Annotated in this window: 120 protein-coding genes (2 of these 120 cut by a window edge); 58 read left to right on the forward strand and 62 right to left on the reverse strand. The window is 72.8% G+C overall.

The window, feature by feature from the left end; all coding sequences use genetic code 11:
- On the reverse strand, nt 1–99 hold the 5' portion of the coding sequence (locus GQ466_RS26945) for a DUF3099 domain-containing protein (protein WP_161105857.1). The gene continues 84 nt to the left of window position 1, outside the view; 99 of the gene's 183 nt are visible here — the first part of the coding sequence; its start codon is at nt 97–99; its stop codon lies off the left edge, out of view.
- A 119-nt stretch (nt 100–218) separates the two neighbouring features.
- Between GQ466_RS26945 and GQ466_RS26950 the strand changes: the two genes are divergently transcribed.
- Nucleotides 219–989 (forward strand): SDR family oxidoreductase, encoded by a 771-nt coding sequence (locus GQ466_RS26950; RefSeq protein ID WP_161105858.1) that lies wholly within the window; start codon nt 219–221, stop codon nt 987–989.
- Nucleotides 990–1021: 32 nt separating this feature from the next.
- Here GQ466_RS26950 and GQ466_RS26955 read toward each other — a convergent pair whose 3' ends face one another.
- Nucleotides 1022–1312, reverse strand: coding sequence for a DUF6343 family protein (locus tag GQ466_RS26955; protein WP_202421180.1), 291 nt, complete (start codon nt 1310–1312; stop codon nt 1022–1024).
- A gap of 127 nt (nt 1313–1439) precedes the next feature.
- Here GQ466_RS26955 and GQ466_RS26960 point away from each other — a divergent pair, with 127 nt between their 5' ends.
- The 8 genes from GQ466_RS26960 to selD are packed head-to-tail and all read left to right on the forward strand — an operon-like array spanning nt 1440 to nt 6603.
- Nucleotides 1440–1901: a hypothetical protein gene (locus GQ466_RS26960; RefSeq protein ID WP_161105859.1), complete on the forward strand. Its 462-nt coding sequence runs from the start codon at nt 1440–1442 to the stop codon at nt 1899–1901.
- Nucleotides 1898–2167: a monovalent cation/H+ antiporter complex subunit F gene (locus tag GQ466_RS33000; protein WP_161105860.1), complete on the forward strand. Its 270-nt coding sequence runs from the start codon at nt 1898–1900 to the stop codon at nt 2165–2167. Before GQ466_RS26960 ends, GQ466_RS33000 begins: the two co-directional genes overlap by 4 nt.
- Nucleotides 2164–2457, forward strand: coding sequence for a monovalent cation/H(+) antiporter subunit G (locus GQ466_RS26970; protein ID WP_161105861.1), 294 nt, complete (start codon nt 2164–2166; stop codon nt 2455–2457). Before GQ466_RS33000 ends, GQ466_RS26970 begins: the two co-directional genes overlap by 4 nt.
- A gap of 4 nt (nt 2458–2461) precedes the next feature.
- Complete coding sequence (locus GQ466_RS26975) at nt 2462–2746, forward strand: DUF4040 domain-containing protein (protein WP_161105862.1); 285 nt, start codon at nt 2462–2464, stop codon at nt 2744–2746.
- On the forward strand, nt 2743–3462 hold the full coding sequence (locus tag GQ466_RS26980; protein ID WP_161105863.1) for an MnhB domain-containing protein: 720 nt from the start codon (nt 2743–2745) through the stop codon (nt 3460–3462). The genes GQ466_RS26975 and GQ466_RS26980 overlap by 4 nt, the downstream gene beginning before the upstream one ends.
- Nucleotides 3459–3827: an NADH-quinone oxidoreductase subunit K gene (locus GQ466_RS26985; RefSeq protein ID WP_161105864.1), complete on the forward strand. Its 369-nt coding sequence runs from the start codon at nt 3459–3461 to the stop codon at nt 3825–3827. Before GQ466_RS26980 ends, GQ466_RS26985 begins: the two co-directional genes overlap by 4 nt.
- Nucleotides 3824–5578, forward strand: coding sequence for a proton-conducting transporter transmembrane domain-containing protein (locus tag GQ466_RS26990; protein ID WP_161105865.1), 1755 nt, complete (start codon nt 3824–3826; stop codon nt 5576–5578). Before GQ466_RS26985 ends, GQ466_RS26990 begins: the two co-directional genes overlap by 4 nt.
- A gap of 59 nt (nt 5579–5637) precedes the next feature.
- Nucleotides 5638–6603, forward strand: coding sequence for a selenide, water dikinase SelD (gene selD / locus GQ466_RS26995; protein ID WP_161105866.1), 966 nt, complete (start codon nt 5638–5640; stop codon nt 6601–6603).
- On the opposite strand, the gene GQ466_RS27000 is transcribed toward selD, so the two are convergent.
- Nucleotides 6604–8484 carry an acetate--CoA ligase gene (locus tag GQ466_RS27000; protein ID WP_161105867.1) on the reverse strand — a complete coding sequence of 627 codons (1881 nt, stop codon included), beginning with the start codon at nt 8482–8484 and terminating at the stop codon, nt 6604–6606. It lies immediately after the preceding gene.
- 384 nt (nt 8485–8868) lie between these two features.
- On the opposite strand from GQ466_RS27000, the gene GQ466_RS27005 reads away from it, so the two are divergent.
- The 7 genes from GQ466_RS27005 (at nt 8869) to GQ466_RS27030 (ending at nt 16142) form a co-directional block, all read left to right on the forward strand.
- Nucleotides 8869–10623: a SelB domain-containing protein gene (locus tag GQ466_RS27005; protein WP_161105868.1), complete on the forward strand. Its 1755-nt coding sequence runs from the start codon at nt 8869–8871 to the stop codon at nt 10621–10623.
- Between the two features lie 81 nt (nt 10624–10704).
- A complete protein-coding gene (locus GQ466_RS27010) occupies nt 10705–11901 on the forward strand; it encodes an RtcB family protein (protein ID WP_161105869.1) in 1197 nt (398 codons plus the stop codon).
- Between the two features lie 2 nt (nt 11902–11903).
- On the forward strand, nt 11904–12716 hold the full coding sequence (locus GQ466_RS27015; RefSeq protein WP_161105870.1) for a hypothetical protein: 813 nt from the start codon (nt 11904–11906) through the stop codon (nt 12714–12716).
- Between the two features lie 69 nt (nt 12717–12785).
- The gene (gene moaA / locus GQ466_RS27020; protein WP_337193642.1) at nt 12786–13772 is read left to right on the forward strand and encodes a GTP 3',8-cyclase MoaA; all 987 of its coding nucleotides are present in this window, start codon (nt 12786–12788) and stop codon (nt 13770–13772) included.
- A 25-nt stretch (nt 13773–13797) separates the two neighbouring features.
- Nucleotides 13798–14382, forward strand: a complete 585-nt coding sequence (gene mobA / locus GQ466_RS27025) for a molybdenum cofactor guanylyltransferase (protein ID WP_337193643.1) — start codon at nt 13798–13800, stop codon at nt 14380–14382.
- 25 nt (nt 14383–14407) lie between these two features.
- The gene (locus GQ466_RS31080; protein ID WP_337193644.1) at nt 14408–14635 is read left to right on the forward strand and encodes a DUF6457 domain-containing protein; all 228 of its coding nucleotides are present in this window, start codon (nt 14408–14410) and stop codon (nt 14633–14635) included.
- Nucleotides 14636–14672: 37 nt separating this feature from the next.
- Nucleotides 14673–16142 (forward strand): MFS transporter, encoded by a 1470-nt coding sequence (locus tag GQ466_RS27030; protein ID WP_161105872.1) that lies wholly within the window; start codon nt 14673–14675, stop codon nt 16140–16142.
- Here the strand turns inward: GQ466_RS27030 and GQ466_RS27035 are convergent.
- Complete coding sequence (locus tag GQ466_RS27035) at nt 16090–16590, reverse strand: MarR family transcriptional regulator (RefSeq protein WP_337193645.1); 501 nt, start codon at nt 16588–16590, stop codon at nt 16090–16092. The genes GQ466_RS27030 and GQ466_RS27035 overlap by 53 nt on opposite strands.
- A 95-nt stretch (nt 16591–16685) precedes the next feature.
- Between GQ466_RS27035 and icmF the strand changes: the two genes are divergently transcribed.
- The gene (icmF, locus tag GQ466_RS27040) at nt 16686–19913 is read left to right on the forward strand and encodes a fused isobutyryl-CoA mutase/GTPase IcmF (protein WP_161105874.1); all 3228 of its coding nucleotides are present in this window, start codon (nt 16686–16688) and stop codon (nt 19911–19913) included.
- Nucleotides 19910–20683, forward strand: a complete 774-nt coding sequence (locus tag GQ466_RS27045) for a helical backbone metal receptor (protein WP_337193646.1) — start codon at nt 19910–19912, stop codon at nt 20681–20683. Before icmF ends, GQ466_RS27045 begins: the two co-directional genes overlap by 4 nt.
- Here GQ466_RS27045 and GQ466_RS27050 read toward each other — a convergent pair.
- The 16 genes from GQ466_RS27050 to GQ466_RS27125 all read right to left on the reverse strand — a co-directional run bounded on the left by GQ466_RS27050 (nt 20661) and on the right by GQ466_RS27125 (nt 34110).
- Nucleotides 20661–21146 carry a hypothetical protein gene (locus tag GQ466_RS27050; RefSeq protein ID WP_161105875.1) on the reverse strand — a complete coding sequence of 162 codons (486 nt, stop codon included), beginning with the start codon at nt 21144–21146 and terminating at the stop codon, nt 20661–20663. The two genes, GQ466_RS27045 and GQ466_RS27050, sit on opposite strands and share 23 nt — an antisense overlap.
- A gap of 70 nt (nt 21147–21216) precedes the next feature.
- Complete coding sequence (locus GQ466_RS27055; RefSeq protein WP_161105876.1) at nt 21217–21933, reverse strand: VIT1/CCC1 transporter family protein; 717 nt, start codon at nt 21931–21933, stop codon at nt 21217–21219.
- Nucleotides 21934–21979: 46 nt separating this feature from the next.
- Nucleotides 21980–23131, reverse strand: a complete 1152-nt coding sequence (locus tag GQ466_RS27060; protein ID WP_161105877.1) for an acyl-CoA dehydrogenase family protein — start codon at nt 23129–23131, stop codon at nt 21980–21982.
- Nucleotides 23132–23468: 337 nt separating this feature from the next.
- On the reverse strand, nt 23469–23798 hold the full coding sequence (locus GQ466_RS27065; protein WP_103566700.1) for a DUF3099 domain-containing protein: 330 nt from the start codon (nt 23796–23798) through the stop codon (nt 23469–23471).
- A 172-nt stretch (nt 23799–23970) separates the two neighbouring features.
- Nucleotides 23971–24627 carry a hypothetical protein gene (locus GQ466_RS27070; protein ID WP_161105878.1) on the reverse strand — a complete coding sequence of 219 codons (657 nt, stop codon included), beginning with the start codon at nt 24625–24627 and terminating at the stop codon, nt 23971–23973.
- Nucleotides 24624–25754, reverse strand: a complete 1131-nt coding sequence (locus GQ466_RS27075) for a DUF5047 domain-containing protein (RefSeq protein ID WP_161105879.1) — start codon at nt 25752–25754, stop codon at nt 24624–24626. The genes GQ466_RS27070 and GQ466_RS27075 overlap by 4 nt, the downstream gene beginning before the upstream one ends.
- Nucleotides 25754–26554 carry a hypothetical protein gene (locus tag GQ466_RS27080; protein WP_161105880.1) on the reverse strand — a complete coding sequence of 267 codons (801 nt, stop codon included), beginning with the start codon at nt 26552–26554 and terminating at the stop codon, nt 25754–25756. Before GQ466_RS27080 ends, GQ466_RS27075 begins: the two co-directional genes overlap by 1 nt.
- Nucleotides 26554–30216 (reverse strand): phage tail tape measure protein, encoded by a 3663-nt coding sequence (locus tag GQ466_RS27085; RefSeq protein ID WP_161105881.1) that lies wholly within the window; start codon nt 30214–30216, stop codon nt 26554–26556. Before GQ466_RS27085 ends, GQ466_RS27080 begins: the two co-directional genes overlap by 1 nt.
- Nucleotides 30209–30643, reverse strand: a complete 435-nt coding sequence (locus tag GQ466_RS27090) for a hypothetical protein (protein WP_161105882.1) — start codon at nt 30641–30643, stop codon at nt 30209–30211. The genes GQ466_RS27085 and GQ466_RS27090 overlap by 8 nt, the downstream gene beginning before the upstream one ends.
- The gene (locus GQ466_RS27095) at nt 30571–30867 is read right to left on the reverse strand and encodes a hypothetical protein (protein ID WP_161105883.1); all 297 of its coding nucleotides are present in this window, start codon (nt 30865–30867) and stop codon (nt 30571–30573) included. The genes GQ466_RS27090 and GQ466_RS27095 overlap by 73 nt, the downstream gene beginning before the upstream one ends.
- A gap of 82 nt (nt 30868–30949) precedes the next feature.
- Complete coding sequence (locus GQ466_RS27100) at nt 30950–31570, reverse strand: phage tail tube protein (protein WP_161105884.1); 621 nt, start codon at nt 31568–31570, stop codon at nt 30950–30952.
- Between the two features lie 36 nt (nt 31571–31606).
- Nucleotides 31607–32026 carry a tail completion protein gp17 gene (gene gp17 / locus GQ466_RS27105; protein WP_161105885.1) on the reverse strand — a complete coding sequence of 140 codons (420 nt, stop codon included), beginning with the start codon at nt 32024–32026 and terminating at the stop codon, nt 31607–31609.
- A complete protein-coding gene (locus tag GQ466_RS27110) occupies nt 32023–32361 on the reverse strand; it encodes a hypothetical protein (RefSeq protein ID WP_161105886.1) in 339 nt (112 codons plus the stop codon). The genes gp17 and GQ466_RS27110 overlap by 4 nt, the downstream gene beginning before the upstream one ends.
- Nucleotides 32361–32645: a hypothetical protein gene (locus GQ466_RS27115; RefSeq protein WP_161105887.1), complete on the reverse strand. Its 285-nt coding sequence runs from the start codon at nt 32643–32645 to the stop codon at nt 32361–32363. The genes GQ466_RS27110 and GQ466_RS27115 overlap by 1 nt, the downstream gene beginning before the upstream one ends.
- A 38-nt stretch (nt 32646–32683) precedes the next feature.
- On the reverse strand, nt 32684–33124 hold the full coding sequence (locus GQ466_RS27120; protein ID WP_161105888.1) for a hypothetical protein: 441 nt from the start codon (nt 33122–33124) through the stop codon (nt 32684–32686).
- 14 nt (nt 33125–33138) lie between these two features.
- The gene (locus tag GQ466_RS27125; RefSeq protein ID WP_161105889.1) at nt 33139–34110 is read right to left on the reverse strand and encodes a major capsid protein; all 972 of its coding nucleotides are present in this window, start codon (nt 34108–34110) and stop codon (nt 33139–33141) included.
- 1213 nt (nt 34111–35323) lie between these two features.
- Between GQ466_RS27125 and GQ466_RS27130 the strand changes: the two genes are divergently transcribed.
- Nucleotides 35324–35515: a hypothetical protein gene (locus GQ466_RS27130; RefSeq protein ID WP_161105890.1), complete on the forward strand. Its 192-nt coding sequence runs from the start codon at nt 35324–35326 to the stop codon at nt 35513–35515.
- 184 nt (nt 35516–35699) lie between these two features.
- Here GQ466_RS27130 and GQ466_RS27135 read toward each other — a convergent pair whose 3' ends face one another.
- From GQ466_RS27135 to GQ466_RS27150, 4 genes are read right to left on the reverse strand one after another with little or no spacing between them, the layout of a single operon-like run.
- The gene (locus tag GQ466_RS27135) at nt 35700–36146 is read right to left on the reverse strand and encodes a hypothetical protein (RefSeq protein WP_161105891.1); all 447 of its coding nucleotides are present in this window, start codon (nt 36144–36146) and stop codon (nt 35700–35702) included.
- Nucleotides 36143–37147 carry a hypothetical protein gene (locus GQ466_RS27140; protein WP_161105892.1) on the reverse strand — a complete coding sequence of 335 codons (1005 nt, stop codon included), beginning with the start codon at nt 37145–37147 and terminating at the stop codon, nt 36143–36145. The genes GQ466_RS27135 and GQ466_RS27140 overlap by 4 nt, the downstream gene beginning before the upstream one ends.
- Nucleotides 37148–37155: 8 nt before the next feature.
- The gene (locus GQ466_RS27145; RefSeq protein WP_161105893.1) at nt 37156–38514 is read right to left on the reverse strand and encodes a phage portal protein; all 1359 of its coding nucleotides are present in this window, start codon (nt 38512–38514) and stop codon (nt 37156–37158) included.
- Nucleotides 38515–38558: 44 nt separating this feature from the next.
- Nucleotides 38559–40238, reverse strand: a complete 1680-nt coding sequence (locus tag GQ466_RS27150) for a terminase large subunit (RefSeq protein ID WP_161105894.1) — start codon at nt 40236–40238, stop codon at nt 38559–38561.
- Between the two features lie 27 nt (nt 40239–40265).
- Here GQ466_RS27150 and GQ466_RS27155 point away from each other — a divergent pair, with 27 nt between their 5' ends.
- A complete protein-coding gene (locus tag GQ466_RS27155; protein WP_161105895.1) occupies nt 40266–40895 on the forward strand; it encodes a hypothetical protein in 630 nt (209 codons plus the stop codon).
- A gap of 9 nt (nt 40896–40904) precedes the next feature.
- Here GQ466_RS27155 and GQ466_RS27160 read toward each other — a convergent pair whose 3' ends face one another.
- From GQ466_RS27160 to GQ466_RS27175, 4 genes are read right to left on the reverse strand one after another with little or no spacing between them, the layout of a single operon-like run.
- A complete protein-coding gene (locus GQ466_RS27160) occupies nt 40905–41357 on the reverse strand; it encodes a phage terminase small subunit P27 family (protein WP_161105896.1) in 453 nt (150 codons plus the stop codon).
- Complete coding sequence (locus GQ466_RS27165; RefSeq protein ID WP_446678598.1) at nt 41332–42267, reverse strand: hypothetical protein; 936 nt, start codon at nt 42265–42267, stop codon at nt 41332–41334. The genes GQ466_RS27160 and GQ466_RS27165 overlap by 26 nt, the downstream gene beginning before the upstream one ends.
- A gap of 5 nt (nt 42268–42272) precedes the next feature.
- A complete protein-coding gene (locus tag GQ466_RS27170; RefSeq protein WP_161105898.1) occupies nt 42273–43265 on the reverse strand; it encodes a glycosyltransferase family protein in 993 nt (330 codons plus the stop codon).
- On the reverse strand, nt 43265–44041 hold the full coding sequence (locus GQ466_RS27175; protein ID WP_161105899.1) for a ParB/RepB/Spo0J family partition protein: 777 nt from the start codon (nt 44039–44041) through the stop codon (nt 43265–43267). Before GQ466_RS27175 ends, GQ466_RS27170 begins: the two co-directional genes overlap by 1 nt.
- A gap of 294 nt (nt 44042–44335) precedes the next feature.
- Between GQ466_RS27175 and GQ466_RS27180 the strand changes: the two genes are divergently transcribed.
- Together GQ466_RS27180 and GQ466_RS27185 are read left to right on the forward strand one after the other, a co-directional pair.
- Nucleotides 44336–44602, forward strand: a complete 267-nt coding sequence (locus GQ466_RS27180; RefSeq protein ID WP_161105900.1) for a hypothetical protein — start codon at nt 44336–44338, stop codon at nt 44600–44602.
- A gap of 371 nt (nt 44603–44973) precedes the next feature.
- On the forward strand, nt 44974–45222 hold the full coding sequence (locus tag GQ466_RS27185) for a hypothetical protein (protein WP_161105901.1): 249 nt from the start codon (nt 44974–44976) through the stop codon (nt 45220–45222).
- Nucleotides 45223–45240: 18 nt separating this feature from the next.
- Here the strand turns inward: GQ466_RS27185 and GQ466_RS27190 are convergent, their stop codons facing one another.
- Complete coding sequence (locus tag GQ466_RS27190; protein WP_161105902.1) at nt 45241–46140, reverse strand: DNA (cytosine-5-)-methyltransferase; 900 nt, start codon at nt 46138–46140, stop codon at nt 45241–45243.
- A 3-nt stretch (nt 46141–46143) separates the two neighbouring features.
- On the reverse strand, nt 46144–47121 hold the full coding sequence (locus GQ466_RS27195; protein ID WP_161105903.1) for an SPASM domain-containing protein: 978 nt from the start codon (nt 47119–47121) through the stop codon (nt 46144–46146).
- Between the two features lie 187 nt (nt 47122–47308).
- Here GQ466_RS27195 and GQ466_RS27200 point away from each other — a divergent pair, with 187 nt between their 5' ends.
- The 4 genes from GQ466_RS27200 (at nt 47309) to GQ466_RS27215 (ending at nt 50219) form a co-directional block, all read left to right on the forward strand.
- Entirely contained in the window at nt 47309–48070 is a 762-nt protein-coding gene (locus GQ466_RS27200; protein ID WP_161105904.1) for a hypothetical protein, read from the forward strand.
- A gap of 118 nt (nt 48071–48188) precedes the next feature.
- Entirely contained in the window at nt 48189–48635 is a 447-nt protein-coding gene (locus GQ466_RS27205; RefSeq protein WP_161105905.1) for a DUF6573 family protein, read from the forward strand.
- Entirely contained in the window at nt 48632–49375 is a 744-nt protein-coding gene (locus tag GQ466_RS27210) for a hypothetical protein (protein WP_161105906.1), read from the forward strand. Before GQ466_RS27205 ends, GQ466_RS27210 begins: the two co-directional genes overlap by 4 nt.
- On the forward strand, nt 49368–50219 hold the full coding sequence (locus tag GQ466_RS27215) for a hypothetical protein (RefSeq protein WP_161105907.1): 852 nt from the start codon (nt 49368–49370) through the stop codon (nt 50217–50219). Before GQ466_RS27210 ends, GQ466_RS27215 begins: the two co-directional genes overlap by 8 nt.
- Before the next feature lie 231 nt (nt 50220–50450).
- On the opposite strand, the gene GQ466_RS31085 is transcribed toward GQ466_RS27215, so the two are convergent.
- From GQ466_RS31085 to GQ466_RS27255, 8 genes are all read right to left on the reverse strand, one after another.
- The gene (locus GQ466_RS31085) at nt 50451–50684 is read right to left on the reverse strand and encodes an HNH endonuclease signature motif containing protein (RefSeq protein ID WP_202421182.1); all 234 of its coding nucleotides are present in this window, start codon (nt 50682–50684) and stop codon (nt 50451–50453) included.
- A gap of 154 nt (nt 50685–50838) precedes the next feature.
- Nucleotides 50839–51573, reverse strand: coding sequence for a CHAP domain-containing protein (locus tag GQ466_RS27225; RefSeq protein WP_161105909.1), 735 nt, complete (start codon nt 51571–51573; stop codon nt 50839–50841).
- Complete coding sequence (locus tag GQ466_RS27230; protein ID WP_161105910.1) at nt 51566–51733, reverse strand: hypothetical protein; 168 nt, start codon at nt 51731–51733, stop codon at nt 51566–51568. Before GQ466_RS27230 ends, GQ466_RS27225 begins: the two co-directional genes overlap by 8 nt.
- Complete coding sequence (locus tag GQ466_RS27235) at nt 51726–51923, reverse strand: hypothetical protein (RefSeq protein ID WP_161105911.1); 198 nt, start codon at nt 51921–51923, stop codon at nt 51726–51728. Before GQ466_RS27235 ends, GQ466_RS27230 begins: the two co-directional genes overlap by 8 nt.
- 3 nt (nt 51924–51926) lie before the next feature.
- On the reverse strand, nt 51927–52259 hold the full coding sequence (locus GQ466_RS27240; RefSeq protein WP_161105912.1) for a hypothetical protein: 333 nt from the start codon (nt 52257–52259) through the stop codon (nt 51927–51929).
- Between the two features lie 56 nt (nt 52260–52315).
- Entirely contained in the window at nt 52316–52879 is a 564-nt protein-coding gene (locus GQ466_RS27245) for a hypothetical protein (protein WP_161105913.1), read from the reverse strand.
- A gap of 509 nt (nt 52880–53388) precedes the next feature.
- Entirely contained in the window at nt 53389–53598 is a 210-nt protein-coding gene (locus tag GQ466_RS27250; protein WP_161105914.1) for a DUF397 domain-containing protein, read from the reverse strand.
- On the reverse strand, nt 53582–54337 hold the full coding sequence (locus tag GQ466_RS27255; RefSeq protein ID WP_161105915.1) for a helix-turn-helix domain-containing protein: 756 nt from the start codon (nt 54335–54337) through the stop codon (nt 53582–53584). The genes GQ466_RS27250 and GQ466_RS27255 overlap by 17 nt, the downstream gene beginning before the upstream one ends.
- 228 nt (nt 54338–54565) lie before the next feature.
- Here GQ466_RS27255 and GQ466_RS27260 point away from each other — a divergent pair, with 228 nt between their 5' ends.
- The 7 genes from GQ466_RS27260 to GQ466_RS27290 all read left to right on the forward strand — a co-directional run bounded on the left by GQ466_RS27260 (nt 54566) and on the right by GQ466_RS27290 (nt 58059).
- Nucleotides 54566–54928, forward strand: a complete 363-nt coding sequence (locus GQ466_RS27260; RefSeq protein ID WP_237418420.1) for a hypothetical protein — start codon at nt 54566–54568, stop codon at nt 54926–54928.
- Nucleotides 54929–55034: 106 nt separating this feature from the next.
- Nucleotides 55035–55319 carry a hypothetical protein gene (locus GQ466_RS27265; RefSeq protein WP_161105916.1) on the forward strand — a complete coding sequence of 95 codons (285 nt, stop codon included), beginning with the start codon at nt 55035–55037 and terminating at the stop codon, nt 55317–55319.
- Nucleotides 55316–55633 carry a hypothetical protein gene (locus GQ466_RS27270; protein ID WP_161105917.1) on the forward strand — a complete coding sequence of 106 codons (318 nt, stop codon included), beginning with the start codon at nt 55316–55318 and terminating at the stop codon, nt 55631–55633. The genes GQ466_RS27265 and GQ466_RS27270 overlap by 4 nt, the downstream gene beginning before the upstream one ends.
- Nucleotides 55630–56151 carry a hypothetical protein gene (locus GQ466_RS27275; protein WP_161105918.1) on the forward strand — a complete coding sequence of 174 codons (522 nt, stop codon included), beginning with the start codon at nt 55630–55632 and terminating at the stop codon, nt 56149–56151. Before GQ466_RS27270 ends, GQ466_RS27275 begins: the two co-directional genes overlap by 4 nt.
- A gap of 211 nt (nt 56152–56362) precedes the next feature.
- Nucleotides 56363–56839 (forward strand): glycine-rich domain-containing protein, encoded by a 477-nt coding sequence (locus GQ466_RS27280; protein ID WP_161105919.1) that lies wholly within the window; start codon nt 56363–56365, stop codon nt 56837–56839.
- Nucleotides 56840–56842: 3 nt separating this feature from the next.
- Complete coding sequence (locus tag GQ466_RS27285; RefSeq protein ID WP_161105920.1) at nt 56843–57652, forward strand: phosphotransferase; 810 nt, start codon at nt 56843–56845, stop codon at nt 57650–57652.
- Nucleotides 57652–58059 (forward strand): hypothetical protein, encoded by a 408-nt coding sequence (locus GQ466_RS27290; protein WP_161105921.1) that lies wholly within the window; start codon nt 57652–57654, stop codon nt 58057–58059. The genes GQ466_RS27285 and GQ466_RS27290 overlap by 1 nt, the downstream gene beginning before the upstream one ends.
- Here the strand turns inward: GQ466_RS27290 and GQ466_RS27295 are convergent.
- The 11 genes from GQ466_RS27295 to GQ466_RS27345 form a co-directional block, all read right to left on the reverse strand.
- Nucleotides 58046–58807, reverse strand: a complete 762-nt coding sequence (locus tag GQ466_RS27295) for a protein-L-isoaspartate O-methyltransferase family protein (RefSeq protein WP_161106009.1) — start codon at nt 58805–58807, stop codon at nt 58046–58048. The genes GQ466_RS27290 and GQ466_RS27295 overlap by 14 nt on opposite strands.
- A gap of 180 nt (nt 58808–58987) precedes the next feature.
- Nucleotides 58988–59521 (reverse strand): hypothetical protein, encoded by a 534-nt coding sequence (locus tag GQ466_RS27300; protein WP_161105922.1) that lies wholly within the window; start codon nt 59519–59521, stop codon nt 58988–58990.
- Nucleotides 59518–60663, reverse strand: coding sequence for a hypothetical protein (locus GQ466_RS27305; protein ID WP_161105923.1), 1146 nt, complete (start codon nt 60661–60663; stop codon nt 59518–59520). The genes GQ466_RS27300 and GQ466_RS27305 overlap by 4 nt, the downstream gene beginning before the upstream one ends.
- A 245-nt stretch (nt 60664–60908) precedes the next feature.
- Entirely contained in the window at nt 60909–61427 is a 519-nt protein-coding gene (locus GQ466_RS31090; RefSeq protein WP_202421183.1) for a hypothetical protein, read from the reverse strand.
- Nucleotides 61428–61485: 58 nt separating this feature from the next.
- Nucleotides 61486–62310: a DUF6551 family protein gene (locus GQ466_RS27315; protein ID WP_161105924.1), complete on the reverse strand. Its 825-nt coding sequence runs from the start codon at nt 62308–62310 to the stop codon at nt 61486–61488.
- Nucleotides 62300–62878 (reverse strand): hypothetical protein, encoded by a 579-nt coding sequence (locus GQ466_RS27320; protein WP_161105925.1) that lies wholly within the window; start codon nt 62876–62878, stop codon nt 62300–62302. The genes GQ466_RS27315 and GQ466_RS27320 overlap by 11 nt, the downstream gene beginning before the upstream one ends.
- Before the next feature lie 6 nt (nt 62879–62884).
- Nucleotides 62885–63640 carry a PD-(D/E)XK nuclease family protein gene (locus tag GQ466_RS33005; protein ID WP_161105926.1) on the reverse strand — a complete coding sequence of 252 codons (756 nt, stop codon included), beginning with the start codon at nt 63638–63640 and terminating at the stop codon, nt 62885–62887.
- Nucleotides 63637–64074 carry a hypothetical protein gene (locus GQ466_RS27330; RefSeq protein WP_161105927.1) on the reverse strand — a complete coding sequence of 146 codons (438 nt, stop codon included), beginning with the start codon at nt 64072–64074 and terminating at the stop codon, nt 63637–63639. Before GQ466_RS27330 ends, GQ466_RS33005 begins: the two co-directional genes overlap by 4 nt.
- A complete protein-coding gene (locus GQ466_RS27335; RefSeq protein WP_237418421.1) occupies nt 64071–64439 on the reverse strand; it encodes a helix-turn-helix domain-containing protein in 369 nt (122 codons plus the stop codon). The genes GQ466_RS27330 and GQ466_RS27335 overlap by 4 nt, the downstream gene beginning before the upstream one ends.
- A gap of 377 nt (nt 64440–64816) precedes the next feature.
- Nucleotides 64817–65020 carry a helix-turn-helix domain-containing protein gene (locus GQ466_RS27340; RefSeq protein ID WP_161105929.1) on the reverse strand — a complete coding sequence of 68 codons (204 nt, stop codon included), beginning with the start codon at nt 65018–65020 and terminating at the stop codon, nt 64817–64819.
- A 371-nt stretch (nt 65021–65391) separates the two neighbouring features.
- Nucleotides 65392–66573, reverse strand: a complete 1182-nt coding sequence (locus GQ466_RS27345; protein WP_161105930.1) for a tyrosine-type recombinase/integrase — start codon at nt 66571–66573, stop codon at nt 65392–65394.
- A 196-nt stretch (nt 66574–66769) separates the two neighbouring features.
- Here GQ466_RS27345 and GQ466_RS27350 point away from each other — a divergent pair, with 196 nt between their 5' ends.
- Nucleotides 66770–66985, forward strand: coding sequence for a dodecin (locus tag GQ466_RS27350; RefSeq protein ID WP_161105931.1), 216 nt, complete (start codon nt 66770–66772; stop codon nt 66983–66985).
- Nucleotides 66986–66992: 7 nt separating this feature from the next.
- On the opposite strand, the gene GQ466_RS27355 is transcribed toward GQ466_RS27350, so the two are convergent.
- Together GQ466_RS27355 and GQ466_RS27360 are read right to left on the reverse strand one after the other, a co-directional pair.
- Complete coding sequence (locus GQ466_RS27355; RefSeq protein ID WP_161105932.1) at nt 66993–68384, reverse strand: metallopeptidase TldD-related protein; 1392 nt, start codon at nt 68382–68384, stop codon at nt 66993–66995.
- Nucleotides 68381–69880 (reverse strand): metallopeptidase TldD-related protein, encoded by a 1500-nt coding sequence (locus tag GQ466_RS27360; protein WP_161105933.1) that lies wholly within the window; start codon nt 69878–69880, stop codon nt 68381–68383. The genes GQ466_RS27355 and GQ466_RS27360 overlap by 4 nt, the downstream gene beginning before the upstream one ends.
- A gap of 156 nt (nt 69881–70036) precedes the next feature.
- On the opposite strand from GQ466_RS27360, the gene GQ466_RS27365 reads away from it, so the two are divergent.
- Nucleotides 70037–70741 (forward strand): beta-ketoacyl-ACP reductase, encoded by a 705-nt coding sequence (locus GQ466_RS27365; RefSeq protein WP_161105934.1) that lies wholly within the window; start codon nt 70037–70039, stop codon nt 70739–70741.
- Between the two features lie 5 nt (nt 70742–70746).
- Entirely contained in the window at nt 70747–71538 is a 792-nt protein-coding gene (gene fabI / locus GQ466_RS27370) for an enoyl-ACP reductase FabI (RefSeq protein WP_161105935.1), read from the forward strand.
- Between the two features lie 46 nt (nt 71539–71584).
- On the opposite strand, the gene GQ466_RS27375 is transcribed toward fabI, so the two are convergent.
- From GQ466_RS27375 to GQ466_RS27385, 3 genes are all read right to left on the reverse strand, one after another.
- Nucleotides 71585–72193: a hypothetical protein gene (locus tag GQ466_RS27375; RefSeq protein ID WP_161105936.1), complete on the reverse strand. Its 609-nt coding sequence runs from the start codon at nt 72191–72193 to the stop codon at nt 71585–71587.
- Nucleotides 72194–72356: 163 nt separating this feature from the next.
- Nucleotides 72357–74090 carry a helix-hairpin-helix domain-containing protein gene (locus GQ466_RS27380; protein ID WP_161105937.1) on the reverse strand — a complete coding sequence of 578 codons (1734 nt, stop codon included), beginning with the start codon at nt 74088–74090 and terminating at the stop codon, nt 72357–72359.
- Entirely contained in the window at nt 74087–75040 is a 954-nt protein-coding gene (locus GQ466_RS27385) for an aldo/keto reductase (protein ID WP_161105938.1), read from the reverse strand. The genes GQ466_RS27380 and GQ466_RS27385 overlap by 4 nt, the downstream gene beginning before the upstream one ends.
- A gap of 97 nt (nt 75041–75137) precedes the next feature.
- Here GQ466_RS27385 and GQ466_RS27390 point away from each other — a divergent pair, with 97 nt between their 5' ends.
- From GQ466_RS27390 to mshC, 11 genes are all read left to right on the forward strand, one after another.
- A complete protein-coding gene (locus GQ466_RS27390; protein WP_237418422.1) occupies nt 75138–75785 on the forward strand; it encodes a hypothetical protein in 648 nt (215 codons plus the stop codon).
- Nucleotides 75786–75805: 20 nt separating this feature from the next.
- Complete coding sequence (locus tag GQ466_RS27395; protein WP_161105939.1) at nt 75806–76513, forward strand: MSMEG_4193 family putative phosphomutase; 708 nt, start codon at nt 75806–75808, stop codon at nt 76511–76513.
- A 9-nt stretch (nt 76514–76522) separates the two neighbouring features.
- Nucleotides 76523–77074: a DUF3090 domain-containing protein gene (locus tag GQ466_RS27400; RefSeq protein WP_161105940.1), complete on the forward strand. Its 552-nt coding sequence runs from the start codon at nt 76523–76525 to the stop codon at nt 77072–77074.
- A gap of 48 nt (nt 77075–77122) precedes the next feature.
- On the forward strand, nt 77123–77923 hold the full coding sequence (locus GQ466_RS27405) for an SCO1664 family protein (RefSeq protein ID WP_161105941.1): 801 nt from the start codon (nt 77123–77125) through the stop codon (nt 77921–77923).
- Between the two features lie 46 nt (nt 77924–77969).
- A complete protein-coding gene (locus tag GQ466_RS27410; RefSeq protein WP_161105942.1) occupies nt 77970–78734 on the forward strand; it encodes an NRDE family protein in 765 nt (254 codons plus the stop codon).
- A 138-nt stretch (nt 78735–78872) separates the two neighbouring features.
- Nucleotides 78873–80636 (forward strand): ABC transporter substrate-binding protein, encoded by a 1764-nt coding sequence (locus GQ466_RS27415; protein WP_161105943.1) that lies wholly within the window; start codon nt 78873–78875, stop codon nt 80634–80636.
- A 37-nt stretch (nt 80637–80673) separates the two neighbouring features.
- Nucleotides 80674–81738: an ABC transporter ATP-binding protein gene (locus tag GQ466_RS27420; protein ID WP_161105944.1), complete on the forward strand. Its 1065-nt coding sequence runs from the start codon at nt 80674–80676 to the stop codon at nt 81736–81738.
- Complete coding sequence (locus tag GQ466_RS27425; protein WP_161105945.1) at nt 81735–82811, forward strand: ABC transporter ATP-binding protein; 1077 nt, start codon at nt 81735–81737, stop codon at nt 82809–82811. The genes GQ466_RS27420 and GQ466_RS27425 overlap by 4 nt, the downstream gene beginning before the upstream one ends.
- Nucleotides 82808–83773 carry an ABC transporter permease gene (locus GQ466_RS27430; RefSeq protein WP_161105946.1) on the forward strand — a complete coding sequence of 322 codons (966 nt, stop codon included), beginning with the start codon at nt 82808–82810 and terminating at the stop codon, nt 83771–83773. Before GQ466_RS27425 ends, GQ466_RS27430 begins: the two co-directional genes overlap by 4 nt.
- A gap of 4 nt (nt 83774–83777) precedes the next feature.
- The gene (locus GQ466_RS27435; RefSeq protein ID WP_161105947.1) at nt 83778–84722 is read left to right on the forward strand and encodes an ABC transporter permease subunit; all 945 of its coding nucleotides are present in this window, start codon (nt 83778–83780) and stop codon (nt 84720–84722) included.
- A gap of 67 nt (nt 84723–84789) precedes the next feature.
- Nucleotides 84790–86019 (forward strand): cysteine--1-D-myo-inosityl 2-amino-2-deoxy-alpha-D-glucopyranoside ligase, encoded by a 1230-nt coding sequence (gene mshC, locus GQ466_RS27440; RefSeq protein ID WP_161105948.1) that lies wholly within the window; start codon nt 84790–84792, stop codon nt 86017–86019.
- Nucleotides 86020–86026: 7 nt separating this feature from the next.
- Here the strand turns inward: mshC and GQ466_RS27445 are convergent, their stop codons facing one another.
- The 3 genes from GQ466_RS27445 to GQ466_RS27455 all read right to left on the reverse strand — a co-directional run bounded on the left by GQ466_RS27445 (nt 86027) and on the right by GQ466_RS27455 (nt 88583).
- Nucleotides 86027–86848, reverse strand: a complete 822-nt coding sequence (locus tag GQ466_RS27445; RefSeq protein WP_161105949.1) for an oxygenase MpaB family protein — start codon at nt 86846–86848, stop codon at nt 86027–86029.
- Between the two features lie 246 nt (nt 86849–87094).
- A complete protein-coding gene (locus GQ466_RS27450; protein ID WP_103566669.1) occupies nt 87095–87937 on the reverse strand; it encodes a PAC2 family protein in 843 nt (280 codons plus the stop codon).
- Between the two features lie 184 nt (nt 87938–88121).
- Nucleotides 88122–88583 (reverse strand): universal stress protein, encoded by a 462-nt coding sequence (locus GQ466_RS27455; RefSeq protein WP_161105950.1) that lies wholly within the window; start codon nt 88581–88583, stop codon nt 88122–88124.
- Nucleotides 88584–88703: 120 nt separating this feature from the next.
- On the opposite strand from GQ466_RS27455, the gene metH reads away from it, so the two are divergent.
- From metH to GQ466_RS27495, 8 genes are all read left to right on the forward strand, one after another.
- A complete protein-coding gene (metH, locus tag GQ466_RS27460) occupies nt 88704–92180 on the forward strand; it encodes a methionine synthase (RefSeq protein WP_161105951.1) in 3477 nt (1158 codons plus the stop codon).
- Between the two features lie 43 nt (nt 92181–92223).
- Nucleotides 92224–92889 (forward strand): HAD family hydrolase, encoded by a 666-nt coding sequence (locus GQ466_RS27465; protein WP_337193647.1) that lies wholly within the window; start codon nt 92224–92226, stop codon nt 92887–92889.
- A gap of 176 nt (nt 92890–93065) precedes the next feature.
- A complete protein-coding gene (locus GQ466_RS27470; RefSeq protein WP_161105952.1) occupies nt 93066–93485 on the forward strand; it encodes a hypothetical protein in 420 nt (139 codons plus the stop codon).
- A gap of 471 nt (nt 93486–93956) precedes the next feature.
- The gene (locus GQ466_RS27475; RefSeq protein WP_161105953.1) at nt 93957–94949 is read left to right on the forward strand and encodes an ABC transporter permease subunit; all 993 of its coding nucleotides are present in this window, start codon (nt 93957–93959) and stop codon (nt 94947–94949) included.
- 45 nt (nt 94950–94994) lie between these two features.
- Entirely contained in the window at nt 94995–96755 is a 1761-nt protein-coding gene (locus GQ466_RS27480; RefSeq protein ID WP_161105954.1) for an ABC transporter substrate-binding protein, read from the forward strand.
- Nucleotides 96756–96854: 99 nt separating this feature from the next.
- Nucleotides 96855–97868, forward strand: a complete 1014-nt coding sequence (locus tag GQ466_RS27485) for an ABC transporter permease subunit (protein WP_161105955.1) — start codon at nt 96855–96857, stop codon at nt 97866–97868.
- Nucleotides 97868–98893 carry an ABC transporter ATP-binding protein gene (locus GQ466_RS27490; protein ID WP_161105956.1) on the forward strand — a complete coding sequence of 342 codons (1026 nt, stop codon included), beginning with the start codon at nt 97868–97870 and terminating at the stop codon, nt 98891–98893. The genes GQ466_RS27485 and GQ466_RS27490 overlap by 1 nt, the downstream gene beginning before the upstream one ends.
- A gap of 20 nt (nt 98894–98913) precedes the next feature.
- Nucleotides 98914–100011: a dipeptide ABC transporter ATP-binding protein gene (locus GQ466_RS27495; protein WP_161105957.1), complete on the forward strand. Its 1098-nt coding sequence runs from the start codon at nt 98914–98916 to the stop codon at nt 100009–100011.
- Nucleotides 100012–100117: 106 nt separating this feature from the next.
- Here the strand turns inward: GQ466_RS27495 and GQ466_RS27500 are convergent, their stop codons facing one another.
- The 5 genes from GQ466_RS27500 to GQ466_RS27520 form a co-directional block, all read right to left on the reverse strand.
- Entirely contained in the window at nt 100118–102613 is a 2496-nt protein-coding gene (locus GQ466_RS27500; RefSeq protein ID WP_237418423.1) for an ABC transporter permease, read from the reverse strand.
- Nucleotides 102610–103404: an ATP-binding cassette domain-containing protein gene (locus GQ466_RS27505; RefSeq protein ID WP_161105958.1), complete on the reverse strand. Its 795-nt coding sequence runs from the start codon at nt 103402–103404 to the stop codon at nt 102610–102612. Before GQ466_RS27505 ends, GQ466_RS27500 begins: the two co-directional genes overlap by 4 nt.
- A gap of 285 nt (nt 103405–103689) precedes the next feature.
- Entirely contained in the window at nt 103690–104370 is a 681-nt protein-coding gene (locus GQ466_RS27510) for a response regulator (protein ID WP_161105959.1), read from the reverse strand.
- A gap of 102 nt (nt 104371–104472) precedes the next feature.
- Nucleotides 104473–105684 carry a histidine kinase gene (locus tag GQ466_RS27515; RefSeq protein ID WP_161105960.1) on the reverse strand — a complete coding sequence of 404 codons (1212 nt, stop codon included), beginning with the start codon at nt 105682–105684 and terminating at the stop codon, nt 104473–104475.
- Between the two features lie 110 nt (nt 105685–105794).
- Nucleotides 105795–106700: a RecB family exonuclease gene (locus GQ466_RS27520; RefSeq protein WP_161105961.1), complete on the reverse strand. Its 906-nt coding sequence runs from the start codon at nt 106698–106700 to the stop codon at nt 105795–105797.
- A 123-nt stretch (nt 106701–106823) separates the two neighbouring features.
- On the opposite strand from GQ466_RS27520, the gene GQ466_RS27525 reads away from it, so the two are divergent.
- From GQ466_RS27525 to arc, 3 genes are all read left to right on the forward strand, one after another.
- Complete coding sequence (locus GQ466_RS27525; RefSeq protein ID WP_337193648.1) at nt 106824–107987, forward strand: site-2 protease family protein; 1164 nt, start codon at nt 106824–106826, stop codon at nt 107985–107987.
- Nucleotides 107988–108043: 56 nt separating this feature from the next.
- A complete protein-coding gene (locus GQ466_RS27530) occupies nt 108044–108988 on the forward strand; it encodes a tRNA (adenine-N1)-methyltransferase (RefSeq protein ID WP_161105962.1) in 945 nt (314 codons plus the stop codon).
- Between the two features lie 326 nt (nt 108989–109314).
- Nucleotides 109315–110790: the 5' portion of a proteasome ATPase gene (arc, locus tag GQ466_RS27535; protein ID WP_161105963.1), read on the forward strand. The gene runs 285 nt beyond the window's last position; the window shows 1476 of its 1761 coding nt (coding positions 1–1476); it begins with the start codon at nt 109315–109317; its stop codon lies beyond the right edge, outside the window.

Genomic DNA, 110790 nt, shown 5'->3' on the forward strand with positions numbered 1-110790 from the left:
GGCGGGCACGGAGAAGCGCCACACGACCGTCCAGGCCAGGACGAACAGGACCAGGCAGACGCCCATCATGATCCCGTACGCGACCTTGCGCCGTCTCATGCTTCCACCGTACGCGCCGAGAGATCGCCGCGAACCGCGCGGACACTGCGTGGGAGCGGCCCCGGACGCTCCGATACGTTCGGGAGCGGAACCGAACTGGACTCTGGAAGGACGCCTGGATGGACCTGTTCAGCCTGGCCGGGAAGACCGCGCTGGTCACCGGAGGAACCCGAGGGATCGGCCTGATGATCGCCCGCGGCCTGCTCCAGGCGGGCGCGGCGAAGGTCGTCATCAGCTCCCGGAAGGCCGAGGCGTGCGAGAAGGCCGCCGCCGAGCTGTCGGCGTTCGGGACGGTGACGGCGATCCCCGCGGACGTCAGCACCGAGGCCGAGTGCGTGCGCCTCGCCGAGGCGGTGACCGCCGAGCTGGACGGCGGCGCGCTGCACGTCCTCGTCAACAACGCGGGGGCGACGTGGGGCGCGCCGCTGGAGGAGTTCCCGGCGGCGGCGTGGGACAAGGTCGTGGACCTCAACCTGAAGTCGCCGTTCTACCTCACCCGGGCGCTGCTGCCCGCGCTGCGCGCGGCGGCGGTCGAGGGCGACCCGGCGCGCGTGATCAACATCGGCTCGGTGGACGGCATCATGACGCCCGGCGAGCGCTACGCGTACACGACGAGCAAGGCCGGGGTCCACCAGCTCACCCGCGTCCTCGCCAAGGAGCTGGGGCCACAGCAGATCACCGTCAACGCCGTCGCGCCCGGGCCGTTCGAGTCCAAGATGATGGCGGCGACGCTCGATGCGTTCGGCGAGATCATCAGCGAGACGGTCCCGCTGAAGCGCATCGGCCGGCCGGACGACATGGCGGGCGTCGCGGTGTTCCTCGCCAGCCGCGCCGGGTCGTACGTCAACGGCGCGGTCATCCCGGTGGACGGCGGGCTCACCACCCTGTGACGCGCGGGCCGCGGGGGCCGGTCCTCCGCGGCTCACTCGAACAGCGAGTGGTGCTCGCCGCGCCGGCGCCGCCGGACCACCCGCCGGCCGACCACCACGGCGTCGGCGAGCGCGACGGCGGCGATCACCGCCATGACGACGCCGAGCCAGGGCAGCCCGGCGGCGAAGCTCAGCACGGCGAGCGCGACGCTCGCGACCAGGCCGAACGCCGCCAGCCCGAGCCGCAGGTTCAGCGGGCTGCGGCCCCACGGCGCGCCGCCGAGCGCGCTGCCGCGCTCCATCCCGTGCCGCCGTCCGTTCTCGGTGTCGCGCTCGGTCTTCATGGCCGCCCCCTGCCCGGTGCCATGGCGTGACATGCAGGAATTCGCGGCTTTCGTCCGAAGCGCATGATCGCGCGCTCGCGGGTACCAACCGGTCGTGACGGGACGACGCCGGGACGCGGGAGCGCGCATGCGGGGAGCGAGACGGGCGGTGGCGGTCGCGGCGACCGCCGTGCTGTGCTTCGCGCTGTACGTCGCGCTGATCTCCGAGATCGTCTGGCCGCAGCTCGTCGTGGCGGGCGTCGCGGCCGTGGTCGCGTCGGGCGCCGGGTACGCCGCCGCACGGCTGCTGACCAGCGGCCCGGAGCGTCCCGAGCCCGCGTGGCGCGGCGGCATGGCGCGGGCCGCCGCGGCGGTGCCGGTGCAGATCGTCGCGGACGCGCGGTGGCTGGCGCTGCCGGTGCCGTCCGGCGCGCGCGCCGAGTTCCACGGCCCCGCGCCCGCCGGACCGGACTGGACGGGCCTGGTCACGCTGCTGCTGTCCGCCGCGCCCGGGACGTTCGTCACGCAGATCGACCCACAGCGGGGCACGTTCGTCCTGCACCGGCTGGGGCCCGGGCCCGACCTGGTCGAACGGGGGCTCGGCCGGTGAGCGGCGGCGTCCGCGCCGAGTGGGCGCTGCCCGCGCTGGTCCTGCTCGCCGGGGGCCTCGCGCCGTGCCTGGCCGCCCTGCTGCGCGGCGGCCCGCTGGCCCGGCTCGCCGCGCTGAGCGCCGCCGGGACGATCGCGACGCTGCTGCTCGTCCTGCTGTCGGTCGCCTACGCCCGTCCCGCCTACCTCGACGCCGCGCTGCTGCTGGCCCTGCTGTCCCTGGCCGGCGTCCTCGTTTACGCCCGCTTCTTCGGGAGAATCCTGTGAGCGCGGTTCTGGTCTGGGCCGGAGTCGTGGTCGCCGTCGTCTCGGCGGTGCGGCTGCTCGTGAACCCGCAGGTGCACGGTCGGCTGCATCTGTCCGGGCCGGTGGCGGTGCTCGCGGCGCCGCTCGTCACGGCCGGGCTGCTGCTCGCGCCGGACGCGCGGACGACCTGGCACGACGGCGTGAAGATCGTGGTCATCGCGCTGCTCGTCGTGCTCAGCGGCCCCGCCGCCGTCGTCGCGACCGCGCGCGCCGCGCATCCGCGCCGGACGGACGGCGAGAGCGGTGGCTGAGCTGATGGCTGACGCGTTGGTCGTCGCGGCGCTGCTGCTCACCGCCGGGGCCGCGACCGGCGTCGTGCTGACGCGCGATCCGGGACGGCAGGCGATCGTCCTGTCCGGGTACGGGCTCGCGCTCGGCGTGCTGTTCGTCGTGCTCCAGGCCCCGGACGTGGCGATGTCGCAGATCGGCGTCGGCACGGTCGTCCTCCCGCTGCTGGTCGTGCTCGCCCTGCGCGCCGCGCGGACGGCGGGCAAGGCCGCGCGGAAGCGCGCCGCCGCGCGCGAGGAGGACGGCGCATGACGCCCCGCGCCCGCACCGCCGTGTTCTTCGCGGGGGCCGCCGGCATCGCCGTGCTGCTGCTCCTCGCCCTGCCCGGAATGCCGTCCTTCGGGCTCGGCGCGCACCCGTACGGCGCGCGGGCCGTCCGCGCCGGGACCGACCAGGACACCCCCAACATCATCGCGTCGGTCAACTTCGACCAGCGCGCGCTGGACACGGTCGGCGAGGAGCTGATCCTGTTCGCGGCGGCGCTCGGCGCGGTGGTGCTGCTGCGCGCCGTCCGGGACGAGCGGCTGCGCGCGGGCGGCGACCTGCGGCACGGCCCCGCCGACGTGTTCGACGCGCTCCGCCTCACCGGCGCGCTGCTGCTGCCGGTGACGCTCGTCGTCGGCGCGTACGTCGTCGCGAACGGCTACTCCTCGCCCGGCGGCGGGTTCCAGGGCGGCGTCGTCCTCGCGAGCGCGCTGCACCTGGTCTACCTGGCCGGGGACTACCCGGCGCTGAAGCGGCTGCGGCCGATCCCGCCGTTCGAGGTCGCCGAGTCGTCGGCCGCCGCGCTGTTCGTCGTGTCCGCGCTCGCGGCCGGGGCGCTGACGGCGACCGAGCGCGGCGCGCGGACGGTCCCGTGGCTGAACGCGGTCGTCGGCGTGGAGGTCGCGTGCGGGTTCGTCATCGTGCTCGCCCGGTTCTTCGAGCAGGCGCTGGAGATCAGGCCGCGCCGGAAGGAGGCCCGGTGAGCTGGGCGGTGTACCTCGTCCCGCTGTGGATCCTGCTGGTCGGCGTGTACGGGGTCGCGACGACGCGGGACCTCGTCCACGCGATCGTGTGCGTGTCGGTGGCGCAGTCGTCGACCTACGTCCTGCTGCTGCTCGTCGGGTACCGCAAGGGCGGGACGGCGCCGGTGTTCTCCGACATCGCGCCCGGGTCCCGTCCGGTCACCGACCCGGTCGTGCAGGCGATGGCGCTCACCGACATCGTCGTCGGCGCGACGATCACCGCGATGCTGCTGGCGCTCGCCGTCCAGGTCGCCAAGCGGCGCGGCACGCTCGACCCGGGCGAGCTGCGGTCGCTGGAGAGCGCGGCCACGGACGGGCACCGGTGATCCTCCCGACGGTGATCGGGCTGCCGTGCGGCGCGGCGGCGCTGCTGGCCGCCGCCGGACGGCTGCTGCCGCGCCGCGTGGTCGACGCGTTCGCCGCCGCCGTCGTCCTCGCGTTGTGCGGGCTGCTCGGCGCCGTCCTCGTCCGGACGACCGGCGGGCCGCTCACCGAATGGCCCGGCGGCTGGTCGCCGCGCACCGGGGCGCCGGGGATCGCGCTCGTCGCCGACCCGTTCGCGGCGGGCCTCGCGCTGACGATCGCCGTGCTCGCGCTCGCGTCGCTGGTCTACTCGTGGCGGTTCTTCACCGAGGTCCACGCGGCGTTCCACGCGCTGCTCCTGCTGTTCACCGGCGCGATGTGCGGGTTCGTCCTGACCGGCGATCTGTTCGACCAGTTCGTCTTCTACGAGCTGATGAGCGTGATCGCGGTCGTCCTCACCGGCTACCTGCCCGAGGAGCCGAAGACCGTCCACGGCGCGCTGAACTTCGGCGTCGTCGCGTCGCTCGGCGGGACGCTCACGCTCACCGGCATTGGCCTGCTGTACGCGCGGACGGGCGAGCTGAACCTGCTCGTCCTCGGCGACCACGTGGGGACGTCCCGCGACGCGCTGACGACCGCCGGGTTCGTCCTGGTCGCGACGGGCTTCCTGGTGAAGGCGGCGGCCGTCCCGTTCCACTTCTGGCTGGCCGACGCGCACGCCGTCGCCCCGACGCCCGTCTGCGTGCTGTTCTCCGGCGTCATGGTCGAACTCGGCGTCTACGCGATCGCCCGGCTGTACTGGACGGTCTTCGCGCACGGGGCGATCGCGGCCGGACGGTCCCTGGCCGTCCTCGGCGCGCTCACCGCGCTGCTCGGCGCCGTCATGTGCGTCACGCAGCGGCACATCAAGCGGCTGCTGGCCTACTCCACGATCAGCCACGCGGGCCTGCTGCTCGTCGGCGTCGCGCTGCTGGACGGCCACGCCCTCGCCGGCGCTGCCTGCTACCTGCTCGGTCACGCCGGGGCGAAGGCGGGCCTGTTCCTCGCGGCGGGCACGCTGCTCAACCGGTTCGGCTCGGTGGACGAGGACACCCTCCACGGGCGCGGACGCGGCCTGCGCGTCACCGCGCCGGTGTTCCTCATCGGCGGGCTTGGGCTCGCCGGGCTGCCGCCGTCCGGGCTGTGGGCGGGCAAAGCGGTCATCGAGCACGCGGCGGGGGAGCGCGGCTGGTGGTGGGTGACGCCGCTCGCGCTCGCGGTGTCGGCGCTCACCGGCGGCGCGGTGCTGCGCGTGTGGCTGCACGTGTTCCGGGGCGCGGGGCGTCCGGCCGCGCACGGCGCGTCGGACGAGAAGGCCGAGACCGGACGCGAGCTGCCGCGCACGCCGTGGACGATGACCGTCCCCGCGCTCGTCCTGGCCGCCGCCGGACTGCTCCTCGGCCTGCTGCCCGGCCTGGCCCGCGCGCTGACGGCCGGGGCCGCCGTGTTCACCGACACGGCGGCGCTGCACGCGGCGGTGCTCGGGGGCGTCCGGGAACCCGCGCCGCATCCGGCGGCGACGCCGTTCGCGAGCCCGGACGGCCTGGCCCTGGCGTTCGCGGGCGTCGCCCTCGCGGCCTTCGTCGCCTGGACGGGCCTGCGGCGCGGCGAGGGACGGGTGACGGGCCGCCTGGTCCGCCCGCTGCACCTCGCCCATTCCGGCCACGCGGGCGACTACGCGGCCTGGCTCGCCGCCGGGACGGCCGTGTTCGCCGCGCTCCAGCTCTGGCGGTGACCAGTCCGATACCAGCAGTTTGTTGATCGTTTGGTGTGTTCCGTGAGATACCTGCCCCCGTGATCGGCCCTCCCGCTCCCCTCCGGCTCACCCGGTACGCCCACGGCGGGGGCGGTGCCGGACGCCTCCCGCCCGCCGTCCTGGACCGCCTCGCCCCCGAGGCCCACGGCGACGCCGCCGTCCTGCTCCCGCCCGCCGGACGGTCCGGCGAGCACGCGGTCGTCTCGGCCGCCGCGTTCTGCGCCCCGGTCGTCGACGACCCCTACGACTGGGGCCGCATCGCCGCCGCCGACGCGTTCTCGCCCGTCTACGCCGCCGGCGGCCGGCCCGTCATGGCGCTGGACCTGCTCGCCTGGCCGCACGCCGCGCTCGGCGAGGACCTGGCCCGCGAGGTGCTGCGCGGCGGCCGGGACGGCGCGGCGGCGGCCGGGTGCGTCATCGCGGGCGGCCACGGCGCCGACGGCACCGAGCCGACCTACGGGCTCGCCGTCACCGGCGTCGCCGACCCCGGCCGGATGCTGCGGCCGGACGCGGGCGTCCCGGGCGTGCCGCTGTCGCTCACCAAGCCGCTCGGCCTCGGCGTCCTCAACGCCCGGCACCGCGCGACCGGCGAGGCGTTCCCGGCGGCGGTCGCGGCGATGACCCGGCTGAACGCCGCCGCGTCCGGCCTGGCCCTCGCCAACGGAGTCATGTGCGCGGGCGCGGTCGGCGGGACGGGCCTGCTCGGCCGACTCTTCCGCATCGCCCGCGCGAGCGGCGTCACCGCCGTGGTCGAGGCCGCCGCCGTGCCCTACCTCGACGGCGCCCGCGCGTCGGTCCGCGACGGGTTCGTCCCGCCCGGCACGCACCACAACCTCGCCTGGGTCGCGGGCGGCACCGACTTCGGCCGGATCGCCGAGGACGAGCGGCTGCTGCTCGCCGACGCCCAGACCTCCGGCGGCCTGCTGCTGGCCGGAGAGATCCCGGGCGCCCCGGTGATCGGCGAGCTGGTCCCGCGGCGGGAGGCGCTGCTGGTCGTCCGCTGATCAGTCGCGGCGCAGCACCGGGCGCAGCGCGTCGAGCACGGCCGGGTCCTCGATCGTGGACGGCACCGGGACGTCCTCCCCGGCGGCGATCCCGCGCATCGCGCCGCGCAGGATCTTCCCCGACCGCGTCTTCGGCAGCGCGGGCACGACCGCGACCTCCCGCAGCGCCGCGACCGGGCCGATCCGCGCCCGCACCAGCGCCACCAGCTCGTCGGCCAGCGCCGCCGGATCGGCGTCCGCGCCCGCCTTCAGCACGACGAACCCGCGCGGCACCTGGCCCTTCACCGGGTCGCCGACGCCGATCACCGCGCACTCGGCCACCGCCGGATGCCCCGACAGCGCCTCCTCCATCGACCCGGTGGACAGCCGGTGCCCGGCCACGTTGATGACGTCGTCGGTGCGGCCCATGATCCAGACGTAGCCGTCGGCGTCGACGTGGCCGCCGTCGCCGGTGAGGTAGTGGCCGGGATGGCGGGTCAGGTAGGACTCGACGAACCGCTCGTCGTCGTGCCACAGCGTCGGCAGCGTGCCCGGCGGAAGGGGGAGGCGCAGCACGACGTCGCCGTCCACGCCGGGCGGGACCGGGTCGCCGTCCGGGCCGAGGACGCGCACCGCGAACCCCGGCACCGGCACCGACGGCGACCCCGGCTTGACCGGCAGCTCCTCCAGGCCGCGCGGGTTCGCCACGATCGGCCAGCCCGTCTCGGTCTGCCACCAGTGGTCCACGACCGGACGGCCGAGCGCTTCGGCCGCCCACCGGTACGTCTCGGGGTCCAGGCGCTCCCCGGCGAGGAACAGCGCGTCCAGCGCGGACAGGTCGTGCCCGGCGGCCAGCCGCCCGGACGGGTCCTCGCGGCGGATCGCGCGGATCGCGGTCGGGGCGGTGAGCAGCACCTTCACCCGGTGTTGCGCCGCGACGCGCCAGAACGCGCCCGCGTCCGGCGTCCCGACCGGTTTGCCCTCGTACAGGACGGTCGTGCAGCCCGTCAGCAGCGGCCCGTACACGATGTAGGAGTGGCCGACGACCCAGCCGACGTCCGACGCCGCCCAGAACACGTCGCCCGGCCGCGCCCCGTACACGTTCTCCATCGACCAGCGCAGCGCCACCGCGTGCCCGCCGTTGTCGCGGACGACGCCCTTCGGCCGCCCGGTCGTCCCGGACGTGTACAGGATGTAGAGCGGATCGGTCGCCGCGACCGGGACGCAGTCGGCGGGCTCGGCGGCGGCCACGGCCTCGTCCCAGTCCACGTCGCGCGGGCACGTCAGCGGGACCCGCAGCGCGTCCCGCTGCTTGACCACGCAGTGCCGCACCGGGTGGGACGCCAGGCGCAAAGCCTCGTCCAGCAGCGGCTTGTACGGGACGACCCGCGACCCTTCGATGCCGCACGACGCCGACACGACCGCCTTCGGCCGCGCGTCGTCGATCCGCAGCGCCAGCTCCCGCGCCGCGAACCCGCCGAACACCACCGAGTGGACGGCCCCGATCCGCGCGCACGCCAGCATCGCCACGACCGCCTCGGGGATCATCGGCATGTAGAGCACGACGCGGTCGCCCGTCCGCACGCCGAGCGCTAACAGCGCGCCCGCGAACCGCGCGGTCAGGTTCGTCAGCTCCCGGTAGGTGTAGGTGCGGACGGTCCCGGTGACCGGGCTGTCGTAGATCAGGGCGGGCTGCGCGCCGCGCCCTTCGGCGACATGCCGGTCGAGCGCGTTGTCGCAGGTGTTCAGCTCGCCGCCGGTGAACCAGCGGTAGAACGGCGGCGCGCCGTCGTCCAGCACCCGGTCCGGCGGGACGAGCCACCGGACGTCGCGGGCCGCGAGCCCCCAGAAGCGGGTGGGATCGGTGATGCTGCGCTCGTACGCCGCCCCGTAGACGCCCATGTGGTCCTCCCCGTGCCGGGACGCGCCCCGGCCCGGATTCGGGGCGCATCCCTAATAGGCACGTCGGGCGCGTCCTGCGTCAAGGGGCGCGGTGACGTCGATGACGCCGCGAGTCAGGCGGGACGGGTGTCGCCGCCTGGGACGCGGGGCACCGGTGGCGAAAAGCGGACAAAGACGGGATCCGCCGCATCTCGTCCCCGGCGCGCCCGGCCGGGGCGGTCGTCCCCGGCCCGGAGGTTCGGTGAGAATTTCACTTGGTGAGCGAGACCGTCTTTCGCGGCGGGCGCCGCGCTCCCTAGGGTTGTCCCACGGATCCTTCGGCCGCCCGGTCCCGCAACGGAGATCCGTCCCCACGCCGTTCACCCCGGGAAGGGCCAGTCCCTGATGCAGGTCGTCGTCACCGCCGGCCACGCGGGCCACGGGAAGTCCGCCCTCGTGCGGGCCCTCACCGGCCGCGACCCGGTGCCGCTCGCGCCCGGCGACGCCAGCGGGCTCGCCGCCGCGTGGACGGACCTGCCGTCCGGCACCCGGCTCGCGTTCGTGGACACCCCCGGCGGCCCGCGCTCGGTCCCGGCGATGGCGGTCGCCGCCGGGTCCGCGACGGCCGCGCTGATCGCCGTCGCCGCCGACGAGGGCTGGCGCGAGCAGACCGGCGCGCACCTGGCGGCGCTGGACGCGCTCGGCGTGCGGCACGCGGTCCTCGCCGTCACCCGCGCCGACGTCGCCGACCCCCGGCTCGCGCTGCGCCAGGCCCGCGACCGGCTCGCCGCGACCGGGCTGCGCGGCGCCGAGACCGTCGCGGTGAGCACGGCCGACGGCACCGGCCTGGACGACCTGGTCGCCGCGCTGGACCGGCTCGCCGCGCGGCTGCCGGTGCCCGACCCCGCCGCGCCCGTCCGGTTCTGGATCGACGGCGCGTGCCGGTCGGGCGCGGTGCCCGGGATGCCCGCGACCGTCCTCGTCACCGGGACGCTCGGCGCGGGCACCGTCGCGGCGGGCGACGAGCTGCTGCTCCTGCCCGCGGGCGCGCGGGTGCGGGTGCGCGCCGTCCGGTCCGGCGGGGCGCCGTGCCCGAGCGCGCACGGCGTCGCGCGGATCTCGCTCGTCCTGCCCGACTCGGTGCGCGTCGCGCCCGGCATGGCGCTGGTGACGCCCGGCGCGTGGACGCCCACGACCGCCGTCGACGTGCGGACCCGGTCGGAGGAGGCGTCCGGGCGGCTGCCGCGCCGGATGGTCCTGCACACCGGGTCCACGACCGTCCGGGTCCGGCTGCACCCGCTCGGCCCCGACACCGCGCGGCTCACGCTGAACGCGCGGCTGCCCCTGCACGCCGGGGACGCGGCGCTGCTGCGCGACCCCGAGCGCGGCGTGCTCGCGGGCGCGCACGTGCTGGACGTCCGGCCGCCGCCGCTGCTCGGACGCGGCGCGGCGGCGGCCCGCGCGCGGGAGCTGGCGTCCTGGCCGGACCGTCCGGACGGCGTCGCGGTCCTGCGCCGGCACGGCGTCCTGCGGCGCTCGGAGCTGGCCGCGCTCGGCTGCCCCGTCCCGGTCGGCGCGGTCGAGCCCGGCCCGGACTGGGTCGCCGACCCGGCCGCGTGGACGGAGCTGCGCGCCCGCCTCGCCGCCGCTGCCGCCCGGCACGCCGCCGACTCCCCGGACGCGCCCGGGCTGCCGATCGAGACGGCGCGGCTGCGGCTCGGCCTGCCGTCCCGCGACCTCGTCGCCGCGCTCGCGGGCGCCGCCGGGGAGCCGGAGCTGCGGGTGGCGGGCGGACGCGTCCACGGCCCGCCGCCCCCGCTGCCGCCCGGCGTCGCCGCCGCCGTCGCGCGCCTCGCCGGGGACCTGCGGCCCGCGCCGTTCGGGGCGCCGCCCGCCGAACGGCTCGCCGAGCTGGGCCTGACCGGCGGGGCGCTGGACGCCGCCGAACGCGCCGGGGCCGTCCTGCGGCTCCCCGGCGACGTCGTGCTGCTGCCCGGCGCGGAGCAGGCGGCGCTGCGCGTCCTCGCGGACCTGCCGCAGCCGTTCACCCCGGCGGAGGCGAGCGCGGCGCTGACGACGTCCCGGCGCGTGGTCGTCGCGCTGCTGGAGCACCTGGATCGCATGGGCCTCACCCGGCGGGTGCCGCCGAAAACCGATTGATCTTCCTTAGTTCCGTTCTGTGTCATAGAGCCCGGGAACGCCTGGCGTTCCGGACATTTTTCGACCAGTGAAGGGAAGATCGTGCCCTACCAGACGATCGAGGGCGGTCGCGTCCCGATCCGCATGTGGACCGACCCGGCGTCCGTGGAGGACGTGGCGCGCGAGCAGCTCCGCAACGTCGCGGGCCTGCCGTGGGTCGCGGGACTCGCGGTGATGCCCGACGTCCACTACGGCAAGGGCGCGACGGTCGGTTCGGTCATCGCGATGCGCGACGCCGTCGCCCCGGCGGCCGTCGGCGTCGACATCGGCTGCGGGATGACGGCCGTGAAGTCGTCGCTGACGGTCGAGGACCTGCCCGACGACCTGTCCGGCCTGCGGCACCGGCTGGAGAAGGCCGTGCCGGTCGGCCGGGGCTCGCACCGCGAGCCGGTGGACCCGTCCGCACTGCCCGCGCTGAAGCTGCGCGGCTGGTACGACTTCTGGAGCGAGTTCGACGGGCTGCACCACGGCGTCCGGGACCGCTTCGGGCGCGCGCGCCAGCAGATGGGCACCCTCGGCGGCGGCAACCACTTCCTGGAGCTGTGCGCCGACGACGAGGGCGCGGTGTGGCTCATCCTGCACTCGGGGTCGCGCGGCATCGGCAACGAGCTGGCCGAGCGGCACATCGAGGCGGCGCGCAAGCTGCCGCACAACCGGGACCTGCCCGACACCGACCTGGCGGTGTTCCTCGCGGGCACCGAGGAGATGGACGCCTACCGCAACGACCTGTTCTGGGCGCAGGAGTACGCGCGCCGCAACCGGGCCGTCATGACCGCGCTCGCGCAGCGCGTCGTGACGCAGCGGTTCGGCGAGAAGCGCTGCTCCTGGGGCGAGGTCATCTCCTGCCACCACAACTACGTGGCGGAGGAGACCTACGACGGCGTCGAGCTGCTCGTCACCCGCAAGGGCGCGATCCGGGCGGGCCGGGGCGACCTCGGCATCATCCCGGGCTCGATGGCGACCGGCACCTACATCGTGCGCGGCCTCGGCAACACGGCCGCGTTCAACTCGGCGTCGCACGGCGCGGGCCGCCGGATGAGCCGCAACAAGGCCCGCAAGGCGTTCACGCTGGACGATCTCGTCGCGCAGACCGCCGGCGTCGAGTGCCGCAAGGACACCGGCGTCCTGGACGAGATCCCCGGCGCCTACAAGGACCTGGAGACCGTCATGGCCCAGCAGTCCGACCTCGTCGAGGTCGTCGCGCACCTGCGCCAGCTCCTCTGCGTGAAGGGCGGCTGACGATGGGAGGCGGGCGGCAGCGGCCCGGCACCGCGCGGGCCGTCACCGCCCGCCTCAAGCTGCACCGCCGCGCGGTGCGGCTGGGCGGGCGGACGTACACGGTCGTCACGCCGCGCCCGGGCACGTCCGCGCGGTTCAGCACCAACCGCTTCCACGGCACCTGGCACGTCCTGTCGGACGGGCACGGCGCCCGGTTCCTCGCGCGGCTGCTGTGGGGCCTCGCCTACCAGGCGCGGCCGGGAACGCTGCTGGTGATCGACCGGCCGTTCCTCGTCCCGACGCCGTTCGACGCCGATCCCGCCGACCCGATCGCGGTCGTCCCGTCGTGGCACACGCCGTTCACCGTCCGCGCGGCGCGCGACCTGGCCCGGCTCGGGCGGCTCCCGGCGTCGGACGGGACGGTCGTGTGGCAGACGCACGGCCTGGACGCCGCGCTGGCCGACCGGAGCGCCTGGCTGCGCGAAGACGACCGGCTTCCGTACCGGGACGAAGGTCACTTCGAGCGCCGGGGCGGGGTCGTCGCGCTGCTGCCGCGCAGCGCCCGCGAGGCGCGGCGGTGGGCCGTCCAGGTGTCCCGGCTGAACCCGGCCGGCCCGCACGGCGACGCCGAGTTCCTCGGCCGGACGTTCGGGAGCTGCTTCTACGCGTCCGGCGAGGTCCAGGTGTTCCGCTCGTTCCACCGCGACGTGGCGGTGGCGCGGCGGGCGCGCGCCGACGTCCTCGCCTGTCCGGACGCGCCGTCCGATCCGGCCGAACTGCGCGCCGAGATCTGGGACCGGCACGCCGCGCTCGACCGGGCCGCGTCCGCCCGATGAGGCCGGAACGTCCCGTCCACGCCTAGGCTGGACGGGACGTACCGCCGTGCGGCGGGGAAAGAGGTGCACGTGCTGGTCGACGACCACGGCCGGACCGCCACGGATCTGCGGGTCTCGCTGACGGACCGGTGCAATCTGCGGTGCTCGTACTGCATGCCGCCCGAGGGTCTGGACTGGCTGCCCAAACCGGAGCTGCTGACGGACGAGGAGGTCGTCCGGCTCGTCCGGATCGGCGTGACCGAGCTGGGCATCACCGAGGTCCGCTTCACCGGCGGGGAGCCGCTGCTGCGGCGCGGGCTGCCGGGCCTCGTCGCCGCGGCGGCGGCGCTGCGCCCGCGCCCGGAGATCTCGCTGACCACCAACGGCATCGGGCTGGACCGGCTCGCCGCGCCGCTCGCCGCCGCCGGGCTCGACCGGGTGAACGTGTCGCTGGACACGCTCGACCCGGCGACGTTCCGCCGTCTCGCGCACCGCGACCGGCTCGCCGACGTGCTGCGCGGCCTGGCCGCGGCGCACGCGGCGGGCCTCGCGCCGGTCAAGGTCAACGCGGTGCTCATGCGCGGGATCAACGACCACGAGGCCGTCCCGCTGCTGCGGTACTGCCTCGACCACGGCTACCGGCTGCGGTTCATCGAGCAGATGCCGCTGGACGCCCAGCACGGCTGGGACCGCGCCGGGATGATCACCGCGGACGAGATCCTGGACCGGCTCGGCGCCGCGTTCGCGCTCGTCCCCGCGGACGGCGAGCGCGGCAGCGCGCCCGCCGAGTCGTTCACGGTGGACGGCGGGCCGGAGCGCGTCGGCGTCATCGGGTCGGTGACGCGCCCGTTCTGCGGCGCGTGCGACCGGGTGCGGCTCACCGCCGACGGCCAGATCCGCAACTGCCTGTTCGCGACCGAGGAGTCCGACCTGCGCGGCGCGCTGCGGGCCGGGGCGTCCGACGCCGAGCTGGCCGAGCGCTGGCGGACGGCGGTGCGGCGCAAGCGCGCCGGGCACGGCATCGACGACCCGGGGTTCCTGCAGCCCGTCCGGCCCATGTCGGCGATCGGCGGCTGACCCGCCGCGTGCGACGATGGACGACGTGCGGGACACCGGATACGACGCGATCGTGCTGGCCGGGGGCCGGGCCCGGCGGCTCGGCGGCGCCGACAAGCCCGCCGCGCGCGTCGGCGGACGGTCCCTGCTCGCGCACGTCGCGGACGCCGTCGGAGACGCCGGGCGCCTCGTCGTGGTCGGCCCGGCGCGGCCGGACGTCCCGCACGCGCGCGCCGTCCGCGAGGACCCGCCGGGCTCCGGCCCCGTCCCCGCGCTGCGCGCCGGCCTGGCCGCGCTCCCGGACGCGACGTGGCTGGCGCTGCTGGCCGCCGACCTCCCGTTCCTGCGCCCCGCGCACCTCGCCGCGCTGCTCGCCGCCGCCGGGCGGACCGGCGCCGGGGCCGTCCTCGTGGACGCCGACGGCCGCGAACAGTGGCTCGCCGGCTGCTGGCACGCCCCCACGCTCCGCACCGCCCTCGGCGCCTACGACGGCGCGTCCCTGCGCGGCCTGCTCGGCCCGCTGCGCCCCGCGCCCGTCCGGCTCCCGGCGGACGCGCGCCCCCCGTGGTTCGACTGCGACACCCCCGAGGACCTGACCCGCGCGCGGGCCCTGTGGCCCGGACGCGCCTGACATCCCACCGGAGAGGGGACGCCACGTGCTGGAGGAATGGATCGAGACGGCCTGCGCGGAACTCGGCATCGACCGCGCCGACGTCGACCGCGACCTCGTGCTGGACCTCGCCCGCGAGGTCGCGCACGGCGTCGCGCGGCCGGGCGCGCCGCTCACGACGTTCCTGCTCGGGATCGCCGTCGGGCGCGGCGCGGCGGCCCGGGACGCGGCGGCCCGGCTGACGGCGCTCGCCGACGGCTGGGACGCCGGCTGACCGTTTGACCGGCGGCGTCCCGGAGAGGAGCCCCGGCATGACCGACCACGCGGACGGAACGGCCGGGACACGCCGCTGGCGGGCGCTCGCGGTGTGCCTCGTCGCCGCGTTCATGACGCTGCTGGACGTCAGCATCGTCAACGTCGCGCTCCCGTCGATCCGGGAGGGCCTGCACGCGTCCGAGGCGTCCCTGCAGTGGATCCTGTCGGGGTACGCGCTGACGTTCGGGCTCGTGCTCGTCCCGGCGGGACGGCTCGGCGACGCCCGCAGCCGCCGCGCGGTGTTCCTCGCGGGGCTCGCGCTGTTCACGCTGGCCAGCGCGGTCGCGGGCGTCGCGCCCGGCATCGGCTGGCTGATCGGGGCGCGGCTCGTCCAGGGCGTCGCGGGCGGCGTGCTCACCCCGCAGGTCGCCGGGTTCATCCAGCAGCTGTTCCAGGGGCCGGACCGGGGCCGGGCGTTCGGCGCGCTCGGCACCGTGATCGGCGTCGCGACCGCCGCCGGGCCGCTGATCGGCGGCGCGCTGATCGCCCTGGCCGGACCGGACGAGGGCTGGCGCTGGGTCTTCTACGTCAACGTCCCGGTCGGCCTGGCCGCGCTGCCGATCGCGCACCGGCTGCTCCCGGCCCCCGAACGCGGCGAGCGCCGGGGCCAGGACGTGCCGGGCGTGGTGCTGCTCGGCGCGGCCGTCCTCGTCCTCATGCTGCCGTTCGTCCAGGAGCGGCAGTGGCACGGCGCGCTCAAGTGGCTGCTGGTCCCGGCCGCGCTGCTGCTCCTCGCGGCGTTCGTCCGGCGCGAGCGGCGGGCCGCCGCGCCGATGGTGGACCTCGCGCTGTTCCGGCACCGGTCCTACGCGCTCGGCAGCGCCATCGCGCTGCTCTACTTCGCCGGGTTCACCGGCATCTTCTTCATCTTCACGCTCTACCTGCAGAACGGCCTCGGCTACAGCGCGTTCGGCGCGGGCCTCGCGATCACCCCGTTCGCGCTCGGCTCGGGGTCGGGCGCGGCGGCGGGCGGACGGCTCGTCGCGCACTACGGGCGCCCGCTGGTGGCGACCGGGCTGGCGATGGTCGCGGCCGGGCTGGTCGGCGCGTGGCTCGCGGTCGAGCTGCACCCCGGCGGGGGCGTGGCGTGGCTGACGGCCGCGCCGCTGCTGGTGGCCGGGGTCGGCAGCGGGTTCGTGATCTCCCCGAACCAGACGATCACCCTGTCGGAGGTGCCGTCCGCCGAGGGCGGCAGCGCGGCCGGGGTGCTCCAGACGGGCCAGCGCGTCGGGACGGCCGTCGGCATCGCGGGCGTCGGGGCGGTGTTCTTCGCGGCCGTCGGGAGCGCGCGGCCGGGCGCGGCCGAGGCGTGGGCGGACGGGTTCCGGCGCGGGCTCGTCGTGATCCTCGTGTTCGTGCTGTGCGCGCTGGCGGCGGCGCTCGCCGACCTGGGGCTGAACCGCCGCGGCAGGCTCAGGGACCGAGTTCCCCCGCCGACACCCGCACCGCCCGCAGCGCGCCGGTGATCGCGGCGGCCTGCTCGGCGGTGAGGTCGGGCAGCCCGAACCCCGCCTCGTGCAGGGCCTCGGTCGCGGTCTCGGCCAGCTCGCGGCCCGCCGGGGTGATCTCGGCGAGGACGATCCGCCGGTCGCCGGGGGAGGGGCGCCGGGTGACGAGCCCGCGCCGTTCAAGCCGTCCGATCACGTTGGTCACCGAGGCGGGATGGACCATGAGCCGCTCGCCCATCTTGCCCATCGGCAGCTCGCCCGCCCGGGTGAACGCGAGCAGCCGCAGCGCCTCGTACGCGGCGAACGTCAGCCCGTGCGGCTTGAGGACGCCCTCGACGCGCCCGAGCAGGATCTGCTGGGCGCGCATCACGGACGTCACGGCGGCCATCTGGTCGGCGTGCTCGGGCCAGCGGGCGCTCCACTGCCGGTGCGCCTCGCCGATGGGGTCGAGGGGACGACTGGTCACCGGCCCACCGTAGGCCACCGGGGTTCCTTGACGGACGCGCGCACGGAAACTACTTTAGCTTCCAAATATTGGACGTCCAAGCATCGGAGGCGGACATGGCCGAACCGGACGCGAACGCCCTGCACGTGCCGGTCCACCCGGTGCGGTTCGTGACGGCCGCCGCCCTGTTCGACGGCCACGACGCCGCGATCAACATCATGCGCCGGATCCTCCAGGCGCAGGGCGCGGAGGTCGTCCACCTCGGGCACGACCGGTCCGTCCGCGAGGTCGTGGACGCCGTCCTGGAGGAGGACGCGCAGGGCGTCGCGATCAGCTCCTACCAGGGCGGCCACGTCGAGTACTTCGAGTACCTGGCGCGGGCGCTCGCCGAGGCGGGCGCGGAGCACGTCCGGGTCTTCGGCGGGGGCGGCGGCGTGATCGTCGCCGAGGAGATCGCGCGGCTGGCCCGCGCCGGGGTGCGGATCTTCTCGCCGGACGACGGCCAGCGCCTCGGCCTGCCCGGCATGATCAACGAGCTGGTCCGCGACGGCGACGTCGACCTCGCCGCCGCGCCGCCCGCCGTGGACGCCGTCCTCGCCGGGGACCGCCGCGCGCTGGCCCGCGCGATCACCTGCCTGGAGGCGGGCCGGCTGCCGGACGCCGACCGCGCCGCGCTGGCCGCAGCCGCCGGGCGGCGCCGCGTGCCCGTCCTCGGCATCACCGGCACCGGCGGGTCCGGCAAGTCGTCGCTGACCGACGAGCTGGTCCGGCGGCTGCGCGCGGACCAGCGCGACAAGCTGCGCGTCGCCGTCCTCGCCGTCGACCCGACCCGGCGGCGCGGCGGCGGCGCGCTCCTCGGCGACCGGATCCGCATGAACGCCCTGGACGGCGACCACGTCTTCTTCCGCTCCCTCGCCACGCGCGGCGCCCGCGAGCTGCCGGACGGCATCGAGGGCGTGCTCGACGCGTGCAAGGCCGCCGGATACGACCTGGTGATCCTGGAGACGCCCGGGATCGGGCAGGGCGACGCGGCGGTCGTCCCGCTCGCCGACGCGTCCCTGTACGTCATGACGCCCGAGTTCGGCGCCGCGTCCCAGCTGGAGAAGATCGACATGCTGGACTTCGCGGACGTCGTGGCGATCAACAAGTTCGAGCGGCGCGGCGCCGAGGACGCGCTGCGCGACGTGTCCCGGCAGATGCTTCGCAACCGGGAGGACTTCACGGCCCGTCCCGAGGACATGCCGGTGTTCGGCACGAGCGCCGCCACCTTCGACGACGACGGCGTCACCGCGCTCTACTTCCACCTGCGCGACCTGCTCGCCGAGCACGGCCTGCCGGTCGAGGACGGCGCCCTGCCCGCCGTGGCGACCCGGACGTCCACGCGGGCCGCGCAGGCGCTGCCGCCGGGCCGCGTCCGGTATCTGGCGGAGATCGCCGAGACCGTCCGGGCCTACCACGCCGCGACGGACCGGCAGGCGGCGGCGGTCCGGCGCGTCCAGCGGCTCGCCGAGGTCCGCGCCGAGCTGACCGACACGGCCGAGGTCGACGCCCTGCTCGACGCCGCCCGCCGCGAGGTCGCGCCGGAGAACGCCGCGCTGCTCGACGGCTGGCCCGCGCTGGTCGAGGCGTACTCGGGGGACGAGCAGGTCGTCCGGATCCGCGACCGCGAGCTGCGCACGGCCCTCACCCGCGAGTCCCTGTCGGGCAGCCGGATCCCGCGCGTCGCCTTGCCCCGCTACACCGACCACGGCGAGCTGCTGCGGTTCCTGCGCGCCGAGAACCTGCCCGGACGGTTCCCGTTCACCGCCGGCGTCTTCCCGTTCAAGCGCGACGGCGAGGACCCGGCCCGCATGTTCGCCGGCGAGGGCGACCCGTTCCGCACCAACCGCCGCTTCAAGCTCCTGTCGGAGGGCCAGCCCGCGACGCGGCTGTCCACCGCGTTCGACTCGGTGACGCTCTACGGCCGCGACCCCGACGAACGTCCCGACATCTACGGCAAGGTCGGCACGTCCGGCGTCTCGATCGCCACGCTGGACGACATGAAGGCCCTCTACGCGGGCTTCGACCTCGCCGCGCCGACGACCTCGGTGTCCATGACGATCAACGGCCCGGCCCCGGCCATCCTCGCGTTCTTCCTCAACACCGCGATCGACCAGGGCCTGGACGCCTTCCGCGCCGAGCACGGCCGCGAGCCCGCCCCCGAGGAGGCCGAGCGCGTCCGGGCGCACGTGCTGCGGACCGTGCGCGGGACCGTCCAGGCCGACATCCTCAAGGAGGACCAGGGCCAGAACACCTGCATCTTCTCCACCGAGTTCGCGCTGCGGATGATGGGCGACGTCCAGCAGTGGTTCATCGACCACGGCGTTCGGAACTTCTACTCGGTGTCGATCTCCGGGTACCACATCGCCGAGGCCGGGGCGAACCCCATCAGCCAGCTCGCGTTCACGCTCGCCAACGGGTTCACCTACGTCGAGTCCTACCTGGCGCGCGGCATGGACGTGGACGACTTCGCGCCCAACCTGTCGTTCTTCTTCTCCAACGGCATGGACCCCGAGTACACCGTCCTCGGCCGTGTCGCCCGGCGGATCTGGGCCGTGGCGATGCGCGACCGGTACGGGGCGAACGAGCGCAGCCAGAAGCTCAAGTACCACGTCCAGACGTCCGGGCGGTCGCTGCACGCGCAGGAGATGCACTTCAACGACATCCGGACGACGCTCCAGGCGCTCATCGCGATCTACGACAACTGCAACAGCCTCCACACCAACGCCTACGACGAGGCCGTGACGACGCCGACCGCCGAGTCCGTCCGGCGGGCGCTGGCGATCCAGCTCATCATCAACCGCGAGTGGGGCCTCGCGATGAACGAGAACCCGCTCCAGGGGTCGTTCATCGTGGACGAGCTGACCGACCTGGTCGAGGCGGCCGTGCTCGCCGAGTTCGACCGGATCAGCGAGCGCGGCGGCGTCCTCGGCGCGATGGAGACCGGCTACCAGCGCGGGCGCATCCAGGACGAGTCGATGCTCTACGAGCGCCGCAAGCACGACGGCTCGCTCCCGCTGATCGGCGTGAACACGTTCCTACCGACCGAGGACGAGAAGGAGGAACGGCGCGTCGAGCTGGCCCGCGCGACCGAGGCGGAGAAGCGGTCGCAGCTCGACCGCGTCCGGGCGTTCCGGCGGGCGCACCGGGACGAGGCCGTCGCCGCGCTCGCCGCGCTGCGCGAGACGGCGCGGTCGGGCGGCAACGTGTTCGCGGTGCTGATGGACGCCGCCCGCGTCTGCACGCTCCAGCAGATCACCGACGCGTTCTTCGAGGTCGGCGGCCAGTACCGGCGGAACGTGTGAGGGACGACACCGGCGCCGACGTGCCGGTGCGGCGGCCCGTCCGGCGCGTGGTGTCGCTCGTCCCGTCGCTGACCGAGACACTGGCCGTCACCGCGCCCGGGCTGCTCGTCGGCGCCACCGACTGGTGCTCCCATCCGGCCGACCTGGACGTCGTCCGCGTGAAGGGCACCAAGAACCCCGACCTGGACGCGATCCGCGCGCTGGAACCCGACCTCGTCGTCGGGAACGCCGAGGAGAACCGCGTCCCGGACGTGGCGGCGCTGCGCGCGGCGGGCGTCCCGGTCTGGATGACCGACATCCGCACGGTGGCCGGGGCGCTGGCGTCGCTGCGCCGGATGCTGGCCGAGGGCTGCGGGCTGCCGGTGCCCGGCTGGCTGGACGACGCCGCCCGCGCCTGGGCCGCGTGCCCGCCCGGCCCGCCGCGCCGCGCGGTCGTCCCGGTGTGGCGGCGGCCGTGGATGGTCCTCGGCCGCGACACCTTCGCCGGGGACGTCCTCGCGCGGCTCGGCGTGGCCAACGTATACGCCGGGCACGCCGAGCGTTATCCGAGAATCCCGCTGGACGAGCTGAACGCGTCCGGCGCCGACCTGGTCGTCCTGCCCGACGAGCCGTACGCCTTCACCGCCGACGACGGGCCCGAGGCCTTCCCGGGCCTGCCCGCCGCGCTCGTCAGCGGCCGGTACCTCACCTGGTACGGCCCGTCGCTCGTCGGCGCCCCGGCGGCGCTGGCCGGGGCGCTCGCGCGCGTCAGGCCGTCTTCGCCTCGGTGACGGCGGCCACCAGGGCGGCCCGGAACGCGGCGCCCGCGTCGTCCTCGCCGAGGCCGAGGTGGAACAGCGACGCCTCCGTCGCGCCCGACCACAGGCCGTGCACGCCCGCCCCGCCCGGGTCCAGCGCGGCCGTGAGCGGGGACGCGTCGACGCTCGCGTCCGCCAGCAGGATCGAGCGGACGTGCAGCCCGCGCCGCTCCCCGGTGACCGCGATGACCAGCGCGCGCGGCGTGAGCAGCGCGACGGTCGTGTGCTCCCGGTCCGGATCGCCCGAGCCCGTGAGCCGTGCCAGCAGGCCCGGTCTGCTCCGCCGCACGCTGCGCGTCGCGCAGCAGGCGCGGGCGGCGGCGAGCACGTCGCCGAGCTGGTGCGCCTCGGCGTGCGCGGCGATCGCGTCGCGCAGCGCGGCGTCGAGCGCGGCGGGCTCGACGGCACGGCTGGAACGGTCGTAGGGGCGGTTCATCCGGCCTCCCGGGAAGGTCGTGCGGGGACACCGGCGGGGGACCCGGCGCAGCGTACCGCGCCGGGCCGCGTCAGACCGTCCCGAACAGGACGCCCGCTCCGTACGTCACGCCCGACGACAGCAGGATGATCGAAAGCTGCCGCAGCGCGCCGTAGGGGACGGCCCGTCCGCTGGAGTGGGCGACGACGCCGCCGACCGCGAGCCCGGCGAGGCCCGTCAGCCCGATCGACGCGACGACCGCGACCGTCCCCTCGGTGATCAGCCAGGGCAGCAGCGGCGCCGCCGAGCCGAGCGCGAACAGCGCGAACGACGACAGCGCGGCCGTCCACGGCGACCCCAGCTCGGCCGGGTTGACGCCGACGACCTCGCGCGCCGACGCCGCGTACAGGCGCTCGTCGTCGGCCGCGACCTCGGCGGCGGCGCCGCGCGCGGTGGCGGGGGAGAACCCGGCGGTGCGGAAGGTGTCCTCCAGCTTCCCGCCGAGCACGGCGGGGTGGTCGCGGACGAGGTCGCGCAGGTCGGCCAGGACGCCCTGGAACAGCTCGACCTGCGCCTTCACCGAGATCCACTCGCCCGCCGCCATCGACACCGCGCCCGCGAGCAGCCCGGCCAGCCCGGCGAGCCGGACGGCATGCGCCCCAGATCCCGCGCCCGCCACCGCGAGCACGAGGCACAGCGTGCTGACGAGCCCGTCGTTCACGCCGAGCACCGCCGCCCGCGCGCCGCCCTGCTGCACCTGCGCCGCGCGCCGCGCGAGCAGCGCGGTGACCTTCGCGTCCTGCGTCACCGGACCGGCCCGTTGATCATCACCGGGCCAGGCTAGCAACGCCGGATCAGACGCCGATGTCCTTGGCGATGATCGTCTTGAGGACCTCGCTCGTCCCGCCGTAGATCCGCGTGACGCGGGCGTCGGTGTAGAGGCGGGCGATCGGGTACTCCAGGATGTAGCCGTAGCCGCCGTGGAGCTGCAGGCACTTGTCCACGACCCGCGCCTGGACCTCGGTGCAGAACAGCTTGGCGACGGCCGCGTCGGCGGGGGTCAGCTCGCCGACGTCCAGGGCCTCGATCGCGCGGTCGACCAGCGACCGGGCCGCCTCGACCTCGGTGGCGCACTCGGCGAGGACGAACTTGGTGTTCTGGAACGACGCGACGGGCCGCCCGAACACGTTCCTGTCCTGGACGTACTTGCGCGCGAACTCCACCGCGGCGGCGGCGGACGCGTAGGAGCTGACCGCGATGCCCAGCCGCTCCTCGGCGAGGTTGTGCGTCAGGTACTCGAACCCGCGCCCCTCCTCGCCGAGCAGGTCCTCGACGGGCACGCGGACGTCGGAGAACGCCAGCTCGGCCGTGTCGGAGCTGCGCAGCCCGATCTTCTCCAGCTTGCGGCCGACCGTGTAGCCCTCGCTCGTGGTGTCCACGACGAGGATGGACAGGCCCGCGCGGCGGTTCTCCGGCGTGGCCGGGGATGTCCGGGCCACGACCAGCACCCGGTCGGCGAGGACGCCGCCGGTGATGAACGTCTTGGCGCCGTTGAGGACGTAGTGGTCGCCGTCGCGGCGCGCGGTGGTCTGCATGCCCGCGAGGTCGGAGCCGGTGCCGGGCTCGGTCATCGCGATGGCCGTCATCATCTCGCCGGTGACGAACGGCGGCAGCCAGCGCCGCTTCTGCTCGTCCGAGGCGTACTTGAGCAGGTAGGGCAGGACGAGGTTGACGTGGACGCCGTAGCCGCCGAAGCTCACCCCGGCGCGGGCGCACTCCTCGGAGATGACGGCCTGGTACTTGAAGCTCGTCTCCCCGGCGCCGCCGTACTCCTCGGGCACCTGGATGCCGAGGACGCCCAGCTCGCCGAGCTTGTTGTAGAAGTCGCGGGGCGGATGCCCGGCGTGCTCCCACGCGTCGTAGACCGGCGCGACCTCGGCCGCGACGAAGTCCCTGATGGTCTCCCGGAACGCCTCGTGGTCCTCGTTGTAGAGCGTGCGGCGCATCGCGGCCCCTTCCCCTCTCCCGTGTTCTGGAATTCGATTCTAGTAGCCCGTTCGGGTTGGCAGGGCCGGGAGGGACCGGGGAGCGGGGCTGGCCGGATGGGGACACGGCACGGCCTTGCCGGACGGGCCGGCCTGTGCAGGGGTGCCGCGACGGCGGAGAATCGCCGGATCGGGAAAGTGAAAAGCGGCGCCGGGTGGATACGGGGGCAATCCACCCGGCGCCGCATCATCGGTGTTCCGACGGGGGCCCGGAACACCGGTAGGGGCGCTCCGACGGGGGACCAGAGCGCCGGTACAAATCGTACACCGAAACCCCCCGCAGTTAGTCAAGAGAATGTCACGACCCGATTTCCGGACGGCTCCCGGAAACGCGCTTGTGATGCCTGCTTTGCCCGTCGCGCAGCCGGGCGGGCGGGTCGGGGCGCCGTCCCGCGTTCGCCACCACGACCGCCACGTACGGCAGGAAGATCGCGCCGAGGACGAGCACGCCCACCGCCCAGAACGGCGCGTGCGCGAGCCCGGCGAACACGGCGCCGAGGAAGCACGACGTCCGCAGGCCCATCGAGAGCAGATACCGCTTCTGCCGTGCGGAGATGTCCTCCGACAGCGGGCGCCGCGCGTCCGTGACGAGATGGACGTCTTCGGACCGGCGGGGATTCACCTTCACGTTTCCAAGGTAACCCAGGGATGCGGCCCTGACCTGGGGCGGGGCCGGTTAGCCCTGCCAGGGCCGCACTTTACGCTACGCGGACGCACACGGGCCAACATCCCTGCATACGGAGGGGTGTAACGCTTACACGGCTTGGGCCTGCTGCTTACACCCCGGACCTGGACGGCACTTAGAACCCGGCGATGGGCCAGGACGCTCCGCTGAGGCTGATCCACGAGACGGCTCCCACAGGGTTCTGCAAGATCGTCTGGCCGTTGGAGCCGATGGCGATCTGGGCCTTGTTGCTGCTGTTGGCTGGGGCGTCGAAGACGTGGGTTGTGGCGGGACGGACTCCGGTGGGCAAGGTGAACAGCAGGGTGCCGTGGGTGGCGGTGCCTGCGGCGATGACGCCGATGAGCGCGGCGCGGTTGTCGGGTAGTTCGATGTACCCCGCCGACTCGTACCCGTTGCCGTAGTTGCTCCAGCCGTTTTGAAGGCTGGGCCGTCCGATGCCGCCTCGGGTGATGTGGCTGCCGGTCGGGAGGGTGATGCCTCCGTTGACGGTGAGGTTGCCGGTGACGGTGAGGTTGGTGGGTGCCCGGTAGGAGCCGATGCAGACCAGCGCGTTGCCGATCCACGCCATGACGACGGTATCGCCTGGCGCGGGCGCGTAGTGGCCCAGGTGCGGGACGGTCAGGTATTCGCTGGCGGGCGCGCCGGAGTAGGGCGCGACGGTGACGGTGTGCTTGGCGGTGTCGAGCGCGGTGACGGTGCCGGTGGTGAACGCGGCGGGGGCGGGCGTGGCGGTGAGGCGTTGGGCGAGGGCGCGGCGGGCGCGGCGGGTCATGGGGTCACCTGGTCGGGGCGCTGGCGGGTGGAGACGGTGAGGGTCGCGGCGGGGGTGAGGGGGATAGTGACGGCGTCCACGATGTGGGTCTGCCGGGTGCCGTCGGGGAGGACGACCAGGACGGCGTCATCGACGTCCAGCGCGGGGTTCGGCGCGGACTCCAGGTCCAGGACGGTGTCGGCGACGGTGAGCTTGCGCAGGACCGCCGTCGCGGCGGCGTTGGCGGCGGCGGTGGTGGAGAGCTGGGCGGAGCTGTAGAAGTAGGGGCGTCGGCCGAAGGGGCCGCCCCACCGGGCGGGGCTGGTGGCGTCGGTGAGGTAGGCGGTGCCGCGTACGGGGGCGGTGTCGGCGGAGGTGGTCTCGCCGGTCGCGACCACGGCGTTGTAGACGCTGGCGCGGTCTTGGGCGAGGTCGGCTTTGGTGAGCACGCCGTCGCGGCCCGCGTCGATGGTCCAGGCGGGGGCGGCGGTGCGCGGGTCGGGGACGGGCGCGAACCGCCAGGTCCCGGTCCGGTCGGGCTGGACGGTGACGCCCAGCGCGGTCGCCAGCTCCTCAACTGCGGCGAGCCGGTCGGACTCCCAGGTGGTGCCCGACGCGACCGGCGTGGTGGGCAGGGCGTTGAACTCGGCGGTGTTGAGGGCGTCGCCGGGCCGCGACCCGGTGATCAGGTTCTTGACCACGTCGCGCTGCGCCGTCCCGGAGGCGGGCGCGTAGGGGGTGAGGAACTTGTCGTCGCGCAGATATGAGCGGAATCCCGACGCCGACAGCTTGACCGAGGTGTCGCCCGCCGTGGTGGCGACCTTCTCCACCAGGTACCGGCCGAGCGGGACTTCCTCGACGCGGCCCGGCGCCAGCACCACGCCCCGGTAGGGGCGCAGGGTGAGGCCGTAGACGTTGACGGCGTCCAGGTCGATCGTTCCTGCGTCGGTGGCGAGCCCGCGCGTGCGGATGAGCTGGGCAGTGATGTCGCAGGTGCCGTAGGTGGTGTTGCTGCGGTCGAGGGTGACCGTCCCATCGGAGAACGCCAGATCGCCGAGCTTGGTCGCGGCCGACCACAGCTCGACGCGGGCGGTCATCTGGTGGGGGGCGCGCAGTGCGTCCAGGAACGACGCCGAGACCGGGTACATCAGGCGGCCCCGTTCCAGGCGGTCATCTCCCCGTAGGTCGGGAAGTAGGCGGCGACGTAGCCGAAGTGCCCGAGCGCGGCGACGGCCGAGTACGGCGCACCCGAGGGGGCGAGCGGCGCGGCGGGCGGTTCGGTGGCGATGGCCTCCAGCGTCCACACCCGGTCGGCGTAGGGCGCGAAGGTGGGGACGGCGCGGTCTTCGGTGTAGGAGGTGCAGAGGAACCAGTGGTTCCCGCCCTCGTCGGGGCTGGACTGCAACAGCAGGTGCGGGGAGCCGTCCAGGAGCGTGCGCAGTTCGGCGGCCTGATCGGCGGTCGCGGTGACCAGGGTGAGGGTGTAGGAGCCGAGCTGGCGGACGTCGGCGACGGTGATCGGGTCGGCGCGGCCCAGCACGTAGTGCGCGCCGTAGGCGACCTCGCGGGTGATGGCGCTCATGGTCTTCACCTGCGCCGGGGTCCGCCATGACGGGTCGGTCGCCGACGCCAGCCGCGTCACGGTGGGGGGAACACCGCTGAACGGCACCGTCTCCCACGGGCTTTGCAGCCCGGCGGCGTCGGTGACGTAGGCCATGTAGACGACGGGCACGCCGAGCGGGATGTCGGCGTCGATCCCCGACACGGTCCGGTTGAGCAGCGGCGCGGCCTGCATGGTGCGCACGCGCCGCAGCTTGCCGTCGGGTTCCTGGCGGACGACCCAGGCGTACACCGACACGGTCTCGCCAGCGGCGGCGGTGACGGTGATGAACGTCTGGCCGTCGTCGCCGGTGACTGTCAGGACCGGCTTGATCGTGGGCTGCGCCATCAGGCGACCCCCCTGGTGTAGAGCTGGCGGGACAACTCGTCGTCGGCGGCGTCGATCTCCACGCGCACGATGTCGGTCAGCTCCCGGTCGCCGATGAACACCCGGATTTCCGGCGGTGGCGCGGAGCGGCCGGCGGAGCTTGAACCGGGCGTGCGGGCGCCGGGCCGGGGCAGCGCGGCGAGCGCGCGGGCCGCGTCACCGGTTCCGCCGCGCAGCGGCGCCACCAGTTCCGCCCCGGCTTCACCGACCAGGGCCAGCGTCGGGCGGGTGACGATCCCGCCGGTCGCCATCGGCCGCACGGCCGACAGCGCCCGCGACACCAGCGCAGCGGTACGCGGCCCGATCTGCCGGTACAGGGAGGCGAGCGGATCACGCCGGTCGCGGCGGTCCTCGTCACGTTTGCCGAACACCGACGCGGCCTCGGCGAGCGGGACGACGCCGCCGCGCGCGTACTTGGGGCGGCCGACGCTGGACTGATCGTTGCGGCGCGCCCGCCGGACGTAGTGGCCTTCGTTGCCGCCGATGGTGATCAGGCTGCCGTGATCGTTGCGCTCGATGATGTTGATGTGCGAGCGGCCCGCGCCCTCGTAGAAACCGAGGTCTCCCGGCCGCGCCTGGTCGCGGGGCACCTTGCGCATCGCACCGGAGTAGACGGCGACGGCCGCGCTCGGATATCCGGGGTAGCGGCCCCCGGCCCCCGCCTTGTTCAGCACCCAGCTCACGAAGTTGGCGCACCAGGCGGTCCCCGGGCCGTAGTTCCAGAAGTCGTTGTACTTGTTGGAGTTCTCCGTCCCCGGGCGGTCACCCTGGCCGATCTGGCTGACGGCGACCTTGACGACGTTGCCGGGGCCGAGCTTGTTCATCCACGCCGACTCGTGCTTGGCGAAGAACCCCAGGACGCCGTCCACGGCCGTGCGGGGCACGCGGGTGATGAGCTGGCCCCAGCCCGTGCGCGACAGCGGGGAGGACTCCGACGCGCGCACGATCGGGTTGAGGGCGGCGCGGGCGGCGGCGACCAGGCCACGGGTGAACAGGTCTTCGCCTTCGTGGATGAACCCGCCGACCGCATGGCCGATCGTGCCGACGATGCCGCCGCCCGCGAACCGGGACGGGCCGCCGAGCTGCCCTTGGCGGGCCGCCTTGTTGATCCCGTGGACCCATCCGGCCCCCAGGTACCGCACGGCTTCGGGCCGCAGGATGCCTTCGCCGGGGCTGAGCAGGGCCATCACCGAGTCGTGGCCGGGCGTGTAGCCGCCTAGGACACCGCCGGTCGCGAACTTGGGGGCGTCGGGCAGCTTGGGAAGCCCGACCTTGGTCGCCAAGGCGTCCCAGACGCGTTTGATGCCGCCCTGGTAGACGGTCTGCGCGACGAACCGGACGGGGTCGGCGGCGACCTTCTTCAGCCCGCCCCAGATGCGTTTGATCGCGGTGACCGAGGTGTCGAACCCGGCGCGGATCGCGTTGAGCGTCCCGCCGATCACGGCCTTGATGCCGCCCCACGCCGTGGAAGCGGCCCACTTGATCGCCTTCCACGCGGCGGAGAAGATCGCCGAGTAGATCGCGATGTAGAAGCGCGCGACGGCGCTGATGCTTTTCCACATCCCGGTCAGGACCGCCTTGATGACGTTCCACGCCAGCACCGCGCCGTTCTTGATCGCCCACCAGGCGGCCAAGAAGATCGCCTTGTAGATCGCGATGTAGATCCGGGCGACGGTCGAGATGACCTGCCACACCGCCAGCAGCACGGCCTTGACGCCGCCGTTCCAGATCGCGTCGGTACCGGCCTTGATCGCCGACCAGGCCCCGAGCACGATCGAGCGGAACGTCTCGCTGCGCTTCCACAGGACGACGAAGACCGCGCCGAGCGCCACCAGGGCGAGCACCACGAGCCCGACCGGGTTGGCGGCGAGCGCCGCGTTCAAAAGCCACTGAGCGGCGGTCCAGGAGATCACCGCCAGCCGGACGGCGCCAGCAGCAGCGGCGGCGGCGAGCTGCCGCGCGGCCGAGGTGGTCGCCGCGATCCCGGCCCGCGCGTACCCGGCCGCCATCGCGCCGAGGCTCGCGGCGGCCGACCACGCCGCGCGGGTGGTGTTGGCGATCCACGCGCCGCCTTGCTTGGCGGCCGATGTGGTCGCCGCCGCGCCGGACCGGACCCACCCGGCGGTCATCGCGGCGAGGCTGGTCGTGGTGGACCAGACCGCGCGCCCGGCCCCGGCGACCGACGTCCCGGCGGCGCGGACCATCGTGCCGCCCTTGCGTGCGGCGTCACCTGCGTAGAGTGCGCGCAGCCGTAGCGTGTCCCACGCTGCGCCGGCGCCGGACACGACCGTGCTCGTGGCGGACACGACGGTGCGGGCCGCGCCGTAGGTCGCGGCGACGGTCTTGGCGCCGACCGCGAGCCCGGCGACGGCGGCCCCGGCGGCGACCAGCCCGGACGGGGAGATTCCCAACGAGGAACCGGCCTTTTGGAGCTGCGACAGGGCCGGTAGGCCGTCGTTGACGATGGCGTCGGTGACGGACTGCTGGAGCCCTCGTTTGAACGCGGTGAACCGGGCCTGCGAGGTCTCCCCCAAGGCGCGGCCCGCCTGGTCGGTCGCGCCCTGGAGCGTCCCGAGTGCGGCGATGGCCTTGCCGGGGTCCATCGCCAGCAGCGAGGCCCCGAGGTCTTCGGCTTGCGTGCCGAAGAGGGCGACGGCGGCGGCGGATCGGTCGGCGGGGTCCTTGACCGCGCGCAGCCGGGTCAGGACGGTCTCCAGCCCGGCAGCGGCGGCCGGACCGCCCTTGGCGAACGTCGCGGTCATCTGCCGCGCGTCCAAGCCGAGCGCGGCGAACCCGGCGGCGGAGGTCTTGGAGCCGTCCACGGCCCGGATCGAGAACTCTTTGAGCGCGTCGGCGGCGACGTCGCTGTCCCGGGCGCCCGCCTTGATGGCCTGCGACAACAGCCCCATCGCGGCGGGACCGGTCAGCCCGAGCTTCTTCCACTGGACGCTGTACTCATTGACCGTGTCGAGCAGGTCACCGGACTTATCGACGCCCGCCTGAGCGCCGCGCGTGATCAGGTCGAACGCCTCGCCCGCGCTGCGGGCCAGGCCCGTGCGCATGAGCTGGGACACCGACCGCGTGACGTCGCCGACGTCGGCGTCCATGACGCGCGCGAGGGTGAGGGCGCGGCCGGTGGTCTGCTCCAGCGCGCCCGCAGACGCGCCCCGCATCCCGTCCATGTTGCGGATGACCGAGGTGACGGCCCCGTTGACCTCCTGCATCGAGGAGCCGTAGGCGTGGGCGTACAGGGACCCGGCGGCCTTTCCGGCGGCGGCGGCGTCCTTGCGGGTCAGCCCGAGTTGGGCCTGCATCGTGGCGCGGGCGTCCTGGACGTCCAGCGCCGACGACACACCGGCCGCCAGCGCGGCGCCAGCAGCCGCCCCGGCCGCCGTTCCCACGGTGCGGAGCTTGCCGAGCCCGCTTCTGGCGGCGCCGGAGACCTTGGAGCCGAAGGTCTGCCCGGCGCGGGTGCCTTCGCGGCCCAAGGTGTCGGACGCCTGCCGCCCGGCCTGGGCGGCGGCTTGACGGACGGGCGCGCCGAGCTGCCGCGCGGTCTCCCGCCCGAACCCGGCCAGGTCGGGCAGGACGGCGAGGTAGACGGCTCCGATGGGGTTAGCCATGCGACGGCCCCCAGGCGTGTTCGATCACGGCGCGGACTTCTTCGGGACTGCGGGCGGGGCGCCGCGTCGGCGCGGCGTCACCGGGGCGCGGCACCCGCAGCGGCGGCGGGATGTCCCGCTGGGGAACCCCGTTGGCGCCCAGGTGCGACCGGTAGAGGGCGTGCAGGATCTCGGCCACTTGGGCGAGGAGTTCGATCGAGACGGGCCACGCCCCGTCGGGGGTGTGGGAGGCGGCGTCGGGCGGCAGGCTCTTGAACAGGGCGGCGGCCTGCCGGACGTCCAGCCGGTTGAGGTCGGCGCCGTAGTAGCGGCGGAGGTCGGCCTCGGCGCGTTCGCGGCGGCGGGGGTCGGCCGTCAGCCACGCGACGAGGCCGACGCTTCCCCCGCGCCGTCCCCGTAGACCTGCTCGACCAGCACGCGCAGCCAATCGACGCTCAGGTCCCCGCCGGCCGTCTCGATCAGGTCGTCCACGGCGTCGCCGAACAGCGAGCGCAGCGCCTTGGCGATGTCCTCGCGCTGGAGGTAGTAGGGGAAGGCCAGCGGGAGCCGGGCGGGCATGGGGAACTTGCGGTCCCCGAGCGTGACGCCGGTCTCCTCGGCGGGCTCGGTGTTGGCGGCGGCGGTGATCGCGGAAGCATCGACCCAGGGCACGGGGTCTCCTTCGTTCAGGGAGTGGCCGGACACGGCGGGGGCCGCGCCCCCGGCGGACGGGCCGGGGGCGCGGCGGGGAAGGTCAGGGGGCGGGGGCGAACCGGACGTCGAGGCTGTCGAACAGCCACGCCGGGACGCCGGTCTCGCCGAGAGCGGTGATCGTGACGCCCAGGAACGCGCCCTCGTCGCGCTTGAGCGACAGGTCCTCGTTCTCCGAGACCACGCAGCGCGGTAGGTAGAGCTGGCCCGTGAAGGTGCCGTCTACCCAGCGCAGCAGGACCGCGCGTTCCTCTTCGGAGCCGGGCGCGGGAGGCGTGTAGGTGTAGCCGGTGGTCGCGTCACCGGTCCAGGTGCCGCCCGCGAACGCGAACGTCATCGACGCCCGCGACCACGAGGCCATCGAGAACTTGAGTGTGTTTTCCAGCGAGGTCGTCAGGCGGCGCGCGGCGTAGAGCGACTGCCAGACCATGATGTCGGCGGTGTCGCGGGAGTTGCCGAACGCGGCGCCGTCGTCGGACAGCAGGCCCAGGCGGGTCCATTCGGCGGGCGGGTCGGCGGTGATCGCGGGCTTGGCGGTGCGGGCGGGCGCGGCCCACAGGTCACCGGACGCGCCGACGATCGGCTGCTCGTTCGCCGAAGCGGACGCGTCGAGCGCGGCGGCGAAGGTGGTGGGCTTGGTGAGGTCGGGGGTGTCGGTGGGCATCAGGGCTGGCCCCTCGTGCAGGGCCGCCACGGCGCGTCAGGGGTGGGCGAAGACGCTCACGGCAAGGCGCGCCCGGTGCTTGACCGGCTCGTAGTCGGGGTCAAGCTCGGCGGCGTGGGTGGCGAGTCGGGAAGCCGTCACGACGCCGCCTGGACGCGAGCCGGGTAGGCGCTGGGTCAGCGCCTGGACGCAGCACCGGGCCGCGTCGGAGACCTGGACCTGGCGATCGGCCCAGATGTCGAGCTGGAGTTCAGCGCGGTCCAGCCACGCCGAGGAGTCGGTGAACGTCCCGCCGAAGCGGGTCAGCCGCGCCAGCGGGAACGCCTTGTCGCGGGGAAGCACGGTGTAGACGCGTCCGCCCAGCAGCGCCGACACCTCGGAGTCCTCGCGCAGGAACGCCGCGACGATCCGCAGCGTGTCCACCACGCGCGGCGCGACCGGAACCGGGGTCGTCATCGCGGCGGCCCCTCGGCGTACCGCAGCCCGGACGCCTGCGCGGCCTTGGTCAGCGGGCGCAGCGGCGGCGTGTTCAGGCTGCCGAACTCGAACAGGTGCGCCAGCGGCCAGGACGTACCGACGTACACCACAGTCCGCCCGCCTTCGGCGCGGGGCGGGGTGATCCGCATGAGCGCGTCGAAACGGCGCGTGCGGCGCTGGCCGGGCGGGTTGGTGGCCTTGGCCGCGATGGCGATGCGGCGGGCCGCCAGCGACAGCTCAGGACCGAGCATCGCGACGTCGGCGGCCAGCTTGCGCACGGCGGCGGCGTCGATCTGCACCCGCGAGACGGCCATCAGCTCACCGCCTCCAACTCGACCTCGCCGTACACGGGACGGCCGGTGAAGAGGTCGAGCTGATACGCCGCGTCGCCCATCGCGCGCAGCGCCCGCCCGCACCAGGTGATCTCGTCACCGTCCAAGACGGCGACGTCCGCGGGGACGTGCATCGTCACCGGAGACCGGCGAAGGCTCTGCGACGGCTTGGCGGTGGTGCCGCGCGTCTGGACATGCGCGGGAACGGTGACGTGGACGGCGGTCAGCTCGTCATTGCCGTACGGGTCGGTCCCGGCATGGACCATCCGGCGCACGGTGACGCGATGCGGAAGGTGCAGCGGAATCACGACGCCCCTCCAGACGCGAACGGCACAGGACAAGGGGACGGGTCGGTGAGCCGCCCGGCGGTGCGGCCCGGCGGGCAGGCGGGCGGGGTGCGGAGCTGGCCCAGCGACCGGCCGTAGGCACGGCCGATCACGGCGGCGTCGGCGGTGGTGAACGCGGGGCCGCCGTCCCCGCCCGACGCGGCGTCCCCAGCGGTATAGCTGACGCTTCCGGCGGTGTAGGCACGCAGCCCGGCGGGGTTGTAGACGCACCGCACGACCGCACGCAGGATCACCGCGCGAACCACGGCGGGCAGCACCGCGTCGTCCAGGTCCCGGCCGGCGAGTTGACCGGCGTGGGCCAGCGCGTCAGCGATCCACGCCTCAACCTGCGCGGTCTCGGACGTGTCGAGGTCGCGGCCCACGCGGGCCGCTACGTCCTGCGCGGTGATCGCCGCCACGCTCGTCCCGTGCCTTACTTCCGCGCCCGCACGGCACGCGCAGCCGAAGCGGTGCCGGTGTCCTCGGACTCGGCGGCGAACCCGGCGCCACCGGCCGCGCCGATGCGCAGCCCGAGCCGCACGGGTGTTCCGGCCTCGGTCGCGCGGTGGTCCATGAGCTGGACGCCGAACAGCGTGTCCCACGAGGCGATGTCGGTCTTCTTTTCGATCGAGTACCCGCGCGTCGCCCGGACCGCGAACCCCTCGAACGACGTCGAGGACGACTCGGTTCCGCCCGCTGGAGGCGCGGGCGCACGTGAGACGAGGCTGACCGCCTCACGGTGGAAGGCGTACGCGGCCCGCTTGTGGGTGCCGTCCTCGGGCACCGACGGAGACTCGTAGATGTCGAACCCCGACAGCCGCCCGATGTACGCCTCACGCAGCGCCTGACCGCCGGAAGCATTGGCGTCGGCGCGGCGGATGGTGTCGGTGTCCAGGATGTCCTTGGCGGCCTCGGGGCTCAGAACCAGCGAGCGGCCCGCCATCGGCGCGCCGAGCCGGTTCAGCCGCATCCGCGCCTCGGTGATCGTCTTGAGCGGGTCGGCGTCCCACGTCAGCCCGGCGGGCAGGGTGTCCAGCACCCCGACAAGCGCGGTCTCCATCGCGTCCGCGATGGCCTGGAGAGCCGGGGTGACCACCTGCGCCTGAAAGTCGCGCAGGTCCAGCAGCAGTTCCTCGCTGCCCAGGACGACCGAGACGTCCTTGAAGTGGTCCAGGACGACCGGGACACCGAACTCCTTGATGTCCTGCGGCTCGATCCCGCGCGCACGGTCGAAGTCCTTGGCGACGAACGACGGCGGGCGGCGGATGGTGACGGTGTGACCGCTCGCCCCGCCGAAGTCGGATTCGGCGTCGCGCCAGACCAACCCGGCGAGCATGGTCCGGTTCCGCAGCGCCGACAGCGCGGCCTTGGACAGTACGGGGAGGTCGTAGAAGTCGTGCGCCATAGGGCGGGCACCTCGAAGAGGTCGCAACGGATCAAGGTCCGTGCGCGCCTGGCGTCACGCGGCGACCGCCCCTGGCAGGTCAGCCGCCCCGAGTATGCCACACAAATGACCATCCGGTCATCCCTTTTGGATGGTCCAAGGTGGGAATAATACGGGAGTTCCCTCACTAATGACCAAATGCCTCGCTACGCGTATTCCTTGAATCCCGCCCCGTACGCGCGCCAGTTCCCGTTACTGTCGTACCGATAACAGCCGCATCCATCGGGAAGGGGGCGCGAGAGAGGGATGGCGCGTGATCGCCGCGATACGGCGGAGATCGTGGCGCTCGCTACCGCAGTGGTGCAACTTCTGGCGGTGCTCATCGAGGTGTTGCCGCACCTGCGTTGAACTGCGCGAACGCCACGACCCATCCGGCGACGGCGGCCCGTGTGTGACAGCGGGCCGCCGTTTCGCACGAGCCTAACCAACGAGACTCATGATCTTCTTGCCTTCTCCCAATATGATCATGGGAAAACATGGGAAAGCCTGGATTACCAGGGATTACACGGGATCAGCGGCTCAGTCGCGTACCCGCAGGCGGCCCGCTGGCGCCGAAAGCTCCGCCTGACATCGCAGGGTATCGCGCCCCGGCGGCCCCTGTCGGATTTGCGCTATTGTGTGTGATATGCGCCAATTGATGTTCCCGGGCGGACATGGCACGCTAGCTACATGCGGACGTTGGCGTACCTGGATCTAGACAGGTTCCGCCTACGCATCCCCTCCTCGAGTGGTTGGCGTGTGGTCGCGAAGATGGTGGAGCGCCTGCGCCGGAGACTCGAGAGCGAGTGTGAGCGCATGTTTCAGCGCATGTTCCAGCGCATGGTCGACTCACAGTTCCGCACCCTTTTCTTCACCTCACGACTCCGCTCCTCGCGCGCCGCGAGATCTCGGCCGCAGCGTCATGCGCTCACGTTTCTCGGCCTCCTGCCCTGGCTCCTAGCCGACCTCGTCGCTCCGGGGCATCACCCGAAGCCCGCACGTACGGCTATCACCTCTTCTGCGCACACGCGCTCTGCGCTCTCGACTGCGTTCCGCCTCCCGCTCCGGCGGTGATACGGGCGGTCCCCGAGACCGCTGGTATCTGAGGGAGGGTCGCGACGTTGCCCGCACGCTACGGGGACGCGCGTCGGAAGGGCGGGCCGTCCGCCCCTCCCCAGCATCCCTAGGGGAGATCATGCAAATGATCAAGCGGGTCAAGGCGGGGGAGCGGAAGCTAGCCGAGCGGGTGAGCTGGGCCGTCCTGCGTCGTTGGGGCAGGCGCGGCACGGTCCTCGTCGCGTGCGCGCTCGGCGCCGCCCTCGGCAGGGCTGTCGCTGATGGGATCATCGGCGAGGCGTGGGAACTGGTCCGGCACCTGCTCGTCTGACGCCTGATGCGCAGTCTGTGCCCGCCCCTGACCGGGGCGGGCACAGACTACGACTAGCTGCCGGAGCCGAAGAACTCCTTGTCGAAGTCGGTGACCGTGTACGTGTCGTAGCCCTGGGCGGCGGGGCCGCCCCCGGCGGTTCCGAGGCCGACGTCGCGGGCGGACGGTACAGGCGGTTCGGCGTCTACGAGGTAGGGCTTGGCTTCGGCGACCGCCGCCAGCGCGGCCGTACCGCGTCCGTGTCGATCTCGCCGTCCGCTCCGATCTCGATGGAGTCCAGGTCGGCCAGGCGCAGCGCGTCGCCGACGTCGCGGAACTTCAGGGCGGCTGCGGCCCCGCGCGCTTCGGCGTCCCGCAACCGCCGCGCGAACTTGGCGGCGGTCTCGCGGGCGGCCTCGGCGCGGGCCTGCGCGACAGCCTTCTCCGCCTCGGTGCGGGTCTGGTCCTCAAGTTCGGTGACCCGCGCCTCGGCGGCGCGCAGCTTGGTCCGCCAGGCCGCGTTCTCGCGGCGGAGCTTGGCGACCTCGGCGTCACGCTCACCGACGTCCGGTGCGTCCGCGGGCGGGTCGGCGGGTGAGTTGGCGGGCGGGGCCAGGACCGGCACGGCGGGGCTGGGCATGGGGTCGGTCATGTGAAGCCTCCTGGGCTGAGGTGAAGGGATTCGGTGAGCCACCCGTTGCGGGCGAGTTCGGTGCGGAGCCGGGCCGGGTCGGTTCCGTAGCGGGCGCGCAGCCATGCCAGCGACCGTTTCGGCCGTCCCGCGTGGTGGACGGTCAGGTCGGCGGGGTCCTGGAAGCCGAGCGAGCGGGCGAGGGCCTGTTCGCTCGTGCGGATGCTGAACTTGCGGCGGGTCTGGCCCTGGACGACGGCGGAGACGCTGACGCCCTGCCGCACGGCTTCGACGGCTTCGGGGTTCCCGCGCATGGCGGCGAGCTGCTGTTCGGGCGTCATCTCGCCGAACAGCGCGGAGGGCCGGTGCGCGGCGGGGACGCCCCCGACTTCGCCTCGGCCGGCAAGGTGGTAGACGGGGACGTGGGTGCATCCGGCGCACCCGGGATGCCGCCGGAACCCCTCGGAGAAGACGTAGCGCTTGCCCGCCAGGACCAGGCACCGCCCGCACGCGGGCAGCGTGACGAGCCGTTCATAGCCGATCACGCGGTCGTCCAGGGACAGCGAACCGGACAGGTACTCGCGGTGCGCGTCGGCGACCTCCGAACGGACCATTCGGCCGAGCCGGGGCAGCGTCGCCGACCATGCGGCCCCGGGCGGTTCCCCGGCGGCGATCCGCCGCCGCATGGTGCCGACGAGCCCGGCGAGCACGCGCGCCAGGTCGTAGCCCGCGCTCGTGCGGCCCATCACCGCGCGGGGCGACAGGTACGGGCCGGGCGCGGGACCGGCTCCGCACGCCTGCGCGTGTTCCTCCAGGTAGGCCAAAGCGACCAGGGCCGCCGAGTTCTGCGCGGCCGTCACCACGTCGGCGACGGCGGGCGCCAGGTCTTCCCACTGGGGTTCGACGGCCCCGCCCGCGTCCACCTGGGCGTGCAGGTCGGCGGCCTGGACGGCGGCGCGGGCGGCGATGGCGCCGAGCATGTCAGCGGCCCAGGTCGCCACCGAAAGACTCGCTGCCGTCACCAGCGCCATCAGGCGGCGTCCGGCACGTCGAGCGGGTCATGCTGGCGGGCGGCGAACGCCCCGGCGACCTCCGCTTGGGTCGCCCGTGTGGTCGCGCGGGCCTGCATGTCCTGCCACCGCTTGATCAGCGTCGGCGATGCGCCGTACCGCTCCCACAGCGCTTCCTGCGGGACGCCGATCGGAGGTGCGCCGAGCTTGGACAAGGCGTCCACGAGTTGGGCTTCCGACCGTGCCTCGGTGTCGGCCCAGTGCGGCTCGACGGTTGCGACGCGCCCGCCCGCGAGCCGGACCAGCTCCATCACGTCGGCCCACGACTCGCCGAGTGAGAGCTGCTTGTGTCGCACCTTGGCCGACAGCCCGGCCTCCGCAGCTTTGAGCGCTTCGGCCGAGAGGTTGACCATCTCCCCGAGCAGGTAGTGAGCGGGCACGGCCGAGATCGCCGAGAGCTGCCGCACCAGCGATTCCAGGACCGTGACGTAGTTCGCCAGGTTGGATTCGGAGAACTCGCCGAACTTGGCCTCGGGGTTGTCGCTGACCCACAGCCGGTCCACGGCGGAGTTGAACGGCTCGACCGGGTCGCCGTTCTCATCGACGGGGATCACCAGCCCCGCCGCCCAGCGCTGCCGGAACGCAGCGACCAGCATGGCGAGCTGCATGTGCAGGTTCGTCGCGTTGATGCGCTCTTGGATCGGGATCAGCGGCGCGATCTCGCTCATCACGCGGCCCAGGAGGTCCCGGTTGTTCGAAAACTCCACGAACGGCACCCGGCCCAGCGGGTTGGGCACGGGCGGCCCGTCCGGCGTCCACTCGCCGGTCTTGTCGGGGCGGGTGTAGCGCTGAACCCGCTGCGCGTCGTAGAGGAACGCGGTCTCGCCGGGCGGCTCGTCCGGCCCGGCCGCCCAGCTCTTGACCGCCCACAGCGGCGAGAAGTCCAGCGACGAGCGGGCGACGTACACCCGCCGCGCCGACTCGCCCCGGATCGTCGGTGTCGCCGGGTCGGCGGGGTTCGGCCACACCGACACATATGACTGGCCGAGAGTGAGGGCTTCGGTGTGGACGAGCGTGGAGGCGTGCGGCATCCGGTTCGCGCGCCAGATCCGCCACGCCTCGCGGTCGGTCTCGGCGTCGTCGGTGTCCTCGGCGGTCCAGCCGTCCAGGCGAAGCCGCTCGGTGATGCTGTCGATCACCAGCCGCAACCACGCCGACGAGGCGGTGTCCACGATCTTGCGGTACTCGTCCGCTGCTTTGCGCGGGATGTAGGGGCGCGGATGGTCGCCCACGTACCAGGCGTGCAGGCGGTCCAGGGACCCGCGCTGGGTGCGCAGCGCGTCCAGCCCGCGCGTCAGGCGGGCGTCGATCTCGGGCATGGGTCGCCCCTCCAGGGTTGTGCGGATCGGGAGGTGCGCGGGCGCTAGAAGCCCACGAGGCGGCCCGGCCTGCGCTCGTTGCGCGCACGGGTGCGCCAGGCGGCGACGGCCATAGCGGCGGTCAGAACAGCGTCGATGCGCTTGCTCTGCCCGCCGGTTCCGGCGCGTCGCGGCTTGACCGGCTTGATCAGCTCGGGATCGTCGGCCGCCCGCTTGACCTCGACGGCGTCGAAGCACCAGCGGGCGACCGGGTTGGCATGGTGGCGGACGCGCTGCGAGCGCATGAGCGCCATCAGCTCGGTCATGCCGGGGCTGAGCCCGGCGAACGTCTGCGGCACGGGCACCAGCTCGACGGACGGGCCGACCCGCTTGGCGATCTCCTGCACCGCCGGCTCACCGGACCAGGGGTCGTAGGCGATCTCAGCGAGCGTGACCGCGCGGGCGTCCTCAGAGATCGCGGCGTAAACGGCGTCGTAGTCGATGACGTCGCCCTCGGTCAGCGTCAGCCAGCCGTCCCGAACCCACGCGTGCGCGCTCCCGCCGGTGGCCTTGGCCAGGGCCGGGAGAGCCGCTTCGGGAAGCCAGTGCCGCCACACCACGTCCGCGCCGCCGTCCGCGTCGGGCACGACCAGGCACCAGCTCGTGAGGTCGAGTTTCGCGCTCAGGTCCAGCCCGGCGAACGCCTTGGCCGGACGGCCGGCGGGGGTGACAAACCGCCACTCGGGCGACGGCCACGGCTCCCCGGCGCAGCGGTCGAACAGGTCCATCGGGCACCAGCGCAACGTTTGCGACACCCACTGGTTCAACCTGAACTGGCGGAAGACGTTCTCCTGCGCGGGGTCCTCGCGGGCCTCGGCCGCTTCCTGCCGCAACGTCTCCATGCTGAGGAAGTCGCCGAGCGCGGGATTGGCCTTCGGCCAGTTCGCCTCGTCCCACGGGTCGGCGTCGGCGGCGACCTCGGCGACGTAGGCGAACCGGTTCGGGGCGCTGCCCGGGTCTTCAAGGACGCGGCGCGCCCTGTCGTACTCGGCGTAGCAGAACGAGTCCCGGTCGCTGCCCGCCGTGGTCGTGGCGATGAGAAGGGACTGAGTCCGCGCGCCCGCCCCGGTCCTTAGAGCGTTCCATAGGTCGCCGGACGGCGCGGTCAGCAACTCGTCGTAGATCGCGCCGTGCGGGTTGCTCCCGAGAGCGCCCGATGCGTCAGCCGGGATGACCTCGTAGAACGATGCGGTGGACTCGTCTACGATCCGCCGTGCGTGGTCCTTCACCGTCAGCCGCTTCGACAGCACGGGCGACAGCCGCACCATGCGGGCTGCCACGTCGTAGACGAGGCGCGCCTGATCACGGTCCTTTGCGCAGCCGTAGATCTCCGCGCCTTCCTCGCCGTCCGCGACGAGCAGGTAGAGCGCAATCCCCGCCGCAAGCTCCGTCTTGCCGTTCTTTCGGGCGAGGCTGATGAACGCGATCCGGTACCGGCGCACGTACAATCCCGCGTGCTCGTCCCACCGGACCTCACCGAACAGCGGGCGCAAGATACCGTGCTCCTGCCAGGGGGCGAGCCGGAACGCCTGCCGCGCCCATCGGCCTTTGGTGTGGACGAGCAGTTCGTGAAAGAACGCGACCACGTGCTCGGCCCGCTGGCGGCAGTGGTGGTCTCCGCGCTTGCGGCACCGCTTCCCGTCGAACGTCCGGCCGCAAGTCGGGGGGTCGCGGGGTGCGGGCATGGGGCTACTCCTGGTAGGACTGAGCGCGTGAGCGCCATAGGGATCGCACTAATCGGGGTCGGCGGCACTGCCGTAGGTGCGATAAGCGCGTCACTCGGCGGAATTGGGCAAAAGGCATATGAGTTCCGCGCCGAAGCGCGAAGGGAACGCAACGCCGAACAACGACGAGAACAAAAGGATTCCGCGACCGAGCTGCTAACCGTCCTAGGCGAACTCCGCGAACTTCCCGAACGGCCACGCGACGGAGAGAACGCCAAGCAGTGGGATGAATTGCGCGGTAGTCTGATGCTTCGAGTCGCCGAACTCTGCGAAGCCCTCCGCGAGCCGCGACTTGTGATGCGCTCGAAGCCATTCCATGCCCTGGCCCGCTTTGGCTTTATGAAAGCCCTGGACCGCATGCTCAATGAGGAACTCGCACGATTTATCCTCGTACGCGACCTCGAAAGGGCTATAAAAAAGTTTCTCGGAGGGCTTCCGATTCCCAAACTCGACTCCGACGCCCAATGGGTACATGATATGGTCGATAGTTACGACAAATTCCTCCGGGATTTGCTGAAGTCGGGAATTAGGGGTTATGGTCGATCGCGAATCTGGCGTGAGGCTCGATGGCGGCGCAGGCGAAGGATGCGAAAGAACTTTCGTGCCGAAAGCAAATAGCCGGATCTGCTAGCCGAGTAGCCGCGCGGCGGCGTCCTCGGCGACGTGCTCGACGGCCAGGTGAACGCGGCTTGCCGGGGTCAGGCCGAACTCGCGGGCGAGCGTCAGCATCGTCCGAGCCGCCTCCCGCTGGACGCGGACGGCGGGGTTGGTGCGCACGGCCCCGTCGCGGTCCTTGATGAGTGGCCCGGCCCGGTGGACCATGACCGAGGCTTGGGCGTGCAGTTCGACGGCTTCGACGTAGGCGTGCAGGGCGGCGGTGTCGGCGCGGTGGGCGAGCCGCATGGCGGCCAGTTCGGCGACGACGTGGTCCCAGATCGCGCGTCCGGCTTCGTCTAGCTCTGCCGGCGGTTGGGGAAGTCCTTCGGCGGGCTGGGGTTCGTCGGTGTTGATCCGGTAGGGCTTTTCTCCGTGCAGGACGCGGAGCGACGTGGGTTTAGGTGCGGGGCCGCGTCGTCCCATACAGATCAGCCTCCGTGAGCTTGCCTGCGAACTGGTTGCGTTTCTCGGCGATGGCTTCGGCTTTGCGGGCTTCCTCGGCGAGCGGTCCGCAGCCGGTCATGCGCTCGCGGAAGTAGGCCACGACCGAGATCCGTTCGGCTCCGCAGCATGCGCGCATCCGGTCGTCCCGCACCCCGTGCGGGCAGCTCATGGCGGTGTTGCCGTGCCATTGGTGGGCGTCCATCAGCATCAGGTCGCCGTCCGCCATGTCGGCGGCGATGCGCCATTCGGGGAAGACCAGGCGGCCCCCGCTGTAGGCGCCGCGCCGCAGGACGGCGAGGGTGGAGAACCCGGCGGCCAGGTCTCCGGCGTCCTGGTGGACACCGGTCGGGTAGGTGTTGTTGACGGTGACCGTCGAGAACACGGTGCCGGGGACGATGTAGTCGGCGTGGGTGCGGGCGACCTCGGCGGCTTGGGCGGCGTGCCGGTCGGGCACGTGCTCGGCGAGCGCGGCCGACATTGACCGCAGTAGCGGGCGCAGTCGCTCGTACTCGGGCAGGTGGTCCCCGGTCCAGGCGGTCAACCGGCAGTACGTCTGGCGCTGCGCGGTCTCCAGCGAGCCGATCACGGCTGAGGCGATTCGCTTGGCGCGGGTGCGCTGCTGCCCGGGGATCGGCCGCCGCCGTGTCCCCGACGCAAGGCCCCGGTTGTCGCTCTTGAGGTTGCGGAGTCCATGCAGCACCTCGTAGACCTCGGGATGGTCGGCGAGGACGGGCGATAGGTGGCCGGGCAGGTACACGCACAGCGGACGGCCGTCGGGCATCAGCACGCGGGCCGGGCCGGTCAACAGGACGTCGTGGTCAGCGTCGCCGAGCACCTTCCCGCGCATCCCGGTGAGCGCGTCGGGATGGGTCCGGGTGCGTAGCCGCATCTCGATCACGGGACCGTCCTTCGTTGGTGGGCGTCCAGGAGCCGGGCGGCCTGGCGGTGCGCGGCGTGCCGCGCCAGCAGCGCGGCCACTGTGCCGGGCGGGGCCGCGCCCGGCGGTTCGGCAAGTACGGCGGCCAGCTCGCCGGGGTCGGCGGTGACCGCGACCGCGCGCAGCAGCGGGTCGTCGTGCCCGGTGCCGAACCATCCGGCGTTCAGCAGCAGTCGCGCCCCGCCGTCGAGGGCTTCCAGGTGGGTGTACTGCGTGCCGCCGCCGTCCCCGTCGATGGTGGACATGTCCACGGCCCAGTGCGCGGACGCGGCCAACCCCGCGCCCGCCCATAGGTCGCGGGTGTCGAACGGCCCCCGGTAAGAGCGGCGCCAGCCGGGGAAGTCCGCGGTGAGCTTGTGGTGGGTGAACAGCCGGTTCTCCGCGCCGTGCAGCTCGACGCGCTTGCCGGGCGCAAGCCGGGTGTTCGCCGCCGCGATGGCGTCGGTGTGCTTGTCCCAGTCCAAGCGGGCGAAGCTGACGGCGTGGCGAGTGCGGGCCGGGGCCGGGTGCGGCGAGCGCGCGTAGGGGTGGGCGACGTGGACGGCGGGCAGCCCGAGCGCGGCGACGTGCTCGGCGACGGTCGCGCGGATGACGACCACCGGCCGGCGGGTGCCCGACAACGCGCCCGGCATCTCCCCGCGCAGCTCGGTCGGGTCGTGGACGGTGATGGACGCGCCCGCGTCGATCAGCTCGGCGACCTGATCGGCCTGCGCCGGGGCGGCGGCGGTGATGTGCAGCGGTTGAAGCCGGGCGATCTCCGCCAGCCGGTCCAGGGTGGTGTTCTGGTAGGTCAGGTGGCGGAACGGGCGGGGCCGGTGCTCGGCGCGGCGCGTCACCCGCCACAGGTGGACCTCGTGCCCGGCTCGCCGCAGCCCTTCGGCCAGGTGCGCGGTGTAGGTGGGCCACCCGCCGCGCGTCGGCTGTGCGAGGTAGGCGAGGTGAACGTGCATCAGGCGGCCTCGCCGTCACCCGCGCCACCGTCCGCGTCCTCCTGGCCGTCGTGCTCCTGGTCGTCGTCGGCCTGGTCATCGGCGGTGCGCAGCGCGACCAGCTCGGCGACGAGCGCGGCGGGGTCGGCGAGGTTCAGCGCGGCGAGGACCACTTCCCCCGACGACACCTCGTCGCCTGCGACCTTCCGCAGTTCGGCGAGCCGGGCCATTGCCGCGCCGTGCCGCGCCAGAGGCAGCACCACCACGAGTTCCCGCAGCCCGGCGGCGTTGCGCGAGTTGTGCCCGAGCGCGGCGACCCGGGCGTCTTCCTCTTCGGGCGTCTCGGCGTAGGCCGCGTCCGTGCTCGGCGGGGTGACGGTCGGGATGACGTCCAGCTCGGCGCGCAGGTCTTCCAGCTCGTCCAGGCCATAGCCGGTGCCCGCCAGCACGTTCGGAGACGCGGCGAGGTCTTCCAGCAGCGACAGGAGCCCGGCGTCGTCGTAGACCGCGCGGTCGGCGGTGCGGTTGTCGGCGAGCATCACCCGCTTGGCGCGGTCATCGGAGACGTCGAGCCAGATGACCGGGATCTCGTTCGCCCGCTTGGACTGGAGCGCAAGCCAGCGGTGCGTCCCGACCAGGATGTGCCCGGTGCTGCGCTGGGCGACGACCGCGCCGTACCACCCGTTCGCCTCGACCGAATCGGCGATGGCGTCGGTGTCGCCCCGGCGGGGGTTGTCGGGGTGCGGCTGGACCTGGTCGATCGGGACCACTTCGTACCGCTGGTCGGGAAGCTGCATCGTCTCTCCGTAACTGAGGGTTACCAACTTTTCGGGCGAAACCGTGGCGCGGGTGCGCGGGCCTAGCCGCCGGGTAGCCGGGGGTCCGGTCGGGGGGTCACCCCCCACCCCGGCGGGCACGCTGCGTAATCACGGCTGGGCGGCGGGAAGCGCGGGGGCTGTAACGGCGCTGCGTCGAACTGCAACGGCCCTGTAACTAGTGACGTTACGTGTCCAACTTGTCACGATTTGTGACCTAGTGTGTGGGTACACGCACCGCCCCGCCGGGGTAGGCCGGACGGAAGGAGTACGGACATGGACTACGGGTACGAGGGCTTCGCCAAGGCGTCCGTCGCCGACCTCAGCGTCATGGACATGGCGGCCCTGCGGGCGTACCTGGCCGGGTACCTGCTCGCCACTTACGGCCCCGACGTCATCGTGCAGCGGGACTACCACGTCGCCTACGCCCGGGACGCCCACGCCAAGCAGGTTCTGGAGGACATGAACCGGCGGGCGCCCTGGACCACCTTCGCCTACCTCCGGCGGGGCTACGCGGACGCCTACCGGCTCTATCGAGCCTGACCAACCCGGCCAATACATGGGGTCGCCCGCAACGGGCGGCCCCATTTTGCGTCTCCGGGTCCCGCTGTATCGGGAGGCGGTGCGGCGCGCGGGGCCAAGCGCACCCCAGTCCAGCACCCGGGACGCCGCCGGAACCGGTAGTGCGCCGCCGACCCCCGGACCCGGGGGCGCATCGCCCCGGAGCAAAAGCCCTGCTCACTACACATAGTGATGAAACGTAGGGACCTAGGTGCTGTTGCGGGACTGTAACACTAAGTGACTTTCAATCCACTTAGGGTGCATATGTCCAGGTTGGAGCGCTAGTGTTTAGCTACGCAAGCAACACAAACCCCCGGCCAAACGGCCCCGACCCCTCGGAAAAGGAGATAACAATGTGTGACTACTACGACCCCACGGACCCCGAGGTCGCGGCGCGGCTGGGGAAGATCCGGTACCGGTACACCGTCCTGACCGCCGCCGACCCGTTCGACTGCGACGAGGACGTCTCGACCGAGCTGAAGGAGCTGGAGAAGGAGTACTTCTACGCGACCGGCAAGGACATCACCCTCATGGACGACGAGGAGGCGTACACCTGGGCGAACAAGGGTGCGAAGGAGGCGGAGGCCCTGCTGGGCTACTAGCCTCCCGGCCCGCGCTGTTCAGCGCGGGCCGCAAGCCCCCGGCCAGCGGCCGGGGGCTTTTGCTATGCCCGCCAGGACCCAGGACGCCACCGGGACCGGTAGGGCGTTGCCGACTTGGCGGTACCGGGCGGTGTCGCTCTGCTCGCGGGTGCGCCCGGCCCGGTCGGCGTAGCGGGTCCAATTATCTGGGAGTCCCATCAGCCGCTCGCATTCCAGGGGCGTCAGCTTGCGGACGGCGGGGCGACCGTGCAGGACGACGGGGCGGAGCCATCCGGCTTGAGCGTGTTTGGGGTCTGGGCCACCTCCACCAAGGCCCCATGCAGTGAGGGCGGACACCGTCTCCCGCGTGCGGCGAGCCGCCGGAGGACGTACCGCGCTCCGGCCGGGGTCAAGAAGAACTTCGGCGGCGGCGGCTCGTCCTGCTCGATCTCCGAGATGTCCGAGTACGAACACTCGGCGGCGTTGCTGGGCCAAGCCGAAGAACTGCGCGTCGAGCACCCGCCACGCCAGGCCGTACCCGAGTCCGGCCAGCGACCGCAGGACGGCGGCGAAGGCGGCCCCGCGCTGACTGGTGAGCAGACCCGGCACGTTCTCCAGGACGATCCAGGACGGCCGCATCTGCTCGGCGAGTCGGGAGACCTCCCACCAGAGCGACGAGCGCGTCCCAGCGAGCCCGCGCCTTCGCCCGGCGAGGCTGAGGTCTTGGCACGGCCATCCGGCGAGCATGACTTCGGCTGGTCCGAGGTCATCGGCGGTCACCTCCCTGACGTCGTGGTGGAGTCGTTGGCCGGGCCAGTGGTGGGCGAGGACGCCCCGGCAGGCGGCGTCGATCTCGACGGCGACGCCGACGTCGAGTCCCGCGCGGCGGGCGGCGAGGTCGAACGCGCCGATCCCGGAGAACAGCGAGACGGCCCGCACGGGTCACCGTTCCCACGGGCGCAGGACGGACAGGGTGTACGGCTGGCCCGCGACCACCCCGGCGAGGAGGGCGTCATCGCCGGGGCGGGGCGGGGGCATGGCGGCCTTGCCCATCCGGTCGGGCAGCAGGCCGTTCCTCGGCGTGCGGTGCGTGCATCCCGCGCACGGCGCGAAGTCGCGCCCATGCGCCATGAGCCGCCGCCGTGCGGCGTACAAGGCCGGGTGGTGCCATAGCTCGCCGAGCGGCGCCGCGCGGACGTTGCCGAGCTTGAAGGCGCCGCGCCAGTCGTTGCAGCACAGCGCGACCGACCCGTCCCACCGCACGGTGATCTCGCGGAACGGCAGTGCGCATCGCTCAGCGGACCGTGAGGCGTCCGGCGGTCCGGCCGCGCCCGCGTGGTTGGACAGGTGCGCGTGGTTGCCCTCGGTCTCGCTGGCGATGTCGGCGATGAGGATCAGCCGCCGCTCGCCCCGGCGGGGGCGGCGGTGCGGGTTGGCGCCGGGTCCGCCCTCCGGGTAGCGGTGGACGGCGACGCCGGGCAGGCCGGTGCCGAGCACGGCGGCGCGGCAGCGGTGCGGCTTGTAGTCGTCCACGGCGATCGTGTCGGCCCCGGCGCGGAACAGCGCGGCGAGTTTGGCGTCCCAGTCGTCCAGCAGCGGGACGCCGTTGGTGGTGATCATGATCGGGGACTTGGCGGGCAGGCCCCGGCGCAGCGCGGCGACCAGGCCCGGCAGGTCGGGGTGGCGGGTGGGCTCCCCGTGAACAGCCAGTTCGATCCGCGGGGACCAGCCGGCGCGGGTGACTTGGCGGCCGATGGACGCGGCGGTGTCCAGCTCCATGAACCGGTACGGCCCGGACAGGTGGTCGCGGTCGCCCGTGCTCGCGCGGATGCCCCGGATGCCGCAGAACGCGCACCGCAGGTTGCAGCCCTCGACGGGTTCGACCTGGACGGAGTTGGGGGGCGGCTGGCGGTAGTCCACGGCGCACCTTTCGATAACGGGTCGGTAACGGACATCGGTCCTCGTGGCGGGGAGTTCGGAGGTTCGCAGCGCGTCCAAATGGGACATCTCACGGATTGCGACGACTTGTCACGTTTAGTGACGGGATGCCAAAGTGTGGCCACGCCAAGCGGCACGGGCCGCACCGCACAACCCGAGGGAGCACGACATGACCGCCACCACCGAGGCCACCGCCCACACCATCACCGGCATCTCGGCCAAGCAGTTCGAGGCGCTGGACCTGGTCTTCAACGGCGACACCGCCCGCCTGATGACCGCCAGCGGCACCGGGGCCAAGGCCGAGGCCAGCTTCGCCGACGTCCACGCGGCCACGGCGCTCATCACCGCCCACCGGGACGGGCTGGACAAGAAGACCGGGTTCCCCGGCCAGCAGCTCAACGCGGTGCTGGAGAAGATCCACAAGACGTTCGTTCCGGCGCAGGACGACGCCCCGGCCGATGCGCCCTACGGCGTGGAGACCGACGCGGACCGCGCCAAGGTCGCGCAGGCCAAGGCCGCCGTCGCCCAGAAGCAGAAGGAGGCCGCCGACCTCAAGGCCGCCGAGGAGGCGGAGAAGAAGGCCGCCGCGCTCGCCAAGGAGAAGGAGGCCAAGCGCAAGGCCGAGGCCGAGGCGACCGAGTGGATCACCGTGGACCGCAAGCGCCGGTACGCCAACGTCATCACCCAGGTGTGGAACCTCGCGCACGCCGAGTGCCCCGAGGCCCCCAAGGTCTTTGAAGACCTCGGCGCCAACGGTCCGGTCTTCGAGTGGGCGGCGGTCTGCCTGGAGCACGACGAGAAGGGCTTCTACCGGCGCAAGGACATCGCCGAGGCCAACGCCGCTGACCCGTGGATCTTCTGCGGCGGGTGCGCGCACACCCTCGGCGGCCTGCTGGACGTCGCCCGCACCACGGCGGCGAAGCAGAAGTAGCCGCCACATGAGCCGGGGCGGCCCCCAGACGGGGGCCGCCCCTCACTCGCCCAGGGGACCGGGATAGCGGCCCGGCCCCGGGCATTCACCCATCCATCGCAGGAAGGCAACACCCATCATGACATTCCGCACGCCCGACGAGCCCACCGAACACGGTGGGAACGAGCACGACGACATCATCGTCGTGTTCTTCGGTTCGGTCTTGCACGCCTACACGCGCCGGGACATGCTCGCCGACGGCAGCCTGGTCGCCGTCCCCGAACCGCTGGCCCGCATGGGCGGCTTCTTCGCCCCGGTGGCGATCACCCGCGCGGCGTGGAGCGCGGTCGCCGACCCCCACGCGGCCCCCGCGCCCGACGATCCGGGCCGTCCGCTCACGGGCTACGAGCGCGCCTACGTGGTGCGCCTGCTCCGTGTCGCGAACTTCGCCGTCCACCGGGATGAGACCGGGTCCAACGAGGTGCAGTTCCGGTTCTCGCGGGCGGATGAACCGCTGTACCTGCACGTCGGCCCGGGCGACGACGGCGACATCGTCTTCACGATCATGACGGGCGCGGACCGGTGAGCCCGCTCTACCCCGGTGACCGGGTCCGCCTGACGTTCCCGTGGGGCCGCCTCGCGCGGGGGGCCGAAGCGACCTTCGTCGGCGACGCTCGGGGCGAGGTGGTCACGGTCGTCATCCGCCTGGACGTCGGCGGATCCGAGATGCGCGTCCCGCTCGGCTGCCTGACGCCGGTCAGCCCGCGCCCCACGCCCGAACCCACTGGAGACCTGGAGGTCCATCACCTTCCCGGCGGTGTCCGCGTGGCCGAGGGCATCGACCGCACCAACGCCCCGCGCTGGACGTGGGAGCCGCCGTCCGGCCCGGAGCGGGTGCGGCTGATCTGGCGGCGCGGCACGCTTATGGAGTACCGCGTCCCGCGCGACGGGCGGGAGCTGCCGACGGGCCGCGCCGTGCCGACCGGCCCGACCCGGCGGGAGGCGCGTAGGACGGCGCTCGCGGTGTTGCAGCGGCGCGCGTCCGACATTGCCGAGCCGTTCTACGCGGCCGATGACGGCTACGAGTGGATTCGGCTCCTGCCGACCATGCCCCGCACCTGGCGGCCGATGGTCACATGGGAGGCCGCGCCGCTCGGGCACTGGCCGCGCGTGGTCGTCGCGACCTGCACCGCGCCCCCTGGCGCACCCCTGTACGGGGCCGCCGCCCTGTGGAACGCCGGAGTCACCGAGGTCACCAATCACCTCACGCTCACCGAGTTCCGGACGCGTCTCCTCCAGATCAAGGAGGCGTTCCCCGATGAGTGACGACCCCACCCGCCGGTGCTGGTGCGTGATCAACCACCCGCAAACCCCGGCCGAGCGCGCCGAAGTCGCGGCGTCGCTGAACCTGGCACGCGAGATCGGCGACCTGAACGCGATCCGGCTCCACCTGCTCATGCTCACCGGCCCGTGCCCCGCATGGGCGAACCCGGACACGAAGGAGAAGACGGCCAAGGTGGACGAGATCATGCGGGCGCTCGCCAACGGCACCAGCCCCGCCGAGGCCATCGACCAGGAGACGCTGCGCCTGTTCGTCGCCCGGCAGATCGTGTGCCCGTTCCGCCGCACCGTGCTGGACGTCAAGCGCGCGGTCCTGCTCGACTGCGGCCCGGAGGTCGGCGCGCAGGTCATCAGCGCCGACTACTGGGATGAGGCCGCGTCGGACTTCCTTTCGGTCGTCGCCGACCTCGGGGTCGTACCGCGCGTGCTGGACGGCCGCCTCATGCGGTGGGCCGACCGCGCGGTGGACTATGACGACCTCGGCGTCTACCGGGACGTGCTGAACCGGTTCGCCGCCGGGGACGAGGCGTTCGCCCGCTGGTGCGCCGACCGCTGGCCGTTCGGCGGGTTCGACCCGGCCCATGCCCGCGTGGTGTACGACCAGCTTCACCGGTTCGCCGAAGGCGACGCGGTGGAACTGGGGTGGCCGTGGGAGGGCCTGCCCCGGGGAACACGGGGCCGCACGGTCGGGCGGCCCGTCGAGCTGTTCTCCCCGTCCCGGCCAGTGCAGTTCATCGAGCTGCCCGACCGCCGCCGGGTCGTGGTGCCGCTCGGGCTCCTGCTGCCCGCGACCGACGCCACCGGCAAGGGGGACGAAACCGATGGCTGAGCAGCGCGCCGCCGAGCCTGTCCCGCTGGCCTACTCCTAGCCGCACCCGGCCCCCGCCGGTCAGGCCCCGCCGCACGCGGCGGGGCCGTTCGGCCGTCCGGTTCACCGCGCGCAGTCGCGACCGCGCGGAAGCAACAGCGGCACGAGATCGCCAGGGACGACGCTACGGAGCCAGCACCGGCCCCACGGGTAACCGTGGGGCCGGTTTGCGTTTGCCGCCCCTGCTGGCGCTCAGCGTCCCGGGCGGCGAGGCCCGTTGTGGCGGGCCTCCGCCCACCACCCGCCCGGCTGGTCGCGGGCGGTGCGCGCCGAGTGGCACGGCTTGCACAGCGACCGCAGGTTGCCCGCGTCCAAGCCGCGCGGGCCGCGCGGGCCCAGTCCGTCGATGTGGTCCACCTCGGCGGCCAGCGTCGGCGGCCCGCACCACGCGCACCACGGGTTCGCCTCCAGGTACCGGTTCCGCACCGCGAACCAGCGGGCGTCGTAGCCGCGCTCGGCCGAGCTGCCGCGCCACCGCTCGGCGCGTCGCTGGCATGAGGCGCACCGGCCGGCAACGACCCGACTTCCGCACCCGGGCATTGAGCAGTACCGGCGCGGCCGGTAGGGCATCGTCGCGCGCCTAGGTGATCGGGGCCGTCCAGGCGGCGGCCCATGTCTGCGGCCCCACGACGCCGTCCACGCGCAAGTGCTTCTCGGCCTGGAACGCCTCGCACACCCCGCGCGACTCGGCCCCGTAGACGCCATCGGCGGCCAGCCGCCAGCCCCGCTTGCGCATCTGCGTCTGCCAGGACTTCACCGCCGCGCCGCGCGTGCCGGTCTTGAGGTAGATCCCGGGCCACTTGGGAGCCTTCCCGGTCCCCGGCTTGGGCTTGCCCGGTGCCGAACCGCCGCCCTCGCCGGGGTAGGCGGGATAGCCGTAGCCGACGATCCCGGCCGCGCGCCGACGCCGCATCACCGCGTTCGCCGTGTTGCCCTCGATCGTCGTGACGCTGCCGTCGCTGTGGACCGCCTCCACGATGCCCACGTGGTCGATCGCGCTGACCTTCCGGGAGCCGCCCCAGTCGTAGAACACGATCGCGCCGACCTTCGGCTTGGTGCCCCACCGGCCCGCCTTCACGAACCACGAGGCGTGAAACGGCGTGTAGGCGAACCCCTTCCCGCCCGTCACCGCCGCCGTGTTGCCGCTCTGGGCCGCACACCACGTGATGAACATGTCGCACCAGCTCGCGCGGACGAACCCGGAACCGGCGTGCAGCGTCTCGGCGTACCAGTCGCCGAACTTGGTGTAGCCGTCGCCCTTCTCGCGATAGCCGAGCTGGGACCGCGCGGCCGTCAGCATCCCCGCCTTACTCATCCTCGTCCCCCTGGTCCTGGTCCACGGCGCTGCCCGGCTCCTGCGGCAGCCCATCCTGCGGGCCGTCCTCGGGAACGACAGCGGCCCCGCTGCGCGGGGCCGGGGGAATCGGTTCGGGCTGGGTCGGATCAACGTCGTTGATCAGCTCGTCGTCACTCATGGGCGGGGTCCTTCGGAGGGTTCGGGGCCGTGGCCGGCGGCGGCTTGACTTGAGGCGGCGGTGCGTCGTCGGCGGACTCGTCGGTGCTGCCGGTTCGCGGCGGGAGGTAATGCCGCACCAGCGCGCCAACGAGGATCGTCAGCAGCCCGGACAGCAGCGAGATGATCTGGTTGACCTGGTCGGGGCTCATGGGTCAGTCGGCCTCGTCTACGTCGTGGACGAACCACAGGCTGGAGGACAGGGCCGCCCCGATCAGGGCGGCGGTGGAGTGACCGGCCGACGCCCCCGAGTCAGTCAGCGCGTTAGCGGCCATCGCTACGAACGCGCCTGCGCCGATCAACAGCCCCCAACGGCGCAAGTGCCCGAACGCGCGGGCGAACAAGCCGACCAGGCCAGCGCCCACCAGCGCCACCAGCGGCACGCCGAGCAGCGGCAGCCCGCCGCCCTCTCCCTTGATCAGCACGGCGACCGCACCGCACGCGGCGATGCCGAGCGCGAGCGCGGCCAAGCGCAGCGGATGAGTCATCAGATCCCCTTTCATGGGAACGGCCCCGGCGGGTGCCGGGGCCGCCGCAACGCCGCTCAGTCCTTGGCCAAAAGCGTCGCGGTGAGCTGGCTGACGGCGTTGCGGGACGCGCCCGAGTTCTGCGCGAGCTGGACCTTGACCTTGCGCCCGGCGGTCAGCCGCCCGTGGAACGTCGTCTGGAGCTTCTGGATCACGGCGAACGCCTCGAACCGCTCACCATGCCCGGACAGGTACTCCTCGCCCTGGCCGATGTCGTTGGCGGTCATCTCGACCGCCAGGACAGTTCCCGCTACCGGGGTAGACCCGCCGAACATCGCGAACTCGCTCATGGCGGTGATCAGGTAGACGCCCGTGACGGGGACCGTCAGCCACTCACCGCTCGTCCACCACGTACCGCCGACCTTGTACTCCGCCGACGACCACGTGACCTTGACCGACGCGGAGTTGTTCGACACCGGCACCGACGCCGACACCACCCGCGCCCGAGGCGGCTTGGTGGCGTCGTCCACGACCTTCAGCGCGGTGTCCACGGCCTTCACCGCGTTCCCCAGGTGCAGCGGCACGTTCGCCGCGTCGGTCGGCTCCGGGAACGGGAACTTGTAGGTCGTCGTCGTGCCCATCAGCCGCCTTCCTGGCATGAGAAAGGCCCGGTCCGCGGGGACCGGGCCTGCAAGGCAAAGGCCCGGTCCCTCCCGTATCGGGAGGCCGGGCCTGGTAACGGGCGACTATGCGCCCAAGTCTGAGTCCATGATGGTTGCACTCCTGGCCGGAGGGCAAGTCCGGCGGCGGTCGCGCTCGCACGCCAGCACATCCGACTCGCGGTAGAGGTGAGCGCGCCCTTCGCGAGCGAACGCCCGAAGGTGGCCGCGCGCCACCCAGCTCTTGAGCGTTCCGCGCGGAATACCGTGCTCGGTCTCGATCTCGGCCGCCGTGAGCAGGCGGCGCCGAGCGCTCGGCGTGCCGGTCGTGGGTCGTCTCATGCGTCCTCCTGGTTCGGTACGGCGGGAATTACCATGCTCGGTTCGGCAGGGTCGCTTGCCGGGCCTGGACATGATGAAGGCCCGGCACCGCCTGTAGGCGGTGGCCGGGCCTCGCGATGCGGCGTTGTCTCTCGCGGCGGGGCGCGACGTTAGGCAGAGTGGTCCGGGGAGCCGAGGTCGAACGCGCCCGTCTTGATCTGCCGGACCAGCGCGGCCAGGCGGGTGGGGGCGAGGGCCAGGTGCGGGCCGGGGTTCGTGGAGTCCTGGATCAGGGTGGCCGCAGGGACGTTGGTCGACACCTCAACGCACTCGCCCTGACCGCCGCCCTGGCTGTGGCTGCTCTTACGCCACTGGATCATCCTGCATCGTCTCCATCGTCTCGCGGATCAGGTCGCGGGTGGCGCTCTCGGACAGCGCTTCAGCCCGGATCTCATCAAACCGTATCGACAGGTCTGCGACCTCCACCGGATCTTGGATCAGCCGCCCGCCGAACTGCGCTTCGACGTATCCAACGCGGCTGAGGTCGGGCATCGTCAGGGACACGAGCGCGCCGTTGAACCCGTAGTGCCACCCGTCCGTCATCCGCACGGCCTGGATATGAACGCGCGGCAGCTCGCCCATCTCCAGCAAATATTGAAGCTGCTGCCGCATGACCTGGGGGTTCTTCAACGGCCGGACGAGTGCGCCTTCGTCGATCACCGCGAACAGGTGCGGCGGGTCCTCGCGTCGCAGGATGCCGCCGCGCTGCTCGGTTCGCCTGGTGATCAGCTCTCCGTCCACGGGACCTTTGGGCCAGGTAATTCGCATATAACCCTCGGTCTGGAGCAAGCCCGGGACGTACAACGGCTGGAAGGTTCGGATCTCCGTCGCTTGGGCCTCGTGCCGGGCGTACTTCTCGAACCACGTCTTGATGTGCTCGCGCTGGCAGTGCGCCCATCTCACGCGGAACAGCTCGCCTGTCCCGAAGTGCTCATCGAGCTTGGCGCAGTGGTCCAGGTCAGGAAGGGACCGCTGCCGCTCCCACGCCGTCACCAGCTCACGGGAGACAAAGAGCGCCCTGGCAAGATCGGCCTGGGACTCACCCTTGAGCTTCCGCATGACCCTGATCATGTAGGCAAGCTCGGCGCGCAGACTCTCACGCGGGTCAAAAAAGGACCCTTCGGACCCATCGGGAGAAATCTCATCGGGCTCGCGGGGGGGATTGGACATGCGGGCCGCGCCTCCGTGGGTAATTCGCCGATTGACTTTGATGGGGGTTCCTGAGCGTACTTCTCGCGGGCCAGCCTGTGGATCAGAACACCTGACCCCGCATGAAGGCGAGCGATCATGGCCATCGACACCCCGCGACGACTCAAGACCTTGCCGGACAGCGGCCCGATCGACGCCCCGGAGCAGGCCACCGAGCAGCCCGCCCCCTACGCCGACGAGCGGTCGTTCCTCGGCTCCCTATTGGAGGCGTTGGAAAAGGTCGGCGGGTTCAACGCCGCGATCCGGCAGCCGTACGGCATGGGGACGCCGTACCTGCGCGTCCAGGGCGGCGGAACGATGGGCAACGGGGAGGACATCCGCCTCCGGCGCGTCGCCAAGGACGGGTCGCTTCGCGCGGTGTGGCAGTGGGGCGAGGATCTGCCGACCGACCCCGCCGAGGCCGCCGAGGCGATCGGTCGCGTGATCAACCCGGAGATGTAGGCCGATGTTCAGACGGCGTGTGACCGCCCCGCGACGCAGGCACGGCAGTCCGCTTCCCAGCAAGCCCGAGGCGAAAGCGGGACCGCAAACCTACATTCCGCAGCGCTTGCGGCTCGCCTACCTGGCGGAGCTGGCCGAAGCGTTCCAGCCGATGCCCGAGGTGCGCGTCACGTGGGCGGAGATCGACGGATACGCGGTCCTCAGCGTGGAGCCCGTGGAGCGGGCCGGGCGAACGGTCACGATCGGGTGCTCCTACGAGCGCGGCCACTGGCGGTTCTGCGACGCCGTTACCAAAGAAGTGATCCGGCCGACCAGCGAGGTGATCGCCGCAGCGAACGCCGTCCGGTGGGTCGTGTGCCGTCCCCCTGAGAAGCAGGTGGCCAAAGGATGAGCGAGCAGCAGCCGGCAGAACCCGAATCCGCCCGCGAGCCGGTCCGCGGGGCCGTCGCCGAAAGCCACGACCTGACCGCCAGCACGTGGATCAATCCGCGCGACGCGTTCGCGATCACCGGCCTCAGTACGCCCGCGCTCGTGTATTGGGCCAACCAAAGCGTGATCTCTTGGCGCCGGATCGGAAGGCGCCGCCAGTACATGCGCGAAGAAATGGTGATCGTGGCGCAGCTCGGCACGGGCCGCCCGCCCCATCTGAGAAGCGTGCGGACCCACCTGGCCGCCCGCAAGAAGCAGGCGAAAGGCAGCGCATGACCGGCAAGCCGGACGCCGCGCCCGACCACTTCAACGATCAGAACGGAGACGGACGCATGACCGAGCCCACCGGCCCGATGGGGTACCGGACGACTCCCGCGAGCATGGGCGAGCTGATCGCGGCGACGTACCACGCGCAGCTCATCGGGAGCGGGTACAGCGCGACCCGCGCCGGGCTCATCGTCGTGTACGCCGAGGAGACGGCGGAGCCCGAGCTGGCCGGGATGGCGGCCGTCCCCGCCGACGCGGCGCTGCGCATCGCGCTAGAGCTGATGGTCGTCACGTTCGCCACCGCGATGAAGATCCACGGCCTGATGGACGCGACCGCGAACGTGGTCGAACGGAAGGTGCGCGCCGAACTGAGGCGCGCGGTGGCCGAGCTGGTCTCCAGCCGCAAGAAGCCTTCCAAGGCCGACGCCGACGCAGATGCCGACGCCGACGCGGACGCCGAGGCCGAGGCTTCGGGCACCGCCGGCCAGACTCCGCCCGCGCCGCCGACGCCGGTCACCACGGGCTGACGGCCGAGACTCGCCCGCCCGGCAGCAGCCGGACGGGCGCGGGTCCTGGGCACTCCCTTTCAGCAGGGGGGCGGGCCGCCCAGGACCCTCCAGACGCCGGGTCGGGGAGCCCCCGCGTGTCTCCCCGGCCCGGAGGCAAGACCGGCCCTTGAGGGGCCGGGGCATCACCAGTGCGCGGAAAGGCCGCGCCGGAAGGCTTCAGGAGGAAGCCGTGACCGTGATGGAAGCCAACCCCGAGGCGGGTACGACGCCCGCCCTCAACCCCCGGGACCTGATCGACCCGGTCCTGTTCGACAAGCTCGTCGCGCGGGTCCAGGAGGACCAGCAGGTCGCGCAGTTCTACGCCGTGGGCATGGTCGAGCAGATGCTCGTCTACCTCAAGGCCGTCGCCGAGTACGGCGGCAGGCCGGGGAACCTGGCGCCGTCCAAGGCCGTGGACCCGGCCTGGCACGTGTTCGTCCTGCACACCGCCGAGTACCGCGCGTTCTGCGCGGACCTGGGCGGCGGGTTCATCGAGCACACGCCGGTCGTCACCGAGGACATCACCTCGGGGAACGCCCTCGCCCGTACGCTGGACGCCATGAGGGCGACCGGGTACGCGGTGGACGAGCGGTACTGGCAGCTGGGCACGTGGACGTCGTGCTGCTCGACCGAGAACTGCCACAGCCAGATCGCCTACCTGGCGTAGCCGATGATGCGGCGTAGCGACGACTGGACCAGCCTTCCCGCCGAGGCACGCGACGCCGTGCAGGAGTCGATCGGCAAGGTGGTGCGAGCCGCCCCGGTGCTGGCCGGGGCGCACTGCGATATCGCCGAGATCCTGACGACGACCGAGCACGGCCGAGTGTTCCTCAAGGGAGTGCGCCTGGACCGGCGTGAGGCGGACTGGTGGCAGCTACGCCGTGAAGCCATGATCGGCCCGCACGTGGGCGGGCGGCTCGCCCCCCGGCTTCTGGCCCAGGCCGAAGCCGGGGGGTGGACGCTGCTGGCCTTCGAGTACGTCACCGGACGGCACGCCAGCTTCGCTCCGGACTCGCCCGACCTCGATCACCTCGCCGCCGTCGTCCGCCAGCTCCAGCACACCGACGTCCCGGACGGCCTGTTCCGCCCGGTCGAGGGCCGGTGGACGGCGTTCATGCCCGACCCCTCGCCGCTCGCCGGTGACCGGCTGCTGCACGCCGACCTCAACGAGGGCAACGTGCTGATCAGCGGCGGACGACCCTACGTGGTCGACTGGGGCATGGCGACCTACGGCGCGGCCTGGGTGGAACTGGCCGTGCTGATCCCCTGGCTGATCCGCTCCGGGCACACCCCCGCGTCCGCCGAAGCGTGGGCCGGGCAGTTCCCGCACTGGCACGACCCCGACAACGACCACGTCACCGGCTTCGCCGACGCCACCGTGGCCAAGTGGCTCCACCTGCTCCAGCAGGGCCACACCGAGTGGAAACGCGAACTCTTGGACGCCGCGCGGTGGTGGACCGCATGGCGGAAAGGAACCTGATGCCCCTCGCCCCCGTACCGGTCGTGCATCCGGCCGTGACATTACGCGCCCCCGACGGCTCCGACGTCGAGATCGACGTCGGCATGGCCGACCTGATCCGCGCCCTGTGGGACAGCGGCTACCAGACCGAGATGTGCTGCCAGGACGCTGGAGCGCTTCTGGCGGCGGGCGGAGCGCGCATCCCGCCCGACCAGTGGGCACGCTACGGCGCGTTCTACGCCGGGTTCGCGTGGATCAGATCACCGATCGGCGACATGCAGCGACTCGTCAAGAACGCCGGACCGCTGTGGGACGCCCGGTGGTCGGCCCGCGTACCGCTCACCCCAGACGGCCCCCGCACCTTCGCCAGCGTCCACTTTCCCGCCGAGCAGATCCCCGACCTGACCGAGGTGATCACTCGAACGTGACGGTCTGACCAGCCGGGGTGACGGTGACGCGCAGCCGGTCCAGCGGGCCGCTGGGCTCAGCGCGCAACGCCTCGCGGATGTCGGTCTGCCCGCGCAGCGGCATGAAGGCGGTCTTATCGCCTACGGCTCGGCCGGAAGCGACGCCATCGGCGACGGTGAGCACCAGCAGCGCGCCCGCATACTCGATTCCCGTGTAGGGGACGACGATCCGGCCGCCCTCGCGGGTCTGCTCGACCCACGCGGGCGGGATCGTGTGCGTCCCCGCAGTGGCGATCACTCGATCGAACGGGGCGTGCGCGGGCACGCCGTGCTCGCCGTCGCCGACGACGACGGTCACCCGGTCGGCGAACCCGGTCCGCTCCAGCGCGGCGGACGCGGCGTCGGCAAGCTCGGCGTCGATCTCAACCGTCGTCACGCGCGCCCCGGCCTCCGCCATGAGCGCGGCGTTGTACCCCGTGCCCGCGCCGATCTCCAGGACGCTCATGCCCGGCTCCAGCGCGAGCGCGTCGAGCATCGCCCGGACCACCCACAGCGCGGACGCCGAACTCGTCGGCAGCACCAGGCCACGACGGTCGGTCTTGCACTGAGTGATGATCGAACCTTCCCCGGCGACGATCCGTTCCCAGGTCTGCGGATCGTCCTTCCGGTCCAACGGCGCCAGCCGTTGCCGTTCGCCCGGCTGCCGCCAGATGACGTCAGGGATGAAGTCCCGCCGATTAAGGGTCACGACCTGCCAGTTCCGTTGCATACGGGGCACGGCTCAAGGGTTGACTCACCATCGTGGGTGACCTCTTCGGTGCCGGTTCCATTGCAGCTTGGGCAGTCCACCGGCTTGTCGTGCTTACCCACCGTTAACCTCCGCTGGCTTATCGTCGCCGCCACCGTAAGCCAGTGGGTTCCCACCGACAACCGATCGGCCGGAATCGGGTTACACGGCTCGCGTTACCTCGACCTCGCAGAACGAGCACCAAGCCGCTACGCGGTGCGTGCTGAGGGCGAGCAGGCCGAGCGTCCCGCACTCGGGGCACCGCTCCCGCAGGCGGATGACCTCGGGCGGGTCCAGGCGGCGGCGCGCGGCGGCGGTGAGGTGCAGCAGGCGGGCGGCGGCTGCTGTGCCGCCGGGTGCGGCCAGCGCGGACGCCAGGTTGGTCGCCAGCGCCCGCACGGGCGGGGCGGCGGCCCCAATACCGGCCAGCGCCGCCCAGGCCCGCACGGCGTCTTTCAGCTCGGCGCGCAGGTCGATGACGGTTTCGTCGGCGGGGGCGGACGGTCCCGGCGAACGTGGCGGGCCGGGCAGCTCTCGCGCGGGCCGGGCCAGGCTCCGCGCCGTTGCTGCTCCGAGCCCGGTGAGCAGGCCGGGCAGCGCGTCCAGGGCGGCGGCGACCTCTCCGTAGCAGGATTCGCAGACCGGGAGGCCGGTCATGGTGAGATGGCCGGCGGGGCAGACTTCGCAGGCGGTCACCGGGGTTCTCCTTCGGGGCCGGGGCCGGGCTGTGCGCTGAGGTCGTCAGGGTCCGGGGGGCTGGTGACCTGGCTGTCCGGCGGGCCGTCGCTTGGGGCGCTCGTCCTGGTGCTGCTGGCCTTGTCGCTGATGCTTGTGGCGGAGGGGCCGCCGGGCGGTGACGGGCGCGCACGTCGGCACATGGGACAGCGCTCGGGGCCTGTGGCCCCGTGCGGGCAGGGGTGGGAAGGCATGGCGTCGGTAAGGGCTTCGGTGAGGCTTCGCCGGGACGGGTCGCCCTCGGTGGGCAGGAACGCGGCGGGGTCGGCGCGCAGGGCGGCGGCGACGTAGGCTCGCGGGTCGGAGACCTGCCGTCCGCGCAGGATCAGCCGGGCGACGCCGCTGGCGTGGTCGGCGCTGACCTGGCGGCCGGTGAGGGCGCGCAGTTCGGCGGCGACAGCGGGGCCGAGCGGATGCGGTTCCTCCTCGCGTGCGCGCGTGCGTGCGCAACGGTCCGCAGGATGACGATCTACAGAACCCCTAAGTACCTCTGTCTCTGTCTCTGGCGACGATTCGCGATCGGTTTGCGATCGCGTTTGCGATCGATTCGCGACACTTCCGGCCACTGAGTCAGCCGCATCGTTCGAGGTCGGCGAATTATCCACAGAGTTGTCCCCAGGCGAAAGCGTGTCGGCGTCCGGGCGTCGGCTTACGCGTTGACGCGGGTCGACTTTGCCTTTCCTTGACTGTCCGGCCGGGGAGTTCGGCGGGTGGCTCCGTTCGGGGTGGCAGTGGACGCAGCCCGCGAGGCGAACTCCCTGGCGGACGTGCCACCGGATGTGGTTGCCCAGGCTTCCGGTCTCGCCGCGAGCTTGGCGAAGCTGATCGACTTCGGCAGCGCTGCGCTGGTGCCGGAGGTAGTCGTGCATCCGCACGCCGTCGCGGGTCTGCTCGACCAGTCCGGCGGCCAGCAGTTCGGCGCGGGCGCGGGGCGTCCCGCGCTTGGCCCACGTCGCGCCTGGAATGTGGCCGTCGGTCAGGTGGCGCGAGCACCAGCACCAGCAGGTGATCAGCAGCCGGAACGCGCGGTCGGACAGGGCTTCGATCTTGGGATGGTCGGGCATCCCGTCGTGGAGCCTGATGTAGGTGCGAACGTCGCTCATCGGGGCCGTGCTCTCTCAGGTGCGGAGTCTGGCGGTGGATCGGGTGGGCTGGTGAACAGCAGGTGCAGCAGAGCTACGAGTTCGCGCAGCGGGCCAGCCGGCAGCGGAGTGACTTGGGGGCGGTACCGCTCGGCCAGCAGGGCGCGAACCCGGTCGTCCAGTTCGTCAGCCACGGGCGCGCCTCCGGGGGCGGGCGGGAACGCAGCGGGCCGCCCGCCCTCGGCTGGGAGCGGGCGGCCCGCTGGTCAGAACGGCGGTTCGGTGGAGGCGGCCGGGGGCGCTGGGGGCGCAGTAGGCGGCGTGGGGGCCGTGCCGGGTGGCCAGGCGCCCCCGGCGGCCGGGGGCGCATATGGCGCGCTGGGGGTCGCCTGCGGGGTGGCCGGGGCGGCGGGCAGCGCGGCGGCCGGGGCGGTGGGGGGCGGGGCCGGGGAGCCGGTCAGGTAGTGCGGAGCGTAGGCGGTCAGCCACGCCCGGACTTTCTCGGTGTCGGTGGGGCCGGGGTCGGTCAGCTCCAGGGCTTCCTTGCCCTGGACGGTGACCTTGACGAGCCGCCCGTATCCCCAGCCGAACCGCTGGCGCGCCTTGAGCTGGCGCACCAGCCGCACCCCGTAGATGCCCGCCTTGGGGCGGTCGCCCTCGCCGTCCAGGACGACGATCGCGGCGTCCGCCTCGTCGCGCAGGTCGCCCGTTTTGAACGGGTTGGCCACGTTCTCGCGGATGGTGATGTCGAGCAGGAGCAGCAGACGGCCCAGCAAGTCGTCCATGCCCGCACCTCCGCCGGGAGGGACGGAGAAGGGGTCAGCGGTCATGTTCGGGCACTCCTTATTCCCAGTTGTCCAGGCGCCCGCTGCGCTTGGAGCGGTTGTAGGCGCGGATGACGGTGTCGGCGACGGCGGCGGCGACCGTGCCGCCCTGGATCTGGCGGACGCCACGGGCCGCGCCCAGGAGCCCCGCCGGGCCGCCGGGGTAGGACGCGAGCCGGTCGGCGAGAGCGGTGGCGTCGACCCGGTCGCCGTCGCGCAGGAACACCAGGCCGATCCCCAGGAGCAGGTCTCCGTGGACGGCTTCGCGGCGGTGGCCCCACGCGCGGGTCACGGTTTGCAGCACCCGCGCGACGGCCAGGCCGTTCCCGGATGAGCCGATCTGGCGGGGGCCGCCCTTGTAGATCTGCTGGAGCGCGACCACGGCGTAGATGTTCGTACTGCTTTGCCGGTGGCTGATCTCCCAGCCGTACGCTTCGGCGAGGCGGGTGATCTCCACGGCGGCGGCGTCGCCCTCGGCGCGCAGCGCCAGGAACAGGGCGAGAGGCTGGACCTTCCGGGAGTCGTTCAAGCGCCGGAACAGCGCGGCTTCCTCGGCCGGTGTCAGCCCGTCGTAGACGCGGCAGTCCACCGAGGTGTCGGCGTGCCCGGCGCGGCGCAGCAGTTCCGCGCGGTGCTGGCCGTCCAGGATCACGCACTCGCCCGACGCGCGGCGGCTGACCGACAGGACGCCGAGCGCGCTGGGATCGTAGGCCGCGACGCGCCGGTCCACCCATGCGCCGTCCAAGAGGCGGGTGTTGACGGTGTGGTCGGTGACGAGCTTGGACAGCGGCAGCCGCTCCAGGCTCGGGGTGCTGCTGTCGTTCTGCTCGGCCTTAGCTGGCACGGCTGTACTCCCTCATGAGGTTGATGTAGCGGCGCAGGGTGCGGACCGATGCGCCAAGGTCGTCCGCCCACTGGGCGGCCTGCGCGGGGGTGATGGACGCGTCCAGGTCGGGCAAGACCTGGACCATGCCCCGCAGGTTCCAGACGAGGTGATTGATCACCTGATCGGCCGGGCGGCGCGGCAGCACCCGGCCGGAAGCCGGACGCGCGACGGAGCCGGGTCCAGCGGCCGATTCGGGGGCCAGAGCCGGGAGCCCGGCCCGTGCGCGGCTGACCGTGGTGCGGCCCAGGCCCGTGACGGCCGAGGTGGCGCGCGTGCTCAAACCGGCGTCGGAGAGGCTGAGCACCAGATCCCGCCGCGCGGCAGGCGTCAACGGCATCCGGTCCGCGCCGAACTCGGTCGTGCAGTAGTCCCGCCACCTGCGGTAGTCCAGGGCGGCCCAGGCCCGGCCCTCGTAGGCCCGGACGATCAGGTCGCACGCCTGCGCTCCCGCCGCGCGGATCTGCTCGGTCAGCGCGCGGGCCTCCTCCGGGCTCAAGTGCGCAGGCTCGGCGGCATGGTCAGTCACGTGTCCTCATTTCTCGCCAGCGCCGGGGCAGCCGTCTCCGCCGCCCGGCTGATACCAGTCGCACCACTCGCACAAGCGGGACGGCGATGCCGCGACGGCGGCCGGAGTCAGCCCCCGCAGGGACTCCAGCCGGTCAATGGCGGCGTCGGCCACGGCCCGGTCGTACGGCGTCACCCACGCGTGGACGTCGCTCAACGTCCCGTCCACGGGCAGCCACACCAGCGCCACCCGCTCCGGGCTCTCCCCGGCGGCGGCCAATCCCGCCCCATAGGTCTGGAGCTGCGTCACGTAGTTGCGCGGCGCGGCCCCGCTGCGCCGCAAAGCGCGGATCTTGGCCTTCTTGGTCGTCTTCCAGTCGACCGCGAGGCGTTCACGCCGGTCGTACAGATCCGCCGTCCCCGACACGCCCCGGTAGCTCACCCGGTGCTCGACCAGGAACCGGCCCGCCCCGCCGTCCACGGCGCGCATCTGCTCAGCCATCCACCCGTGGATCGCCGTGCCGACCAGCGCCGCCCACGGGTCCGCGCCGAAGTTCAGCTTCGGCACCCCGAGCGCGCCGTACACGAGCTTCTTGTCGCAATCGGTCCCGAGGCCGGACGGCCCGACGCTGCGTTGCAGCGACCGCGCCGTGGTGATGCTCCGCTGGAAGATCAGCTCGGCCACCCACCGCGCCAGCGCCGCCCCTTCGGGGTCGGTCGGCACCTCGTCCAAGGGGACGGGCGTTCCCGCCGGCACTTGGAAGAGTTCGGCGTCGGTGCTCACCGGACCGCCCTCTCAGCGGCCATCCGCGCCAGCGCCGGAACGCACGCGTCCATCTGCCCGTCATCGCGGGCCGTCATCGCCAGCGCGTACAGGCTCGCCTCGTCCCCGTTGACGGCGGCAGAGACCATCCGCGCGGCCCACCGCACCGCATACGGCGCGTCGTCCACGTCCAGCTCCCGCCCGTCAAGGCTGGTGAGCGAGAAGCCGAAGAACGCGTCCCGCCGCGCCGCCTCGCGCCGCCACGGCCCGGCGGCCTGGATCGCCAGGTACATCACCGTCGCAATGGCGGTCGAAGTGCCCAGCGCCCGGCCCATCAGCGCGTAGAGGGCCACGACGGACCGGTCGTCCCCGGCCCCGGCGGCGCGGACCATCCCCTTCACCAGGTGCCGCCACAGCTTGCGCTCCAATCGCGTCAGGCCCGGCGCGGTCCTCACTTGGCTTCTCCGGTCGGCGTGCCGATCTGGCGGTGGGACGGGACGGGCCACTGGCGGGTCCGGCGGATGCGCCGGTGGCTGATCGCGCGCCCGACCCGAGCGCGCCCCGCTGTGGTCGGCGCCGTCCGGTCGCACGGTTCCGGCGGTATCTCGAAAAGGCAGTACGGACCGGCGCCGAGCGCTTCGGCAATCGCGAACGCCAGTTCCCGCGACACCCGGCGTTCGCCTCGGGCGAGATGGTCGATAAGGCTGGGGTGGCAGCCGACTTCCCGCGCGAGAGCGCGCAAGGAGATGCCCCGAACCTTGGCCAGAACTTTAAGTGACCCGGGGTCCCGGATCTTCACACCGGTAATCGGCGCAGGCATACGTCTCCCCTCGGGGTAGTGCGATGAGAAGAAGATCAACGCGGCGCGGCGCGCGGCTCGGCGTGCGGATCGCTTCTGTTCTATCCGATGCGCCAGACAGCCAGGGGCGCCAGGTTCTGTAGGCAATCAAGGCCGACGTCTCCTGGGCGAGACCGGGCGCGGATGGGCGCATCCGGGAAACGATCTGTAGGCAGGACATATGCCCACTGCATAGGAGTGACATAAGTCACTCCAGATGCCTGGCGGCAAGCATCAACGCAGGTGGTTGCCCCGGATGATCTCGTGCTTCCTGGCGATCTGCGACATGGCAAGCCAATGTTAGGGCAGCCCGAATAGGCGCACGGCCTAGCCTGTGCGCCTATTTCGATAGATCGGAATCAGCCCGCGTCGCTCCACCGGCTTGCGAACGACTTCTCTATCCTGTCGAGGTCGTCACGCCGGTAGGCATAGCGATTGCCGAACTTCAGCCATCCGGTGAGCTTCCCGGCTCGGCGTAGACCGCCGAGGTAGTTCCGCGACACCCCGAACCGGCCGCACAGCTCGTTCTCGGTGATGTAGAGATCGGGATCGGGCAAAGGCATCTCGAACAGCCTCCAACAGTCGTGTGATCGGGCGAGCGCATGAGTGGGAGGGGCCGCCCGAAGGGGAAAGGTCAAGGCTGGGAGCGGCTCGTCCAGCGCGGCCAAGGCCAGCGCGACTCAGACGGCGTGCAACGTCCAACCGGACGCCAATTAACCACAGGAGCACTCGCCCGCGCACCAGCCCTCCACTGCGCCGCAAGCAGACCCGCCCGCACAAGCCCGTTCGGTAGGCGGCCCTAAGCCCGTGCAGGGCGAAGGGCCGCCATCCGTCCGCCTACCGAATCGGATCGCCCGCTGTGACTGATGTCACTGCGCACGAAGAAGATCGGGCGTGCCGCGCTGTAGCCAGCGCGTACTACGAGGGTTTCCCGCTACGCGGCCAGTCCCAGATGTTCCCGTCGAACGCGGGGCACGATCCCGCCTATGTACGGGCGGATGTTCTCGATCTGCTTGCGCGTCAGTCGTACATAACGTGCTGTTGCGCCAGTGTGTCGGACGTGACCCAGGACAAGTTTGAGGCTGTTCTCCGGAATCTCGCGATCTTCCAAGGTCGTGGCAAAGCCGCGCCGGAATGAGTGGAATCCGCGGACCCCGGTAATGCCGTGCTCCCGTTCGGCTAGGTCGGCCGCCTCTCGTAGAAGATGTCGCGCCAGATCGGCGTAGATCCTCGTTCCCCTGCGGGTGGCGAACAATGGCTCGTGCCCCCGCCGCCCCTTTGTTCGGCGCATCAACAGCTCGACCAGCGGATCATCATCGGAGTCCGGGAGCGGGAAATCACGAAACGCTGCCCTTGACTTCCCCTTGTCTCGTGCCAGCCCCACCTTGTAGCGCAGCACCTGCCGGACGACGACCACACGGCGTTTCCAGTCGACGGAGTCGACATCAAGTGCAGCGCCTTCTTGCCAGCGGAAGCCCGTGCCCTGGAGCAGGGCGAAGAAGTCTCCCGCGAGCCCGTCCGGGTCGATGGGTTTCTCGCCCTGGGGGCCTGGCTCGGCGAGGGCGTAGGCGCACGTCAGAAAGGCTGGGGCGTCATCCGGTAGGAGGATCGGCTGTTCGTTTATCTCGTGGGACAACTCGCGCGCTGTGAGCTGGCATGGGTTTGCGCGCTCGCGCCACTCGCTGTCGATCGCCCACTTGAAAACGGGGAACAGCACCGACGAGTGCAGAACGCGCAATGAGCTTGGTGCCAGCTTCTTGCTTGCCCGGTCTAGGACTTCGCGAATGTCCTCGGAGCCGATCTCGTTGATGTCCATGTTCCCGATGACCGGGAAAACATGGAGACGGAGGCATTCCAAATACCGTTCGACTGTAGAAGGGACGACCTTCTTCTTCCGTCGTGTGTCGACGTAGGCCAGTGCGACTTTTCGGTACGTGCGTCCGCCCGACTTGGGCTTATTGACCTGGCGGGGATCCACCATCCCATTCGCCATGAGCGCGATCTTAAAATCTACGACCTCGTTGCGGCTTTCGGAGGTAAATGATTTGGAACCGTTGTTCCAACGTATCCGCCACTTGCCGTTGTCCAGCTTTTTGATCTTTGGGTCCTGCGCCACCTGGTCTCCCTGACCGTTGGCGGACGACCCCTCCCAAACCGCATCTTTCCAGGTCACAGCAACTTTCGTGAACCGTGCCGGGTGTAACGTCGGTGTAAGTGGGACCGCTCCGCGTACGAAAGGCCAGGTCAGATAGCCAAACGTGGGTTATCCAAGGTAGGCCAGGGAAGCAGGAAGTCGACACAGGGGAGTGCAGATGAGCGACCGCACCTACGGCGTCACCGAGATCGTCGGGACGTCGCCCGAATCCGTGGAGGCCGCGATCCGCAACGGCGTCCGCCGCGCGAACGCGGCCCTGCGCCACCTGGACTGGTTCGAGGTGACGCAGGTCCGCGGCCAGCTCGCCGACGGCGAGGTCGCGCACTTCCAGGTCGGCCTGCGCGTCGGCTACCGCCTGGAGGACAAGTCCTGAGCGCCCGTCAGGACGCCTGGGACACCGTGGACATGTTGAAGTCCGGGACGCGCAGCGGCGGCATCGCGGCGCGGGTGAAGTAGTCCGACCACTCGCGCGGCAGCGTCGGCGCCGTCGCGCCCGCCTCGGTCACCCGGCCGAGCAGGTCCACCGGGCTCTCGTTGAACCGGAAGTTGTTCACCGCGCCGACGACCGCGCCGTCCTCCACGAGGAAGACGCCGTCGCGGGTCAGCCCGGTGAGCAGCAGCCGCTGCGGGTCGACCTCGCGGATGTACCACAGGCAGGTCAGCAGCAGCCCGCGCTCGGTCCGGGCGATCATGTCGTCCAGGGTCGCGCCGCCGTCCCCGCCCGTCATGATCAGGTTGTCGATCGCGGGCGTGACGGCCAGGCCCGTCCGGCGCGCCGAGTCCCGCGTCTGGGTGAGCGCGGTCAGCGTGCCGTCGGAAATCCAGTCCGTGGCGGTGAGCGGCGTGCCGTTGTCGAACACCGACGACTCGCGGCCCGACGCGTGCGCGAGGACGAACGGCGAGCACTCAAGGCCCGCCGCGCCCGGGTCGCTGGACAGCGTCAGCGGCAGCGGCGACAGCTTCTCGCCGACGCGGGTGCCGCCGCCGGGCGCGGAGAAGACCGTCCGGCCGTCGTGGGCGTCGCGGGCGCCCGCCGACCAGTACAGGTAGATCATCAGGTCGGCGACCGCGCTCGGCGGCAGCAGCGTCTCGTACCGGCCCGCGGGCAGGTCGATCCGCCGCTCGCCCCACGCCAGCCGCCGCGCGAGGTCGCCGGTGAGCGCGGCGACGTCCACGTCGGCGAAGTCGCGGGTGCCCGCGCCCGTCCACACCGAGCCGCCCGCGCCCTTGGCGTTCAGCTCCAGCAGCCCGGTCGGCTGGTCGTGGCGCAGCCGCAGCCCCGCCGACGTCCCGAGGAACGACGACGTCAGCGTGTGGTTGGCGAACCCGTACAGCCTGCGGTCCTCGGCGGCGGCGCGGGCGAACGCCTCGCCGAGCGCGGGCGCGACGCCCTCGTACACGCCGATGCCGGTCTCGGCGGGCGGGTCGTCCCAGCCGCCGCCCGCCGCCGCGTCGCCCGGCGGGACGAGCGGCGCCGCGTCCTCGGCGGCCTCGGCCCCGGCGGCGACGGCCTCGGCGGCGCGCACCAGGTCCTCGACGCCGTCGGCGGTCACCGCCGCGCGCGACACGACCCCGGACGCCACGCCGTCCCCGGTGGACCGCAGCGCGATCACCGTGAGCCGCGCCGACCGCGTCACACCGTTGGTGGTCAGGGTGTTGCCCGCGAAGCGCAGGTTGGCGGTGCTGGCCTCGTCGGCGATGACGATGCAGTCGTCGGAGCGCGACAGCGCGAGCGCGCGCTCGACGGCCTCCTGCGGCCGGAGGGTGCTCAATTCCCCGCCTCCTTCAGCGTGTTGAGGATGTTGACGCCCCGGAACAGCGCCGCCGGGGTGCCGTGGCTGACGGGGGCGACCTGCCCCGGCTGGCCCTTCCCGCAGTTGAACGCGCCGCCGAGCACGTAGGTCTGCGGGCCGCCGACGGCCTCCATCGAGTTCCAGAAGTCCGTCGTCGTGGCCTGGTAGGCGACGTCGCGGAGCTGCCCGGCGAGCCGCCCGTTCTCGATGCGGTAGAACCGCTGTCCGGTGAACTGGAAGTTGTAGCGCTGCATGTCGATCGACCAGCTCTTGTCGCCGACGATGTAGACGCCCCGGTCGACGCCGGAGATCAGCTCGTCCACGCCCGGGCCGTCCGGCGCGGGTTGCAGCGACACGTTCGCCATCCGCTGGATCGGCATGCTGGACGCGGCGTCGGCGAACGCGCAGCCGTTGGAGCGCGACGCGCCGGTGAGCCGCGCGATGCGCCGGTCGGTCTGGTAGCCGGTGAAGATCCCGCCGGTGACGATGTCGAACGCCTGCGTCGCCACGCCCTCGTCGTCGTACCCGATGGTGGCCAGGCCGTGCTCGGCGGTGCGGTCGCCGGTGACGTTCATGACGTCGGAGCCGTAGCGCAGCGTCCCGAGCTTGTCGGGGGTGGCGAAGGACGTCCCGGCGTAGGCGGCCTCGTAGCCGAGCGCCCGGTCCAGCTCGGTGGCGTGCCCGATCGACTCGTGGATCGTCAGCCACAGGTTGGACGGGTCCACGACGACGTCGTAGGTTCCGGGCTCGACCGACGGCGCGGCGAGCTTCTCGGCGAGCAGTTCGGGGAGCGCGGCGAGTTCGCCCTCCCAGTCCCAGTGCTTGCCGGTCAGCCACTCGTAGCCGCGCCCGACCGGCGGCGCGAGCGTCCGCATCGTGTCGAACGCGCCGTCGCGGACGGCGACGCCGTTGAGGACGTTGTGGACGCGGACGCGCTGCTGCGTCGTGACCGTGCCCGCGAGGTCGGCGAAGAACTTGTTCTCCTTGACCTGCAGCAGCGAGGCGTCCACGTGGTCGACGCGCGGGTCGTCCAGCAGGCGGCGGCTCCAGCCCGCCAGCAGGGCGATCTTGTCGGCGGTGGGGACGGTGAACGGGTCGGTCTCGTAGGCCGACACCCAGGTCCGCTCGCCGTGCGCGGGCTCGGGCGCCAGCTCGATCGGCTCGCGGTTGACGGCGGCGGCGACGGCGGCGACCTCGACGGCCTGCTCGGCGACGCGGGCCGCGCCCGCGGGCGTCAGGTCGATGCCCGCCGCGAAGCCCCACGTCCCGTTCTTGACGACGCGGACGGACAGCCCGACGTCGTCGGCGTCCAGCGCGGTCTCCAGCGCGGCGTCGTGCAGCCGCAGCGTCTGGCTGCGGATGCGCTCCAGGCGGAAGTCGGCATGCTCGGCGCCGAGGTCGGCGGCCCGGCCGAGGGCCGCGTCGGCGAGGGCCCGCAGCGGCAGTGCGGTGAAGTCCGGATCAATGTCATGCACCCTCCGCAACCTACCCGGCGGGGCGCGCCGGAGGGGGCGCGGCGCACCCGCCGGAACAAAGGCGGGGGAGGGTTCTTGTCGGGTCGGCACATCTCCCCGCGGCGACCGGGCCGCTACGCTCCTAGCCGTTGTCAAGTGGCTGACGAGAGGTACCACATGAGTCGCTCTGTCCTCGTGACCGGCGGTAACCGGGGGATCGGGCTGGCCGTCGCGCGGGAGCTGGCGGCGGCCGGCGACGCCGTCGCGGTGACCTACCGCTCCGGGGAGCCCCCCGAGGGCCTGTTCGGCGTCCGGTGCGACGTGACGAGCACCGAGGACGTGAACGCGGCGTTCGAGAAGGTCGAGGCGGAGCAGGGACCGGCCCGGGTCGTCGTCGCCAACGCGGGGATCACCAAGGACACCCTGCTGGCGATCATGAACGAGGAGTCGTTCACCTCGGTGATCGACACCAACCTCACGGGCGCGTTCCGCGTCGCCAAGCGCGCGGTCAAGCCGATGATGCGGGCGCGCGGGGGCCGCATCATCCTCGTCTCGTCGGTCGTGGCGATGCTCGGGTCGGCGGGGCAGACGAACTACGCCGCGTCCAAGGCCGGGCTGATCGGGTTCGCGCGGTCGCTGGCCCGCGAGATCGGGTCGCGCAACATCACCGTCAACGTGGTCGCGCCCGGCTTCGTCGACACCGACATGACCGCCGTGCTCGGCGAGGACCAGCAGGCGGCGATCCGGTCGATCATCCCGCTGGGGCGGATCGCCCGGCCCGAAGAGGTCGCGCGGACCGTGCGCTTCCTGGCGAGCGACGACGCCGCCTACATCACCGGGGCCGTGATCCCGGTGGACGGCGGCCTGGGAATGGGGCACTGAGCACCGTGGGAATCCTCGAAGGCAAGCGGATCCTCGTCACCGGCGTCCTCACCGACGCCTCCATCGGCTTCCACATCGCGCGCGTCGCGCAGCAGGAGGGCGCCGAGGTCGCGCTGACCGCCTACCCGCGCCCGACGCTGACGACGCGCACCGCCCGGCGGCTGCCGTCCGGGCCGGACGCCGTCCCGCCCGTCCTCGAACTGGACGTGATGGACGCCGACCAGCTCGGCACGCTCGCCGGACGGCTGACCGACGTCGGCTTCGACCGGCTGGACGGCGTCGTCCACGCCGTCGCGTTCGCGCCGCAGACCGCGCTCGGCGGCAACTTCCTGGAGACGCCGTGGGAGGACGTCGCGACGGCCGTCCACACCTCGGCGTACTCGCTGAAGTCGCTGACGATGGCGTGCCTGCCGCTGATGAAGGGCGGCGGCTCGGTCGTCGGCCTGGACTTCGACGCGACCAAGGCGTGGCCGGTCTACGACTGGATGGGCGTCGCGAAGGCGGGCCTGGAGGCGTGCTCGCGCTACCTGGCCAAGTACCTCGGCCCGCAGGGCGTCCGGGTGAACCTCGTCGCGGCGGGGCCGCTGGCGACGATGGCCGCCAAGAGCATCCCCGGCTTCGAGGGCATGACGGACATGTGGCCGAAGGTCGCGCCGCTCGGCTGGGACATCAAGGACAGCGAGCCGACCGCGCGGGCCTGCGCGGCGCTGCTGTCGGACTGGTTCCCGGCGACGACCGGCGAGATCGTCCACGTGGACGGCGGCCTGCACGCGATGGGCGGTCCCTCGCAGGACTAGCCCGTCCGGGCGGCGCGTCCTCGCGGGCGCGCCGCCCGTCCCGGGGTCAGCGTCGCCTGCGGCGGGAGACGGCCCGTCCGGCGACCGTGAGCTGCAGCGTGCCGACGGCCCCGGCCGCGCCCGCCGCCGCGGCCACCCAGAGCATCCGGCCCTCCTGCGGCTCGGCCGCGGCGACCGGCGACACCAGGCGCGTCTGCGGCGCGACGGCCGTTCCGGCGGACGTCGTGACGGCGTCGGTCGGCCGGTTCGCGACCTGCGGCACGGGCGGCGTCGTGACCGGCGCGTCCGTGCCGTAGGGCACCGGGTCGCTGAGCGCCGTGACCCCGCCGCCGGACGGCGCCTTCTTCGGCTTCGGTTTCGGCGCTGCCTTGGGCTTCGGCTTGTGCTTGGCGACCGGCTTCTTCGCCGCCGGCTTGCGCGCCGGCTTCTTGGACGGCTTGGGCGCCGTGGGCTTCGGCAGGCCGTCGCGCCACTTCTCCCACTGGCACTTCCAGTTCTCCAGCGTGCTCGCCGGGTCCGTGCCCTTGACGCACCTGCGCGGCGCGGCGGCGGTCTGCGCGGACGCCGCCGGGGCGCCCGCGAGGACGAGCGCCGCCGCTCCCGCCGAGATCGCCGCGGCGGATCCGAGGCGCCGGAAACGTGGTCGCTGGGGCATCGCACTCCTCATCGGGGGGTCCGTCGTCACGGGACGGGTCCGGCGCGGGAGCGGCACCGGGACCCGTCCCGCGATCATGCCCCGAAGGCGCGCCGGCGGAACGCGCGGCGCGCGGGAAACGGCCGACCCGCGCGCAACCTTTCGCCGCGCGTTCGCGCCGGGTTCACAGCACGACGAGGCGGGCGAGCCGGGTGCGGCGCGGCGCCGTCCCCGTCTCCCGCACCGCGCGCGCCAGCGCCGGCCCCGCGCCCTGCACCACCGACAGGTGCCGCCGCGCCAGCCCGAACATCGTCGCGACCACCGGACGGCTCAGCGGCGCGTCCGCCCCGGCCACCGCGACCACGGCGGGACGCGGCGCGAACCGGGCGAGCGCCACCGGGGCGGCCCAGCCGTGCCGCAGCCGCGCCGCGTCCGCGACGCCGAGCACGGCCGTCCCGCCGGTGAACGCGACGGTCAGGCTCTCCGGCCCGACGGCCGTGACCACGCCGGGCTCGCCGGTCGGGGCGTCCGGCAGCGGCGCCGCGACGAGCACCCGGTCGCCCGGGTCGAACCCGCCGCACGCGCCGGGCCCCGGGTTGAGCCGTTCCTTCAGCGCCCGGTTGAGCGCCGTCGCGCCCGCCGCGCCGCCCGCCACGGGCGTCACCGCGAGGACGTCGTCGACCGGGATCCCGAGCGCGCGCGGGATCGAGTCGGTGACGAGCTGCACGGCCCGGTGGACGGCCTCGGCGTCGGCGGCGGCCGGGACGATCACGACCTCGCGGTCCGGCGCGTCCACCGCGACCAGCTCGCCGCCCCGCACGGCCGCCGTCAGCGTCTCCAGCGGCCCCGGCGGCCCGGACGGCTCCAGCTCGATCACCGGGACCGTCTGCGACTCCTCCAGGTCGTCCAGCACCCGGCCGGGACCGGCGGCGGGCGGGGCGCCCGGCGCGGCGCCGAGCACCAGGTGCGCGCCGTCCGGGCACGCCTCGGCGAGCAGCGCGCACAGCTCGACGTCGAAGCCCGCCGCGTCCGCGACGATCAGCAGGTCCACGTCGAGCGGCGCGTGCTCGCCGCGCCCGAACACGACCGTGCCGGGCGCGGACGGCTCGGCGCGCGGCTCCAGCAGCGCGTGCGCCGACGCGACCGCGACGCCCTTGTCCGCCCGGTCGGCGAGGTGCGCGGCGAAGTGCGCGGTCGGTGTCGCGACCGCGACCCGCAGGCCCTGCCCGGCGGCGGCGCCCGCCACGGCCAGCGCGGCGTCGGCGACGTCGGCGGGCGCGCCCCGCCACACCGACACGCCCGTCCGCAGCGCGGCCGTCAGCGCGAGCGACCGGTCCTCGGCCAGCCCGGCGCGCAGCGCGCGGACCTCGTCGTCGGGCAGCAGCGTCCCGGCCGTGGCGGTCAGCCGCTGGAACCCCTCGGCGGCGGTGTCCTCGGCGATCGCCCAGCGCGCCGGGCCGACGGTCTCCTCGGGCTCGGGCGGCTCGGCGTCGGGGTCGCCCTCGTCGAACTCCGGCTCCTCGGTGAGCGGCAGCAGCTCGCCCTCGTCCAGCGCGTCCGTCACCGCGCGGCGCGGGTCGGGGACGCGCATCCGCTCCAGCGCCGCCACCACCTCGGCCGCCGCGACGACCGTGCTCCCGCGCCGCGCCGCCTCGGCCACCACATGCTCGGCGAGCGCCCGGCCGCGCCGCGCGTCGTCGGGCCGCGCGGCGTCGCCGAGCAGCGCCCGCGCGAAGTGGTCGGCCTGGCCCGGCGTCACGCCCGGCACCCGCAGCAGCCGCCACGGGTCGGCGTCCAGCAGCGCGGCGGCGGTCGGCCCGAGGCGCAGCACCGCCGGACCGGCGAGCGCGGCCGGGGCGCCCGCCCGGTCCAGCAGCGCGGCCACCGCGTCGTGCGGGCTCGCCGCGTCCCCGGTCACGGGTGCGCCGCCGTCATGTCCGAGACGTCGTCCAGCGCGTCCCTGATCTCCTGCGGCAGGGTCAGCTCCTCACTCTCCAGCGCCGGCGCGAGCTGCGCGGCGGTGCGGGCGCCGACGATCGGCGCGGTCACGCCCGGGCGGTCGCGCACCCAGGTCAGCGCCACCCCGAGCGGCGACGCGCCGAGGCCCTCGGCGGCCGTCACGACGGACTCCACGATCCGCGAGCACTCCTCGTCCAGATAGGGCTGCACGAAGTCGGCGTAGCGCGGGTTCGCGGCCCGCGACCCTTTCGGCAGCCCGGTGCGGTACTTGCCGGTGAGCACGCCCCGGCCGAGCGGCGACCAGGGCAGCAGGCCCGCGCCCGCGTCGACCGTCGCGGGCACCAGCTCGCGTTCCACCTCGCGGCGCAGCAGCGAGTACTCGACCTGCGCCGACACGACCGGCGCCCGGCCGGGCCACGCCCGCTGCCACGCCGCCGCCTTCGCGACCTGCCAGCCCGCGTGGTTCGCGACGCCGACATAGCGGGTGCGGCCGGACGTCACGGCCTCGTCCAGCGCCGACAGCGTCTCCTCCGTCGGCGTCGCCGGGTCGTTGACGTGCAGGTGCCAAAGGTCCACGTACTCCAGGCCGAGCCGTTCCAGCGACGCGTCCAGCGCCGCGATGAGGTGGCGGCGCGACCCGTCGTACCGGCCGTCGCGGCGGATCGCGGACTTGGTCGCGACGACGACGTCCTCGCGCGCGACGTGCTCGCGCAGCAGATGGCCGAGGATCCGCTCGGCGTCGCCGTCCCCGTACACGTCCGCCGTGTCGACGAGCGTGCCGCCCGCCCCGGTGAAGGCCCGGAGCTGCTCGGCCGCCTCGTCCGGACCGGTGTCCTCGCCCCAGGTCATGGTGCCGAGCCCGAGACGCGACACCCGCAGGCCGCTCCGCCCGACGTGACGCTCTTCCATAGGCGGTCAATGTAGCGCTCCGACGGCCCCGACCGGCCCCGGCGACCGTACCGCGACCCGTTCCCCTGCGGCGCGCGGAGGATTAGAGTGCTCGGCCATGTCGCCATCGCAGTTCTCGATGTACACCCCCACACCACCCGAGGACGGCGATGACGGGGACGTCGAGCCGGTCTACGGCCTCGGCCCCGCCGACGATCCCGGCTTCTTCGCCTCGATCCGCACCCGCACCCACCTCGGCCAGTGGCGGATGACGGCCGTCGTCCTGATCCTCGGCCCGGCGCTCATCCTCGCCGTGTCGCCGCTCATCGTGCAGGAGGGCGACAGCAAGCTCGGCGTCGTGCCCGCCTGGGTGCCGTGGCTGCCGCCGGTGCTCGCCGCGCTCGCCGCCGCGTTCCTCGGGCCCCGGCTGCCGCGTCCGCTCCCGCCGGGGCTCGGCCGCGCCGAGGCGACGCGGCTCGCGGTCGTCCAGGCCCGGCAGGGGACGCTCGTGCTGTTCGCGCTCACCGAGGGCGTCATCCTGTGCGGGCTGCCGCTCGCGATGGTGGCCCGGGACGAGTGGATCTTCGTGCTGGCGTTCGTCCTCGGCTACCCGCAGCTCATCTGGAACCTGCTGCCGACGGCCGGAACGGTCGAACGCGTCCGGCGGCGGCTGGAGGCGGGCGGCGCCGAGTCGCACCTGTGGTCGGGGCTGCTCGCGCCGCTGCCCGTGCCCGTCCCGGACGAGGACGACGATCCCGAGCCGTGAGGATCTCGTAGAGTGCCCGTGTGACGACGCTCCTCCTGGTCCGCCACGGACTGACCGAGCTGACCGGACCCGTCCTCGCGGGCTGGACCCCCGGGCTCGGCCTCGACGACCGGGGCCGCGCCCAGGCCCGCGCGGTCGGCGCCCGGCTGGCCCCCGTCCCGCTCGCCGCCCTGGTGTCCAGCCCGCTGGACCGCTGCCTGCAGACCGCCGCGGAGATCGCCGTCGCGGCCGGCGCCGCCGCCCGGCCCGCCGGGATCGAGGTGGACGACCGGTTCGGCGAGGTCCGCTACGGCGACTGGACCGGGCGTCCGCTGAAGGAGCTGGCCAAGGAGCCGCTGTGGCGGGTCGTGCAGGCCCACCCGAGCGCCGCCGTGTTCCCCGGCGCGGACGGCGAGGGCCTGGCCGACGCGCAGAGCCGCGCGGTCGCGGCCGTCCGGTCCTGGAACGCGCGCGTCGCCGCCGAGCACGGCGACAACGCCGTCTACGCGGTCTGCTCGCACGGCGACATCATCAAGGCGATCGTCGCCGACGCCCTCGGCCTGCACCTGGACCAGTTCCAGCGCATCCAGGCCGACCCCGCGTCCGTCACCGCGATCCGCTACACCGAGCTGCGGCCGTTCGTCGTCCGGCTGAACGACACCGGCGGGGACGTCGCCGGACTCGTCCCGCCCGCCGACACGGGAGACGCGGTCGCCGAGGGCGACGCGCCCGTCGGCGGCGGCGCGTAGGGTCGTCCCATGCCGGTCATCTCGTTTGAACAGCCCGACAGGTTCGTCGCCGGAGTCGTCGGCGAGCCGGGCGACCGCGCCTTCTACCTCCAGGCGCGCGACGGCCGCCGCGTCACCAGCGTCGGGCTGGAGAAGTTCCAGGTCACGCTGCTGGCCGAGCGGCTGGAGCAACTGCTGGACGAGATCCTGCGGCGCGCCGGCGGCGACCCGCAGGTGCCGGCCGTCACGCCCGCCGAACTGCGCGACGACGGCCCGCTCGACCAGCCCGTCGAGGAGGAGTTCCGCGTCGGCACGATGGCGCTCGCCTGGGACCCCGAGGACGAGCGCGTCGTCATCGAGGCGCAGGAGGTCACCGACGGGGGCGACGCCGAACCGGAGATCGGCGGCACCGACCCGGCCGTCGCGGTGCTGCGGGTGCGGATCACCGCCGCGCAGGCCCGCGCGTTCGCCGAACGGGCCCTGCGGGTGGTCGCGGCGGGCCGTCCGCCGTGTCCGCTGTGCGGGCTGCCGCTCGACGCCGTCGGGCACGTGTGCCCCCGCCAGAACGGATATCTCGGCTGAGATGGCGGCGCACTGGATCAACACCCGCCCGGTCGGGAGAATGGGGCCATGACTCCCTCGTCCGGTGACCGGGGCTCCGCCGGCGACGGCGCGCTGGAGCGCACCGCGCCGATCCCGCCGCCCGACCCGTCGTCCCCGCACGAGGTGCGGGCCGCCGAGCGGCTGTTGCTCGACGGCCGCCTCACGGTGGAGGGCCGCCTCGTGCAGGCGTCGAACGCCACGCTGTACTGCGCGGTCGAGTCCGGGCGCGTCCGCGCGGCGTGCGTCTACAAGCCCGTCTCGGGCGAGCGCCCGCTGTGGGACTTCCCGGACGGGACGCTCGCGCAGCGCGAGGTCGCCGCGTACGCGGTGTCGCAGGTGATGGGCTGGAACATCGTCCCGCCGACCGTCCACCGCGACGGCCCCTACGGCCCCGGCATGGTGCAGCTCTGGGTCGAGCCCGACCCCGACGTCGACCTCGTGGCCCTGTCGCGGTCGGAGGCGCCCGCGATCCGCCGCATGGCCGTGTTCGACGCGGTCATCAACAACGCCGACCGCAAGATCGGGCACCTGCTGCCGCCCGGCGGCGCGCACGTGTACGGCTGCGACCACGGCGTCACGTTCTCCGCCGAGTACAAGCTGCGGACCGTCCTGTGGCAGTGGCGCGGGGAGCGGCTCACCGACGAGGCCGTCGAGGCGCTGGCGCGGGTCCGCGACGCCCTGGACGGCGGTCTCGGCGAGCGCCTGTCCGGGCTGCTGACGGCCGAGGAGGTCGCGGCGACGCGGCACCGGGTCGAGCTGATGCTGAAGCACCGCATCCACCCCTACCCGTCGGAGGACTGGCCGGCCGTGCCCTGGCCGCCGCTCTGACGGCCCCGCCGCCCGGCGCGCGCGTGGACCGTGCTCGAATACGGGGATGTGCACGGCGATCGTCCATGTCGACCCGGCGTCCCCCGTCCCGGTCCTGCTCGCGGGCGTCCGCGACGAGTTCACCGGCCGTCCCTGGGAGCCGCCCGGCCGGCACTGGCCCGACCGGCCCCGGCTGGTCGGCGGCCGTGACCTGCGGGCGGGCGGCACCTGGTTCGCCGTCGACCCGGACGCGCCGCGCGCCGCCTGCGTCCTGAACGGGCGCGGCGCGCTGCCGCCCGAGGACGCGCGGATTTCCCGGGGCGGGCTGCCGCTGCTGGCCGCCGCCGGGGACGGCCCGCAGGACCTCGACCTGCCCCGCTACGAGCCGTTCCACCTGCTCGCCGCCGACCCCGGCCGGGTCGTGCTGTGGAGCTGGAACGGCCGCGACCTGAGCGAACGCACCCTCGGCACCGGGCTCAGCATGATCGTCAACAGCGGCCTGGAGGGCGAGGACCACGCCGAGGGCGGCGCCGAGGAGGCGAGCATGGCGGCGCGGCTGGCCTACTTCCGGCCCCGGTTCGCGGCGGCGGCACGTCCGGCGCCCGTGCCGGGCGGGCCCGTCGCGGACGCGTGGGGCGCGTGGACGCCGCTGCTGGAGGGCGGCGGCCTGCCCCGCACCGACGCGCGGGCGCTGCTCCCGCTCATCGACCTCGGCGACGGGCGGGTCTGGGGCACCGGCTCGGTCAGCCTCGCCGCGCTGACGCCGGCCGGGCTGCGCTACGACTTCTCCGGGACGCCTGGCGACCCCGCCGCCTGGACCGCGATCCGCTGACCTCCGCGTTCCCCGGCCCGGGTGGAGGCCGCTGACTCTGAGTGCTAATTTGACTACCTGGTGCGATCTTCCTGGGCCGTCACGGGGCAGCCACTCCGAGATGGCCCTCAGGGGGCGTCGGACGACGGGGGAGTGCTCATGGCGTTCAGCGGACGGACGGCGGCGATCGCCGCCGGCATCGGCGCGGTCGCGCTCGGTCTCGCGGCCTGCGGCGGCGGGGGCGGCGGCGGTGGCGGGACGGGCGGCACGCTCAAGGTCGTCGGGTCCGCCGACGTCGACCACCTCGACACCTCCAGCGGCTACACCACCGTCAGCAGCCTGCTGACCCGGCAGTTCGCGCGGGCGCTGTTCAGCTTCCGGGGCAGCGACACGTTCGAGGAGGCCATCAAGGTCCGCCCGGACGTCGCCGCCGACCTGCCGACGCAGCAGAACGGCGGGATCAGCGCCGACGGCAGGACGTACACGATCAAGCTCAAGCAGGGCGTCCGGTGGAACACGCAGCCGCCGCGCGAGGTGACGGCGGCCGACTTCGTCCGGGGCATCAAGCGGATCTGCAACCCGGCCAAGCCGTCCGGCGGCATGGCCTACTACACCGAGACGATCCAGGGCCTCTCGGACTTCTGCGACGGCTACGGCAAGGTCGACGCCAAGGACCCGAAGGCGATGGCCGACTACCAGAACGGCCACGACGTCGCCGGGCTCACCGCGCGCGACGACAAGACGCTCGTCGTCAAGCTCACCGCGCCCGCCAGCGACTTCACCAACATCCTCGGCCTGCAGTTCGCCGCCGCCGCGCCCGTCGAGTACGACCGCTACATCCCCGACAGCCCGCAGTTCCGGACGCACACCATCTCCGACGGCCCGTACCAGATCACCTCGTACACGCCGAACAAGCAGTACGTCCTGGACCGCAACCCGGCGTGGAGCGCGCAGACCGACCAGCTCCGCGCGCAGAAGCCGCAGCGCATCCAGATCACGATGGGGCAGGACTCGCCGGACGTCGTCCAGCAGCAGATGGAGCAGGGCTCGGCGGACCTGTCCTGGGACCAGACCGTCCCGACGTCGAAGATCCCGAGCCTCAAGGGCAACGCCAACTTCAAGATCATGGACGGGTCGACCAGCAACCCCTACCTCGTCTTCAACACGCTCAGCCCGAACAACGGCGGCGCGCTCGGCAAGGTCCAGGTCCGGCAGGCGATCCAGTACGCGATCGACAAGACGGCGCTCGTCCAGATCTACGGCGGCCCGGACGTCAGCGAAGTGCTCAACCAGGTCATCCCGCCGCGCAGCGTCGGCTACCAGCAGTTCAACCTGTACCCGACGCCGGGCAACGGCGGCGACCCGAACAAATGCAAGCAGACGCTCGCCGCCGCGGGGTACCCGAACGGGATCACGCTGAAGTTCCCGTACCGCGTGTCCAGCAACCACCCGAAGATCGCGCAGTCGGTGCAGGCGAACCTCAAGGCGTGCGGCATCACCGCCAACCTCACGCCCGACACCAACGGCACCTTCTACAACACGACGCTCGTGACGCCCGCCGACGCCAAGGCCGGCAAGTGGGACATCGCGGGTCCCGGCTGGATCCCCGACTGGTACGGCAACAACGGGCGCACCAACATCGTCCCGCTGTTCGACGGCCGCCACTACGGACCCAACTCCACCGACTACGGCGGCTACGACAACCCGAAGGTCAACCAGCTCATCGACAAGGCGCTGGAGGCCAAGGACGCGGGCGCCGCCGCCGGGTTCTGGGCCGCGGCCGACAAGCTCATCATGCAGGACGCCGCCGTCGTGCCCTTCATGAACCAGAAGTACCCGATCTTCCACTCGTCCCGGGCGAAGAACACGCTCTACCTGCCGATGTACCAGGGCTTCGACTTCGGCCAGGTCGGCCTGTCCTGACCGCGCCGGTCCCCCGCTCGGACGCGAAAGGGCGCCGATGACACTTCTCCAGGTCACCGACCTGCGGGTCTCCTTCGACACCCCGGACGGCGTGGTGCGCGCCGTCCGGGGCATGTCGTTCGCCCTGGACCGGGGCCGGACGCTCGGCATCGTCGGCGAGTCCGGCTCCGGCAAGAGCGTCGCGACCCAGACGCTGATGCGCCTCACCCCGGGCGCCCGCGTCACCGGCCGGGCGCTGTTCGAGGGGCAGGACCTGCTGACGGTCTCCGACCGGCGGATGCGCGAGCTGCGCGGCGCCGAGATCGGCATGATCTTCCAGGACCCGCTGTCCAGCCTGCACCCGCTGTACCGGGTCGGCCGCCAGATCGAGGAGATGATCCGCGCGCACGACGGCAAGGCCACGCGGGAGCAGGCCCGCAAGCGGGCGGTGGAGATGCTCGGACTCGTCGGCATCCCGCGTCCGGACCGGCGCGCGGACGACTACCCGCACCAGTTCTCCGGCGGGATGCGCCAGCGCGCGATGATCGCGATGGCGCTGGCGCTCAACCCCAAGCTGATCATCGCCGACGAGCCCACGACGGCGCTCGACGCGACCGTCCAGGCGCAGATCCTCGACCTGATGCGGCGGCTGCAGCGCGAGTTCGACACCGCCCTCATCATGATCACCCACGACCTCGGCGTGATCGCGGACATGGCCGACGAGGTGCTGGTCATGTACGGGGGACGTCCGGCCGAGGTCGCGGGCCGCCGCGACCTCTACTACCGGCCGCACCACCCCTACACCAAGGGCCTGCTGGAGTCGGTGCCGTCGGCCACCGGCGGGGACCGGCTGCGGACGATCAGCGGCCAGCCGCCGAGCCTGATCAACCTGCCGTCCGGGTGCGTGTTCCATCCGCGCTGCCCGTACGTCATGGACCGCTGCCCGGTGGACGAGCCGCCGCTGGACCCGGCGGGCGAGCCCCGCCTGGACCCGGGCACCGAGCACGTCTCGGCGTGCTGGCTGCCGCACGACATCGCCGGGCTGGACGAGCGCGCCGAGACCGCCCGCGCCGAGGCCGCGCGGCGCGGACGGTCCGGCGCGGACGAGGGGAGCGGCCGATGACGGGCGAGGACGACGTCCTCGTGGCGGCCGAGGGCGTGGTGAAGCACTTCCCCATCCGGCAGGGGATCGTGTTCAAGAAGGAGATCGCGCGCGTCCACGCCGTCGACGGCGTCGACCTGTCGGTCCGGCGCGGCGAGACGCTCGGGATCGTGGGGGAGACCGGGTCGGGCAAGTCCACGCTGGCGCGCTGCCTCACCGGGCTGCACCCCGTCACGGCCGGGCGGATCTTCTTCGAGGGCACCGACATCACCCGGCTGTCGCGGGCCGGGCTGAAGGCGTTCCGCCGCGACGTCCAGATGATCTTCCAGGACCCGTACGGGTCGCTGAACCCGCGCCGCCGCGTCGGGTCGATCATCGGGGACCCGTTCGCGATCCACGGGCTCGCCGACGGGGCCGAGCGCCGCCGCCGCGTCCAGGAGCTGATGGAACTCGTCGGGCTGAACCCCGAGCACTACAACCGGTTCCCGGCCGAGTTCTCCGGCGGGCAGCGGCAGCGGATCGGCGTGGCGCGGGCCCTGGCCGTCCGGCCGCGCCTGGTGGTGTGCGACGAGCCGGTGTCGGCGCTGGACGTGTCCATCCAGGCGCAGGTGATCAACCTGCTGCGGGACCTGCAGACCGAGCTGGGCCTGACCTACATCTTCATCGCGCACGATCTGTCGGTCGTCCGGTACGTCAGCGACCGGGTCGCGGTGATGTACCTCGGGCGGATCGTGGAGTCGGCGCCCGCGTCCGGCCTGTACGGACGGCCCCGGCACCCGTACTCGGCGGCGCTGCTGTCGGCGGCGTCGATCGCCGACCCCGACGAGGCGGCCCGCGCGGAGCGCATCGTGCTGACGGGGGACGTCCCGTCGCCGATCGACCCGCCGTCCGGCTGCCGGTTCCATCCGCGCTGCCCGAAGGCGCAGGACCGCTGCACCGTCGAGGACCCGCCGCTCGTCCCGCGCGCCGGCGACCCGTCCGACCACGTGACGGCCTGCCACTTCCCGGTCGAGCCCGGCGAGCGCTTGGCCCGCCGCGAGGCCGGCATCGCCCAGGTCTCCACCGACCCCGACCTTCCGGAGGCGGCTCCATGAGCTATTCGGACTTGCAGGCCGAGGCCGTGCCGGTGGAGCCGGGGCCTGCGGCCTCGGTGCGGGGGCGGTCGCCGTTCCGGCTCGCGTGGGCGCGGTTCCGGCGCGACAAGCTCGCGGTGGTGTCGCTCGTCGTGCTCGCGCTGATGGTCGCGTTCGCGGCGATGGCGCCGCTGTGGGCGTCGTGGACGGGCCATCCCTACGACGCGACGTTCCCGAAGACGGCGCTGGACGTGGACGGCCAGCCGGTCGGCCCGTCCCGGCACTTCTGGCTCGGCGCCGACCAGCTCGGCCGCGACGTGCTCGTCCGCGCGGCGTACGGGGCGCGGATCTCGCTGATCGTCGGGGTGGTCGCGTCGGTGCTGGCGTCGCTGCTCGGCGTCGCGGTGGGGACGCTCGCCGGGTTCGTCGGCGGCTGGCTCGACACGCTGCTCGCCCGGCTGATGGACCTGACGCTCGCGCTGCCCTACCTGCTCGTCGCGATCATGCTGGCGACGACGTTCCAGATCTCGTCGGTGTTCTCCAGCCTCACGCTGACGATCATCGTGATCGCGTTCTTCTCGTTCGCGGCGTTCGGCCGGATCATCCGGGGCCAGGTGCTGTCGCTGAAGGAGAAGGAGTTCGTCGAGGCGGCCCGGTCGCTCGGCGCGGGCAACCTGCGGATCATGTTCGTGGACGTCCTGCCGAACCTCGTCGCGCAGGTGACCGTCCTGACGTCCCTGCTCATCCCGACCTCGATCGTGTTCGAGGCGACGCTGTCGTTCCTCGGCGTCGGGGTGCGGCTGCCGATGCCGAGCTGGGGGTCGATGCTCGGCGAGGGCAGCGACGTGTTCCAGACGGCGTGGTGGCTGCTCGCCGTCCCCGCGATCCTGCTGCTGCTGACCACCCTGTCGTTCAACCTGCTCGGCGACGGGATCCGCGACGCCCTCGACCCGCGCAGCGAGCGCCTGATCGGGAAGAGGTGACCCCGTGCTGCGTTTCGTGATCCGCAGGCTGCTCTACGCCGTCCTCGTGCTGTGGCTCGTGTCGACGCTCGTGTTCGTGTTCCTGCACGTGTCGCCGGTGCCGGTCGAGCGCGTCATCGGCGGCCCGCGCGCGACCACCGACACGCTCGCGCAGATCCGCCGCAACCTCGGCCTGGACCAGCCCGCGATCGTCCAGTACGGGCAGTGGCTCGGCCGGCTGGTGCGCGGCGACCTCGGCGACTCCTACGTCAACGGGACGTCGGTGACGTCGCTGATCGCCGACCGGCTCCCGACGACGCTGTGGCTGGTGTTCGGCGCGGGCGTCCTGTGGTTCGTCGGCGGGGTGGCGACGGGCGTGTTCAGCGCGACGCGGGCGCGGGGCCTCGGCGACCGCGTCGCGACGCTGTTCGTGCTGGTCGGCCTGTCCACGCCGCCGTTCGTGATGGCGCTGGTGCTGCTGTTCCTGTTCTCCACCGAACTCGGCCTGGCCGGGATCCACTGGTTCGAGGCAGGGCCGCCGCTGCAGGAGCACTTCCTGCAGCGCATGGTCCTGCCGTGGATCGCGCTGGCGTTCCTGATGATCGCGACGTACACGCGGCTGACGCGCGGGTCGATGCTGGACGTCCTCGGCGAGGACTACATCCGCACCGCCCGTGCCAAGGGCCTGTCGGAGCGCCGCGTGGTGTACCGGCACGGGCTGCGGGCGGCGCTGACGCCGGTCGTCACCCAGTTCGGCATCGACCTCGGCGCGCTCATCGGGTCCACGATCGTCACCGAGAAGGTGTTCGGGCTCCAGGGCGTCGGGCAGCTCGTCTACCAGTCCATCGCGCTCGGCGACACCCCGGTCATCATCGGGGTGACGCTGGTCGTGACGCTGTTCGTCGTGGCGGCGAACCTGCTGGTCGACATCGGCTACTCGTTCCTGGATCCGCGCGTCCGGCTGGCCTGAGCGGCGCCCGCGGCCGGAGGGCGATCTCGGCTTAACGGCGCGAGTCGGCCACGGATAAGCTCGGCTCATGCGATCGTGGTCCGCTCCCGAAGTCCCCCGTCTCACCGCCGCCGGGCTGCCCGCGGCGACCGGGCCGCTCCGCCTGTACGACACGGGGACGGGCGCCGTCCGCGCGACCGAGCCCGGTCCGACGGCGCGGATGTACGTCTGCGGGATCACCCCCTACGACGCGACGCATCTCGGGCACGCCAACACGTATCTGGCGTTCGACCTGGTCAACCGAGTCTGGCGGGACCTCGGGCACGACGTCCATTACGTTCAGAACGCCACCGATGTGGACGACCCCCTGCTGGAACGTGCCGAGCGGACCGGCGAGGACTGGCGCGCGCTCGCCGACCGCGAGATCGAACTGTTCCGCACCGACATGGAGGCGCTGCGGATCCTGCCGCCCGCCCAGTACGTCGGCGCGGTCGAGGCGATCCCGCTGGTCGTGGAGATGGTCGAGAAGCTGCGCGCCAAGGACGCCGCCTACGAGGTGGACGGCGACATCTACTTCCCGGTCGCGGCGGACCCGGCCTTCGGCGAGGTCAGCCGCCTGGACCGGACGGCGATGGCGCCGATCTTCGCCGAGCGGGGCGGCGACCCGGACCGTCCCGGCAAGCGGGACCCGCTCGACGCGCTGCTGTGGCTGGCGCGGCGGCCCGGCGAGCCCGGCTGGGAGTCGCCGTTCGGCGTCGGCCGCCCCGGCTGGCACGTCGAGTGCTCGGCGATCTCGCTCGAACACCTCGGGATGGCCTTCGACGTCGAGGGCGGCGGTTCGGACCTGGCGTTCCCGCACCACGAGATGAGCGCCGCGCACGCGCAGGTCGCCACCGGGGAGCGCCCGCACGCCCGCGCCTACGTCCACGCGGGCATGGTCGCGCTGGACGGCGAGAAGATGTCCAAGTCGCGGGGGAACCTCGTGTTCGTCTCGCGGCTGCGCAAGGACGGCACGGACCCGATGGCGATCCGGCTGGCGCTGCTCGCCCACCACTACCGGGCGGACTGGGAGTGGACGGGCGCGGACCTGACGGCCGCGCGGGAGCGGCTGGAGCGCTGGCGGGCGGCGGTCGCGCGTCCGGCCGGCCCGGACGCCGCCGCGACGGCCGCGCAGGTCCGCGCCCGCCTCGCCGACGATCTCGACGCCCCCGGCGCGCTCGCCGCGCTGGACCGCTGGGCCGAGAGCGAGGGGACCGACTCCGGCGCGCCCGCCCGGATCCGCGCGGTCGCCGACGCGCTGCTCGGCGTCGTCCTCTAGCGTCCGGTCACGCGGCGGCCCGCGCCGCCGCGTCCGCCGACCTGCGAGCGCGGCGCGCCATCCGCCGCCGCGCCCGCCACAGCGCCAGCGGCGCGCCCGCGCGGCGCAGCGGCCCCGGGACGAGCCGGTAGCAGAACGCGCCCGTCCGCAGCAGGAACCACAGGAACCGCTCCCGGCGCGGCCCCCACGGCAGCCCGTACTGCTCCCGGACGCGCGGCGGCAGCACCCCGGTCGTGATGAACCGGAACAGCCACAGCCCGGGCCACAGCCACCACAGCTTGCGCGCCCGCAGGACGGCGCGGGCGACCTCGCGTCCGTCGTCGGTGACCTCCAGCGAGCCGATCATGCGGTCCATGTAGGCGCGGAACGCGGCGAGGTCGGCGGGCTGTGCGCCGGGCGGGCACCCGAGCACGTCCGCGACGTACCGGGCCTGCTCGACGTACGCGCCCGACAGGTCGCCGCCGGGGGAGCCGAGGATCTCCTCATGGACGTACAGCGCCGCGTCCGTGAGCGTGGCGTTCACCCACACCTGCAGATCGGGGTCGTTGCCGGAGTAGCCGGGGCCGGTGATGCGCTCGTGGAGGCGGCGGATCCCGCGCCCGAGCCGCTCGGCCTCGTCCGGCGCGCCGAACGCGACGATCGCGAGGAAGTCCAGCGTCCCGAACAGCCGGTCCAGCGGACGGTCCCGCATGTCGCTGTGCTCGGCCACGCCCCGCGCGACCGCCGGTTGCGCGACCTGCAGCAGCAGCGCGCGGCCCGCGGCGAGCATCACGGCGGGCTCGGCGGCCAGCCTCCGCAGCACGTCGCGGTCGGGGACGGGAGCGGTCATCACGGTCCTTCCGCCGGGTGCGGTCCCGGCATCGTCGCGCACCGGACCGACCCCCGCAAGCCCCTCTTCGACCGCCTGTCAATAACTCACAGCAGCGGGCGGGCCGCCCGCCGCGCGGCTCACCGGCCGCGGGCGCCTCCGCCCGGAATGTCGGAAGAGAAAAGCATCGTGGGACGCGCTCGACGGCGCGGGCGGGCCGTCGACGGGGGCCGGGCCTCGGCCCGTTCCCCGTCATCGTGGCGGCCGTCAGCCCGCGTCGCGGCGGCGCAGGTAGCGCTCGAAGTCGCGGGCGATGGCGTCGCCGGTGGCCTCGGGCAGGTCGGCGGCGTCCTTCTGCTCCTCCAGCGTCCGGACGTACTCGGCGACCTCGGAGTCCTCCTCGGCCAGCTCGTTGACGCCGTTCTCCCAGGCCCGCGCCTCCTCGGGCAGCTCGCCGAGCGGGACGGTGATGTCCAGCAGGTCCTCCACGCGGCGGACCAGCGCCAGCGTCGCCTTCGGTGACGGCGGCTGCGCGACGTAGTGCGGCACCGCCGCCCACAGCGCGACCGTGCTGAGGTCGGCCTTGGCGCACGCGTCCTGGAGGACGCCGAGGATCCCCGTCGGCCCCTCGTAGCGCGTCGGCTCCAGGCTGAGCGTCGTGATCAGGCCGGGCTCGGACGCCGACCCCGTCACCGGCACCGGACGGGTGTGCGGCGCGTCGGCCAGCAGCGCGCCGAGCAGCACGACCTTCGTCACGTCCAGCTCCAGCATCAGCCCGACCAGCTCGGCGCAGAACGAGCGCCACCGCATGTTCGGCTCGATCCCGTGGACGAGCACGACGTCCCGCCCGGTGGGAAGCCGCGCCCACGACACCCGGGTCGTGGGCCAGGAGATCCCGCGGCTCTCGCCGTCGGTCATCTCCACGACCGGCCGGGTCACCTGGAAGTCGTAGTAGTCGTCCGGGTCGAGTTCGGCGATGGGAGTGGACTCCCAGCTCGCCGCGAGGTGCCGGACGACCCCGCTCGCGGACTCTCCCGCGTCGTTCCACCCTTCAAAGGCGGCCACGACGACCGGATCGACCAGTTCAGGCACGCTCTCCAGTTCGACCACGCGCTGCCTCCTTCCGACGTCGGGTACAGCGTCACCGGACGGCGCGGTATTTCCGGAGGGCCGCCGCGCAAGATCGGTGATGGCCAGCCTACGTCCTCGCGGAGCGACCCACCCCGCCGTCGGGCCGCCCGGACGCGGCGTTCGGGCGGCCCGACGGCGGGGCCGGGGCGGCGGTCGGGTCCGGTCAGCGCTTGCCGTCGGTGGTGTGGACGATCAGCACGTCGCACGGCGACCGGTGCGACAGGTTCGCCGGGACGGACCCGAGGATGCGCCCGGCCAGCGAGTTCAGGCCCCGGTTCCCGACGACGACGAGGTCGGCCTCGCGGTCCCGGGCGATGCCGGAGATGACGTCCACCGCGTCGCCCTCCCGCGCGACCTCCTCGATGTCCTTGGCGCCGGCCGCGACCGCCCGCTCCCGCGCGGCGCGCAGGGCGTCCTCGGCGGGCGTGGAGCCCTGCACCTTGTAGGCGAGGTCGCCGAGCCGGTCGGCGGCGCTCAGCCGCTCCTTCTCGGGCATCGGGTTGTACGCGGACGCGAGCAGCAGCGTGGCGCCGGTCGCGGCGGCAAGCTGGGCGGCCCGGTCGACCGCGCGGAACGAGGTTTTCGAGCCGTCGGTGCCGACGAGAATGGTGCGGTACGCGCTCATGCCGCTCCTTACCGGTTAGTAGTCTGGGAGGGGCACGTTATCGGTCCGTTGCCCGGTGCGCCAGAACGGCCGCCGGGAGCCACGGGAGACCGGGGGCCGCCCCGGTTAGGCTGGAGCACCATGAGCACTCCGCAACCGGTGTCCCTGCGCCAGGCCCTTCGGGAACGCGTCGTGGTGGCCGACGGAGGCATGGGGACGATGCTCCAGGAGGCCGGGCCGACCCTCGACGACTTCGAGGGGCACGAGGGCTGCAACGAGGTCCTGAACGTCACCCGCCCCGACATCGTCCGCTCCGTCCACGCCGCGTACTTCGAGGCGGGCGTGGACGCCGTCGAGACCAACACCTTCGGCGCCAACCTCGGCAACCTCGGCGAGTACGGCATCACCGAACGGATCCACGAGCTGTCGGAGGCGGGCGCCCGGATCGCCCGCGAGGTCGCCGACTCCTTCGCCGCGCCGGACCGGCCGCGCTACGTCATCGGGTCGGTCGGCCCGGGCACCAAGCTCCCGACGCTCGGCCACGTCACGTTCGCCGAGCTGCGCGACGCCTACCGGCGGAACGCCGAGGGGCTCATCGCGGGCGGCGTGGACGCGATCCTCGTCGAGACCTGCCAGGACCTGCTCCAGGCCAAGGCCGCGCTGATCGGCGCCCGCCGCGCCATCGACGCCGCCGGAGCCGACATCGTGCTGATCGGGCAGGTGACGATCGAGCAGAACGGCGCGATGCTCATGGGCTCGGAGATCGGCGCCGCGCTCACCGCGCTGGAGCCGATGGGCATCGACCTCATCGGGCTGAACTGCGCGACCGGCCCCGCCGAGATGAGCGAGCACCTGCGCTACCTGGCCCGGCACGCCAGGATCGGCCTGTCCTGCATGCCGAACGCGGGCCTGCCGGAGCTGTCGGCCGACGGCGCCCGCTACCCCCTGACCCCCTGCGAGCTGGCCGACGCCCACGACGCCTTCACCCGCGAGTTCGGCCTGTCGCTGGTCGGCGGCTGCTGCGGGACGACCCCCGAGCACCTGCGCCGCGTCGTGGCGCGGGTCCGGGGGCGGGAGATCGCCGCCCGCGACCCCCGGCCCGAGGCGGGCGCGTCCTCGCTGTACCAGCACGTCCCGTTCCGGCAGGACACCTCCTACCTGGCGATCGGGGAGCGCACCAACGCCAACGGCTCCAAGGCGTTCCGCGAGGCGATGCTGGAGCGGCGCTGGGACGACTGCGTCAAGATCGCCCGCGACCAGGCCCGCGACGGCGCCCACATGCTCGACCTCTGCGTCGACTACGTGGGCCGCGACGGCGTCGCCGACATGCGCGAGCTGGGCTTCCGGTTCGCGACGGCCGCGACGCTCCCCATCGTCCTGGACTCCACCGAGGTCGACGTGATCGTCGCCGGGCTGGAGACGCTCGGCGGGCGCGCGGTGATCAACTCGGTGAACCTGGAGGACGGCGACGGCCCCGGCTCCCGGATGGCGCGGCTCATGCCCGCCGTCAAGGAGCACGGCGCGGCCGTCATCGCGCTCACCATCGACGAGGAGGGCCAGGCCCGCACCGCCGAGAAGAAGATCGAGATCGCGTCCCGGATCATCGAGCTGCTGACCGGCACGTGGGGGATGCGCGTCGAGGACATCATCGTCGACACCCTCACCTTCACGATCGGCACCGGCCAGGAGGAGTCGCGCCGCGACGCGCTGGAGACCATCGAGGCCATCCGCGGGCTGAAGCGCCGCTACCCGGACGTGCAGACCACGCTCGGCCTGTCGAACGTGTCGTTCGGGCTGAACCCGGCGGCGCGGATCGTCCTGAACTCGGTGTTCCTGCACGAGTGCGCCGAGGCCGGGCTGGACTCGGCGATCGTCCACGCGTCCAAGATCCTGCCGATGGCGCGGATCCCCGAGGAGCAGCGCAAGGTCGCGCTGGACCTGGTGTACGACCGCCGGTCCGAGGGCTACGACCCGCTGCACAAGTTCATGGAGCTGTTCGAGGGCGTCGACACCGCCGCGCTGAAGGCCGACCGCGCCGCCGAGCTGATGGCGCTGCCGCTGTTCGACCGGCTCAAGCGCCGCATCGTGGACGGCGAGCTGGACGGCCTCAACGCCGACCTGGACGCGGCCCTCACCGAGCGCCCCGCCCTGGAGATCGTCAACGACGTGCTGCTGGACGGCATGAAGACCGTCGGCGAGCTGTTCGGCTCCGGGCAGATGCAGCTCCCCTTCGTCCTGCAGAGCGCGGAGGTCATGAAGACCGCCGTCGCCTACCTCGAACCGCACATGGAGAAGTCCGCCGACGGCGGCAAGGGCCGGATCGTGCTCGCGACCGTCAAGGGCGACGTCCACGACATCGGCAAGAACCTCGTGGACATCATCCTGTCCAACAACGGCTACGAGGTCGTGAACCTCGGCATCAAGCAGCCGATGAACGCGATCCTGGAGGCCGCCGAGCGCGAGCGCGCCGACGTCGTCGGGATGTCCGGGCTGCTGGTGAAGTCCACGGTGATCATGAAGGAGAACCTGGAGGAGCTGAACGCCCGGGGCCTCGCGGACCGGTGGCCGGTGCTGCTCGGCGGCGCCGCCCTCACCCGCGCCTACGTCGAGCAGGACCTCGCCGAGCTGTTCGACGGAGAGGTCCGCTACGCCCGCGACGCGTTCGAGGGCCTGCGGCTCATGGACGCGTTCATGGCCGTCAAGCGCGGCGAGGAGGGCGCGGCGCTGCCCCCGCTGCGCGAGCGGCGGGTCAAGAAGGGCGCGACGCTGAAGGTCACCGAGCCCGAGGACATGCCGTCCCGGTCCGACGTCGCCACCGACAACAAGGTGCCCGCGCCGCCGTTCTTCGGCGACCGGATCGTCAAGGGCGTCCCGCTGGCCGACTACGCCGCGTTCCTGGACGAGCGCGCCACCTTCATGGGGCAGTGGGGGCTGAAGCCCGCGCGGGGCGGCGACGGCCCGTCCTACGAGGAGCTGGTCGAGACCGAGGGCCGTCCCCGGCTGCGGATGTGGCTGGACCGGATCCAGACCGACAAGCTCATCGAGGCGGCCGTCGTCTACGGGTACTTCCCGGCCGTCGGCGAGGGCGACGACCTGGTCGTCCTGAACGCCGACGGCTCGGACCGCGAGCGGTTCACCTTCCCGCGCCAGCGCCGCGACCGGCACCTGTGCCTGGCCGACTTCTTCCGCCCGCGCGAGTCGGGGGAGACCGACGTGGTCGCGTTCCAGCTCGTCACGGTCGGGTCGAAGATCGCCGAGGCGACCGGCGAGCTGTTCGCCAAGAACGCCTACCGGGACTACCTGGAGCTGCACGGCCTGTCGGTGCAGCTCACCGAGGCGCTGATGGAGTACTGGCACGCGCGGATCCGGTCGGAGATCGGGTTCGGCGCCGAGGACGCCGACGACGTCGAGGACTTCTTCCGGCTCGGCTACCGGGGCGCCCGCTACTCCTTCGGCTACCCCGCCTGCCCCGACCTGGAGGACCGCGCGACGCTGGTGCGGCTGCTGCGGCCCGAGCGGATCGGGGTGACGCTGTCGGAGGAGCTGCAGCTCGTCCCCGAGCAGTCGGCGGACGCGCTCGTCGTCCACCACCCCGAGGCCAAGTACTTCAACACGTGATCTATCCTCGGGGGTCCCTTTCATCCCCCGAGGAGGATCCCCCGTGCAGGGTCCCGGCGCGCTGCGGGCCGTCCTGTTCGACATGGACGGCCTGCTCATCGACTCCGAGCGGCTGTGGCTGGAGGTCGAGTTCGAGGTCGTCGCCCGGCTCGGCGGCCGGTGGACCGAGGAACATCAGCAGGCGCTGGTCGGCGGCTCGCTGGCCGGCGCGGTCGCCTACATGCTGGAGCTGACCGGCGCGGACGTCCCCGCCGCGACCGTCGGGGCGTGGCTGCTGGACGGCATGGCCGAGCGCCTCGGCGCGGCCGTCCCGCTGCTGCCGGGCGCCAAGGAGCTGCTGGCCGAGGTCCGCGCGGCGGGCGTCCCGGCGGCGCTGGTGTCCTCCAGCCACCGGCGGCTCATCGAACCGGTGCTGGACGCGATCGGCCGCGAGCACTTCGCGGTGACGGTCGCGGGCGACGAGGTGGCGCGCACCAAGCCCGACCCCGAGCCGTACCGGACGGCGGCGGCGCGGCTCGGCGCCGACCCGCGCGCGTGCGTCGTCCTGGAGGACTCCCCGAACGGGCTCGCGGCGGCGGAGGCTGCGGGCTGCGTCACGGTCGCGGTGCCGGGCGTCCTGCCGATCGCGGCGGCGCCGGGCCGGACGGTCGTGGCGTCGCTGCGGGACGTCGACCTGGCGTTCCTGCGCTCCCTGGTCCCGGCGCCCTGATCCCGAGACCTCCCCGCCACCGCTCCGTTACCTTCCCGTGATCGACCGTCTCGGGGTCGGCATCCCGCCCGAGGAGGAGGCGCGGGCGGCTCCGAACCGTCCCTGGGAAGGAGCAACCCGGCCGCGTACGGTGTGAGCATGGGGGAGAGCACAGCCGTTCGGAGTGAGGGGCCGGTATGAGCGACGCGATGATCTTCGCGATCAGCCTCGGGGTGACGATCCTCGGGCTCGTCGCGAGCTGGGGCGTCTACCGCCGCCGGGGCGCGGCGACGGGGCTGCGGGGCGCGTCGCTGGCGCTGGTGCCGCTCGCCGCGGCCATGACGGGCGTGACGGAGTTCCTCGTCGACCTGGCGTTCAGCCCCGTCAAGTGGATCGGCGTGGGCGTGGCCGGGCTCGCCGTCGTGCTCTACCTGTCGTCCGGCGCGATGCTGAGCCGGCGCGCGGGCGCGGCGCCCGCCGAGGCGCCCGCCGGGAAGAAGGCGCGCCCGCAGGCCGGCGGCGGACGGGGCGCGGTCGAGCCGCCCGCGCGGCGCGGCGGCGGCGACCCCGAGCTGGCGGAGATCGAGGAGATCCTGCGCAACCGCGGCATCAGCTAGACCGCGTCAGTCGAACCGCATGGCCCGGCCCCGCCTGAGGGCCGGTTTCGAGGGCGTTCCGGCCGGGGCGCCGCCCGTGATCGCGCGGGCGGCGCCCCGGCCGTGTTTCTTCCGGCGAGGATCGCCGTCCGGAGGACGGTTGATATCGGAACGGACTCGGATCGGTAAAGCTTGTCGTTGTCGGGCTTCGAACGGTCCAAGCATGGATGTGACCGAACGTACTATTCGGGCGATTTACCCGTTAGGCCGGTCGGACGCGTGTGCCCGAGATGACGACGAGATCACAAGTCAGATACGGGGTCTGGCGTCCGTCGCCCGGTCGATGGACAGTCGTGCTCAAGCACGAGGTATCCCTCCGGCAAACACGGCATGACGGGCATGGACGGCGCTGGACGATCTTCGTCGCCGGACGGCCCGCACGCCGTCGGCGGCGGTGCCGCACCACGGCCGGATCGGTAGGAGGTAGGAAGCGTGACCACACCCATCGAGGTGTCCGGTTCGGAGTCCGAGGCGCAACCCGAGGCCGTCCTCGCGGGCGTCGGGGCGAAACAGATCCAGGGCCGGTCCCTGGGCCAGATCGCCTGGCTGCGCCTGCGGCGCGACAAGGTCGCGCTCACCGGCGGCGTCATCGTCGTGCTGCTGATCGTCGTGGCGATCGTCGGCCCGTTCCTGGTCCAGTCCCCGCTGACCTACCACCAGGACCTGATCGACCCGACGTTCAACCGGCCCAACAGCGGCATCTGGCACACCGGCATCTCGGGCGACCACTGGCTCGGCGTCGAGCCCGGCACCGGCCGCGACATGCTCGCCCGCATCGTCCACGGGGCGCGGATCTCGCTGCTCGTGGCGTTCCTGGCGACGCTGCTGTCGGTCGTCATCGGCGTCGTCCTCGGCATCACCGCCGGGTACTTCGGCCGCTGGGTCGACACCGTGATCAGCCGCGCGATGGACGCGTTCCTCGCCTTCCCGCTCCTGCTGTTCGCGATCGCGCTGGTCGGGGTCGTCTCCGACGGCGCGTTCGGGCTCAAGGGCAACGGGCTCCGGGTGAGCGTCCTCGTCTTCGTGATCGGCTTCTTCAACTGGCCGTACATCGGCCGCGTCATCCGCGGGCAGACGCTGTCGCTGCGCGAGCGGGAGTTCGTGGACGCGGCGCGCAGCCTCGGCGCGCGCAACGGCTACATCCTGTTCAAGGAGCTGCTGCCGAACCTCGTGGCGCCGATCCTCGTGTACTCGACGCTGCTGATCCCGACCAACATCCTCTTCGAGGCCGCGCTCTCGTTCCTCGGCGTCGGAGTGATCCCGCCGACCCCGTCGTGGGGCGGGATGCTCACGCTCGCGGTGCCGATCTACTCGTCCGACCCGATGTACATGATCGTGCCGGGCCTGGCGATCTTCATCACCGTCCTCGCCTTCAACCTCCTCGGTGACGGGCTGCGGGACGCTCTCGACCCCCGGGCCAAGTGACCCCGGTTTTCTTCCTGTCACACGAATGAAGAGGTGCGCCTGCGCATGAAGAAGATCAGACCCCTCGCGGCCGCCGTGGCCGTGCTCGTGACCGGGGCGGGCCTGACGGCCTGCAACGGCGGGTCGGGCGGCTCCAGCGGACCCGGTTACAACGCCGCGGTGAACAAGGTCGTCAACGCGTCCGACAAGAAGGGCGGCACGCTCCGCCTGGCGGACTCCGACGACTTCGACTCCCCGGACCCCGGCAACACCTACTACGCCTGGACGCAGAACTTCGCCCGGCTGTACGGGCGCGGCCTGACGACCCTGGCGCCGGGCGCGGGCCAGGAGACGCTGAAGGTCGTCCCGGACCTCGCCACGAGCCTCGGCACCCCCGCCGACGGCGGCAAGACCTGGACGTACAAGCTGCGGACCGGCGTCAAGTACGACGACGGCACGACGGTCACGTCGCAGGACGTCAAGTACGCCATCGAGCGCAGCAACTACACCGACGAGCTCCAGCTCGGCCCGAAGTACTTCAAGGCGTACCTCCAGGACAACACGCCCGCGTACAAGGGTCCCTACAAGGACAAGAGCGACTCGGGCCTGAAGTCCATCGAGACCCCGGACCCGCAGACGATCGTCTTCCACCTGGCCAAGCCGTTCTCCGAGTTCGACTACCTGGCCGCGATGTCGCAGTCGATGCCGGTGCCGAAGGCCAAGGACACGGGCCTGAAGTACGAGTCGAAGATCGTCTCCTCGGGCGCGTACAAGGTCGACAGCTACGTCCGCGGCAAGTCGATGACGCTGTCGCGCAACACGTACTGGGACCAGAAGACGGACCCGATCCGCAAGGCGCTGCCGGACAAGATCGACCTGCAGCTCAAGCAGAACCCCGATGACATCGACAACCGGCTCCTGGCCGGCAAGCTCGACATGGACATCACGGGCGTCGGCGTCCAGAGCGGCACCCAGGGCAAGGTGCTCCAGGGCAACCAGAAGGGGTACACCGATAACCCCTACCAGGGCTTCCTGCGCTTCATGTCGCTGAACATCCACGTGAAGCCGCTCGACAACATCCACTGCCGGACCGCGGTCCAGTACGCCACCGACAAGGTCGCCGCGCAGACGGCCTACGGAGGCCCGCTGGCCGGCGGCGACCTCGCGACGACGCTGCTGCCGCCGTCGGTCGCCGGGTACCGCAAGTTCGACCTGTACCCGCAGACCTACCAGAAGACCGGCGGCCTCGACGCCGCGACCATCGGCAAGGCTAAGCAGGAACTGGTGGCGTGCGGCCAGCCCAACGGCTTCTCCACGAAGATCTCCGCCCGGTCCGACCGGCCGAAGGAGGTCGCGATGGCCCAGGCGATCCAGCAGGGCCTGGCCAAGGTCGGCATCAAGGTCGACATCGTCCAGTTCCCGGCCGGCGACTACTTCAACAAGTACGTCGGCGCTCCGAAGTACGTCCACGACCACGGCATCGGCATGATGCTCATGGCGTGGGCCGCGGACTGGCCGACCGGCTACGGGTTCCTGTCGCAGATCATCGACGGCCGCGCGATCAAGCCGTCCGGCGGCAACAACCTGCCCGAGCTGGACGACAAGCAGATCAACGACGCGTTCGACGCGGCGATCGCCAACGTCCAGGAGGCCGCGCGCCTCAAGGCGTACGGCGACATCGACGAGGCCGCGATGAAGCAGGCCGTCGACGTGCCGATCATCTACGCCAAGGCGCTGCTGTACCGGCCGAAGACCGCGACGAACGTGGGCATCACGCTGGGCTACGGCGGCATGTACGACTACCTCAACATGGGCGTGACGAAGTAGTCCCCTCCCGTCCGTGAGTTCATCCGAAGGCAGGTGAAGGCGGCGCCCGCCGGCCGGTCCCGAAGATCTCGGGCCGGCCGGCGGGCGGAGCCGATCAATGTGCTCGCTTACATCATCCGGCGCCTGATCGGGGCCGTGCTCATGCTGCTGCTGGTCAGCCTCGTGACCTTCGGCATCTTCTTCTGGATCCCGAAGCTGGCGGGCCAGACCACGGACCAGCTCGCGGCGGCCTACGTGGGCAAGGCGCCGACCGCGCAGGCGATCCAGGACACCAAGGAGCGCCTCGGCCTGGACAAGCCGGTCATCGTGCAGTACGGCACGTACCTGAAGGGGATCGTCGCCGGCCAGGACTTCAAGGCGGGTCCCGTCGTGGACCACTGCCCCGCGCCCTGCCTCGGCTACTCCTTCCGCACCAGCCAGCCGGTGCTCCCGCAGCTCATGGACCGCGCGCCCGCGACGCTGTCGCTCGCGATCGGCGCGTCGATCATCTGGCTCGCCGCGGGCATCTCGATCGGCGTGCTGTCCGCGCTGAGACGCGGCAGCATCTGGGACCGGACGGCGATGGTCATCGCCCTCGGCGGCGTGTCCCTGCCCATCTACTTCACCGGCCTGGTGTCGCTGGCGATCTTCTCCTACAGCCTCGGGATCTTCCCCGGCGGCGGCAGCTACGTGCCCTTCACGCAGGATCCGGGGACGTGGTTCCAGTCGCTCGTCCTGCCGTGGGTGACGCTGGCGTTCCTCTACGCGGCGATGTACGCGCGGCTCACCCGCGCCGGAATGCTGGAAACGCTCGGTGAGGACTACATCCGCACGGCGCGAGCCAAGGGCCTGCCCGAGCGGACCGTCATCACCAAGCACGCCCTGCGCTCGACGCTGACGCCGATCCTCACCATCTTCGGCCTCGACCTCGGGCTGATGCTGGGCGGCGCGGTGCTCACCGAGAACACCTTCAGCATCCCGGGCCTCGGCCAGCTCGCGATCAGCTCCATCGGCACCGGCGACCTTCCCGTGGTGCTCGGCGTGACGCTGCTCGCGGCGTTCTTCATCGTCATGATCAACCTGGTCGTGGACCTCCTGTACGCGGCCATCGACCCGAGAGTGAGGCTGGGCTGATGACGGGGGAGCCGTTCCTCTCGGTGCGCGACCTGAAGATCCACTTCCCGACCGACGACGGGATCGTCCGGTCGGTGGACGGCCTGACGTTCGACCTCGAACGCGGCCGGACGCTCGGCATCGTCGGCGAGTCCGGCTCGGGCAAGAGCGTCACGAGCCTCGGGATCCTCGGCCTGCACAACCGGCGCAACGCGAAGGTGTCGGGCGAGATCTGGCTGGACGGCAAGGAGCTGGTCGGCGCGTCGCCCGACGAGGTCCGCCGTCAGCGCGGCCGGAAGATGGCGATGATCTTCCAGGACCCGCTGTCGTCGATGCACCCCTTCTACACGGTCGGCAAGCAGATCGTCGAGGCGTACCGCGTCCACAACGACGTGTCCAAGAGCGTCGCGCGCAAGCACGCCATCGACATGCTCGGCCGGGTCGGGATCCCGAAGCCCGACCGGCGCGTGGACGACTACCCGCACCAGTTCTCCGGCGGCATGCGGCAGCGCGCGATGATCGCGATGGCGCTGTCGTGCGACCCGGAGCTGCTGATCGCCGACGAGCCGACCACGGCGCTCGACGTGACCGTCCAGGCGCAGATCCTCGACCTGATCCGGGACCTTCAGGAGGAGTTCAACTCCGCGATCATCATGATCACCCACGACCTCGGCGTCGTGGCGGAGCTGGCCGACGACGTCCTCGTGATGTACGCGGGCCGGTGCGTGGAGCAGGCGTCGGTGGACGACGTCTTCCACGCCCCGCAGCACCCCTACACCTGGGGCCTGCTCGGGTCGATGCCGCGGCTGGACCGGGCGCGGTCGGAGCGGCTGAACCCGATCAAGGGCTCACCGCCCAGCCTTATCAACGTGCCGAACGGGTGCGCGTTCCATCCCCGCTGCGCCTACGCGACGCTGAACGGGGGACGCAGCGAGTCCGAGCGGCCCGAGCTGACGGAGGCCGCGCCGGGGCACCTCGCCGCGTGCCATCTCCCGCTGGACCGGCGGCGGGAGATCTGGGAGTCCGAGATCCGGCCGACGCTGTGACGAGCACAAGTGGGAAGACAGTGAGCACTTCAGAGACCACGACGGACGCGGCGCCCGCCGAGCGTCCGGCCCCGTCCGGCGAGCCGCTGCTCCAGGTCGAGGACCTGGGCAAGCACTTTCCCGTGACGGCCGGGCTGCTGCGCCGCCAGGTCGCCGCGGTGAAGGCCGTGGACGGGGTGTCGTTCTCGGTCCGCCGGGGCGAGACGCTGGGCCTGGTGGGGGAGTCGGGCTGCGGGAAGTCCACCACCGGACGGATGATCATGCGGTTGCTGGATCCGTCGTTCGGGCGGATCACCTTCGACGGGCGGGACATCACCGCGCTGTCGCAGCGGCAGCTCCGCCCGTACCGCCGCGACCTGCAGATGATCTTCCAGGACCCGTACTCGTCGCTGAACCCGCGCAAGACGGTCGGCGCGATCGTCGGGGCGCCGTTCCACCTGCAGAACGTCCAGACCGAGCACGGCGTGAAGAAGGCCGTCCAGGAGATCCTGGAGCTGGTGGGCCTCAGCCCCGAGCACTACAACCGGTACCCGCACGAGTTCTCCGGCGGGCAGCGGCAGCGCATCGGGATCGCCCGCACGCTGGCCCTCAAGCCCAAGCTGATCATCGCCGACGAGCCGGTGTCGGCGCTGGACGTGTCGGTGCAGGCCCAGGTCGTCAACCTGCTGGAGGACCTCCAGGACGAGCTGGACCTCACCTACGTGGTGATCGCGCACGACCTGTCGGTCGTCCGGCACATCTCCGACCGCGTCGCGGTGATGTACCTCGGCAAGATCGTCGAGGTCGCGGATCGCAACGACCTGTACGAGCGGCCGATGCACCCGTACACGAACGCGCTGCTGTCGGCGGTGCCGGTGCCCGACCCGTCGCGGCGGGAGGGGCGCGAGCGGATCCGGCTCCAGGGGGACGTCCCGAGCCCCCTGGACCCGCCGCCCGCGTGCCGGTTCCACACGCGCTGCTGGAAGGCGCAGGACATCTGCAAGCAGCAGGAGCCGCCGCTGGTGGCGCTCAGCCCGGGCCACGAGGTGGCGTGCCACTTCCCGGAGAACACCACCGTCAGCGCGACCGACCTGGTGGCGAAGGCGGAGGCCGGCCCGTCCGGGTCCGGGGACGCCTAATCCCCGGCGCGCACGGGGCACGCACGAGAGCGGCCCGCACGGAATCTTCCGTGCGGGCCGCTCGCCGTCCCGGCCGGCGCCGCGCGGGGAGACGCGGCGCCGGGGGTCACTCGGTGGAGATGGCCCGCAGGACGTCCATCCGGCCCGCCCGCCACGCCGGCCACAGCGCGGCCAGCACGCCGATCACCGCCGCGACGACCAGGTAGGTGACGAGCGTCCCGTAGGGGATGGACAGGATGTTCAGGCCGTCGTCGGCGAGCGCCTGCTGGAGCGAGGCCCCGAAGGCGATGCCGATGGCCATCCCGAGCACCGCGCCGAACACCGCGATCACGATGGACTCGGCGCGGATCATGCGGCGGAGCTGGCGGCGGCCCATCCCGATCGCGCGCAGCAGCCCGATCTCGCGGGTCCGCTCGATCACCGACAGCGCGATCGTGTTGACGACCCCGACCGCCGCGATGATCACCGAGAGGACCAGCAGGATCGTGATGAAGCCGATGATCCCGTCGACCTGCTTACTGACCTGGTCCTTCAGGTCGGCCTGGTCCTGCACCTTGAGCGCGGGGTTGGCCTTGGTGACGTTCTCGATGGCCGCGCGGGGCGCCTCGGCGCCGCCGGTGTCGATGGCGACGACCTGGGCGATCGGCCGCGCGGTGTGGGCGAGGTGGACGTTCTCCGACACGACGCGGGACCCGAGCAGGTCGCTCTTGTCGTAGACGCCCTTCACCGTCAGGGCGACGGTGCGGCCGTCGGCGAACGTCACCGGCACGGTCGCGCCGACCGACGCGCCGAGCGCCTTCGCGCGCTCCTTGTCCAGCAGGATCCCCGCGCGGCCCGGGTCGTCGGAGCCCGAGACCATCGTGAGCCGCGCCGCCTTGCCGAGGGCGGGCATGTCGCCGGCGGTGTAGTCCACCTTCTTGCCGGCGATCACGGCGTTGCCCGTGTAGGCGCGGGAGGCCGAGCGCACGCCGGGGATCTTGGCGATCGCGCCGACGGTCGCGTCGTCCACGCCGCCCCCGCCGTCCGTGCTGACCGTGTAGTCCGCGCCGAACTGGTCGTCGATCTGGGAGCCCACCGACGCCCGGATCGACGCGCCGAGCACGTTCACCATCGTGATCAGCGCGAGGCCGATCATCAGCGCGGCGGCGGTCGAGGCGGTGCGGCGCGGGTTGCGCAGCGCGTTCTGCTGCGCCAGCCGTCCCGGCACCCGCATGACCTTCGCGAACGGCCAGCCCAGCACCTTGACCACCGGGATGCTGATCATCGGGGCGAGCATCGTCACGCCGATGAACACCCCGAACGCGCCCGCGCCGACCAGGACCGCGTTCGCCGTCCCGCTGCTCGCGGCGCCCGCGAGGCCCGTGCCGATCAGCACGGCGCCGAGCACCGTGAGGACCGAGCCGAGCGCCAGCCGGATCCGCAGCGACCGCTGGGGGAGCGCCACGTCGTCGCGCATCGCGGCGACCGGCGGGATCTTCGCGGCGCGGCGCGCCGGGAAGTACGCCGACACGACCGTCACGATGATCCCGACGAGGTAGGAGACGATCACCGTCTTGGCGGTGAGGACCAGGCTCCCGCCGCCGTTGAACGTCTGCAGCAGCGTGGCCAGGCCCGCGCCGCCCGCGATCCCGAGCGTCGACCCGACGACCCCGACGGCGATCGCCTCGCCGATCACCGCGCGGGTGACCTGCGGCCGGGCCGCGCCGATCGCGCGCAGCAGGGCCAGCTCGCGGGTGCGCTGCGCGACGAGCATCGAGAACGTGTTGAAGATGATGAACGCGCCGACGAACACCGCGATGAGCGCGAACGCCAGCAGGAACGTCCGGAAGAACCCGAGGAACGCCTCGACGTCGCTCTTGTTCTCCTCGCGCATCTTCGTCCCCGTGATGGCCTCCAGGTTCCCGGGGAGCTGCGCGGCGACGCGGTCGCGCAGGACCTGCTCGCTCACGCCGGTCGTGCCGAGCTGGATCTCGGAGAACTGACCGGGCTTGAGCAGCAGCCGCTGCGCGGTCGGGGTGTCGAACGAGGTGATGGTCGCGCCCATCATGTTCCCCGTGTGGACGAGCCCGGTGACCTTCATCGACTGCGGCGGACCCGCGACGATGATCTTGACGGTGTCGCCGACGCGGTAGTGCGCCTTCTTCGCCGTGTCCTCGTCCAGCAGGACCTCGCCCGGGCCGTTCGGCGCGCGACCCGACGACAGCCGCGTCGCGCCGTCGTCGCCGGTCCAGTTGACGCCGAGCTGCGGCGGGCCGGACCCGCCGATCAGCTTGCCGTCGCGGCCGACGACCGCCGCGTACCCGCTGACCTGGCCCTCGGCGGACTTCACGCCGGGCACGGTCTTGAGCTTGTCCACCAGCGACGCCGGGATCGGCTGGGCGTTCTGCCCGTCCTCGTCCCCGCCGGTGACCTTCTTGGCCCGGACGTCCACCGCGACGTTCTTGCCGACGCTGTTGAACAGGTCGTCGAACTGCTTGCTCATCGTGTCGGTGAACATCAGCGTGCCCGCCACGAACGCCACGCCGAGCAGGACCGCGACGCCCGTCAGCAGCAGGCGCACCTTGTGCGCCATGAGGTTGCGGAGCGTGACCTTGGTCATCATCGGGCCGAGACCCCCGGCAGGTCGAAGCCCTTCATGCGCTCCAGGACGCGGTCGGCGGTCGGCTCGCGCATCGTGTCGACGATCCGGCCGTCGGTGAGGAACAGGACCTCGTCGGCGTACGCGGCGGCGGACGGGTCGTGGGTGACCATGACGATCGTCTGGCCCATCTCGCGCACCGAGGACCGCAGGAACCCCAGCACCTCCGCGCCCGAGCGCGAGTCCAGGTTCCCGGTCGGCTCGTCCGCGAAGATGATCTCCGGGCGGGACGCCAGCGCCCGCGCGCACGCCACGCGCTGCTGCTGGCCGCCCGACAGCTCCGACGGACGGTGCTTGAGGCGGGGCCGCAGCCCGACGGTGTCGACGACCCGGTCCAGCCACTCCTGGTCGGGCTTGCGGCCGGCGATGCCCATCGGCAGCGTGATGTTCTCCAGCGCGGTCAGCGTGGGGACTAGGTTGAACGCCTGGAAGATGAACCCGATCTTGTCGCGGCGCAGCCGGGTGAGCTGCTTGTCCTTCAGCTTGGTGAGGTCGGTGCCGCCGATGAAGACCTCGCCGGAGTCGACGGAGTCCAGGCCCGCCATGCAGTGCATCAGCGTGGACTTGCCCGAGCCCGACGGGCCCATGATCGCGGTGAAGCGGCCCCGGGGGATCCCGACGGTCACGTGGTCGAGCGCGACGACCTGGGCGTCCCCGCGCCCGTAGGACTTGGCGATCCGGTGCGCCGAGGCGGCGAAGTCACCCGCCCCGGGCGCGGGATGCGCGTCGGCGGTCGATGGGGCGGAGTTCGTCACGGTTGGTCCCCTGTTCGTGGTGGAAAGTCGCTTGCCCGTTCGCGGAGCGGCGCCCGCGGGCACCGCACCGCTCACCACAGAACAGTAGGAGTCCGGGCGAATCAGGGGATGAGCCTCGGGAAGGGAATCTCCGGTCCACCCCTGGCAGGAGATCCCGGCGCTTCATCGTCCTCGGGGACTAGACCGCCACCGGACCTGTGGGGGACCTCCCCGACCCGGCCCCTCCGGGACGGTCTCGGGCCGGTCGCGGCGGGGTCTCGGCCGGGTCTCGGAGCGGGGCTCCGGTCAGCCCTGGCCCGGGCGGCTCAGCCCCGTCTCGTACGCGTACACCACGGCCTGCACCCGGTCCCGCAGGCCCAGCTTGGCCAGCACGTTCCCCACATGCGTCTTCACGGTCGTCTCGCTCACCACGAGTTCCGCCGCGATCTCCGCGTTGGACTGGCCGCGCGCCACATGCGTCAGGACCTCGCGCTCGCGCTCGGTCAGGGTGTCCAGGCCCGGCGGGGGAGCCGAGTCCCGCACGGCGGGCAGCCGCGTCGCGAACTTGTCCAGCAGCCGCCGCGTCACCGACGGCGCCACGATCGCGTCGCCGTCGGCCACGATCCGGATCGCCGCGACCAGGTCCTCGGGCGGGGAGTCCTTCAGCAGGAACCCGCTCGCGCCCGCCCGGACCGCCTCGATCACGTACTCGTCCAGGTCGAACGTCGTGAGGATCAGCACCTTCGGGTCGTGCGACGCGGCGCCGTCCCGGATGATCCGCCGCGTCGCCTCGATGCCGTCCACGCCCGGCATCCGGATGTCCATCAGCACCACGTCCGGCAGCAGCGACCGCGTCAGCTCCACCGCCGCCGCGCCGTCCCCGGCCTCCCCGACCACCGCCAGATCCGGCTCGGCCTCCAGGATCAGCTTGAAGCCCGTCCGCAACAGCGGCTGGTCGTCCACCAACAGGACCCGTACCGCGTTCACCCGGCCGCCTCGCTCACCGTCATCGCCTCCGCTCCGGCCGCGGCGCCGTCGCCGCACCGCCCAACCTATCCGTCCCGCGCCACGACCCGGTCCGCCGCGCGGCTACGCCTCCAGCGGGAACCGCGCCCGCACCCCGAACCCGCCGCCGACGCGCGGCCCGATCCGCAGCTCGCCGCCGAACAGCGCCACCCGCTCGTACATCCCGACCAGGCCGTGCCCGGGGCTCTCGGCGTCCTCGGCGCTGATCGTCGACGTGCCGTGCCCGTCGTCCTCGATCTCGACCGTCAGGTCCCGCTCGCCGTAGTACAGCCGCACCCACGCCCGCGCCGCCGGGCCCGCGTGCTTCAGCGTGTTCGTCAGCGCCTCCTGGATCAGCCGGAACGCCGCCACGTCCACGCCCGGCGACGGAGTCCGCGCCTCGCCCTCGATCCACAGCTGGACCGCCAGGCCCGTCTCCCTGACGTGCTCCAGCAGCTCCCCGACGTCGCCGAGGCCCGGCTGCGGCGCCAGCTCCCCGCCGCCGCCCTCGTCCCGCTCGGTCCGCAGCACGCCGACGATCCGCCGCATCTCGCTGAGCGCCGTCCGGCCGACCTCCTCGATCGTCGACATCGCCTCCCGCGCCCCCGCCGGGTTGCGGTCGATGACGCGCCGCGCCGCGCCCGCCTGCACCGTCATCACGCTCACATGGTGCGCCACCACGTCGTGCAGCTCCCGCGCGATGCGCGAGCGCTCCTCGATCCGCGCCGCCCGCGCGTCGGTGCCCCGCGCCCGCTCCAGCCGCGCCGCCCGGTCCTCCAGCTCGGCGAAGTACACCCGCCGCATCCGCAGGTTCCGGCCGAGCACCCACGCCCCGGCCACCAGCAGCCCGTTCATCAGGAACGCCATCAGCCCGACGTCCTCGGGCGTCGCCGCCAGCACCGCGACCACCGCCGCCAGGGCCACGACCCCGCCGAGCGCCGCCCGCGCCAGCGGCCGGTGCGCCGCCACCCCGTACACCGCCACCAGGAACGCCGCGACCTCCGTGACCGTCGGCGGATACCGGCCCGCCGTCAGCGCCACCATCGCCCCCACCGCGATCACCAGGACCGCCAGCGGGAACCGGCGCCGCAGCACCAGCGCCGCCGACGCGATCACCAGCAGCGCGACCTGCCGCGCGTCCGGCGCCGCCCACACCCCGTCGTCCGGGGGACGCTCCAGCAGCGCCTGCGGCAGGCCCACGGCCAGCAGCAGGGCGCCGAGCAGCGCGTCGGCCGCCGGCGGACGCGCCCGGAACCAGGCGCGGCAGGCGCGGAGACCGTGAATGCGGGGTGACACGCTTCTCACCCTAGGAGGTCACGACGGCCCCCGACCCATCCTGAACGCGGATCCCCGATCCTCCCCAAGGAGGACGCCGGGTCCACCCCGCGGGCCGCCCGGAACGCGCCTCACGGGTCGTCGCGGCCCCGCACCGCCATCGCGTCCGCCGGGGACTCGCGCGGCGCCGGGACGGCCGGCAGCGGCGGCGGCGTCCCCCCGAACTCCGGGCACCGCTCCCGGTGGTCGCACCAGTCGCACAGCCGGCTCGCGCGCGGACGCCACTCACCGGTGTCGGTCGCCCGCCGGATCGCGTCCCACAGCGCCTCCACCTTCCGCTCGGTCGCCCGCAGATCCGCCTCGTCCGGCGCGTACCGCAGCACCTCCCCGTTCCCCAGGTACATCAGCTGCAGCAGCCGCGGCACCGCCCCCCGCAGCCGCCACAGCACCAGCGCGTAGAACTTCATCTGGAACAGCGCCCGCGCCTCGAAGTCCGCGCGCGGCGCCGTGCCCGTCTTGTAGTCCACGATCCGGACCTCGCCGGTCGGCGCGACGTCCACCCGGTCGATGAAGCCCCGCAGCCGCAGGCCCGACTCCAGCACCGTCTCCACGTACAGCTCCCGCTCGGCGGGCTCCAGCCGCCGGGGATCCTCCAGCGTGAAGTACCGCTCCACCTGCCGCCGCGCCTGCTCCAGCCACTCCGCCCGCTCCGCCGCCCCTTCGGCGTCCGCCGCGAACAGGCCGTCCAGCTCCGGTTCCTTCGCCAGCAGCCGCTCCCACTCGGGGCCCAGCAGCTCCAGCGCCGCCCCGACCGTCCGGCCGTCCGGGGGCAGGTCGTACAGGCGCTCCAGCACCGCGTGCACCAGCGTCCCGCGCACCGCCGCCGGGCTCGGCCGCTCCGGCAGCTTGTCGATCACCCGGAACCGGTACAGCAGCGGACACGTCATGAAATCCCCGGCCCGCGACGGCGACAGCGACCCCGCCACCTCCACCGCTCCCGTCCCCGCGTCCGTGCCCGCATCCGCCTCCGTCGTCATGCCCACGAGCGTAGGGGAGCCCTCCGACGAAACCGCGCCGGGAATCGCCGCTGTGGACAACGCTTGGACATCAGCGGCGGGCGCCCGGCCGGACGGCGCGGGCCGGGGCCGTAGCATCGGACCGTGACCGACAGCCCGCCCTCGCCGCAGGGAGCACCGCCCGCCGGAGACCCCGGCCCGCGCGGCAACGGCCTGCCCATCGGACGGCCGTTCGGCGTCCCCGTCTTCGTCTCGCCGAGCTGGTTCGTCGTCGCGATCATCGTCACGGTCCTCTTCGAGAGCCAGGTCCACGACGTCGTCGGCCGCCCCGGCAGCTTCGCCGTCGCGTTCGCCTACGCCGTCCTGCTCTACGGATCGGTGTTCGTCCACGAACTCAGCCACGCCGTCACCGCCCGCGCCCTCGGCCTGCCCGTCCGCTCGGTCACCCTCCACATCCTCGGCGGCGAGACCTCCATCGGCCGCGAGGCCGACGGCCCCGGCGGCGAATTCCTCATCGCCCTCGCCGGGCCGCTGGTCAACCTCGTCCTCGCCGGGCTCGGCTTCGCCGCCCGCGCGTTCGTCCCGCTCCCGCCCGTCGGGCTCCTCCTGCTCGACGCCCTCGCCTTCGCCAACCTCCTCGTCGGCGTCTTCAACCTCCTGCCCGGCCTGCCCCTGGACGGCGGCAGGCTCGTCCGCGCCGCCGTCTGGAAGGCCACCGGACGCAGCCGCAGCGGCGCCGTCGCCGCCGCCCAGATCGGCCGCGGCGTCGCCGTCCTCTGCCTCCTCGCCGGCGCCTACCTCAGCACCCGCTCCACCGAGGACGGCGGCATCGGCTGGCTCACCCTCCTGTGGTCCGCGCTCGTCGCCTCCTTCATCTGGGTCGGCGCCACCCAGACCCTGCGCGCCGAACGCATCCGCGAGCGCATCCCCCGCCTCAGCGCCCGCGCCCTCGCCCGCCGCGCCACCCTCGTCACCGCCGACCTGCCCCTCGCCGAGGCCGTCCGCCGCGCCCAGGCCGAGCACGCCGGCGCCATCGTCGTCGTCGACCACGACGGACGCCCCCGCGGCCTCGTCAGCGAGAAGGCCGTCACCGCCACGCCCGAACACCGCCGCCCCTGGGTCAGCACCGGCGACCTGTCGCGCGGCATCGAACCCGGCCTCACCCTCCCCGCCGACCTCACCGGCGAGGACCTCGTCGACGCCCTCCGCAACGCCCCCGCGTCCGAATACCTCCTCCTCGAACCCGGCGGCGGCGTCTACGGCGTCCTCGCCACCGCCGACGTCGACCGCGCCTTCAGCGGCGCCTGACCCGCGCCTTCAGCGGGCGCCTGAGCAGGCCCGCACGGCCGCTAGCCTTGACGCCCATGAGCGAACCCTCCACCCCGCCCGTCCCCGCCGCCGCGACCGGCCGCATCCCGCACGGACCGTTCCGCCCCGGCGACCAGGTTCAGCTCACCGACCCCAAGGGACGCATCAACACCATCACCCTGCAGCCAGGGAAGCTCTACCACTCCCACAAGGGATCCATCCCGCACGACACCATCATCGGCAGCCCCGAAGGCAGCGTCTTCCGCTCCACCGGCGCCGTCGAATACCTCGCCTTCCGGCCCCTGCTCAGCGACTACGCCGTCCGCATGCCGCGCGGCGCCGCCGTCGTCTACCCCAAGGACGCCGCCCAGATCGTCGCGCAGGCCGACATCTTCCCCGGCGCCCGCGTCGTCGAGGCCGGCGCCGGGTCGGGCGCCCTCACCTGCTTCCTGCTGCGCGCCGTCGGCGAGCACGGCCTCGTCTCCTCCTACGAGCGCCGCCCCGACTTCGCCGACGTCGCCCGCGCCAACGTCGAGCGCTTCTTCGGCGGCCCCCACCCGTCCTGGCGGCTCACCGTCGGGTCCCTGGAGGACGCCCTCGCCGAGACCGAGGTCGACCGCGTCGTCCTCGACATGCTCGCCCCCTGGGAGTGCGTCGACGCCGTCGCCAAGGCCCTCGTCCCCGGCGGCATGGTCTGCGCCTACATCGCCACCACCACCCAGATGTCCCGCGTGGTGGAGGACCTGCGCTCCCACGGCGCGTTCGCCGAGCCCTACGCCTTCGAGACGCTGCTGCGCTCCTGGCACGTCGAGGGCCTCGCCGTCCGCCCCGACCACCGCATGGTCGGCCACACCGGCTTCCTCGTCACCGCGCGCCGCCTCGCCGACGGCGTCACCCCGCCGCAGCGCCGCCGCCGTCCCGCCAAGGGCGCCTACACCCCGGACGCCGCCGCGGACACCGCCGACGCCGCGCCCGCCGCCGACACGCCCGACGAGTCCTAGATCACATTCGGGGGCCGCGCCACGCCCGGGAACTTTCCCTCCGCCCCGGTCGGCGCGGCTCTCTCCGGCCGTCCGCCGCCGCTTCGCTCTGGGCGGACATACCCGATGATGTCGGCAAATCCTGCCGCCACCGGGCCGCGCCGCCGACAAGAACCACCGTCCCACCTGCCCCACGACGCAAACACCGCGCCCCCGCGCCCCCGCAGCCGCACCCGCCCCGACACGCCCCCCACGACACGACAACCGAAAGGGCAGGTTACGGAACCGCTCCAGATAGGTAGGGTCTCAATAGGTCGTCGGCTCTCTTCGTGAGGAGGTGACGGGGCGTGGCCGCTCGTGATGATGCTGGGGCGCGCAGCGCGCAGGACAAGGAGGTCAAGGACCTCCGCACACAGGTTTCCTTCCTGGAGGAGGAGATCTCCGTACTGCGCCGCAAGCTCGCGGAATCCCCGCGCCAAGTACGGGTTCTAGAGGAACGTCTCCATGAGGCACAGGCCAACCTGGCCGCCGCCACGGGTCAGAACGAACGTCTCGTGTCGACCCTGAAGGAAGCACGCGAGCAGATCGTCGCGCTCAAGGAGGAGGTCGACCGGCTGGCGCAACCGCCGTCCGGCTACGGCGTCTTCCTCGAAGCAAGGGACGATGGAACGGTCGACATCTTCACCGGAGGCCGCAAGCTCCGCGTGAACGTCAGCCCGTCCGTCGACGTCGAGGACCTCAAGCGCGGCCAGGAGGTCATGCTCAACGAGGCCCTCAACGTCGTGGAAGCCCTCGCCTTCGAGCAGCAGGGCGAGGTCGTCATGCTCAAGGAGCTCCTCGACGACGGCGAACGCGCGCTCGTCATCGCGCACGCCGACGAGGAGCGCATCATCAAGCTCGCCGAGCCGCTGCGCGGAGTCCCGCTCCGCGCCGGCGACTCGCTCATGCTCGACTCCCGGTCCGGATACGCCTACGAGAAGATCCACAAGGCCGAGGTCGAAGAACTCGTCCTCGAAGAGGTGCCCGACATCTCCTACGAGGAGATCGGCGGGCTCGGCTCCCAGATCGAACTGATCCGCGACGCCGTCGAACTGCCCTACCTGCACGCCGACCTCTTCCGCGAGCACAAGCTCCGGCCCCCCAAGGGCGTCCTGCTCTACGGGCCCCCCGGCTGCGGCAAGACGCTCATCGCCAAGGCCGTCGCCAACTCCCTCGCCAAGAAGGTCGCCGAACAGACCGGCCAGGAGGGCAAGAGCTTCTTCCTCAACATCAAGGGGCCCGAACTCCTCAACAAGTACGTCGGCGAGACAGAACGCCACATCCGGCTCGTGTTCCAGCGCGCCCGCGAGAAGGCGTCCGCCGGAACCCCCGTCATCGTCTTCTTCGACGAGATGGACTCCATCTTCCGCACCCGCGGATCCGGCGTCTCCTCCGACGTCGAGAACACCATCGTCCCGCAGCTCCTCAGCGAGATCGACGGCGTCGAAGGCCTGGAGAACGTCATCGTCATCGGCGCCTCCAACCGCGAGGACATGATCGATCCCGCGATCCTGCGCCCCGGCCGCCTCGACGTCAAGATCAAGATCGAACGCCCCGACGCCGAGGCCGCCAAGGACATCTTCTCCAAGTACATCGTCCCCGGCCTCCCGCTGCACGCCGACGACCTCGGCGAACACGACGGCAACCCCACCGCCACCATCGACGCCATGATCCAGCGCGTCGTCGAGCGCATGTACACCGAGAGCGAAGAGAACCGCTTCCTCGAGGTCACCTACGCCAACGGCGACAAGGAAGTCCTCTTCTTCAAGGACTTCAACTCCGGC

Origin of the sequence: Actinomadura rayongensis (assembly GCF_009831215.1) — a bacterium.
Lineage (GTDB): Bacteria > Actinomycetota > Actinomycetes > Streptosporangiales > Streptosporangiaceae > Spirillospora > Spirillospora rayongensis.

Excerpts from the sequence above, each read along its gene's own strand:
- GQ466_RS26950 (WP_161105858.1), top strand. The coding sequence starts at position 219 with ATGGACCTGTTCAGCCTGGCCGGGAAGACCGCGCTGGTCACCGGAGGA.
- GQ466_RS26955 (WP_202421180.1), bottom strand. The coding sequence starts at position 1,312 with ATGAAGACCGAGCGCGACACCGAGAACGGACGGCGGCACGGGATGGAG.
- GQ466_RS26960 (WP_161105859.1), top strand. The coding sequence starts at position 1,440 with ATGCGGGGAGCGAGACGGGCGGTGGCGGTCGCGGCGACCGCCGTGCTG.
- GQ466_RS26975 (WP_161105862.1), top strand. The coding sequence starts at position 2,462 with ATGGCTGACGCGTTGGTCGTCGCGGCGCTGCTGCTCACCGCCGGGGCC.
- GQ466_RS26980 (WP_161105863.1), top strand. The coding sequence starts at position 2,743 with ATGACGCCCCGCGCCCGCACCGCCGTGTTCTTCGCGGGGGCCGCCGGC.
- GQ466_RS27000 (WP_161105867.1), bottom strand. The coding sequence starts at position 8,484 with ATGGGCGTCTACGGGGCGGCGTACGAGCGCAGCATCACCGATCCCACC.
- GQ466_RS27005 (WP_161105868.1), top strand. The coding sequence starts at position 8,869 with ATGCAGGTCGTCGTCACCGCCGGCCACGCGGGCCACGGGAAGTCCGCC.
- GQ466_RS27015 (WP_161105870.1), top strand. The coding sequence starts at position 11,904 with ATGGGAGGCGGGCGGCAGCGGCCCGGCACCGCGCGGGCCGTCACCGCC.
- GQ466_RS27030 (WP_161105872.1), top strand. The coding sequence starts at position 14,673 with ATGACCGACCACGCGGACGGAACGGCCGGGACACGCCGCTGGCGGGCG.
- icmF (WP_161105874.1), top strand. The coding sequence starts at position 16,686 with ATGGCCGAACCGGACGCGAACGCCCTGCACGTGCCGGTCCACCCGGTG.
- GQ466_RS27050 (WP_161105875.1), bottom strand. The coding sequence starts at position 21,146 with ATGAACCGCCCCTACGACCGTTCCAGCCGTGCCGTCGAGCCCGCCGCG.
- GQ466_RS27060 (WP_161105877.1), bottom strand. The coding sequence starts at position 23,131 with ATGCGCCGCACGCTCTACAACGAGGACCACGAGGCGTTCCGGGAGACC.
- GQ466_RS27070 (WP_161105878.1), bottom strand. The coding sequence starts at position 24,627 with ATGACCCGCCGCGCCCGCCGCGCCCTCGCCCAACGCCTCACCGCCACG.
- GQ466_RS27075 (WP_161105879.1), bottom strand. The coding sequence starts at position 25,754 with ATGTACCCGGTCTCGGCGTCGTTCCTGGACGCACTGCGCGCCCCCCAC.
- GQ466_RS27080 (WP_161105880.1), bottom strand. The coding sequence starts at position 26,554 with ATGGCGCAGCCCACGATCAAGCCGGTCCTGACAGTCACCGGCGACGAC.
- GQ466_RS27085 (WP_161105881.1), bottom strand. The coding sequence starts at position 30,216 with ATGGCTAACCCCATCGGAGCCGTCTACCTCGCCGTCCTGCCCGACCTG.
- GQ466_RS27100 (WP_161105884.1), bottom strand. The coding sequence starts at position 31,570 with ATGCCCACCGACACCCCCGACCTCACCAAGCCCACCACCTTCGCCGCC.
- gp17 (WP_161105885.1), bottom strand. The coding sequence starts at position 32,026 with ATGACGACCCCGGTTCCGGTCGCGCCGCGCGTGGTGGACACGCTGCGG.
- GQ466_RS27110 (WP_161105886.1), bottom strand. The coding sequence starts at position 32,361 with ATGGCCGTCTCGCGGGTGCAGATCGACGCCGCCGCCGTGCGCAAGCTG.
- GQ466_RS27115 (WP_161105887.1), bottom strand. The coding sequence starts at position 32,645 with ATGGTCCATGCCGGGACCGACCCGTACGGCAATGACGAGCTGACCGCC.
- GQ466_RS27125 (WP_161105889.1), bottom strand. The coding sequence starts at position 34,110 with ATGGCGCACGACTTCTACGACCTCCCCGTACTGTCCAAGGCCGCGCTG.
- GQ466_RS27130 (WP_161105890.1), top strand. The coding sequence starts at position 35,324 with ATGCAAATGATCAAGCGGGTCAAGGCGGGGGAGCGGAAGCTAGCCGAG.
- GQ466_RS27135 (WP_161105891.1), bottom strand. The coding sequence starts at position 36,146 with ATGACCGACCCCATGCCCAGCCCCGCCGTGCCGGTCCTGGCCCCGCCC.
- GQ466_RS27145 (WP_161105893.1), bottom strand. The coding sequence starts at position 38,514 with ATGCCCGAGATCGACGCCCGCCTGACGCGCGGGCTGGACGCGCTGCGC.
- GQ466_RS27150 (WP_161105894.1), bottom strand. The coding sequence starts at position 40,238 with ATGCCCGCACCCCGCGACCCCCCGACTTGCGGCCGGACGTTCGACGGG.
- GQ466_RS27160 (WP_161105896.1), bottom strand. The coding sequence starts at position 41,357 with ATGGGACGACGCGGCCCCGCACCTAAACCCACGTCGCTCCGCGTCCTG.
- GQ466_RS27165 (WP_446678598.1), bottom strand. The coding sequence starts at position 42,267 with ATGCGGCTACGCACCCGGACCCATCCCGACGCGCTCACCGGGATGCGC.
- GQ466_RS27170 (WP_161105898.1), bottom strand. The coding sequence starts at position 43,265 with ATGCACGTTCACCTCGCCTACCTCGCACAGCCGACGCGCGGCGGGTGG.
- GQ466_RS27175 (WP_161105899.1), bottom strand. The coding sequence starts at position 44,041 with ATGCAGCTTCCCGACCAGCGGTACGAAGTGGTCCCGATCGACCAGGTC.
- GQ466_RS27180 (WP_161105900.1), top strand. The coding sequence starts at position 44,336 with ATGGACTACGGGTACGAGGGCTTCGCCAAGGCGTCCGTCGCCGACCTC.
- GQ466_RS27185 (WP_161105901.1), top strand. The coding sequence starts at position 44,974 with ATGTGTGACTACTACGACCCCACGGACCCCGAGGTCGCGGCGCGGCTG.
- GQ466_RS27200 (WP_161105904.1), top strand. The coding sequence starts at position 47,309 with ATGACCGCCACCACCGAGGCCACCGCCCACACCATCACCGGCATCTCG.
- GQ466_RS27205 (WP_161105905.1), top strand. The coding sequence starts at position 48,189 with ATGACATTCCGCACGCCCGACGAGCCCACCGAACACGGTGGGAACGAG.
- GQ466_RS27215 (WP_161105907.1), top strand. The coding sequence starts at position 49,368 with ATGAGTGACGACCCCACCCGCCGGTGCTGGTGCGTGATCAACCACCCG.
- GQ466_RS27225 (WP_161105909.1), bottom strand. The coding sequence starts at position 51,573 with ATGAGTAAGGCGGGGATGCTGACGGCCGCGCGGTCCCAGCTCGGCTAT.
- GQ466_RS27230 (WP_161105910.1), bottom strand. The coding sequence starts at position 51,733 with ATGAGTGACGACGAGCTGATCAACGACGTTGATCCGACCCAGCCCGAA.
- GQ466_RS27235 (WP_161105911.1), bottom strand. The coding sequence starts at position 51,923 with ATGAGCCCCGACCAGGTCAACCAGATCATCTCGCTGCTGTCCGGGCTG.
- GQ466_RS27240 (WP_161105912.1), bottom strand. The coding sequence starts at position 52,259 with ATGACTCATCCGCTGCGCTTGGCCGCGCTCGCGCTCGGCATCGCCGCG.
- GQ466_RS27245 (WP_161105913.1), bottom strand. The coding sequence starts at position 52,879 with ATGGGCACGACGACGACCTACAAGTTCCCGTTCCCGGAGCCGACCGAC.
- GQ466_RS27250 (WP_161105914.1), bottom strand. The coding sequence starts at position 53,598 with ATGATCCAGTGGCGTAAGAGCAGCCACAGCCAGGGCGGCGGTCAGGGC.
- GQ466_RS27255 (WP_161105915.1), bottom strand. The coding sequence starts at position 54,337 with ATGCGGAAGCTCAAGGGTGAGTCCCAGGCCGATCTTGCCAGGGCGCTC.
- GQ466_RS27260 (WP_237418420.1), top strand. The coding sequence starts at position 54,566 with ATGGCCATCGACACCCCGCGACGACTCAAGACCTTGCCGGACAGCGGC.
- GQ466_RS27270 (WP_161105917.1), top strand. The coding sequence starts at position 55,316 with ATGAGCGAGCAGCAGCCGGCAGAACCCGAATCCGCCCGCGAGCCGGTC.
- GQ466_RS27275 (WP_161105918.1), top strand. The coding sequence starts at position 55,630 with ATGACCGGCAAGCCGGACGCCGCGCCCGACCACTTCAACGATCAGAAC.
- GQ466_RS27285 (WP_161105920.1), top strand. The coding sequence starts at position 56,843 with ATGATGCGGCGTAGCGACGACTGGACCAGCCTTCCCGCCGAGGCACGC.
- GQ466_RS27290 (WP_161105921.1), top strand. The coding sequence starts at position 57,652 with ATGCCCCTCGCCCCCGTACCGGTCGTGCATCCGGCCGTGACATTACGC.
- GQ466_RS27295 (WP_161106009.1), bottom strand. The coding sequence starts at position 58,807 with ATGCAACGGAACTGGCAGGTCGTGACCCTTAATCGGCGGGACTTCATC.
- GQ466_RS27305 (WP_161105923.1), bottom strand. The coding sequence starts at position 60,663 with ATGAGCGACGTTCGCACCTACATCAGGCTCCACGACGGGATGCCCGAC.
- GQ466_RS31090 (WP_202421183.1), bottom strand. The coding sequence starts at position 61,427 with ATGGACGACTTGCTGGGCCGTCTGCTGCTCCTGCTCGACATCACCATC.
- GQ466_RS27335 (WP_237418421.1), bottom strand. The coding sequence starts at position 64,439 with ATGCCTGCGCCGATTACCGGTGTGAAGATCCGGGACCCCGGGTCACTT.
- GQ466_RS27340 (WP_161105929.1), bottom strand. The coding sequence starts at position 65,020 with ATGCCTTTGCCCGATCCCGATCTCTACATCACCGAGAACGAGCTGTGC.
- GQ466_RS27350 (WP_161105931.1), top strand. The coding sequence starts at position 66,770 with ATGAGCGACCGCACCTACGGCGTCACCGAGATCGTCGGGACGTCGCCC.
- GQ466_RS27365 (WP_161105934.1), top strand. The coding sequence starts at position 70,037 with ATGAGTCGCTCTGTCCTCGTGACCGGCGGTAACCGGGGGATCGGGCTG.
- GQ466_RS27375 (WP_161105936.1), bottom strand. The coding sequence starts at position 72,193 with ATGCCCCAGCGACCACGTTTCCGGCGCCTCGGATCCGCCGCGGCGATC.
- GQ466_RS27385 (WP_161105938.1), bottom strand. The coding sequence starts at position 75,040 with ATGGAAGAGCGTCACGTCGGGCGGAGCGGCCTGCGGGTGTCGCGTCTC.
- GQ466_RS27390 (WP_237418422.1), top strand. The coding sequence starts at position 75,138 with ATGTCGCCATCGCAGTTCTCGATGTACACCCCCACACCACCCGAGGAC.
- GQ466_RS27400 (WP_161105940.1), top strand. The coding sequence starts at position 76,523 with ATGCCGGTCATCTCGTTTGAACAGCCCGACAGGTTCGTCGCCGGAGTC.
- GQ466_RS27405 (WP_161105941.1), top strand. The coding sequence starts at position 77,123 with ATGACTCCCTCGTCCGGTGACCGGGGCTCCGCCGGCGACGGCGCGCTG.
- GQ466_RS27410 (WP_161105942.1), top strand. The coding sequence starts at position 77,970 with ATGTGCACGGCGATCGTCCATGTCGACCCGGCGTCCCCCGTCCCGGTC.
- GQ466_RS27415 (WP_161105943.1), top strand. The coding sequence starts at position 78,873 with ATGGCGTTCAGCGGACGGACGGCGGCGATCGCCGCCGGCATCGGCGCG.
- GQ466_RS27420 (WP_161105944.1), top strand. The coding sequence starts at position 80,674 with ATGACACTTCTCCAGGTCACCGACCTGCGGGTCTCCTTCGACACCCCG.
- GQ466_RS27425 (WP_161105945.1), top strand. The coding sequence starts at position 81,735 with ATGACGGGCGAGGACGACGTCCTCGTGGCGGCCGAGGGCGTGGTGAAG.
- GQ466_RS27430 (WP_161105946.1), top strand. The coding sequence starts at position 82,808 with ATGAGCTATTCGGACTTGCAGGCCGAGGCCGTGCCGGTGGAGCCGGGG.
- mshC (WP_161105948.1), top strand. The coding sequence starts at position 84,790 with ATGCGATCGTGGTCCGCTCCCGAAGTCCCCCGTCTCACCGCCGCCGGG.
- GQ466_RS27445 (WP_161105949.1), bottom strand. The coding sequence starts at position 86,848 with ATGACCGCTCCCGTCCCCGACCGCGACGTGCTGCGGAGGCTGGCCGCC.
- GQ466_RS27455 (WP_161105950.1), bottom strand. The coding sequence starts at position 88,583 with ATGAGCGCGTACCGCACCATTCTCGTCGGCACCGACGGCTCGAAAACC.
- metH (WP_161105951.1), top strand. The coding sequence starts at position 88,704 with ATGAGCACTCCGCAACCGGTGTCCCTGCGCCAGGCCCTTCGGGAACGC.
- GQ466_RS27470 (WP_161105952.1), top strand. The coding sequence starts at position 93,066 with ATGAGCGACGCGATGATCTTCGCGATCAGCCTCGGGGTGACGATCCTC.
- GQ466_RS27480 (WP_161105954.1), top strand. The coding sequence starts at position 94,995 with ATGAAGAAGATCAGACCCCTCGCGGCCGCCGTGGCCGTGCTCGTGACC.
- GQ466_RS27490 (WP_161105956.1), top strand. The coding sequence starts at position 97,868 with ATGACGGGGGAGCCGTTCCTCTCGGTGCGCGACCTGAAGATCCACTTC.
- GQ466_RS27500 (WP_237418423.1), bottom strand. The coding sequence starts at position 102,613 with ATGATGACCAAGGTCACGCTCCGCAACCTCATGGCGCACAAGGTGCGC.
- GQ466_RS27520 (WP_161105961.1), bottom strand. The coding sequence starts at position 106,700 with ATGACGACGGAGGCGGATGCGGGCACGGACGCGGGGACGGGAGCGGTG.
- GQ466_RS27530 (WP_161105962.1), top strand. The coding sequence starts at position 108,044 with ATGAGCGAACCCTCCACCCCGCCCGTCCCCGCCGCCGCGACCGGCCGC.